This is a genomic window from Prevotella sp. PTAC (genome assembly GCF_013166535.1).
GTDB lineage: Bacteria > Bacteroidota > Bacteroidia > Bacteroidales > Bacteroidaceae > Prevotella.
Window position 1 is genome coordinate 1 of record NZ_JABKKK010000007.1, and the last position, 115,343, is coordinate 115,343.

Below are 115,343 nucleotides of genomic sequence, written 5' to 3' on the forward strand. Positions count from 1 at the left end.
TTGGCGGGGAACGGCGTTAGTCCGTTATCCCGGCTTGTTACCAATATTTTTTTAAGTATTAGCCAAAGATTTCTATTCCTAATTATTAAGAGCAATCTCTTTACCAACAAATATGGCATCACCACATTTCATATAGAAACCATTTTGACCGTTGTATTTCCTAAGAGCATAGGGATATGCAACAATTCCTTTTTGTGGCTTTATACTAATTTCACAACATCCATGTGATGTTTGGTAAAGCAAAAAAACTTTTTCCCCATGCCTTTTTAAAATGTCATATACCTTATTCTTCCATTCTTTTTCATCCTTATCTTCAATGTTATATGAATCAGCAATACGACCATTTCTTAAAAAATGGGAATCATTAACATCCGGCTTAGAGCGTAAGAACTGCATTTGTTCCCTTGCAATACTACCAAAATGGTAATATTCGCCATATTTTTTGTATCTCGTTTTTAATTCTTCCATTGTCATCAAATCAAAATTTACGATAGAGAAGAAAGAACTTGATGAATTTACAACAGACGTATATAGTCTTTTGCTAATGTCAGCTTCCAAAGAAGGAGAAATATCTAAAAAGAATATATTAGGATTGTACCCTCGTAATTCCTCACAAAATTGCTGCTCATCATTTTGAGTCATAAATAACTGAAAATCTCTACTTTTCTCCATTGTATTTAATTTTGATGATGATAAAATCTTTGGCTTACCTTATCGCACTGTTATTGGTAATGGCTAAGCGAGGAACGCTGTAAGCGTTATCGCGCTTCGTTAGTAATCTGTTATTGCACTCGTTTCAAATCCCCGATAGATTGGAGTGACATTTCTATGTAGGGAATAGTTTTTAGAATATGGATGTTATCTATTGCTTCTTTACCACCCAATGCCAATGCCGGAACATAACCGTAACATTCGTCTAATGCCGGAATACCTTTGGCTGATTTTATTATGGGATATTCATCTAAGGAAAACCATGAAGACAAACAGCCCTTATTGAATAATACGATATTAAACAGAATATCGACCTTATCAGATAAAATCCTGAATGTTCCGTATCTCACATTGACAAAGACGACATAATCACCTATCCTGCAATCTTTCACATAGGCAAATATATCACCGAAAACTGTTGTCATAAATGGTGTGGCAGAACCAAAACCCGCCATCGGATAGCAATCATCTATTATTGCCTGATATTCATTAGGTTCAATAATCCTAAATAATCCCTCGCAAAACATTCCAAATCCAACTTCTTTCCAAAGTGTGATTATGTTCTCCGATACGACATTGGCATATTTAGCAATAAAAGCATCATCTACCGTTTGGCAGATGCTATTGGGGTTCTTATCTAAAAACTTTTCGTACATATTTGTTGAACTTTGATTACTAATGGGATGCAGCTTGCCGCCGTTTAGGCGGAATAGGTGCTCGTTAACAACATCGTTAGTAAATACTTACTAAAACTCCAGTTTGGGAGTTTAATGCGTTTTCGTAAAAGGCTTTCAAATTCAGAAACTCTTTTTTCAATTCCGCTTTTAGTTGTTTTTCATCTTTTTTCACCCAGATATTTGGATATATTTTAGCTTTTCTAAACTTGGATAAATCCATACTTTCTATAAGAACCTCTATATCTGCCTTGTTTAGTGCATCAACAATGTCCTTAATATGATTAGGGTATGTATATGCTATAAAATCTTCACAGTCAAAGATTTTAGTGCCTACAATGGCTTCACTTAAAGGATTATTTTCAATTGTTTCTTGTGCGGACACTCCAGTTAGTAAGAAATGAAGCCCATCCCATAACTTATCAATATCATAGGCAATAGTTGTTGACTCATCTCCATATTCTTCAACAGCTTCAAATAAATCTTCATCATTTGAAAGCCTTTCTATTGTTGCTTCATCAGCCAACATGTAAACTCCTAACATTCCCATAATTCTTTTGTTGTTAATGTTTGGCAGCTAATCGCCATTTCTGGCGATTGAGGTGCGTGTTAGTGATATTTTATATTTTAATACAAAGCATATTTTCTATGTAATTGACAAGCTCGATTCTATCCATTTCCATGCATGAATCAGCATCCATCATCATTATTTCATAGACGACCTCTTTCAACTTTTCATCTGTAATTATATAATCAGAATAGCATAAAAAGGCGTATTGGGCAATTTCTATAGCATCATAATTGTCATGATGTACATATTGCCTTATTTCACTTGCAAACATTTCTTTTGATAATAACTTCATATTTTAACAATATCACTAATGGTTAGAAAGGAGCATCGTCAGATGCTATCTTTCGTCGTTAGATACTGATTTTATAGTTTCAAGAATATTGCCCGATACAATATTTTGAATACCACTGAATATATCACTGCCATAATAATAAACAAGATTGTCGTAATCAGCCCACACTTGTTCTTGTTCATCTAACCACACAATCAAATAGCCGGGATGAATGTCTGCTAAATAGATAACCTTATTGACCCCTAACTTCAAAGCCACTTTTTGCATAGCTTCCGGGCGGTATTTCTTTATTTTCTTGACATCAAAATAAAGAATATCAGATTGGTTCAGCTCTAATTTCATGTTATAGAATAGAGCAATCTTGCTTAGAATACTTTCATTCAAAGGATAATCAAACTTAGAGTAGGATTGTCTTAACTTGTCTATGTAAGAATCCTGCATCATTTGAAAATTAAATTCGTCCCAATGGTTATGAACAAGTATTTCCTTTATTGCAGTAGGTATAATCATTTCTAATTGTATCTAATGGTTAGCAGGGAACGGCTTGTCCGTTATCCTGCGTTGTTAGCGAAATATTCTATTCTATCCTTTGTTAGTTCTATCAAAATGAAACTAAAAGAACAAGCAATCAAAGCCAGTATATAGGATAAAAAATAGCATTTCAGATAATTATTTATACGCTCTTTCCTGAATTGTTTGAAATAGGAGATATACTTATCGCTCCTAAATAGGAATACTTGATTTGGAACATAAAGCAAGAGAACAAGAAGTAAAAAACTAATAATGAAGTTACTAACGTCACGAAACATAATACCATACCAAGAAATATGTGTTATTGCCATTACCACGTTCAAAATAGTAAGAATTAGCATTATCATGAAAATACAAGTTCCCCCACCGGCTTGCATAAGAATAAAAGGGGAAAAATCCTTTTCTCTTTCTTCTGTTCTCTTCACAATATCCAATGATTGCCAAAAAATATTTTCTTTCTTATAAAACTTCCGTGTGTATTTGTTGTCAATCAAACGGAACAGGTCAATTGCACGGAAGCACTTATACAAAAGTGCATAAGTACAATAGTATAATATGTTCCAAAATAATTCTATTCGTTTCATTTTGATATGTTTTCGCTAATGTATTTGTAAGATCACCCGTAGGTGCTGTTTATTGTGGTAAACGTCACCCGACAGGTGTGTTTCCTAATCTCTAATAGCTGCACCTTTTGTTAATGCCTCTTTTTGCACTTTCGTGGTCGGAGTTTATATGCTTTCCCTCCAAAGGTCAGTTTCTCGCAAGCTACTTTATAGCCTTCGCTGTTAAAATAATACCGGTAAACATATTCTTCCTTGCCTTCTGAACCTGAATAGGATGTGCTGCTTGGACGGGTTGTTTCCCCGTTAATTGACAACAACGGAGGATTCTGATCGGGACGAGTATTGCAGGTAAGGGTGGCACAATATCTCACGTAATCTCCGACCAGTTGCTCCACATTCAAACTGCATTTCAATCTTTTTCTGTCCACTCCGGCAGGATTTACATGCACACGACATTCAGGAGTGGTATAGGTACGGTTCCCTACCGTTACAGATGCGGCAGGGAGCTGAATCTCGCCGCTTTTCCTGAACCGCACAAGATAGCTGAAACAGGTTTCATCACTCTTGCTTCCCACTCCGTTCACAAGTGTGTAACTGCTACATTTATGTTGTTTCGGACCACTCACCACTTCAATGTCGTCATTGAATACCGGATAAGAAGCCGTGTCGAACTGGGAATTGACCAAAGCATACGTCAGTTCCACCACTTGTCCCGCACGGATCTCCCGTATTGTGTCTGCCTTTATGTGGAAATACACGGAGTCTGCGGTAGTCGAGGCGTACACTCGAACTCCCGAAAAAAATACATACATCCATATACAACAGATTTGTATGTTCCTGATTGACTTCCTTGTTATGTATCTGACCTCTTTTTTCATTTATTGATGTATCATATCAAACATTGCCGTAATCTATTCTTTCTTGCTCTCACTATAATAATGACGGAACAACATTCATGAATCGTCCAATGAATCAAGCGGATTCGGTATGCTCGACTTGTGGGCACTTGTAACATGAAGGTAGATGCTCGTAGTCTTGATGTCGTTGTGTCCCAACAACTCCTGTATGGTTCTCAGGTCCGTTCCCTGCTCCAGCAGGTGAGTGGCAAAGGAGTGGCGGAGCATGTGTACGTGTACCCGGTGCTTGATGCCGGCTCGATCGGCGGCTTCCTTCAACACTTTCACCAGTGCGCTTGCCGAATACTTTTCTCCGGGGGTATCGCCCTCGAATAGCCATTTCTTCGGACGGTATTCCTTGAAATATTCCCGAAGTTCGCACAATACCTTCTCCGACAGCAGCGAGTAGCGGCATTTTTTGCCCTTGCCCATAATGCGAATCAGCATACGTTCGCTCATAATATCCTGCGGAGTGAGGTTAAGCAACTCGCTCCTTCTCAATCCTGCGGAATAAATCAACGAAATCATACAGCGATGCTTGCGGTTTGCAAGGCATGAAAGAATGCGCCGCACCTCGTTGCGGCTCAACACTTCGGGCAGGCTCTTGTACTCTTTGGCACGGGTGATGCCGCCGTAGTATTGCCGTTTGCCGCCTTTCACCTGCTCGTAGTAGAACTTGATGGCGTTGATGCGCATATTCTGTTGCGACACCGAGATTTTCTTCTCGTTCACAAGGTAGAGTATGTAGCGGTTGATGTCGGCAACCTTCAGACGGTCGATGTTCCGTCCCTTGTGATATTCCATGAAGTCACTGAAATAGGCACGGTATGTTTTGACGGTCGAGGGGCTGTAACGCTTTTGTTCCAGCAGTTCGAGGTAGCCTTTCGGCAGTGTGTATTCACGCTTAGGTTTGGGATGCCGCACGTAAACCCGGCTGTAATCGATGTAGGCGAGCGGTGAATAGCGGTCATAGAAGGCGGGAAGGCGGAAAACGGTGGCTGGAATGTAGCCGGAGCCGTCAACGACCGCAGCCACGTCGGTGTCCTGTGCCAGCAGCAGGGTTATGGCTTGGCTGTCCGCGTAGTCCACCCGGATGCACTCCTCACCGTTGTACCTGTCTTTATGCAGGACGATGCTGCCACGTTGTTTTAGTATCTTATCCATAATTTCCCGGCTATAGATTCCATGACCCCAAAATTAGCGAAATAATCCGAAAAACAAACCGATTGGTTTGTTTTTAACACATAAAAAAGCGGCTGAAAACACAAAACCGCTCGAATTTTAACATTTCAGGCTTTTAACAGCGAATAGACGAAGCGCAGTTCCCTTGCAAGCCGTTGTATGTCAAGCCCCCTCAAAAAAGACTGCTCAAAGGACAGACCGAAAAACACCTGCCGGAACAGCATGGCTGTGTCCTCGATGTCCACATCCTGCCGTATCTCCCCTGTGTCCTTTGCCGACTGTATGGCGGCTCTCCAAAACTCGTAGTCCTGCCGGAACATGCCTGCTATCTTTTCCTCCACATCCGGATAATAAAGCCGTACCTGCATCATAAGATGGTAATAATAGAAATTGAAGCTGCATCCTGCCGGATTGTTGCCGTCATCAAGAAGCGATATGAGTTTCCGCATGGTCTGTTCCACACCTTTTATATATTGTTCGATAAATTCCGACAGGGTGGCAGCCTTGAAACGAAACTTATTTGCCACCGACTGCATCCCGAAAACATATTTATCTATAACCGCAACAAAAAGATCCAGTTTTATCGGATAATAATACACCAGTCCGGCTTTCGTCAGCCCGCAGGCTTTTCCGATCTCTACCTGACTTGCCTTCTCATAATTCATCTTGGCGAAAACGCGCAGTGCGTTTTCAAGCACTTCTTCACGGTTGGTTATCATGATAAAATTAAATTGATTTATATTTATCTTCCAAAGATAGGACATTATCTTGAGATACAGGTAAGAAACGCTGAAGAATCTTCCATATTCAGATAGATAGACCGACCGCGTCTGCATAACAGTGCGGTCGGTCTGTAATGGCATGGGTCATATCTTTATCCCTTTCGGGCGGTTTTCATTCTTTAACTGAAAACCCGGACGTCCGATGATGACACGGTCGGCAATGAAGTTGCCTGACGGACTTCGCTCATTCGCCGGACTGCGTATCTGCGGGGATTCCCCGGTGTGCTGTGGCGGCACGTTCCGTACACCTTCCGAAACCGTCTTGACCTCCTGCCCGTCGTTCTCCTTTTCGGCGACTTCCGGCGTTGGCGGTGCAAGTTCCAGCTGGATCTTGCGGTCAAGCGCGGCAAGTTCGGACTTCAACTGTTTCAGCTCGTCCTCCTTTTTCCACACCTTGCCCGCTATCTCCTGCAACTGCGGAATCTCCTTTTCCAGCACCTCGTTCTTTGCCTTGTACTGGTCGATGGTGGAGGGTATCTTCTCCAGCGCGTTCAGAAAATTGCGTGCGGCGGCTACCGGGTCAGCCATCGCCAGATGCCCGTTGTTGTAGGTGTACTTGTAGTTTCCCTCCACCACAAAGCGGTTGTCGGTAAACTCCAGCCCCTCTTTGAGCATCCTTTCGCTAACCACCTTTATCGGGAATCCGTACAGCTCCCCGACAGCCTTGTACAATCCGCCCGTCGTGGCGTTTTTGGCGATTTCCTGCAAACGCTTCCCGATAACCTTCTCGTCAGTAGAATCCACGCCCTCCACCTTAACTGCATTCAGACGGTTGCCCTCCTTGTCTGTCTGCACAACGGAAAGAAAACGGTTCCAATCTTCCGTCATGGCTTCGATGACAGCCGTGTTGTTACGCAGCTCTCCCGTCTTGGCTTCCAGCTTGAACTCCGAATCGCGCTTGCCCTTGTTGAACGACTTGCGTTCCCCTTCGAGCGAGGCGATACGCTTCTCTAACTTCGCTTTGTCGAGCAGATCGGTATTGCCGGAGAGCAGTGCCATGTATTCCGAGAAGTTCATGCCCGATTTCTCGTCCATAGCTCCCTCGTCGATGGTACGTGCGCCCATAGCCCCGCTTTTGAGCTGCGATATGAACGTCTGCTTGCAGTGCAGCAGGTTGAACTTGTAGCTGTCCAACGACTTCTCCACGGCGTAGATGATGACATCCACGTTGTTCCCGGCAAAGTGTTTGGCAATCTCGTTACCTGCCCTAACTCCCCGTCCGTCACGCTGTTGCAGGTCGGACGGACGCCACGGTGTATCGAGGTGATGGATTGCAACACACCTTTTCTGCGCGTTCACACCCGTTCCGAGCATGCTCGTGGAGCCGAACAGCACGCGCACAGTCCCGGCGTTCATGGCGTCTATCACCGCCTTGCGCGCCTTGTCGGTCTTGCACTCCTGAATGAAGCGCACCTCGCTTGCCGGTATGCCGTAGTCCTCCGTCAGCTTCCGCTTTATCTCGCTGTACACGTTCCACCCGTCGCCCGGCTGGTACGTGCCCAGATCCGAGAAGACGAACTGCGTTCCCTTGTGCGCGTCGTATTTATGGTAATACTCCGCTATCATCTTGGCGCAGTGGCTCGCCTTGTTGTCGGGATGGTCTTCGTAGTTCGGGTCTATCATGCGCATATCGAGAGCCATCTTGCGGGCGTAGTCGGTGGCGATAAGCATCTTAGCCTTCTCCTCCGTTTCAGACAGCGGCATTCGGCCCAGCAACGTCGCGTCGCCCGTCTTCGCAAATTCCATCAGTTGTTTGATGAAATATTCTTGGTCAGGTGTAGGCGGTATATTGTGAAGTATCTCGTTCTTGTGCGGACGGTCCACGCCCACGTCCTCCGCCGTGCGATAGTCGGTTATCTCGTTGTAGAAGGCGGCAAGTTCCGGTACTTTGATAAAATAGCGGAAACGCTCTTTTTGCACCACATTGTTCGTCACGTTGAACTCGAAGTCGGTCGTCTTCTTGGCGAAAATCGCCGCCCATGCGTCAAAGCACCGGATATCCTGCCGTTCCAGCTCCTTCGGGCGCAGGTACTTGAAGAGCAGGTACAATTCCGTCAGACTGTTGGAAATGGTCGTACCGGAGAGGAATGTCGCCCCCAAGTCCTTGCCAGTACGCTCCTGTATGGTGCGTATGGCAAAGAGCATATTCAGGGCTTTCTGGCTTCCTTCCGAGTTTCCCAAGCCTGCCACGCGATCGTGACGGGTGTTGAATGTCAAGTTCTTAAATTGGTGCGATTCGTCAATGAAGATATGGTCGATGCCCATCTGCTTGAAGTCCACCACGTCATCCGTGCGCAATTGGATGGCGTGTTCCACCTTCTCCAGTTTCGCCACAAGGTTGTGCTTGCGCTTTTCCAGCCCTTTCAGCATCGCCCGCGACACGTTCTTGCCCTGCTGCCGCAGGACTTCGAGGTTTTCCTCCACCGTGTCAAGCTCCGCTTGCAGGATGCGCTGCTGCAACTCCGGCGACTGCGGAATCTTGCCGAACTGGTCGTGCGACATGATGACGCAATCGTAGTCGTTGTTCTTGATGTTGTTGAAGAAACGCACGCGGTTGGCGGTCGAGAAATCCTTCTCGGAGGCATAGAGAATCCTCGCGTTCGGATATGCCGCCTGATAGGTGGCGGCAATCTCCGCGACATTGGCTTTCAGCCCGATAATCATAGGCTTGTGCGCCAGATTCAGACGCTTCATTTCATGCGCTGCAATGCACATTATCAGCGTTTTACCGGTTCCCACCTCGTGGTCACAAATGCCACCGCCATTCTGTTTGAGCATCCAGACGCAATCCTTCTGCGACGGGTAAACACTTTGAATACCCCGGCTTGCCAATCCTTTCAGATTGAGATCGGGAAAGGTCTGGTGCGAGCCGTCATACTTCGGGCGCACGAAACAGTTGAACTTGCGGTTATACATCGTCGTAAGCCTCTCCTTGAACTGCGGCGACTGCTCTTCCAGCCATTCCGAGAACCCGTTGCGGATCTCGTCGATCTTGGCGTTGGCGAGCTGTATGCCCTCGCTGTCGCGCACCTTGATGTCATTGCCATGCTCATCCTTGCCGATGGACTTCATCATGTCGGGGCAGGTATTGTGCAGGGCGTGTTTCAACAGGTGCATGCCGTCATAGTTCCGGTAATAGCCCTTCACTAAAAACTCGTCCGTGATTTTCATGGTGCGGTAGCCGCACGCCACCGAAAACTCATCCATGCTTGCGGAGTAGGCGATTTTCACGTCCGTGTCGAAAAGATGGCTCATGTAGGCGGCATACACGCCCGTCGGAATCCAGCGTTCCCCGAAGTTGAAGTCGAGGTCCTCGAAGGCGATGCGCGGCGGCTCCGCTTCCTTCAAAGCCTCCAACGCCTCCTTCACCTCCGGCAGCCGTTCACTTTCGGGATTGCCGCCCATCCATGCCTCAATGCGTTCCGCCTTCTCTATCACGTTCCCCGCGATGAACCTGTCCTTTATCTCGTAACCGGTTACGAGCGGGTTGTAGAAGACGCGCCCTTTGAGGGCGTCAAGCAGTCCCTCCTCCGTGCTGTCGGTTATCTCCCGCATATAGCCGAGATTGACCGTGCCGAACTTGTTGAGCGATGCGGAGAGTGCCTCTTCGGGAGAGCTTACGTTGGCATGGCTCTCCACAGAGAAGGAAACGGGACGCTCGAAAATGTCCGCCTTGACGAACCTGCCGTCCTCCGCACGTTCCAGCGAAAGGATGTCGCGCCCTCCGGCATCCATCATCACCAGTTTCACGTTCTGCTTGGCGTTGAGATTGCCGTAGCGCATGACGAACTCGTCATAGCATGTGTTCAACGCTTGGCGTTGCGCAGACCCTTCATCGTGATACTCAGCCTCATAGCGGTAAAGTCGTTCGTATGAATCACGGAGTGACACATACAACATCGCTTTCTCCTTCTGATAGCCGGTCAGGTCAAGCGGCTGGAATGTCGCGCCGTAAGGCGTGATGTCTTTCAGGTAGCCGAGATTGCGTGAAGCGTCCAACACCATCGAGCCGTCACGATGGTGCGGCTCCAGCATACCATTAAACGGACGGGGAGAAAGGTCGAGAGGTTCCTCCTTCGGCTTTTCCGTTTCAAATTCCGGGAAAAGGGAAGTCGCCGGTTTCACACTTGCATTATTGTCCGTAACGTGATCGGGGGTGACTTCCTGCTGTGCTTCGGGCTGTTTCCTCGCTTCTTTTTCCGGTATGGCAGGAGCGGCTTTTACATCCGTGCCGCCCACCCGTTGTTTCTCCTGATGTTCCGCAGCCAGCCTTCGAAGCTCCTTTCGCCGTTCCGGTGTCAAACCCATCATCATCTCGTAAAAGCCGTTGATGGGAGGATTGGTTTCCCAGTCCAGTGTGGCATAAATATCGTCAGGGTCGCTTTGTTTAACGGTATTCTCCGGCTTTGTTTCCTTGTTCCCGTTTATAGCTTTGGCGGTTTCAACAGGAGGTACAGCCGTAACCTGCGGCTTGGGATTAGGTACAGTTCGTTTTGTCGTGTTTCCTTTCTTCGCTGTCTTTTTCTTTTTGACAGGTTCTTCTATGGGCATTCCCCAAAGGTCAAGCAGGGAGAGCTGCACGCCCGCCTGATAATTCGGTTTGCGGGGCTCTATCTCCGGCTTTTCCTCTATCGGTTGCGGTTTTTCGGTTCGGGCTTCTTCCGTCCGTGCCGTAATTGTCGCTTCCGGCTTCATGGCTGGCTGTTCCGGCTTGGTTTCAACGGCAACCGCTTTTCGCTCCCCCGCTTGCCCGATTGCGCCCGAATACAGGCGCATGGCAAGCCTCATGTGGCAGTCCTCGTCAAGCATACGGCGCAGGTCCTCCGCGATGCCTGCTGTCTTGCCCTCGTGCGTATAGACCATAGCGGGCTTGCCGTAAGGGTCGGTGTCGAGTTTTGCGGTCGTATGCACGATACGTTCGGGATGGCTGATGAAATAGGCGTTGTCCGTCAGGTTTGTCTTCGTGTCCGTCTGTATCACGGTCATCAGCCGTTCGTCCTGCGACAGTTCCGTCTTGCGCAGGTTCTTTTGCAGTACGATAAGGTCGCTGCCCACCTCTGTCCCCGCATTGTCCGAAAACAGGTTGTTGGGCAGGCGTATCGCCGATACCAGATTCGCCTGACGGAACAGCTCGTCGCGCACGGAGGTCTTGGAGCTGTTCAATACCCCCTGCGAGGTGATGAACGCCACGATGCCGCCGTCGCGCACTGTGTCCAGCCCTTTCAGGAAAAAATAGTTGTGGATGGCTTTTTGCGCCGAACGCCTGCCGAAAGATTCGCTCCTTTGAAACCCGGCGTCGAACACGGCTATGTCACCGAACGGGATGTTGGACACCACCAAGTCGAAATAGTTGTTGAACGGCTTTTCGATTTTCTCAAAACCGTCTATGCGCATCTTTTTGTCGGGGTGGAGCTGCCGCAGGATAGTACCCGTGAGGAGGTCTTTCTCAAACGCCATCACATCCGCATCGGGACTGTGCCGCAGCACAGCGTCCACGAACACGCCGACACCCGCCGACGGTTCCAGCACGCGGGCTGGGCGGACGCTGTAATCCGCCAGCACATCGGCTATGGTGTCGGTTATCTCTTTCGGGGTGTAGAAGGCTGTCAGCACGGACGCTTTCAGCGAGTCCACATACCGCTTGTACTGCGTATCGTCCTTGCTGTTCCCGCGTACCAGCCTGTGCAGTTCCGCAGTAGGGGCAAACAGTTCGAGGTCGGATTTCGCCCAGTGGACGGCGTCCGTCAGTTCCCTTGCCGGGTTCAGGATACATTTCAGCCCGCCGAAACCGCAATACTTTTGAAGTACCGCACGTTCTTCGGGGGTTGCCGTTCTCCGTTCCCTGTCAAGGATGAATGCCGTCCGTATCGCCTCGATATTGTCCCGCAGCCGTTGTTTGCGGTTAAACGCCATACTCGTCGATATAAAGGACGACAGCCCCCGTCAGCTCCGTATAGAGCAGGTCGTAATCGGGCGACAGGGCGAAATTGTCGTCCGAAAGGTCATAGACGGAGAATACGTTTCCGACAAGCGGCAGCAGCCTTTGCAGGAAGGATTCGCGCTCTGATTCCGGCACTTCACCGGCAAACTCGTTTTCTACGACTTCGCGCAGGATGGCGTACTTGGAGTAGCGAAGCCCCTCCGTCAGCGTGCGCATCGCCAGTTCCTGCGCACCAGCAGCAGGATAGCCTTCGAGCATTGCCCGTTCATACATTCCGGCGGCACGGTCGGCGCGTTCACGGATGAAGGCTTCGTCGGTCGCCTGTTCAAATTTGTTCGTTCTGAGATAGTCCAGCAGGTACAGACCGTAGTAGGAAAAATCGGTCTGACCCTCGTTTTTCTTCTTGTTGTTCATTACTTTGGAATTTAGTGGATTGATAATGACATGGATAATCGTCTGAAAAGGAGAAAGAAAAGGCACTCGGTATCCCTCCGAGTGCCACCACTAAATCCAAAGTATGAGTGTAATCCGGTATCGAAGAACAATTCATTACTCTGAACCAGTGGCAAAGTTACTCATTATTTTCTTCTTCTCGTAGAGGTTGCCTTATTTTTCCTTTCGGGGAACACGAAAGTCGTGTTGTAGTCCCCGTCAAAGGCGACTATGGCATCGAAACCCTTGCCCTGCTTGCTCTTGAAGCCTTTGAGCAGCTTCGTGTGCCCGTCGGTGAGCAGGTCTTTGATCTCGTCGTCGGAAAGGGTGCGGTTCGCTTTCAGCCGGAACACGGGCAGCCCGCACTCCGCGTTGTCGCAGCGGACAACCTTGCCGTAGAACTGCATCATGCCGGTTCCGCACTTGGGGCACTTGCAGCCGGAATCCCTGCGGGAGAACAGCTTGTCGCACGAGAGCAGTTCGGAGGTGATTTCGCGTGTGTAAGCCTCTATCTCCTTGCGGAAAGTGTCGGCGGGCAGCTCGCCACACTCGATGCGTGCCAGATTCTTCTCCCATTCGCCCGTCATGGCGATGTCGGCGATGCGCATCGTCTTCACGACCGAATGGAGGGCAAGCCCTTTTTCAGTCGGCACAAGCGACTTCTTGCAGCGTTCCATGTAGCCGCGCTTGAAGAGCGTTTCGATGATGGCGGCGCGGGTGGCGGGCGTGCCGATGCCGCAGTCCTTCAAAGCCTGACGCAGCGCGTCGTCCTCTATCTCCTTGCCTGCTGTTTCCATAGCGGACAGCAGGGTGGCTTCGGTATGCAGCGGCTTGGGCTTGGTCTTGCCCTCCGTGATGGAGCAGCCTTTCAGCGGCAGCGTGTCGCCTTCCCGCCAGCCGGGGATAGCGGTTTCCTCCTTGTCTTCCACGCCATAGACGGCACGCCACCCGGCTTGCCTGATGATGCAGCCTTTTGCCACGAACTCCACTCCGGCACATTCCGCCGTGACGGTGGCGGTGTCCTTGACGCATTTTTCGGAGAAAGCCTCGATCATGCGCCCGGCAATCATCTGATAGACGGTATTGTCTTCTTTGGAGAGGAACAGCGGCTTCTCGCCCGTGACGAGCAGGGCATGGTGGTCCGTCACCTTGCCGCCGTCCACGCTGCGGCGTGTCGGCACTGCCTTCGGATTGACTTTCTCTTTCCATTCGGGCAGGCTGCCGATGAAGGCGAGCAGCTTGGGGATTTCGGCGAACACGTCTTCGGGGATGTAGCGGCTTCCGGTTCTCGGATAGGTGACAAGTTTCTTTTCATAGAGCTTCTGCGCGATTTCAAGCGTCTGTTCGGCGGTGAAGCCGTGCTTGGCGTTCGCTTCCTTCTGGAGCGTGGTCAGGTCGTAGAGAAGTGGTGTTTCCTCCGTCTTCTCCTTGCGCTCGGCTTTCGTGACGGTGGCTGTGCCTGCTTCCTTTACCTTATTATATAGCGTTGTGGCAGGTTCTTTCTCTTTCCATTTCTCGGAAGAGGAGAACTTCACCACTCCTTCGTCGCAACCGTCTGTTGCGATATGGAGCTGCCAGAAGGGTTCGGGCGTGAAGCGGCGGTTCTCCCAATAGCGTGCGCACACCATCGCCAGCGTGGGTGTCTGCACCCGCCCGACGGAATATGTGCCGTGTCCGGCGGCGATGGAGAGTGCCTGCGTGCCGTTGATGCCCACGAGCCAGTCGGATTCGCTCCGCGCTTTGGCGGCAAGGTAGAGGTTGTCGTATTTGTCGCCCGCTTCGAGGTTGCGCAGTCCCTCGCGGATAGCCTTGTCGGTGAGCGAGCTTATCCAGAGGCGCACGAAAGGCGTGGTGCATCCGGTGTAATGGTAGAGGTAGCGGAAGATAAGCTCCCCTTCGCGTCCGGCATCGGTCGCCACGATGATCTGTTCGCTTTCCTTGAATAGCCGGGTGACGGTCTTGATCTGCGACACCACGCCGCTGTCGGGCTTGTAGCCCTTGTCCGTCTTTACCTGACGGGGGACGAGCGTGAAGGTGTCGGGGATGACGGGCAGGTTGTCGCGGACGAAGCCGCGTATGCCGTAGCCGTCGGGCATGGCAAGCTGGACGAGGTGTCCGAACGCCCATGTCACGGCGTAGCCGCCTCCCTCGAAATATCCTTCCTCTCTCTTTGTCGCGCCCACGATGCGGGCGATCTCACGTGCCACGGATGGCTTTTCTGCAATGATTGTCTTCATATTTTTCTGTCGTTTTGAATTTTACAAATGTTACTTCGGATTTAGTGGCGGACACCGGATTACATCTTCATGCCCTTATTGTTTCTTTTCTGCTGCTGTTGCTGCGCGGTGTCCTTCGGGGCGGTCTGTCCTTTCTGCAACGGCTCTTTCAGATTCTTGGTCGCCTCGTTGGTCTTGCCCTCGCTGTTCACCGCCACCTGCGTGCGGCTCTCGTTGGAGGGTGCGACCTTCTGCGCGTTGTCGGGGTCGGTGTCGTAGCGGTACGGGCGTCCCTTCTCCGGGTTGAACCTGATGTACATCGTGGCGTGGAAGCCCTGCTTGTCGGTCACGTTCTCCAGTTTCACGGCTTTGCCCGCCACGTAGTCGGCTTTCTGCTGCTCGGTGAACTCAACGCCGCTCCATTTGCTGATGGGGCGGATGCTGCCGTCGGCGTTCGTCCACGAGTTGCGGCGTTGCCCGTTCTGTATGGCTGCGGCGTTCTCCGCGTCCTGTGCCTGTCCCTGTATGGGATTGTTCTTGGCTTCCTGTGCCTGTGCGGCACGGGGCGACCTGCCGGTCCCCGGCACGAACTCCACGCCGCTCTGCTCTACGTTCACCTGAAGGGTGGTGACGAACTTCCTGCCGTCCTTGCGCTCGATAAGTTTGTCGCGCACTGGCAGCCCGGCGCGGAGCATGTCCTGTTCCTGCTTGGTGATTTCCGTCTTTCCGATGCGCTCCGGTATGCGCACCTTGTTTGCCGGGATGTCGGTAATCTCGTTCGTCTTGCGGTCTATGCTGATGAACGAGGGGATGATCTCGCCCGTTTCCCTGTCCACGAGGTCCACGACCCTGCCGAGGTTGCCCGTTTCGCGCAGGTTCTTACGGTCTTCATCGGAAAACTTGTGTTCCTTGTACTCGTCGAGCTTCTGCTCCTTGCGGATGAAGTGCGGCACGAGGCTGATATTGCCGTCGCTGTCCTTCTTGAAGGAGAGGCGGGCGTCCAGCTCGAAAGCCTCGCCGCCGAACTTGGGCGACACTCTCACCAAATCGGACTTGCCGTAGTTGAGCATCTTGGTCAGGTCGCCCGACTTCTCAAGGTCGTCGCGTCTTACACCCCATTTCTCTTCCAGCTCCTGCCAGTTGATCTTGCTCTCGTCGATGGGCTGGTAGCCCCGGTTGCCCTGCGTCTGCTGCGGGCTTTCCTGATTCTGTTCATTTTTCTGTTCCATCTCTTCCTGTTTTTTAGGTTCTTCCTGTTTCTGTTCCGGCTTTTCAGCCGCCTGTTCCTCCTGCACCTTCCGTTCGTAATCCGAGGTGTCCACTTTGTGGGAGGCGAGCATCTCCTTGTTGGCGTCGGGGTCTTTGAGCAGTTCCTTCATCACCTCCAGCAGCTTGTCGGCTTGGTCGGCCGCAATCCGGTAGAAACCGAAGCGGCTGGGTTCCTTGCACTGCCGGAAGAAGTTCTTGAAGAAGTTGTCCAGCACGTCGCCGTGGCGGTCGAATTGCAGGAAACTCCGCGCGTTCTCCGCTTTCGCGGGGGTGCGCTTTGGTGTGCCGTCGGCGTTCAGCCCGGCTACCACGCTGATCTCGCCCGTCTTCTCGTCGCGGACTATCAGCACGTCCTTTTCAGTTGTTTTCTTTGCCATTTGAAAAATGTTTTAATGGTTATTTTTGAAAGAAATTATGGATACGAGCCTTGTAGAAGGCTATATCTTCTTTTTTGAAGTCCTTTACGTGTCCGGAAAGGAACGTCAGCACGTCCTCCTCGCTGTAATAGGTCTTTTTGCCGAGCGTCTTGTACGGCAACGCGCCGATACTGCGGTAGCGTTGCAGGGTGCGCTTGCTGATCTGGAGCAGCATGCAGAGGTCCTGGTTGTCGAACATCCTGATACGGTCCATCGGGTCCGGGGCTTTGCCGGACGGCTGCAAGGAGAGCAGCAGTTCGTCCTGACGGTCGAGCCGTTCCGTCAGTTTCCGCATCCAGCTCTCGAAATTGTTTCGGGTAAGCAGTTCCATACGTCACGTCCTCCTTCCTTTGGGTTTGCCGCCGCCCGTGCGCAGCGTGTGGTTGCGTTTCATTTCCGTCGGTGTCGCCGCGTCTTCCATGACGGTGCAGTCCGCAAGCAGGCGGTCGATTTCAGACTGGCGGTAGCGGCACTTGCCGCGCAGCACTACATAGCCGATGCGATGCTCGCTGCGCATACGCTGGAGGGTGCGGCAACTCACGTTCAGCAGGTGCGCCGCCTCGCGGGTGGTGAGCAGCCTGTCGGGGGATTCTCCCTTGCTTTCTCCCGAAACGGCACGCACGTGTGCCGCTATTTCGGCTATCTGTTCCGTCAATGCGGTGAAGGCGGAACTTTCCATCGTTATTACTTTCATATTCAGTTCTTTCTTTTGGTTTCTGTGGCAAAATTCGGCAATAAACCAAAGGGGCTTTAACAGCTCACTACGTGTCTCACGTAAGATTTTTATGGGAAATGGCTCCGTAACCCGGACAGGCGGCGCAACAAGCTGCCTTTTAGCGGGAAACGATATGTGTTCACGGGGCTGGCGTTACCTTTGCGGCAAACTCTGAAATGTTTTGCTTATGGAAATAGTATCTATCGAGAAAAAGACCTTCGAGATGATGGTGGCGTCCTTCAACGCCCTCTCGGAGAAGGTTGCCGCCTTGAGACGCAGGAGCGACGGAGGGCGGCTGGAAAGGTGGCTCACGGGCGAGGAGGTCTGCGGGCAGTTGAGGATCAGCCCGCGCACGTTGCAGACGTTGCGCGACAGGCGGCTTATCGGCTACTCGCAGATTAACCGCAGGTTCTATTACAAGCCGGAGGAGGTTAAAAGGCTCATTCCGCTTATCGGCACGCTCTATCCCGGCGCAAGATGATTTGATTTTTATTATTCACAACCCACTGAATCCGAAGTTATGATGAACGAGAACAATGAAGTGTTTACGATGGAGGACGAGCCGCTTGCCACCGTGGTGCAGAATATGCGCAAAGGCTCCAAATGGCTCTCCGCCTTTCTGGAAAGTTACCGCCCGCCGCTGGACGGGGAGCGTTACCTGACGGACAGGGAGGTGGCGGAACTGCTCCGTGTCAGCCGCCGCACCTTGCAGGAGTACCGAAACAACAGGGTGCTGCCCTTTATCCTTTTAGGCGGGAAGGTGCTTTACCCCGAATCGGGGCTGCGGGAACTGTTGGAAGCGAATTACCGCAAGCCGCTGGAATAAAAGAAGCCTGAAAACGAAAAAAAGGAAACGGACAACTCAAATTGGGCTGTCCGTTTCCTTTTTGTTGGCACGTATGCGTGTTCAGCAGTATCCGGCTTTTCCGTTCTGTATGAACATCACGTATGCCTGCCGCTTCTCCTTCGAGAGTGCCTTGCCCACCAGCCACGTGCGGAACACGTGTGTGCAGTAAGTGTTCAGCCGGAAGGCGACGGGAATGATGATTTCAAGCGAGTAAACATCCGCGTACAGCCCGTTTTCAAGTTGTATGTAGCGGCACACCTCGTAGTCGTTCAGCACGTCCGTCTTTAGAACGGCCCTGATGGCGGCGTTCACTGCCGGGACGCCCGTGTGGAACAGCCCGGCGATTTCTCCGGCGGTCATCCATACCTCGTTACCGGTTACGCAGACCGCCTTGTCCTCTATGATGATTATGTCACGTTTCATGGCTTTTCTTTTTTAGATGGTGCAACCTGCAAATTCCTCAATCGTGTTCAATCTCGCGGCAAGGTTCTCCATGTCTTGGTTGAGCTTCTCTTTGGTTATTTTCGCGTATATCTGCGTTGTCTTTATGCTCTTGTGCCCCAACATGGAACTTACCGTTTCAATGGGCACGCCGTTGGATAGGAACACCGTCGTGGCTGCCGTGTGGCGGCTCTGATGCCACGTGATATGCTTGGTGATGCCGCAACGCTTGGCGACGGCACGGATTCCGTACAGGCAGGTCATGTAGTGTGGCACGGGGAATATCCTCCCGTCCCCGCACAGACCCCGGTATTTGTCGATGATGCGCTTGGCTATGTCAAGCAGCCGGATATTGGAAACGACACCTGTTTTCTGGCGGTTGATGTTTATCCACTCGTGTTCGTCGAAATAGGTGCGGATATTCTCTTCCGTCAGGTTGCGCATGTCGGCGAACGACAGGCCCGTGAAGGCGCAGAACAGGTATAAATCACGGTATAGCTCCTGCTTGGCGTTCTTCAGTTTGCCCTCCATCAGCAGCCGGATTTCCTCTTTCGTCAGGAAGCTGCGGGTCGTTTCTTCCTTCTTGATTTCATACTCCCTGAACGGGTCGCGCGTGAGCCACTCGTTGTTGATGGCGATGAACACCATCGTCCGGAGCGGGCAGACATACAGCCACACGGTGTTGGTGCAGCAGTGTTTGTCAGTGCGCAGGAACATTTCAAAATCGGAAATGAAAGCGGGCGTAAGCTCTTTCAGGGCGATGTCCTTCACGCGGTAGCGGATGGTGAGGAACTCTTGCAGGTGCTTGTAAACGGTCTTGTACTTCAAGAGCGTGCCTTTGGCTTTCATACCGGCCTCCACCTGTTTCCCGTAGTCCTCGTTGTGCTGCCGGAACACCTGCATCAGCGTGTGGTAGCGGTGTTCCAGTCCGAGAAAGGCGTTCTTGACCTTTTCCGCTGTGACGAAGTTGTCACGCTCCATGATTTCCTGATAATGTTTGTTGATGCGCACACGCATCTTATCGAGCATGCGGTTCGTTTCGAGTGCCGCCGTGCTTCTGCCCGTGACACGTCCCCCTTTGGTGTCCCACAGCTTGGGATCGACGGTCAGTTTGCAACTGAACTGCGTCTGGCTGCCGTCCACCGTTATGCGTCCCATGACGGGCACTGTCCCGTCCTTTTTCACTACCTGACGCTTCAGGTAGTAGATTACTGAAAATGTACTCTTCATCGTCCTTATTTTTTTAGGTTCAAAATTAGTTGGTGAAGAGTCCGGTGTCGGTACGCAAAACGGGGAGGAACGGCGCAATCTTTTTCCGTAACCGGATTTGTTGCGTGAGTTGTCAATAACTCACTAATCCTTAACGTCTTGTTTCGCTGTCCGTGTCCGTTTGTCGCCCTTTCGGGCATGGTTACGGACAAGTAACGTAGCGGCGTCCTGATTTGGCTTCAGCGGTGATTGCGATGGCTTCACGAATAATCGGATGCACGACTGAAACCCCTGTAACTCAATTCTATCACTATATCTTTCCACATTTCACTTTTTTGTAGTAACTTTGCGCCAGAAACAACACAGGAAATATATACGAATATGATATTTAATTTACATAACAACAAGCCGGATTACATTAAGTTGATTTTACCACACCGTAAAATTTGACATCAGCGCCAGAATCCTACCTATAAATATAGGCCCGGTATATATCCGCAATTATGAAAAGCGAGGTCTCACAATCGTGCAAGACCTCGCTTTTTCATACTATAAATATTAAAATTTGGCCAGTAACAAGTATTTTATCGTGTTGCAACGGGATGCCTATCACATTGTAACGAGCGTCTGAATGGATTCCGTTCGGTATCTAAATGCAAAGTAACGGATATCCCAATGCGACACAACCTCTCCAAGACCGGACACACATGGTATACAAATCATCTTTATATCAAAAATCGAAGCTGATTTTACCCTTTCTATCTATATTTACACGTAAATTCACTTGTATAACGAATTGGTATATTATGATACATTATTTACAAAATACACTTGCATAGGCGTGAATTCAAACGGGAGACTATCAAAATTCATGAAACCGATGTTAATTTATTTTCAGAACTTTTGTTGTCTTTTGAAAAAAAAGACGTAACTTTGCGGTTATAAAATTAAAAACAAATCTAAAAAAACAATATTATATTATGAAACCATTAAACAAAAATTTTGCGCCTAAGAGCGTAATGCCTGAAAAGGTAATCCAGTTTGGTGAAGGAAACTTTCTTCGTGCCTTTGTAGATTGGATTATTTGGAACATGAACCAGAAAACCGATTTCAACGGTTCTGTTGTCGTTGTTCAGCCAATTGAACGAGGAATGGTCGAATGGCTCAACGCCCAGGACTGTTTGTACCATGTTAACCTTCAAGGTCGTGAAAACGGTCAGCCTGTGAATACTTTGCAGCGTATTGATGTCATCAGCCGTGCGCTGAACCCATATACACAAAACCAGGCTTTCATGGCTTTGGCCGATCAGCCGGAGATACGTTTCGTTATTTCAAACACGACAGAGGCCGGAATCGCTTTCGACCCGGAGTGCAAACTGGAAGATGCTCCTGCCTCGTCATATCCGGGCAAGCTCGTCCAACTGCTCTATCGCCGTTGGCAGACATTCAACGGTGATCCGTCAAAGGGTCTTATTATATTCCCATGTGAGCTTATATTCCTTAACGGTCATGTGCTTAAAGATTGCATAAACAAATATATCGAGTTGTGGAAACTTCCGAAAGAGTTCAAACAGTGGTTTGACGAAAATTGCGGTGTATACGCTACTCTTGTAGACCGTATCGTTCCCGGTTTCCCACGCAAGGAAATTGCCGAAATACAGGAAAAAATAAGCTACCGCGACAATCTGGTGGTTCAGGCAGAGACATTCCACCTCTGGGTCATCGAGGCTCCGAAAGAGATCGCCAACGAGTTCCCGGCAGACAAAGCCGGTCTGCATGTGCTATTCGTTCCGTCTGAAGAGCCGTATCACAAACGCAAGGTTACTCTTCTCAACGGCCCGCATACAGTTCTTTCTCCGGTGGCCTATCTCAGTGGCGTAAATATTGTACGTGATGCTTGTAACCACGAGGTTATCGGGAAATATATACATAAGGTACAATTTGAGGAGCTCATGCAGACACTTGACTTGCCAATGGAAGAGTTGGAGAAATTTGCGGCAGATGTGCTCGAACGCTTCGATAATCCGTATGTAGACCATCAGGTGACCAGCATTATGCTCAACTCTTTCCCGAAATTCTGTGCACGTGACCTGCCAGGTGTCAAGACATATCTTGAACGTAAGGGCGAACTGCCGAAAGGTCTCGTATTCGGTCTTGCCGCTATAATAACATACTATAAAGGCGGCAATCGTGAGGACGGAGCGGAAATAGTACCGAACGACTCACAGGAAATCATGGATCTGTTGAAAGAACTCTGGGCTACAGGCGACACACAGAAAGTTACGGACGGTGTTCTCGGCTCAACATCAATATGGGGCGAAGACCTCAATGCCGTTGCAGGTCTGAATAATCTTGTTAAGCAATATCTTGATCTTATTCAGGATAAAGGTATGTTGGAAGCAGTGAAAACAATACTCTAATTTAATATTCTTTTTAATGTTTCTACCCGCATTTCGGGCAGACAAACAATAACAACACAGTGTGGTTGTCATTAAAGTTTGGTTCTGCACGATATGCGGGTAAAACTTATTATCAAATATGGAAGATATAAAAACGCTATTAATCGGATATGCCTCAATATATGAAACAGCGGACTTTCTGCCGGAAGATCCGAGTTGGTTCATGCATCAGGTAGAAGGCCAACTTAATCAAGAGACTCTTGCTTTCATCGCTTCATGCCTGAGCTACGGCAGCAGGAAACAGTTTTTCCCTAAAATACAGTATATTCTTGACTGCTCGAACGGCAACACCTATAAATGGGTTAAAAACGGAGAGTTTGATAAAGACATTCCTTGCGAAGACACCTGTTATTACCGACTGTACTCCAAGCGCACAATGAATGTTTTTCTGCATGCATTGAAAGATATGATTGTAGAACATGGATCCATTGGAAACTATGTAAGACAAAACGCCAGTGACGGAAGTTCGGCTGTTGCGGCTATATGCGGATATTTTTCAAGTTACGGAATAGACGGGATTATTCCAAAAGATACAAAGTCGGCATGTAAGCGTATCTGTATGTTTCTAAGATGGATGGTTAGAGACAACTCACCGGTAGATCTCGGACTGTGGAGTAATTTAATAGACAAGCGCACACTGATAATGCCTATGGATACGCATGTAATCCAAGAAGCTTGCAGGCTTGGGCTGTCAACCAGCCGCACCGCATCTATGTCAGCAGCTGTCAAACTGACGGCAAAGATGGGCGAAATATTTCCCGATGATCCGCTACTCGGAGATTTCGCACTGTTCGGATACGGTGTAAATCACTGAAAATAAATCTTTATCGGCTTTGTTTTTTTACCTATTTGCATTATCTTTGCGAATTCAAAAGGTTTAGCGATTATTATGGACGGATACATAGAAATAAAGGGAGCGAGGGTCAACAATCTCAAAGACATAGACATAAAAATCCCACGAAATAAGTTTATCGTAATGGCAGGAGTGAGTGGCTCAGGCAAATCGTCGCTTGCGTTCGATACTTTATATGCCGAAGGACAACGACGTTACGTGGAGAGTCTATCTTCTTACGCAAGACAATTTTTGGGTAGAAAGAACAAACCGGAATGCGACTTTATAAAAGGTATACCGCCTGCAATAGCAATAGAGCAAAAGGTAATAAGCAGGAATCCACGCTCAACAGTGGGTACGACAACAGAAATATATGAATATCTAAGACTGCTTTTCACGCGTATCGGTCGTACTTATTCTCCAATAAGCGGGCAAGAAGTGAAAAAGCATTCCACAGAGGATATTATAAATTGTGTGCAAAGCTATTCGGACGGCACAAAATTCACGATAATGTCGCCGCTGCATATAAACGAAGAACGTACTGTCGCAGAGCAGTTACACATGTATATAAAACAAGGTTATTCACGTTTATTTCATGGCGGAGACTTCAAGAGGATAGAAGATGTTGTCGAAAAAGAAGACGTTGATAATTTGAAAGCGGAAGACATATATCTTGTAATTGACCGAATGTCCGTGGACAACGGCAAAGATTCTATATCAAGATTGGTTGACTCTTCTGAAACGGCTTTTTATGAAGGCGATGGTGCCTGCCGCATCATGTTTCTCCCTTCAATGATATGCTATGATTTTTCCACAAAATTCGAGGCAGACGGGATTACGTTTGAAGAACCGAGTGACAACATGTTCTCATTCAACTCACCGGCAGGAGCATGCCCGGAGTGTCAAGGGTTTGGAAACATAGTCGGAATAGATGAAAAACTAGTCGTTCCAAACACGTCTCTCAGTGTATACGACGGATGTGTGGTATGCTGGAACGGAGATAAAATGAGTGCATGGAAAAACGAATTTTGCCGCAAAGCCGCAAAGGACGATTTTCCTATATTCGAACCTTACTATAATCTGACACAAAAACAAAAAGACTGGTTGTGGCACGGTTTGCCGAGCGAAAAGAAAAGCAATATCAAAGACAGGGTATGTATAGACGCTTTCTTTATGATGGTAAAAGAGAATCAATACAAGATACAATATCTTGTGATGATGAATCGTTATAGAGGAAAAACTGTGTGTCCTTCATGCCATGGAACCAGATTAAAAAAAGAGGCCGAGTATGTAAAGATATGCGGGAAAAGCATTTCCAATCTTGTAGAAATGCCTATAACCAGACTAAAGGAATGGTTTGATAACCTGCAACTTACCGAACATGAAGAACATATTGGCAGAAGACTTCTAACCGAAATAAAAAACAGGCTGCAATTTCTACTTAATGTTGGATTGGGCTATCTCACGCTGAGCCGCATGTCAAACACTCTCAGCGGTGGAGAAAGCCAGAGGATAAATCTGACAACATCGCTTGGAAGCAGTCTTGTCGGTTCGTTGTACATTCTTGACGAGCCAAGCATAGGGTTACACAGCCGTGACACGGAGAGACTTATCAATACTTTAAAGGAATTGCAAGGACTCGGAAACACCGTTGTCATTGTGGAGCATGATGAGGAAATAATGCGTGCGGCTGATTATCTGATAGATGTCGGACCTGACGCAGGGCGTCTCGGAGGAAAAATCGTGTTCGAGGGGAATGCGGCACTAATGAATGACGTAAAGGTATATGAGAAATATCCGGACAGTCATACTGTCAGATACCTCATCGGCAAGGAGACAATAGAACTTCCTGCCGGAAGAAGAAAATGGAACAGAAGCATTAACATAAAAGGTGCCAGAATGAACAATCTGCGAGGTGTTGATGTCAGCATCCCGTTAAATGTATTCACTACGGTTACCGGCGTAAGTGGTTCCGGCAAGTCAAGCCTTATAAAAGGTATACTCTACCCTGCCGTAAAACGGTTGATGGGAGATGTTTGCGATGCTCCCGGTGAGCATTCGAGTATTGATGGCGACATAAAAGCTATCAAGCACATTGAGTTTGTGGATCAAAACCCGATTGGAAAAAGCACGCGTTCCAATCCGGCTACATATGTGAAAGCGTATGATGCGATAAGAGATTTGTTCGCTCAGCAACCGTTATCGCAGCAAATGGGATTTACGTCACAATACTTTTCGTTCAATACTGATGGCGGACGATGCGACGAGTGCAAAGGTGTAGGTGTGATAACAGTTGAAATGCAATTCATGGCAGATCTTATATTGCCATGCGAGAGTTGCCACGGGCACCGCTTCAAAAAAGACATCCTTGATGTAACCTATAACGGAAAGAACATCGATGATGTGCTCAACATGACAATAAGTGAAGCCATACAATTTTTCTCAGACAACAATCAAAATGCGATTGTAAAGCGACTGAAACCTCTTGAAGATGTCGGCTTAGGATATATCAAACTTGGGCAGAATTCATCTACACTGTCAGGAGGAGAAAACCAGCGTGTAAAACTTGCGTATTTTATCGGGCATGAAAATCAGGAACCTACTTTATTTATATTTGACGAACCGACCACCGGCCTGCACTTTCATGACATTAAGAGGTTACTGAAAACATTTGATGCACTTATAGAGCGAGGGCATACCGTAGTGGTTATCGAACACAACCTTGATGTCATAAAATGCGCAGACCATGTGATAGACATGGGACCGGACGGAGGAGATTGCGGTGGAATGCTTGTTGCTTGCGGAACACCTGAAGATATATGCAAGAACCGCAAAAGTATAACAGGAAAATACTTAAAGGAAAAACTTTCTTTATAAAAATTTTGTGGCAAAGAAAAAATATATTATCTTTGCATCCGCAATAGAAAAAGAGTTCATTGAAAAGCCGATATGGCTCAGTTGGTAGAGCAATTCATTCGTAATGAATAGGTCCCCGGTTCGAGTCCGGGTATCGGCTCTTTTTCTTTTTATACGGATTTAATTTCATAAAGATTTTATTGTAATGCGGTAATAGCTCAGTTGGTAGAGCATCGGCTTCCCAAGCCGAGGGTCGCGGGTTCGAGTCCCGTTTACCGCTCTCAACTGATAATCAGTTCTAAACAAAATCCATATTTACCTCATGTTTTATCAGATATTTTCTTTACCTTTGTAACATGATATTCTATTTTTCCGGAACAGGAAACACACGGTGGGCGGCGGAATTCATTGCCAGACATACAGGTGAGCGTATTCTTTCAATTTCAGATGAAATAAAAACCGAATGCAAATACACACTGTCCGATGATGAACGTATTGGTATTTGCTTCCCCATACATGGTTGGCAACCGCCACGAATAGTGAGAGATTTCATAAAGAAACTGAGCCTCCCCCATTCCCAATCACATTATTGCTATGCCCTGTGTACTTGCGGTGATACCGTTGGAGACGCAATAACGATACTAAACAAAGACTTATCGAAAAAAGGATTGGAAGCCAAGAGTTTCTTTTCTCTTGTCATGCCGGAGAGCTATGTGTGCCTGCCATTCATGTATACTGACACAAAGAAGCGTGAAAGAGAAAAGATCGAAGCCGCCAAAGAAAAGTTAAATATTATTGTAGATGTAATCAGAAATCGTGAAAACGGAGTCGATTTATTGAAAAAAGGTCCAACCCCTCAAATATATTCATATATGATAGGAAACTTTTTCAATAAATATATGATAACAGACAAACCTTTCAAGGTTGATGAGAAAACATGTATAAAATGCGGTAAATGTACCCAAATATGTCCAACTGACAATATAATAGGCGGTCACGGATTGCTGCCTGAATGGAAACATGAAGACAGTTGTACATGTTGTCTGGCTTGCTACCACCATTGTCCTGTACATGCCATAAACTATGGCAATATAACAAAGAAACGCGGACAATACTTTTTCAAAGAATAGTTTCTCATAATTACATACTCATATTAAAATCAATGAAATATATCCTACTTCTATTTTGCATTATCCTTTCATTGAACAGCCATGGCGTTAAGATGCACCCTGGTATCGTTAAAGTAAAGCAGCCTGATGGAACAACAATAACGGTTAGGGCTTTGGGAAATCATGATTTCTCGTATTATACCACAATTGACGGCGTACTGCTTTACAAATCAGGATTTGCATTCTACATTGCCGATATTAAAGACGACGGTATATTATATCCGACAAATTATATTGCACATGATAAAGAAGAGAGGAGCCATGAGGAAAAACTAATCATTGAGAAGCAAAACAAAACCATTTTTTATGATAAAATATCAGCAAACTCCAATAAAGCACAACTACTCAGAGAGCCAATAGAAAACAACACCACCCTATTACAATCCTTTGGAAGCCCAAGAGTTCCTGTAATTTTGGTTGAGTTTAGCGACAGTACATTTAAAGTAAATAATCCGGCAAAGACATTTGATAAATATTTAAATGCAGAAGAGCTATTCAACCAGACCAACGATCCGGAAATGGGAAAGAATTACGGAAGCGTAAAAAGATACTTTACGGATATGAGCTTTGGGAAATTTATTCCTGAATTTGATGTGTACGGCCCTGTAACATTGGATAAGCCCTTGAAGTATTACGGCGGTGGCTATTCTTCTTCAGAAAACATGAACGATCTTTTCAAAGACGCATGTACGGCTATTGACGATACGGTTGACTTCTCCGGATATGATGCCAATAATGACGGCAATATTGATTTGGTGTATATTATTTATGCCGGATATTCACAAAGTTGGGCCGGCAATTCAACAGATTGCATACATCCAAAATCAGGTATACTGACTAACAATGTGTATTTAGACGGAAAAAGATTGTGCAGATATGGGGTAAACAATGAACTTAACGCCACTCCGGCCGACCAAATTAAAAACGGATTGCTAATAAACGGTATCGGACTCTTTTGCCATGAGTTTTCACATTGCCTCGGACTTCCCGATATGTATCCAGCTCCTGGAAGCATCGCCGAACGATGTATAAACCAAAATCTTGACTATTGGGACTTGATGGATGCCGGAGAATATACTCAAAACGGTTACCGACCAACCGAATATACGAGTTGGGAACGTGAACGGTTAGGCTGGATGACGATAGACACACTCAAATCTCCATGTGATGCAACATTAAAAACATTATCGGATGGAGGTAAAGCATATCGTATTCTAAATGACAAGGATGTGACAGGCAATGAATACTACATTGTAGAGAATGTACAGAAAAAAGGTTGGAACAGGTATTTGCAAGGTCATGGCATGCTTATATACCATGTGGACTACGATGATTATTATTTCAGTCTTGGCGGATGTAAAGTAAACAATACGGCCGGTCACCCACGTATGTCTGTCATTGCGGCCGATGGAATATTCATGCCGGAATATTTCGTTTATTCGGTTGTAAATAAAGATTACATGAATAATATGGAAAAGATATACAACCAGGCTCTCATTAATAAGTATTCCTATACTTATATTACGACGGATATATATAAAGAGGAGTTGCAAGGTGACCCTTTTCCAGGAATAAATAATGTAACATCACTCACCGATGATACATCACCGTCTGCCTCTGTTTATTCAGGTGGATTTATGAGTAAACCGATAACGGATATATCAGAAGACACTGATATGGGAACTGTAAGTTTTAAATTCATGGGCGGAAAACCAAATGGCATAGAGAACATAAACGACAAAATACAATCAAACATGATATATTCTGTCTGCGGGCAATATCTTGGTACCGATATAACTATATTAAACAGAGGAATATATATTATTAATAATAAAAAGGTCATCAAGCGATGACCTTTTTATTATTCCAATTTCAGTATAAAATCTTCTTATTATATTTTATACATAAAATAACAGATATTACTTTAAACCGGCATTAGTAGACTCTCGGACCAAATATTTTAGTCCCTACTCTTACCATTGTACTGCGGCATTCTATAGCTATTGGATAATCATCACTCATACCCCATGAACGCTCACAAAAGGCATCATCATTGGCAAAATAACGTGCTTTCACCTCATCAAAGAAATCAGCTGCCATTGTGAACTCGTTCCTGATCTGCTCTTTGTCTTCTACAAATGAGGCCATAGTCATGAGTCCGCAAATTCGAATATTTCTCATCTCACGCCATTCACCATCTTCCAGCAGCTTTCTGCAATCATTCAAAGAGAAACCATATTTGGTAGCTTCTTCCGCCACATGTAATTCAAGCAATATATCAATTACCCTATCATGCTTGCCTGCCTGCCTGTTAATCTCACGTAAAAGACGTAATGAATCGACAGACTCTATCATTGAAATATAAGGTGCTATATACTTTACCTTATTGGTCTGCAAATGCCCGATAAAATGCCATTGAATATCCGATGGAAGCGAATCATGTTTCTTTGTTAATTCCTGCTCGTGGCTCTCCCCGAATATTCGCTGCCCATCAGAATAAGCCGCCTCTATATATTCATCCGGATGATACTTACTTATAGCAACAAGTTTGACATTATCCGGAATACCAGACAATACTTCTGACAAATTTTTCCTTACGTCATAATCCATAAGCACATTATTGCTCATATTCCGGTTTGTCGTCTTTTTCCTTTTTCTTATACTCAAAAACATCCATGAGCTGTGTCTCAACAACAGATGCGATGACATAGTCTATCATTGTTCCGTTCATGACCTCATCAATGTTTTTCACAGCTCCGTTCAGGGTGGATGCGTTTACAAGATAGTTTACGTTTGACTTTTTCTCCTTGTCTGTTTTCTCGTCTATGGTGATAAATTGCAACTTAGCCTTATACCAACGATCTGCCATATCTTCTTCACTGAAAAAAATCTCTTTATAAGGTGCCTTTTTAATGTCTGCGACCTCAAATTCTCCACTTATGTATGAAGACATTTCCTCTATTATTCGTTGTTCTGCTTCGGTGAAGCTCAATGCATCTACCGTATACGCCTCGGTTACTTTCTTCTGCATACCGTCTTCCATTGTTTTCTCATAACGGATTTTGCACTCAAACCATTCTGCTGTTCTACTTCTCATATTATCTTTTTATTTATAATTATTTCTGTATTCCGTATTTTGTCAAACCCTTTTTCTTTTCTTCTGTGATTCTTTCTATTATCGTAAATGCTATTTTCTGACTTTTCGCTTCACTGATTCCAGCCTTTGCAGCTATTTCAATTTGAGCCTTTAATAGCTCATCTGTGGTTGTCTGGCTACCGGTAATGAAGCTCTTTTCATTCGCTCCCATATAAGTCTTATTATATATTTTAGATAAAATACGATCAGCTTCTTTTGTATATATTTTACGGAAAATCTCTTCACTTTTAGCCTCATACACTTTCATCTCCTCTATCTGCTCCGGTGTCATATTGCCAGTTGTGTCCGGCATAATAAATCCTAATTCCGTATTGGGATCGAAACCACTGTCAAGCAATATTTCCTCCGGTTCTTTAGGTAAAGGTTTTATATATTCCACATTCACCGGTTCAGGCATTAGTCCAAAGAAAAATCCTACAAAAACAAGAGCTATGCACGACGCAGTCAATAGCATCTTGGTTGTTCTCCACATATTGGAGCGCTGGCGGATTATTCTTTTCATCTCATCTATCGAACCATATCTGTCCTCTGCCATTTTAGAAGTTGCCTTGAGTATAACCTTTTTATACTCATAAGGCATTTCGGCCACAGAAAAGAGATATTCAAAAAATTTACCAACAGAATATACATCGCAACGCTCATCTACAGAACCTCCATTTAATACTTCCGGAGCAATATAATCTCTACTTCCATCATATAATAATTCAGGAGACACCCTGTTAATATAAAATGAGCCATGCGACAGCAACACTATGCTATAATCTGTCTTACGTACAAATACATTTGATGGTGAGAAACATACGTGATATACTTTTTGACTATTAAGATAAGAGGTGACTTCCAACAGTGCTACAACAGTTTCATAGACAAATCCTGGCCTGCTTACCACTGCCGGATTATCACGCAAAAGGTGTTCAAAAGAAATGAAATGTCCCTGCTCCACTTCAAGTGAGGATAAAACATCTTTTTCTGCCAATGGCGTGAAATGCAGCTGTCTCTTATTGACCAACCGAATGTTTGCATCACATTCCTTTTTCAGGCATTCGCAAAAAATAATATTATCTGTAAGTTCTTTACGCAAATCCACTATATTCACGTATTTTCCTTCTATCGCCTTTCTTTTGAACAAGCCTATCGGAATTCTGACTATCCTATGCTGTATATTATCGTTGGTACTGACCAACTCCTCGTAGTTCATTGCAAATGCCTTTTATTCTTATTAGTCAGGCAAAATTAGTCTATTTAATCGTAATTTGAGAATAGAGAATTAAAAATTATGTTAAGAACCACGCTATACACTAACAGTCGTTAAGCCTTTTCCGATATTTTTATGTAAGTTTGCAGAGAACTTAATAATGAAAAAATATATAAAATGCCAGATATATCGATTCGCGGACACGAGATGCCAGAATCTCCCATAAGAAAGCTTGCCCCATTGGCAGCAGAAGCAAAGAAAAATGGGATAAAAGTCTATCACCTGAATATTGGTCAGCCAGACTTGCCGACACCACAAGTGGGTCTTGATGCATTGAAGCACATAGACCGTGCTATTCTTGAATATTCTCCATCGCAAGGGTATCTGAGCTACCGAGAGAAGCTAACGCATTATTATAAGAAATTCAATATTAACGTCACTGCCGATGATATCATAATTACGGCCGGCGGAAGTGAAGCCGTCCTATTTGCCTTTATGTCGTGCCTAAATCCCGGTGATGAGATTATCGTTCCTGAACCGGCATACGCCAACTATATGGCATTTGCCATATCAGCAGGAGCTAAAATAAGGACAATAGCCACAACGATTGAAGAAGGTTTCTCACTTCCGAAAGTAGAGAAGTTCGAGGAACTGATAAACGAGCGCACACGGGCAATCATGATATGTAATCCCAATAACCCGACAGGCTATCTTTATACCCGACGCGAAATGAATCAAATTCGTGATTTGGTGAAAAAGTATGATCTTTATCTATTTTCCGATGAGGTATATCGCGAATACATATACACCGGATCGCCATATATAAGTGCATGCCACCTTGAAGACATAGAACAGAATGTCATTCTGATAGACTCTGTATCAAAAAGATATTCAGAATGTGGTATACGTATCGGAGCACTGATTACAAAGAATGAGCAGGTAAGAAACGCCGTAATGAAATTCTGCCAGGCACGGTTATCTCCCCCTCTAATCGGTCAGATTGTGGCTGAGGCGTCACTTGACGCTCCGGAAGATTACTATCGTGATGTATATGACGAATATGTAGAACGGCGTAAATGCCTGATAGACGGACTGAACAGAATTCCGGGAGTATATTCGCCGATTCCGATGGGCGCATTCTACACCGTAGCCAAACTGCCTGTAGACAATGCGGAAGAATTTTGCAGATGGTGTCTTGCCGAATTCAACTATGAGGGTGAGACACTGATGATGGCTCCTGCGGCAGGTTTCTATACCACCCCAGGAGTGGGAAACAATCAAGTGCGTATAGCTTACGTACTCAATAAAGATGATCTTAACAGAGCTTTGATTGTTTTGAAAAAAGCACTTGAAGCATATCCTGGAAGAAAATACGAGGAATGAATCTGCCACTCTTTTTATCAAAGAAAATATATAGTGACAAGAGCGACAAGCAGAAAGTGAGTCGTCCTGCTATACGCATTGCAACCATTGGTGTCGCAATCGGTTTGGCTGTGATGATTATCACAGTATCTGTGGTCATAGGCTTCAAACATACAATACGTGATAAAGTCATTGGTTTCGGAAGCCATATACAGGTAACAAACTTCATGACTATGCAGAGTACGGACCCTTATCCGATTTGTATAGATGACAGCCTCATGAAAGTATTGGGTGATTCAGAGGGGGTAGCACGGGTAGGCCGCTATTCTTTGACACAAGGAATATTGAAAACAGATACCGATTTCCTTGGTATTACATTCAAAGGAATAGGCCCTGAATACTCAACATCCTTTCTGGCAAATAACCTCACAAGTGGCCAATGCCCGGTATTCAGTGATTTAAAAAGCAGTAACAGGATTCTTATATCTCAGATGATAGCCGATAAACTGAGATTAAAAGTTGGTGATAAGGTTTTCGCATATTTTGTTTCAGAAGACGAAGTAAGAGCAAGACGTTTTACTATAAGCGGAATATATAAGACAAATATGACACAGTTTGACAGTAATATATGTTTCGCTGATATATACACAATAAACAAACTGAACGGATGGCAAAATGATTTTTGCACTGGAGCAGAACTAATAATCGATGACTTTACAAAAATTGAAGAGACGGCGGATGGTATTGTTTCACAAATAAACAAAAAGCCAGACTGTAACGGCAACATCCTTACATCACAAACAATATATGAGGCATATCCGCAAATTTTCTCATGGCTCGAACTTCTTGATGTCAACGTTTGGATTATTTTGGCTTTAATGGTATGTGTGGCTGGCTTTACTATGATATCCGGATTGCTCATAATAATACTCGAACGCACTCAAATGATAGGAACGCTTAAAGCTCTTGGAGCGTCCAACCCAACTATAAGGCGCACATTCCTTTGGTTTGCAGTCTTCATTATTGGACGCGGTCTGATATTTGGCAACATTATAGGTATTGGGCTTGTACTTATACAAATACATACAGGATTTGTCAAACTCGATCCTTCGACATACTATGTCAACATGGCACCGATGGAGATAAATATACCATTGATAATAATTATAAATGCTGCAACACTTCTTATTTGCGTATTTGTACTGATTGCTCCCAGTTATCTTATATCTCATATACATCCTGCTCGTTCTATGAAATATGAGTAGTAAGGTATTTGGAGGATTTTTATTATAAAAACACTCTTTGTTCCAAAACAAAATATCTTAAATTCATTTTTCGTAAAACATTTATCCGAATACTGCTTTTTTATAACTTCGTATATTTCATTACGTGTAACAATCCCGAGCATTTTTAACACTTTGCAAAATCATGAAAAAGTTAGAAAGAGTAAACGCCGTAAAATCACGATTTGCCATATAAAGACGAATCGCCGCTTTTTCTACCTGGTTTACTCTTTCTAACTTTTTCATGTCTTTTGGGTTTTATAGCTATTGATTTATTTTGTGCCAGTCCGAGGGGGGCTCCGGGAATGCCACACGGCACGGGCTGAGAGTTTATGCGTTTTGCAGCTCTCTTTCAAATTTGCGAATATCCCAACGTAATAGTATCATGTTCCGGCGACGTGTTTCCGGTAATCCAAAGCTCGCATTATCTATATAGTTTTGTAGCTCGTGTTTCAAACGGCCTAATTTCTCTTGTTTATCTCTCCTTATTTGATATTTTGCTTTGTCTATAATATTGGCGGCATATACTTTTGTTGCTGCTTCAATATCGGCGGCGGTCGGTGTATATGATCGTATTTGCGCACCAGCTTTGCGGCGGCTTGTATCGCCTTTTTCGTTACGGTCTGCCAACCAATCCAAAAAGAAAGGTTATCCCATGCCGTTACATCGTCCAGACGGGCGCCGCTTATGCCGTTCGTGCGTTTCGCCTTTACAACCATGGCAACCGCTTCCAGCGTGTAACGCTCGTATATTTCACACTCGTTTCTTACATAGATCACCAAATTTTGCGCTGCGTGGCTTAATTCTTTCGTTTTCATAATTGTATCTTTTTTGTTCGTTAATAGTAGTGGCGTGGATGTCATCGAAGACCACGGCCAAACCGTTCCACACCTTTTTTGCTAAATATTGTTAACGGGCATTGCACCGTAAAGAATAAATAACTATATTTGCAAAAACCGTTTAAGGGCGCTACTATAATTCACGCCCCTTGCATTTTCAGAAATTAGAAAAATTTAACCGTAATGGTTAATATTCTAAATCTCCAAAAACGCAAAACAAATTTCAATGCCATTTGCTTAAACGGTTTTTATGAACGGTTAAGGCCGTTCGCCTTTGCCTGAAATATTCAGGACTTCAAACAGGATGTTTACGGCATCCTGTTTTTTTGTTCATACATAAAACACGTTTATTAAATTCCCTTAAACCGTCGGACACGTCACAACGTTATTAGGTTTATGCGCCTTATCTTATATACCGCTTTCGGTGCTCGTGCGGCTCGTGTTATATATATTAAGCAAAGGCTTGAAACCTTTTCGCCTCTTTGTTCTTCTCATTATCTTTATTTGTGGAGTTGCTTTTTATTCCCTTTTGAAGATTCCAAATCGAAGTGCAAAACATTGAGATAAGAATTACTCATTCTCCTCTCTCCTTCTGGCGAGGAGATGCCCAAGCGGCGGGGGCGGCCAGCAGCAGGATATACTGGCAATACAGAACAAAAAAGGGAAACCGAAGTTTCCCTGAGATTAACTAACTTTGTTTCACTAATGTACAGACAATTAACCTCGCAGCAAAGGTCGCAAATTTTCGCCTTACTGCAAAGAAAAACTCAGAGAAAAGAAATCGCCATCATTGTAGGGTGCAGTCAGTCAACACTTTGCCGTGAGCTAAAACGCAATTCCACAGCCAAAGGCAACTATCTGTGGGAAAAGGCTCATGCAAAAGCCCTTGAGCGCAGAAAGCGTACCACATCCAGCAAGAAGCTCGACAGCGTGATGGTGTGGCGTATAAAACAGATGATTATTGACCATCAATGGTCTCCCGAACAAGTCCGTGGCGTGTTGGCTAAAGAAAGTGTTTCCGTATCCATACAGACCGTCTACAACATTATAAACGCTGATGAAAGCGGGGAACTGCACCGTCACCGCAGGCGCCCCGACTTCCGACGCAGACCAAAAGGCGAGCGTAAGCCAACCAAAGCCACCAACATACCGAACCGCACAAGCATAAATAAAGCGATTTGAGCGCATAAAATCGAAATCCTTACAGTTAAATAGGGGCGTTATACAGGCTTTTATAACATTGCAACAAAGCCCCCGGTTTTTATAATCGCATCCATAGATGCTACCCTCATTCTTAATTTTTTATTTTTTTGAAATACGGTTGTTATGAATGGGCATTATATTCCAGCATTCGTTATTTTATCCTTTTCGTGGCTTCTGCCGCGTATATTTTCCATCTGTTGTTTTAAGTGTATCTATGAGTTAAAACGGTTATTGTGATATTGCAGGTATTTCGGCTTGAGCCGGTATTTCTCTTCGTTTGTGTTTTTACCGTTTCCTTTCGTCCTGACGGGTTTTCTTTTGTTGCGTGGGAGTTTGTCTTGCGTCTCAAAATGCGTCCACAAGGCTTAAAAAGCTTTCTTAATTTTTTTTTGGGGGGGGGGAACACTGCATCTAGATACCAATTATAACGAATTTAGTGTCCCATCGCATTACAATGGATTATCAAATGCAATACAAGCAAGTATCCAAGTATAAAATTATTATAAATTAATCGATGGCAATAAACACGATTTTGTCTTAAAAAAATAAAACAATTTAGCTACATAATCATAATATACTATAAATTAGCCTGTTAAAGTTACGACTTAAGGTATAATCATTTTACAGCTTAAATTCTTTTGAATTGCAAAGAAAGCTATCTAAGAATGTTTTTTCAATTAGCATCCTAAAGTTTTAACATTACTAATACGGCACTCCAATGGCACGCTGCTCCCAACAAAACAAAAATATGCCAAATACCATGATAAAACGGCCGTTTGTCATTGGCATAAAAATATGTGCCTGAAGTATAAAACAAACCTTCCGCAAGTATTAACCAAAGTGCGGCTGCCGGCAGACTCATACAGATTGGTTTGACTATTATCACACCAGACCATCCCAGCAATAAATAAATGAAGAGTGACAGTTTGGGATATTTTCCTAAGGCTTTCAATTTATATACTGTTCCTAAAATGACAACAAACCATAAAAATCCAAAAACAGCCCACCCCAAGGCTCCGCCAACCACGCCTATACATATGGGAGTGTATGATGCGGCAATCATCACATATATTCCAATGTGGTCAAATATGCGTAACCACTGCTTGTATTTGCCAGGCATCCACCAATGATAGATAGTACTGAAAGCAAACATTATAATCATGCCACAAGTAAAAACAGTGACTCCGAAAGCATGTTGCCAACCTAAATTATATCCCAAATCCAAAATTATCCATGCTAAAGAAAGTGTCAATACCACTCCAGCCAAATGAGTAAATGTGTTGAAAATCTCTTCATACGTTCTTTTCTTTATCTCCTGTTTCATACTACAAAGATACAGATAAATTTTGGTTTGGCCCAGTATGCTTTCATGGTATCAGCCGCCAAATGGATAAAGAGACTATAATTTTTGCACATTTAATTTGGAAATGTGCAGAAAATAGAGTATCTTTGCACATATTTTTGATTTTTGTGCAATGACATCTTTTAAAAGTTTTAACTCATATATAGAGGAAAGTATCGTAAATAACTGGCATCTTGATGCTCTCACAGATTATCAGGGAGCAACACTGCAATATCATGATGTTGCAAGAAAAATAGAAAAATTACATATACTATTCCAGCATAGTGGTGTCGAATGTGGTGACCGCATAGCTATTTGTGGCCGGAACAGCGCACATTGGGCTGTAGTTTTTTTTGCCACATTGACCTATGGAGCAGTGGCTGTGCCAATCCTTCACGAGTTTAATTCAGAGCAGATACATAATATTGTAAACCATAGCGAGGCAAAATTGCTTTTTGTCGGTGATGTGGTGGTGAAATCTGTCATTCCAGAAAGTATGCCGTCACTTGAAGGAATAATCAACATTCCAGATTATTCACTGATGATTTCACGCTCGAAAAAATTGACGTTCGCACGCGAACATCTTAATGAACTTTTCGGAAAGAAATATCCAAAAGCTTTCAGAGCTGATGATGTGAAATACTACAAGGATAGTGCGGAAGAGCTTGCGCTTATTAACTACACAAGTGGTACGACAGGATTTTCAAAAGGTGTAATGTTACCTTACAGGGCATTATGGGGCAATCTTGATTTCTGTATCACCACAATTGGTACACATATAAAACAAGGCAGCAACACATTGAGTATCTTACCGATGGCACACATGTATGGTATGGCAGTGGAGTTCATATTTCCATTCTGTCACGGATGCCATCTGTTTTTCCTCACCCGCCTGCCGTCCCCCGCAATCATAGCACAGGCTTTCAATGATGTAAAACCTGCAATAATAATATCAGTACCGCTTATTATTGAAAAAATAATACGCAAAAGTGTTTTCCCCAAAATACAAAACCATAGAATGAGATTGCTGCTCAACATGCCTGTAATCAGTAAAAAGATAAAGCAGAAAATATGTGAGAGTGTTCATCAGGCACTTGGCGGAAACGCATACGAGGTCGTTGTCGGGGGAGCCGCACTAAATCAGGAAATAGAGAGTTTCTTAAAAAGCATAGAATTCCCAATTACGGTGGGATATGGAGCGACCGAATGCGCACCGCTCATTACATTCAGCGACTATAAAGACTTCATACCCGGAAGTTGCGGTACACCTGTAGAACACATGGAAGTGAAAATAAACAGCAATGACCCGGAGAATATACCCGGAGAAATTATCACACGAGGCACAAACGTGATGCTTGGATATTATAAGAATGAGGAAGCGACAAGAGCCGTACTTGACAATGAAGGATGGTATCATACGGGAGATTTAGGCACAATGAGTGCCGATGGGCATGTATTTATTAGGGGACGCATTAAAAACATGCTACTTGGATCGAACGGCCAGAATGTATATCCAGAAGAACTTGAGGATAAGCTGAACTCAATGGCATTGATAAGCGAGTGTATTATTATTCAAAAGGGAGAAAAACTTGTAGCTCTTGTTCATCCTGATTTTGAAGAAGCTAAAATAATGGGGCTTGACATGGAAGACATCGAACATGTCATGGAACAGAACAGATTGGAAGTAAACAATAGCTTACCGGCTTATAGCAGATTGTCAGCGATACAGATCCATAAGAATGAATTTGAAAAGACTCCCAAAAAGAGTATCAAAAGATATCTTTACAAAGACGTATAATCAAAAAATTCCACCATGCAAACAATACCGAGTTTTAATGCGATAATAGAAAAAAGCATTGTCGACAATTGGGAATTTGATGCCCTTACCGACTATAAAGGAGCGACACTGCAATATCATGATGTGGCAAGGAAAATAGAAAAACTGCACATCATGTTTGAAAATGGCGGAGTGGAACGAGGTGATAAAATTGCATTATGTGGAAGAAATTGTGCTAATTGGGCCGTAGCATTTTTAGCAACATTGACCTATGGTGCCGTTGCCGTTCCAATCCTACATGAATTTACTGCTGACCAAATTCATAATATTGTCAATCACAGTGAGGCCAAGTTTCTATTTACAGGAGATATCGTCGCAACAATAATAGATGCAACCAAAATGCCACTTCTTGAAGGTATTATAAACATACCGGACTATTCGCTTGCTGTATCGAGGACTGATAAACTGACATATGCACGTGAACATCTAAATGAAATGTTTGGAAAAAAGTATCCTAAATTTTTCCGTAAGGAGCATGTACATTATTATAAAGAGACAAACAGCGAAGAGTTGGCCATGATAAATTATACAAGTGGGACAACTGGATTTTCAAAAGGTGTGATGATTCCTTATCGGGCATTATGGAGCAATTACGATTTTGCCAAAGGAGTTCTTGGCAAAACTATCAAACGTGGCGACAAGGTCATAAGCATACTCCCGATGGCACATATGTATGGTATGGCATTCGAATTTATATTTGAATTTATGCACGGATGCCATATTTATTATCTTACAAGAATACCAAGCCCCGCTATTATAGCACAGGCATTTGCTGATATAAAGCCATCAATCATAATTGCCGTTCCGCTGGTAATAGAGAAGATTATCAAGAAGAAAGTACTCCCAAAACTTCAAAATAACCGCATAAAACTTCTGCTCAACATGCCTATTATAAACAAAAAAGTACTGCAGAAAATAAGAGAGCAGGTTCTTAATGCATTTGGAGGGAATCTTTATGAAATAATAATCGGAGGAGCGGCTTTTAATCAAGAGGTTGAGGCATTCTTAAAAAAGATTGAATTTCCATATACTGTTGGATATGGGGCGACTGAATGCGCACCAATAATATCGTACTCGGACTATAAGACTTTCATTCCTGGAAGCTGTGGGCGTGCGGTCGTTCACATGGATGTCAAAATAGACAGTTCAGACCCTAATAATATTCCTGGAGAGATTCTTGTACGCGGACTCAATGTAATGCTGGGATATTATAAAAATGAGGAAGCAACAGAACAGGCAATAGACAGACAAGGGTGGTATCACACCGGAGACCTAGGTGTAATGGACAATGAAGGCAATATATTCATAAAGGGACGTTCAAAAAATATGCTTCTCGGTTCTAATGGCCAGAATATCTATCCAGAGGAAATAGAAGATAAACTTAATTCTATGCCCATGGTTATAGAAAGCATTGTGGTACAACGCGATAATAAACTCGTAGCCCTTATATATCCAGACTACGAAGAGGCTGATGCAGTGGGAACTGATAATGACGAACTTCAAAGAATTATGGAACAAAACAGAGTGGAACTAAATAATATACTACCCGCATATTCCAGATTGTCAGATATTGAAATACATGAACAGGAATTCGAAAAAACGCCCAAGAAGAGTATAAGAAGATTTATATACAAATAGAGGAATACAAATAACAATCAAAAAAATGCTCGAAGACAAATAAATCTTCGAGCATTTTTTTGATTGTTATGAATCTTAATATGATTCTTTTTCATTTGGAAAATCTCCATTCTTTACATCATCAACATAATGGCCTATTGCCTCGGTCATTATGCCGTTTAGGTCTGCATACCGACGTAAAAAGCGTGGACTGAATCCTTGGGTCATACCCAACATGTCGGCAACAACAAGAACTTGGCCATCAGTCCCATTTCCTGCACCAATGCCTATTGTCGGAACAGAAATTTCCTTGGATACCACTGAGGCTAGTTTAGCCGGAATTTTCTCTAAAACGACACCGAAACAACCTACTTCATCGAGCGCTTTTGCGTCACTAAGAAGTTTCTCTGCTTCTGCCTCTTCCTTAGCACGAACGGTATAAGTACCGAATTTATTAATACTTTGAGGAGTCAAACCTAGATGTCCCATCACGGGAATACCGGCATCAAGAATACGCTTTATTGTATCAATAATTTCAATTCCGCCTTCAAGTTTCAAGGCATCGCATCCGCTTTCTTTCATAATGCGAATAGCATTTCTCACCCCATCGTAGCAATCAGCCTGATAACTGCCAAACGGCATGTCACAGACAACAAGAGCACGATTTACAGCTCTCATGACAGAGCGGGCATGATAAATCATCTGATCAACCGTCATTGGCAATGTTGTAGTATTGCCAACCATTACATTTGAAGCCGAATCGCCGACCAAAATACAATCTACACCAGCTTTGTCTACAATCCCGGCTGTTGTATAATCATATGATGTAAGCATTGATATTTTCTCTCCTTTCTGCTTCATCTCAATAAAACGATGCGTCGTAACCTTACGCATATCACTAATTAAATAGCCTGCCATAATTCAATATTTAGATTATAATAAACTCTCACATGTCTCTATGCTCAGTTTCGAGTAGTCGGCTATTACCATATCGGAATACGGTTTTATTGCTTCTGGAGTATTGGTAGTAGACAATCCGATCACCTTCATTCCGGCTGCACGACCGGATTTCAAGCCATTAAAACTATCCTCAAATACAATACAGTCTTTTGGCTCAAGTTCGAAAAGCTTTGAGGCCGTCAAATAGCAATCCGGATGTGGCTTACTTTGCGTGAAATTTTCCGATGTAAGAATTGCGTCAAACAAGCCTTTAAACTCAGGATGTTTCGCATAGACACTCTGCATCTTCGCATTGTTTGAACTTGTAACTACAGCTGTTTTTATTCCATTCTCACGTAATAGACTTACAAAACAATCAAAATCTGTAACATAATCAAATGACATCTCTTTCTCAAAAGCATTCAGTCTGTTCGTTATTAGTTGCTGTGCAGCTTCCAAATCCCCACAGAAATGCTTATTAAAAATCTGTGTTAATGTCTGTCCCTTTATATCTTTTTCCAATCCTGGCCTCTCTGGATGAAACTCACGACATTGCTTTCCCCAAAAGAATGTATACTGCGGCTCAGTATCAAATACCACACCATCCAAATCAAACAAGGCTGCTTTAAACTTACTCATTTACTTATTGTTTTTTAGGTCTGCAAAGTTAGTTATTTTTATTATAATAACTCATATTTTATTTTGTATTTAGTTGTATTTGTACTATATTTGCATTTAATATTCTCATCCAGTTTTTATGAAACCAAATTGTACCATAACATCAGTTATCGTTTTATTATTTATATTGTGTTCATGTTCCTCCGGCATTGAAAACGAAAAACTACTTGATTTTCAAAAAATAAATAAAAACAAGACTTTATATATTGACCAAAGTCCAAATGCACCATCATGCAACGTCAAGCTTTCCGTTCATTACATTAAAGACAATAGCAACAGAGGTACAAATATAAATAACACAATATCAAAAAGGCTTTTGGATATCAGCAACGTTCCGATGGAACAAGCAGTGGATTCTTTTATTTGTCAATATTGTAAAGGGTATATTAAAACCTTGGCTCCACTTTATAAGCATGATAAAAACGATAAATCCAAACATAAATGGTATGAATACAGATACTCCATATCAACAGAAATAATACAAGAACACGATGATTATACAGCATATATAGCAACATTAGATTTCTATGAGGGCGGAGCACATGGTATAAAGCAGATCTTTTCCATGAATTTTGATGTTAGTACAGGAAAAAATATATATCTGAAAGACATATTTGTACCCGGATTTGAAAGGCGACTTAACGACATTTTGTTTAATGCACTTGAACAAAAGACCGAAGCCACTGGTATTCTTGAATTGCAAAACAAAGGGTATTTGTGCACAACAGATATTTTTCCATCTGACAATTTCATTATGAAAGAACATTCAATCACATTCATATATAATGTATATGAAATAGCCCCATATTCAAATGGCATTACAGAATTAGACATACCATATTCAGATATTAATGATTTATTAAAGAAATAATAATGAAAAAACTACTTAAATACTTTCCGAATATAACAGAAAGACAGATAGAACAATTCGAGGCTCTTTATGATTTGTATTTTGATTGGAATACGAAAATCAATGTAATATCCCGTAAGGACATCGAAAATCTGTATGAGCATCATGTCCTTCATTCACTTGCCATTGCCAAATACATCACATTTAAACCAGGAACAAATGTCCTTGACTTTGGAACCGGAGGGGGATTTCCTGGCATTCCACTGGCTATCATGTTCCCTGAATGTAGGTTCAAGCTAATTGACGGAACTGGAAAGAAAATCCGTGTGGCGACTGAAATAGTAAGAAGTATCGGGCTTAAGAACTGCTTTCCAGAGCATTTGAGAGGTGAAGATGAAAGAAATAAATATGATTTCATTGTCAGTCGTGCGGTAATGCCCCTATCCGATCTGACAAAAATAATGCATAAAAATATATCAAGGATAAATAAAAACGCCATTCCGAATGGAATAATCAGCCTTAAAGGAGGTGAATTGCAAGAGGAATTGCGTCCATATAAAAACATTGTGGAAACTACTGAAATTGTAGATTGGTTCACCGAAGAATGGTTCAAAGGCAAATATGTTGTTTATCTGCCTATATGAATTCATGCTATTTAGCATTGGTTTCAGCCTTCTTAAAATCTTGATAAAGTATAAATTCTTACTTTAAATATAACTATTATCTATAAATATGAATATAATAATAAATCAGAATGTTGAATATAGAAAGATTTGTATGTAATCCTTTTCAGGAAAACAGTTATGTAGTAAGTGATGAAACCAAAGATGGTGTCATTATTGATTGTGGTACGTTTTCTAAAGAAGAGCGTAAGGCAATCATTGATTATATCACAAATAACAAAATAACCATAAAGCATCTGCTTGCCACCCATGCGCATATAGACCACAACTTTGGTAATAACACCATATTTGAGTATTTGGGAATTCAACCGGAAGTATATTATAAAGACGAATGTCTTATGAACAGCCTGAAAGAACAGGCCATGAGTTTCTGCAACTATCGCTTGAATTATGACTTTCCTTCGGTAGGCAAATATTTAAAAGACGATGACAACATATCTTTCGGTTCCCACAAACTAACAATCATACCGACCCCAGGCCATACTCCCGGTTCTGTTTTTTACTATTGCGAGGATGAAAATATCGCATTTTCAGGAGATACTTTATTTCGTATGAGCATAGGACGCACTGACTTCGACTTTGGTAGCTATTCGGACATACAAGACAGTCTGATGAAAATATCAAAAGTATTACCCAAAGACACTGTCATATTGCCTGGTCATGGCCCTAAAACGACAATCGGAGAAGAAATCGCAATGAATCCATATATAAATAATATTGAACTATAATACAATAACTTAAAACAAACTAGTTTTTATATTTTTCTACAATAAAAAAAGATAATAAAAACGGGGTTATGAGAATGATTCATAACCCCGTTTTTTATATATCCTATAAATAAAATCAGTTCTTGAAGAAGTCTTTTACAGCTTCGTTGGGAACCATTCGCTCATCAAAGATGTAAGCACCTGTCTTCGGGCTTTTTACCATCTTAATAACTTTTGTGTAAGCGCGACCATCCTTTGAGCCTTCATGGAGGGTTGCGACGGTTTTCTTTGCCATGTTTTAAGTGCTTATTTAAATTATTTAATCTCCTTGTGGAGTGTCATCTTCTTCAAGATAGGATTGTACTTCATCAATTCCATACGCTCCGGAGTATTCTTGCGATTCTTTGTGGTTACGTAACGGCTTGTACCCGGCATACCACTGTTCTTTATCTCAGTGCATTCAAGAATAACCTGCACTCTATTGCCTTTAGCTTTCTTTGCCATGGTATTAATCTCCTATTACTTTAATATCTTTCCACTCGCAGAATCCTTTGGCAACAGCCTGCTTCAACGCAGCGTCAAGACCTACTTTATTAATTAAGCGCAAACCTGCAGCACTTACTTTCAAGCTAATCCAGCATTCCTCCTCCACATAGTAGAATTTCTTGCTGAAAAGGTTTACATCAAAACTGCGCTTTGTGCGATGCTTTGAGTGAGACACATTACAACCTATCTGTGCCTTCTTTCCTGTAATCTGGCAAACTTTCGACATTTCTATCTAATTTTTTGTTTCCTTTTTTGTAACTTATTCCAAACAGGGTGCAAAGTTAGCATTATTTTTCAGAAAAGCCAAACTTTTGTATTAAAGAATATATATTTTAAGAAATATTTATATTCAAGCCAACTTGTTGACTATTATTTGGTTTCCTCTGCCTCAATATCTTCTCCTTCCTCTTTAAGGAATTCCCAAAACATGGACATTGCCTTACTTGTCGCAATGGCAAGATTTATATCACGACCATGATCTTCCTCTACTTTGAATGTCTTTACGACCTGCGGTGTGCCGCAAGCAATCCAAATCGTACCAACCGGAACATCCTTAGAACCACCGGTCGGACCTGCGATTCCTGTCGCTGCAATTGCATAATCGGTTGCCAATGTAGCACATGCACCTTTCACCATAGCAACCGCAACTTCCTCACAAACAGCCGTTTTTTCTTCTATTAACTCATGAGAGACTGCTAATAAATGCTCTTTAACTTCATTTGTGTATGATATAATGCCACCCTTGAAATACTTTGAAGCACCGGGCACTGATATTATTGCCTCGGCAATACGTCCTCCGGTGCAACTCTCGGCCGTTCCCACTGTTTTTTCTTTTTCCCAAAGCAGTTGACTAACCTCCCTGCTTATTATTTTACTTTCAAAATCCATTGTATTGTTATTTAAACGTAACTTTTGAAAAGGCGGGCTTATCTATCGAGCAGAAGTCTCCGTCTTTATACTTAAAATAGCCTGTAATTCCAATCATAGCCGCATTGTCTGTTGTATAACTGAATTTCGGTATGTAAATAGTCCATCCATACTTATCGGCATGCTCACGGAAAGCCGCCCTCAAACCGTTATTCGCACTTACTCCTCCCGCCACGGCAACATGTTTTATTCCCGTTTGTTTCACGGCTTTACGTATTTTTTTCATCAGAATATCCACAATGGTATATTCCAGGCTTGCTGCTATATCCTCTTTATGCTTCTCGATAAAATCCGGCTCGTCGGTCACCCAATCGCGAAGAGAATAAAGAAAAGATGTCTTCAATCCGCTGAAACTATAATCCAACCCAGGTATCTGCGGCTCTGCAAACTTATAGGCATATGGATTACCTTGACGGGCAAGCTTATCTATTATAGGACCGCCAGGATACCCGAGTCCCATCACTTTCGAACATTTGTCTATCGCCTCACCAGCCGCGTCATCTATGGTCTGTCCTAGAACCTCCATTTCATTATATGCTGAAATCTTGACTATCTGAGAATTGCCCCCACTCACCAATAAACAAAGAAATGGCATTGGGGGAGCCGATTTGTCATCATCCGTTTCTTTAATGAAATGGGCCATGACGTGACCTTGAAGGTGATTTACGTCTATCATGGGAATACCAAGAGACCTTGCCAACCCCTTTGCAAAACTCACACCTACAAGCAGAGAGCCCATCAAACCTGGGCCGCGCGTAAAAGCAATAGCCGACAACTGCTCTTTCGTTATTCCGGCACGCCTGATAGCCTGGTCAACCACTGGAACCACATTCTGCTGATGTGCCCTTGATGCCAGTTCCGGCACCACCCCTCCATAGGCACGATGAACATCCTGACTTGCAGTGATATTGCTCAATAACACTCCATCACGTAACACTGCCGCCGAGGTGTCGTCACAACTGCTCTCTATACCTAATATATATATACTTTTATTCTCAGCCATAGTTTATCTGGTCAAAATCTCAACACCATGTTCCGTCATCAGGAATGTATGTTCCCATTGTGCACTTGGCTTTTCGTCTCCTGTAATCACTTCCCATCCATACTTATCATCAGCGTCTATATATACCTTCCATGTCCCCATGTTTATCATAGGTTCAATGGTAAATACCATTCCTGGAACCAAAAGCATGCCGGTTCCACGATATCCATAATGAGACACTTCCGGTTCTTCATGAAATGAAAGCCCCACCCCATGACCGCAAAGATCACGTACAACTCCATAATTATACTTGTCGGCATGCTTTTGTATCGCATGCCCAATGTCTCCGACAAAACAATATGGTTTGGCAGCCTCTGCTCCAATCTCGAGACATTCTTTTGCCACCCTTACAAGTTGTTCTTTTTCAGGAGTTGTCTTACCTATTATGAACATACGTGATGCATCTGCATAATATCCGTCGAGTATAGTCGTGAAATCAACATTCACAATATCCCCTTCCTGCAATACATCTTCCTCTTTCGGAATACCATGACACACGACCTCGTTTATGCTGGTGCATACACTTCTGGGAAATCCCTCATAATCAAGACATGCAGGCGTTCCACCATGAGAAATACAGTAGTCATGGCATATCTTATCTATTTCAAGAGTGGTCATTCCTGCATGAATATGCTTTGCGACCTCATCCAATACACCTGTATTGATAACGCCACTCTTACGAATACCCTCTATCTGTTCCGGAGTTTTTATTAATTCACGCGTAGGCACCAATTTCCCTTTATTCTCCCAATACATCACTTTTTTATCCATTTCAGTGATGCCATGTTCACGGATTATATGCCATCTTTTCTTCTTTCCAAACATAAAACAATAGATGTTATAAAAACAACTGCAAAAGTACAACTTTTCCTATAAATAACGGAATATCTTTATTAATTCTTAGTTCACTGCCATTCTTTTTATTCCTAGTTGTAGAATTCATCGGCAATTTGAATATAAATAAAAAAGAGTTAAACACTTTGCCATATAAAATTTAATAAGTACCTTTGCATGACGAAAAGGAGAAAGAACAGGACGTATCGATTAGATTGGGATACTCATCAATTAAATTGAAAACCGAGAATATACTCCTGTCAATGGCGGGCCACATCTCTTATATTATAAACGGAGTTGCATTGTATGATGCCGGTGGATTACAAAGTCAGTGAGAGTTCTCAAACCTTATTTTACAGGAGTTTTCATCACATCATCGATACGTCCTTTTTTATTTAAACCCAATAATCATAATTATCAGAATGTTTTCCGGAATTATAGAAGAGTTTGCCACCGTAGTAGAGATTAACAGAGATAGGGAGAATATCGATTTCACTCTGAAATGCTCATTCACAAAAGAATTGAAAATAGACCAAAGCGTGGCGCATAACGGAGTTTGTCTTACGGTTGTCAACATTGTCGATGATACGTATACTGTTACGGCAATGAAAGAGACACTCGAACGCAGCAATTTGGGATTGTTAACTGTCGGTGATAAGGTGAATGTGGAACGCTCAATGATGATGAACGGCAGGCTGGACGGCCACATTGTGCAAGGTCATGTTGACGAGACTGCAGTCTGTACGGCAATTGAAGATGCCAATGGTAGCAAATATTTCACTTTTGAATATAAAGAGAATAAAGAAATGGTACGTCAGGGATATCTCACTGTTGAAAAAGGCAGCATAACCGTCAACGGAGTTTCACTAACCGTATGTGACTCCACGTTAAATTCTTTCAGAGTTGCAATAATCCCATATACATTTGAGCATACCAACTTTTGCGACATCCAAGTAGGAACAACCGTTAATCTGGAATTTGACATTATAGGTAAATACATCGCACGATTACAGCAATTTTAATTATATGTAGACAAATGTTAAAGGCATCGAATATAATCGGATATTCGATGCCTTTATTCTATTAATTCACAGTATTGATATATTTTATTTTTACATTTGATATATTATTGATAACTTTGTCACAGAAAATATATTAATAATATGCAGCTAATGAAAAAAGGATTTATTCTAACGGCATTAATACTGATTTCAATCGGTATCAAATCTCAGCCATCAAGGCAATGGACATTGAATGAATGTATACAATATGCCTTGGAAAACAACATAATGCTGAAAAAATCAAAACTCGCCAAACAATCGGCTACAGAAGGACTTAAGCAAGCAAAGGCTGATTTATTACCAAATATCAGCCTGTCTACAAACCAATCTGTGGGATATAGACCATGGACTGATATGGGAATAAGCACTGTCACAAACGGAACGGTAGCCACAAGTGTAAAGAAAACATACTATAATGGAAGTTATGGACTTAACCTTAATTGGACTGTATGGAATGGGAACCGGAATATAAACAATATCAAACTGAACAGAATAACAGAAGAACAAGCCGAGTTGGACACTGAAACAAATTCCAACATCATACAGGAGGAAATAGCTAAGCTATACATACAAATACTATATATGAAAGAAGCAATTACCGTTGCTAATCAAAGTTATGCTGTAAGCGTGAAAAATGAGGAACGAGGCAGGGAATTAGTGGAAGTCGGCAAGATGTCTAAAGCAGACTTGGCACAACTAACCGCTCAACGCGCATCAGACAAATATACTTTAGTAAACGCGGAAAGCAACTTGGCCAACTATAAATTACAATTGAAACAGTTGCTGGAACTGACGGGAAACGATGACTTCGACATCCACACCCCTGAAATATCTGATGAAGACGCATTGACAGACATTCCCCAATTGCAATCTATATATGAATCGGCATTAGTCCTAAGACCGGAAATAAGAAAAAGCATATTGTCCATAGAGGCTGGCAATACCAATCTTTCAATAGCCAAAGCCGGATATATGCCAACGATAAGCATTACAGGTGGAGGTGGTACAAGCAGTACTTCCATGACATCAAAGAACTGGGGCACGCAATTGAAAACAAACTTCGACGCATCGGTAGGAGCAACAATAAGTATCCCTATATCGGATAATCGCAAGACAAAGACCGCCATAAGTAAAGCCAAGATAGAACAAGCAGAGAGTATGCTAGATTTAGAAGACAAGAAAAAACAGATTTATTATACCATAGACTCGTATTGGTTGGATGCGACAACAAACCAACAGAAATTTATCGCCGCTATCGACGATGTGAGGAGTGAGGAGGCTAGCTATGAACTGCTAAGCGAACAATTTGAACTTGGCATGAAGAATATAATAGAACTGATGAGTGGAAAGACAAACTTGATAAATGCCCGATACAACAAGCTACAAAGCAAATACATGGCAATTCTAAATATTCAGCTTCTAAACTTCTATAAAGGTGATAAAATTGATATTTAAAATAAATAATATGAAAAGGATAAGTAAAATATGGCTCGGAATAGGAGGCATAATCATAATCGTAACAACAGCATGGCTGTTATCAGGCAACAATAAAAAGACACAGGTCTCCTTTGAAACTTCAACTGTATCGTCAACAACAATTAGAAACAGCATAACCGCAACAGGTACTATCGAACCGGTAACATCTGTCACGGTAGGAACACAGGTTTCCGGTATTGTAAGCAAATTACATGTCGATTATAACAGTGTTGTCAAAAAAGGACAAATAATAGCCGAGTTGGATAAAACAAACCTAATCAGCGAATTAAATACATCCAAAGCTAATTTGGCAAGCGCACAAAGTACATTGAATTATGAGACTTCAAATTTCAATAGATACAACACATTATATAAAAAAGGACTTATAAGCGCGGAAGATTATGAAAACGCAAAACTCAGCTATCTAAAAGCGAAGGAGAATGTTGCCGCATCAAAAGAAACGGTGCAGAAAGCACAAACAAACCTGGGATATGCCACTATTACCTCACCTATCGACGGAATCGTATTATCAAAATCCGTGGAAGAGGGTCAGACTGTCGCAGCAAGTTTCAATACTCCGGAACTGTTTAAAATAGCAAAAGACCTGACCGATATGAGAGTGGTAGCCGATGTTGATGAAGCGGATATTGGTGAAGTGAAAGAAGGTAAGCGCGTAACTTTTACCGTTGACGCATATCCTAATGACATTTTTAAAGGAAGCGTAACCCAAGTGCGACAGGAAGCGACTACAACCAATAATGTCGTTACTTATGAAGTCGTCATAAGTGCGCCAAATGCAGATTTAAAGTTGAAACCCGGACTCACCGCCAATGTTACAATATACACTGCCGAAAAACCTAATGTACTGAGTGTTCAGAATAAAGCTTTGAAATTTTCACCTGATAAGGATATTGTCGGCGACTATAAAATAAATGACATAAAAGGAAAAAGCAAAGTGTGGACATTAGAAGGAAAAAACCTACAAGCCCACAATGTACAAACAGGAATATCAGATGGCATTAATACTGAGATTTTAAGAGGAATAAAACAAGGAACAACTATTATCACAGGTATAAAAGAACCCGAGGACGACGAAATAAACTCAGAGGAAGATGTACGCTCTCCCTTTGCACCTGGACCACCAAAGCGAAACAACAAAAAGCAATGACAAATGGTAGATAAAAACAAAAAAGCAGTCATAGAACTACAAAACGTCAAACGCAAATTTGTAGTCGGTGACGAGATCGTATATGCCCTGCGCGGTGTTTCCTTCAAAATATACGAAGGCGAATTTGTCACGATAATGGGAAAGTCTGGTTCTGGAAAATCCACACTGCTTAACCAACTCGGTTGTCTTGATACACCGTCAAGTGGAGAGTATCTGCTAGATGGCATTTCGGTTAGAAGCATGTCAAAAGCGCAAAGAGCCGTTCTCCGTAACCGCAAAATAGGATTTATATTCCAAAACTATAACCTTCTACCTAAAACCACAAGCGTGGAAAATGTCGAGTTGCCACTCATGTACAACAGTGAAATAAGTGCGACAGAACGCAATAATCGGGCTATCGACTCACTGAATGCAGTGGGACTCGGCAACCGGCTTTACCACAAATCAAATCAAATGTCAGGCGGACAGATGCAACGAGTAGCAATAGCGAGGGCTTTGGTCAACAACCCGGCTGTCATCCTTGCAGACGAAGCTACCGGCAACCTTGATACAAGGACTTCGTTTGAAATACTTGTTTTATTTCAAAAACTGCATGAGGAAGGCCGCACTATCATATTTGTCACTCACAACCCGGATATAGCCAATTATTCCAGTCGCAATATTATGCTTCGGGACGGTAAGGTCATAACTGATGAATACAATAATAACATATTGTCGGCAGCAGAGGGTCTTGCCGCATTACCCACAAATACAGAAGATTAATCATGAACTATATAAACCTATTTAAGATTGCGTTGAAAGCCATCGCCGCCAACAAGATGCGTTCTTTCCTTACCGCCTTGGGAATAATCATAGGTATAGCATCGGTGATAACCATGCTTGCTGTCGGCCAGGGAACAAAGTTGAGCATCCAGGCAAGTATATCGGAAATGGGCTCAAATATGATTATGATACACCCAGGAGCAGATCGAAGAGGTGGAGTAAAACAAGATGCGTCTTCCATGGAGACTCTAAAACTGGATGATTATCAAGCGATAAAAGATGAATGCAAATATATAAAAGCAATCAGTCCGATGGTAAGCAGCGGTGGACAATTTATATACGGCAACGAAAACACGCCCTCTTCCATATACGGTGTCAATCAGGATTATCTCGATATAAGGCAGATTAGTATTTCGGATGGAGAAATGTTTGATGACGGAGATATAAAAACGAGCGCAAAAGTATGTGTGCTGGGGCAAACGGTAGTCGATAATCTTTTTCCGGATGGCAGCGAACCTATCGGAAAAATCGTGAGATTTAACTCCATCCCGTTCAGGGTAATCGGAATACTTAAAAAGAAAGGATACAACTCAATGGGTATGGATCAAGACGATTTGGTATTAGCTCCATATACATCGGTAATGAAAAGAATACTGGCCCAGACATATCTCAGCGGTATACAATGCTCTGCCATCACAGAAGAAGCTACCGAATATGCGACAAGCGAAATAAGGGAGATATTGAGACGTACACACAGATTAAAAGACAAGAGCCACAAAACGGACGCTGATGAAGATGACTTCAACATTCGTTCTCAAGAGGAACTGGCGTCAATGATGAATAATACCACAAACATGCTGACCATCCTATTGGGATGTGTCGCCGGCATCTCACTCATTGTCGGTGGCATAGGAATCATGAACATCATGTATGTGAGCGTTACGGAACGTACAAGAGAAATAGGTCTTCGCATGAGCGTGGGAGCACGCGGGATAGACATTCTTAACCAATTCCTGATAGAAGCAGTACTGTTAAGCGTCACAGGTGGAGTCATTGGGGTAATAATAGGGGTCAGTGCCTCTTACGCAATACAAACATTCGTCCACTGGCCGATAGCCATTCAATTATGGACTATAGTCATGAGCTTTGCGGTATGTACGTTCACGGGAATATTTTTCGGATGGTATCCGGCTAAAAAAGCGGCAAATCTTGACCCTATTGAGGCTCTGAGATACGAATAAGCGTATAGGTTTGATAATTATGACCAAAAACAAATTGACATATATTATTCACGCTGCGATATGGATTGCAATATTCATGTCACCGTTAATTTTCATAAATCAAGGTGACAGCATGAACTTGGATATATTTCTTATTTTCAGCGTTATACCTTTATCACAATTCATCCTGTTCTATACAAATTACCTTTGGCTTGCTCCAAAACTATTTACCGAAAAAGAGAAAAAGTATTATTATTTTACAAACATCATCATTATAGTGGTTATGGGTACGGCTGTTCATTACTGGATAGAATACAGCTGCTCTTTATTTGGAAGTGAACCGCACGTTATGCCGGTTAAAAGACATAATATTTCTTCGCTCTTTATATTACGAGACTGTTTTAACCTTACCATTACCGCAATCATAGCCACATGCATACGACTGGCCATGAGATGGCAATCATTGGAAATGGCGCATAAGGAAGCGGAAGCCGCACGCAGCAAAGCAGAACTCAAAAACTTGCGTATACAAATAAATCCGCATTTTCTGCTTAACACATTGAACAACATTTATGCACTCACTGCTTTTGATACTCAAAAGGCACAAGATGCAATAATGGAATTAAGCAAACTGCTACACCACGTTCTTTACGATAATCAGGAACAATATGTAGATATTGATAAAGAAGCAAGATTTCTTAAAAACTACGTCAATCTGATGCAAATCAGACTTACGGCAAATACCGATGTGCAAATGAATATAAAAATCCCGGAAAACAATTGCATTCATATTGCTCCGCTTATATTCATATCCTTGATTGAGAATGCGTTTAAACACGGAGTCAGCGCAACCCAAGACGGTTTTATATACATTGATCTTCACGCAGACAATTCGTGTATAACATTCTCCATTGAAAACAGTTATTTCCCTAAAAATGAGAAAGACAGAAGCGGACACGGCATAGGATTGAAACAGGTTGCCAAGCGCCTTCAACTTATATATCCAAATGCCTATGAATGGACAAGGAATATCAATGAGACCAAGACTGTATATAAATCCACAATAAAAATATATGACACTAAACTGTATAATAATCGATGACGAACCGTTAGCATGCGAACTGTTAGCCAGTTATGCCCGTAAAACACCTTTCATCACACTAAGAGGCACATACAACAGCGCCATAAGTGCAATGAAAGACATTCGGAACACTCCCGTTGATTTGATTTTTCTTGATATACAAATGCCGGAATTAAGCGGAATCGAGTTTGCCAGAATCATTCCGAAAGAAACTAAAATCATCTTCACGACAGCATTCGACCAATATGCTCTACATGGATATAAAGTTAATGCGATAGACTATTTACTAAAACCCATCAGCTACAACGACTTCATTATGTCTGCAGATAAAGCATTAGAGTGGTTCAGTTCCTTGAAAAACAAAACCAACCACGACGGAAACAGATTTATAATGATAAAAAGCGATTATAAACTCATACGCATATCACTTGACGATATTCTATATATCGAAGGCCAAAAAGATTATGTCCGCATATATATGAATAATGGAGAGAAAATAATGTCACTGATAAACTTAAAGACCCTGGAACAACATCTCCCGGAACCGGAGTTCATGCGTACCCATCGTTCATATATAGTTCATATGGACAAAATAACCGTTTTAGACCGTTTACGAATTGTCTTTGGCAATAAACACATACCTATATCCGATAGCTATAAAGACAACATCATGGCTTACTTTGACAAACATACATTAAGCTGAAAAGTATTTTCTTTTCTCATAAGCTATATAAGAGTACAAATCATGCCAACAACTCCTCCGGTTTCATGATAAATGTCGTCGCGCCGTGTTCTATAAGAAATTCTCTATCACGAAATCCCCATAAAACACTTATACACGGCAGACCACTGTTGCGGGCTGTTTCGATATCAACATCACTGTCACCTATATAAACAGTACCATCCTTGTCTGCCCCAAGTCTGCGCATTGCCTCAAAAACCGCATCCGGTGCTGGTTTTTTACGTATACCATCCCGCTCCCCGATAGCCACATCTATATATCCGCCAAAAAAATAACGGCACAGTTCCTCGGTTGCCGCATAAAACTTATTGCTTACCACAGCCATCCGCTTGCCCCGCTTTTTCAGTTCCGCAAGTAGTTCCATTATACCCGGATAAGGATCGGTGGTATCAAGCGAGTGTTCCATATAATGCTCACGAAATGTCATATACACATTATTGAAATCACTATTCCCGATTCCTTCGGGTACAGCCCGTTCTATAAGTTTTCTCACGCCATTACCCACAAATAATCTAATATCCTCGTATGTATGTTCCGGCATTCCGTAACGGCGAAGCGCATAGTTTGTCGATGCCACCAAATCGGTTAGCGTGCTGAGCAACGTGCCATCGAGATCGAATATATATGTATTATAGTCTTTCATCGTTTACTTCGTTTTATCATTGTTTTTATCTTCTGATTATATTTATCAGCTTTAAGAAGTTCTTCAATTGTAATATGCATACGATATTTCCAACGGTTATCATTGTCACTTGGAATATTTATCCTTTCGCCACGAATGTCTTTCGAACGCAGTTCCGAATCCATTGCAAGCCAATCCTGCAAAGACAAAAGACACATCATCGACGGACAATACAGATGACGGGCTATTATCTCTTCCGCTATATGCGCCGGCAAATGCTCCGGTGCGTGCCCTTCCTTTTGAAGCATCGTCACGTAATATCTCTGGGCATGCTCCGGGTTTTCTTCCCACCAAAGGCGCAGAGACGGCATGTCATGGGTGGATATTGTCGCTACACTTCGATACGGATTTGCTTCAAGATGAGCAAACTCATAACCATTCTGCTTTGGCATCGACTGAATTTCAAGAGTCAGTACCCGTAATGAATCCAAAACATGACTGACACATTGCGGCAGCATACCCAAATCTTCCGCACACGGAAGCATTCTCGTTCCACGCAACAACATTTGCAGTTTTACTGCCGCACGCTCTCCCCAAAACATGTCATGACGCTGATAAAAATAATTATTATACAGCCGCATGAAAGCATCTTTGTCTTCCGCGTTTAATGCGTCAAACACCAAATCGTTATATGCACCGATACGAGGATGATACATCTCATGCTGTCTCGGATCCTCAACAAACAGCACATTGCTTATCAAACGATACAGTCCGTCACGAATCCACAGACTGTTCTCGTCTCGTTTCCCCTCAAACAGGAACTGAACTTTACGTTGCGTGTCACATTCTGATTTAAGTTCATACATGCCATATGCTTTATTTATCAGAAAATTGTCTCTCACATAGTCTGCATGAATGCCGAACAACTTGCTTATAACACGATCGTTTATAAACGGACGCGTAAACAACTCCTTGCGAAACTTCAAACCGAAATACTCTATTTCGCTGCCGGTGAGAGGCAAAGCCGGATAAAAGTGGCCGAGCAGTCCATGCACGGCATTCTGTGGTATCTCCCATATCCTGAAAAAGCCAAGAGCATGATCTATGCGGAATGCACCGAAATACTGTTCCATGTGAGCCAGGCGATCACGCCACCAGCGGCATCCATCTTTCATCATTACATCCCAATTATATGTAGGAAGTAACCAGTTCTGACCGTTATATGAAAAATTGTCTGGTGGTGCGCCTGTCTGGAAATCCAAATTGAAATATTCCGGTTGTACCCATGCTTCGACACTGTCACGGCGTATTCCTATTGGAATATCTCCTTTAAGCACCACTCCATGGGCACGAGCATAATCGCCCACCTCTTTCAACTGTTTATGTAACAGATATTGAATATAGTATATATACGTTATCTCATCCTTATGCTCATCACAACAGGCTTTTACCTTCTTCTCATCATAGACACTATACTCTCCCCATTCGGAAAAAACGGCTGTCGAATACCTGTCACGCAACAAGCAAAACACGGCATACGGCATGAGCCATCTGACGTTCTTTGCCACAAAATCCTTATAACCGGCAGAGCCGACGACACACTGCCCCTGCTCGACATACAACAGTCTCAAATATTCAGACTTGACACGCCCCACTGCTTCATAGTCACTGTAGCCGATAGCGTTCAACTCACGACGCCGACGATTGAAAGTCATCATGTCATCAGTGCTCCTCAACCGTCCTGCGGCTTCAAGATCTACATAATGCGGATGCAGGGCATATATGGATATAGCCGTATAAGGGCAAGAATCTCTCCACCCGTGTGTCAATGTCGTATCGTTAAGAGGAAGGGTCTGTATCACCTTCATTCCAGTAGCAACAGCCCAATCGACCATACGACGCAAATCGCCAAAATCACCGACTCCATAAGACTGCGAACTACGCAATGAAAACACAGGAACAACAACTCCGGCCACTCTCCATATATCTTCTCTGACTCTGATTATGCCGCCGTCAAGTACCAGCACTTGTCCGTCTGACACTTCAATACCGTTTGCAGATCGGTTCCCTCCTTCTTCCCATGCTATCAGTTCGCCGGTCTTTTCATCCACAATCACATACTTGTATTCAACTGGCACCATTATGCCCATCACATTTACAGACAACATCCACTCCATCATCCCGGCATACTGCATCTTCAGATATCGGGAAACATTCCATCCGCCTATAGCAGGATGATTTCCGCAAAGTGCCAACACCTGTCCCGGTTTTAACTGAGGGGCCGAGACACGAAATAATATGGTACGACGGTATATCGGCAACCGCAACGGTTGCACTGTATCATCCTGCCTGCCAAGGTGTGCCGTTATACAGGCATTGGTATACAGATGATACTGCAAAGGTATTTCACGCCACTCATCAGGAATGATATAATCTCTCATGGAGTCAAATTCAAGAATGCGTGGCACCAAATCCCATTCGCTTCTTAAAACATGCCCGTCATCATCCTCCACCTGATACCTGTATCTGAACGACGCCACAGGATGACTCCTCGACTCTACGGCCACTGTTTCAAGCATCCATAACCGTCCGTCACCGGTAGACATCCGCATGTTATGGCTCTTCACCATTCCGTCCTTACCCAGATAGTCAATGACAACATGCAGGCTTTCGCCCCACGCTGTATTATAGTCAATGCTGAATCTTAATTTCATAGTCTCATGTCTCACATGTTCATACCAAATGCATACTTGCAAAGGTAGTAAAAAACAAATAAAACATTTCTCTATTATTGGAAAATGCAGTACCTTTGTAATGTTTTTTAATAGACGATAAATGAAACTTATAAAATCAAAACTTTATCTTTATATTGCAGGCGGATGTCTGCTATTGATAATTTTCTTATTTCACTATTATTTCTTCTCCGCCTTTTCCATCAAAAGCGATATCAGTTACGTTTATATTGACAATGATGACACGGCCGATTCCGTATACACAAAACTCGGAGCAATTGGGGCAAACCACACCATAGCCGGATTTAAGACACTGGCAAGACATACCGGCTATGAAGAAAATATACGTACCGGAAGATATGTTATAAACCCTGGCGAAGGGGTGATGAAGGTTTTCCGCCGCATCAAAAACGGCCAACAGACATCCATCAGTCTCACTATCCCGGAAGCGCGTACAATGGAAAAACTTGCCGGAGCGTTATCAAAAAAACTTATGATAGACAGCACTACCATAATAAAAACGCTTACCGACTCGACCACATGTGCCGCTTACGGGTACGACACGGCATCTATTGTTGCCATGTTCGTGCCAAACACCTATGACATATATTGGAATACGAGTATTGACAAGTTCATGGAAAGAATGGAGAAAGAACACGCCAAGTTCTGGAACAAAGAGCGCACAGAAAAAGCAAAAGCCATGAACATGACGCCTGTACAAGTGGCAACTCTTGCAAGCATCATAGACGAAGAAACAGCCAACACGGCAGAGAAACCTATGGTGGCGGGCATGTACTACAACCGCCTGAAAACAGATATGCCCCTTCAAGCCGATCCGACAATTAAATTCGCATTGAAAAACTTCGGATTGCGCCGGATTTATAATAAATTGTTGCGCGTTGACAGCCCTTATAACACATATAAAAACACCGGACTACCACCCGGCCCCATAAAAGTGGCCTCTATAGCAGGTATAGATGCCGTACTTAACCATGCAGTACATGACTATATTTATATGTGTGCGAAAGAGGATTTTTCCGGAACCCACAATTTTGCCATTACTTACGAAGAACACCTGCGAAACGCGGCAAAATACAGCAAAGCCCTCAATGAACGGGGAATAAAATAATAAAAACAAAAATGCCTCTCGCTTCACATTCACAGTGAGAGGCATTTTCCTCAATAGGTATTAGCCATTTTAAGGTAAAAAGATTGTATTCAGGATAACGAAAGCAAAGATAAACATCTTTTTACTATTTTACAAATTTGACAATATGTTTTTAAACATGTTTCCAACAAAAAGTGACAAAAGTATATTCTCCACTCTAATTTGTAAAGAAAACTATATGATTTTTTGGCATTGAAAATGAAAGCAAATAGAATTTGGACATCATTGTTTTTATCTTAAAATCAATATTAAAACAAGAAAAAAACACCTTCGTCTTGCAATAAGGTACTTGTTGGACTGCATTTAGCGGCTTATCGCCTTGCAATAAGTATCCCGTTGCGATGCAACGGGCATGCTATTGCAAGGTAACGGGATGCTTATTGCAACACAACGAGGGGCTAAATGAATACGAACAAATGTAATAAATATTCAAACAGCTAATTATCAGAATATTACAAATTCGCTCAAAATTCGGATACTTCCAAATAAAAATTTTTTTTTGAAAATAAGCCAAATATACGAAAGTATTTGTTCACTTTTTTGACAAAAACGAATTTAGTGATTATCTCAGGCGCAAACCGTCTCCCACCCTTATCTGGTAGTCCGGTGAAAGACCATTCATCTTATATAAATTGGCCAACCGTATTCCGTATAATTGTGCTATGCTGTACATCGACTCACCGGGTTTCACATAGTGCAACCTTCCTTTATAACTTTTAGGAGCTTTCGTACGCTTTTTTTTGAGATATATAATTTCGCCTTCTTCAAGTATATCCTTGCGATTCCGTTCATTATACTTTGCCAATGAACGATATGAAATACCAACCTCGGCAGCAATAGTCCTAAACGTATCACCGTGCCGTGCTTTCACATAATAATTGTTATTAAATTCAAACACTTGGTGTAGAACCCCGCCTTTGCCGGCAATGTCTTTGCTCCTGCGAGCAAAGAACTTATCATATTTCCTTGCCTTGTCAAACTCATGCAGTCTGTAAAGTTGAATTATCTCTATAAGTTTCTTTGCATACTGGGGATTGGTAGCATAACCGGCTGCTCTCAATCCATGCGCCCATCCTTTATAATCAGTGACTTTAAGACTGAACAACTTGCGGTATCTCTGCCCTCCGGCCAAAAAGCGGGAATGGTCTTCATAACTTTCATAAGCATTACGATAGGCTCTGAAACACTCATTCCTTGCGTCATCATCATGATATACGGCACGTCCCTGCCACCCATGGCATTTTATTCCGAAATGATTATTCCCTTTTGTAGCCAATACACTCAATCCTGCACGAGACTCAAACAGCCCCTGAGCAAGTGTTATACTTGCCGGAATATTGTATTTCAGCATCTGCTCTATGGCCAGGTCCTTATATTGGTTTATGTATTGTTGATATGCTTGATTCCACCGCATCTGCGCTTGCGCTAAGGCAGCAAACAGACATAAACATGTTGTCAATATATATCGCGTCATTATAAGTATCGTTTTTATAATACAAAAGTAGTGAAAATAATCTACTTATCACAGATAATTTGCTAAATTTGCACCAAAAGATATATTATGGAAGAAAGAACGGTAAAATCGATATTTACGATATGCAAACAGGAAGAGTTGCCTTGCGATGAGCAAAGATTGGTGAACAAGGCCATCGAAGCCACACAAAACTCATACTCCAAGTACTCGCATTTCAGTGTGGGAGCGGCGTTGCAACTTGACAACGGAGAGGAAATAACAGGATGCAATCAGGAAAATGCCGCATTCTCAGTCACAATCTGTGCGGAACGTACTGCCCTGTTTACCGCAGGAGCACAATTCCCTGATAATGCCGTAGTCAAAATTGCCATTGCCGCAAGAAACCGTGAAGGACTATTGGCAGACCCGATAACCCCATGCGGCACTTGCAGGCAGGCACTTATCGAGACCGAGCAAAGGTTTGGCAGAGAAGTCCGTATATTGCTTTACGGTACCAAACATATATATGTAATGGACGGCATAAAAAACTTGATGCCACTTTCCTTTAACGAGGAAAAACTATAAGACGTTTCGGATCCACATACTGATAGCAACCGATATCAGGTATATCGCCACGGTCTTTACCTATGCGGTCTGTGAGGTATTGTCCTATAGGCATGGCATTTCCTCTTGCGGTAGACATGGAATCCAACTTGAAGTTGTAATACATGTTTTCCTCATCAATAAGAATGAAGTGGCCTTTACCTTGCAATGTGTCTTTAGGTGTCTCCCAAATTATATTACTGTAAGCTCCGCTATTGATCATGTTACTGTCAGGCTTTTCCGTACGCAATATGGAATTGGCAAAATAATAGCTGAAAGCCACTGTCGTATCTTTCGTCTCTCCATATACGACATCGCCGGCGTACCCCGTTACCAATGTATTATAGCATTCAAAAGCATGAAGAGGATAATCATACTCCCCTTTGAAATTAGTAAAGCGTAACGCCGCCCCCCTATCCGCACTGAACGGATAGAATTGGGCTATGGTACAATATACAATCAATGCACTTCCTCCATGTATTGCGACACAATCTCCGAGAGTATTGGTTATCTGACTGTTTACAATGGACACATTCGAGTTGTTGGTTTCCACCCCCGTCCCTTTGCAATTATGTATAATAACATTTTCCAGCGTAAGCCTGGAAGTAAGCGGGTCATAAGCCGCGGAATCGCATACCACACCATATTCGGCACTGTGAATATCCGCATTTGAAATGTAGTTGCCAGACGAGGAAGAATGTATACGTATGCCACGCCACTGTCCGCTCACACGGTCGTACGGCAGATAATCAAACATTCGGTCTGTGCGATCTCCCCTGAAAACTACATCGTTACCGACATTACCCTTGTTTACAATAAGCCTGCCATATACATCTATTCCGGCTCCGTCATGAAAATAAAGACATGCCGGAGCATTTATAGTAAGTGTAGCGCCACTATCGACCGAAAGCCCACGGCGGATGACAATAGGCTTGTTTCCGGATATGACACTGTCTTTTTTTATCACAACGGTATCACACAGTAATGCATCCCACGAATATGCTCGCAGGCATACGCTCTGCTCCACACCACTTTCAAGATTAAAAAGAAGATTGTCCTCTACAAGCTGAGGCGTATCCGAATTATTCATGGCCGATGTCAATTCTACGAAAACCCTTATACTGTCTCCTTTACGTATTTCAATATCGCTGACTTGACTCCCGAGGGCATTATCCAGATACTCTCCGTCAACATTCACACGAAAACCGGTTTGGTTTCCCCGTTGGAGCCTGACCTTACGCACACGGATACCATCACCACTATTATTATATACCCAAAAATTGTATGTTGAAGTAGGAACAGTACTGAAAAGAGTATCCATATTTACCGTATCCGTGGAAAATGTCAGTATATCCGAACGGTTTGTACCGAAAGAATCATCGTCTGTACAAGCCGAGAAAAAAGTTACCGACAATATTGTCATAAAAAAAAATAGTCGTTTCATCTTAATGATAAAACGACTATTCTCATATTTTATTGTGCCTATTATTTCTCATCTCCGAAATAACGCTTGTATAATCCCATGAAACCCGCACAATGGCGAGCTTCATCTTTTGCCATCTCATGAACAGTATCATGTGTAGCGTCCATTCCGGCTGCCTTGGCATTCTTCGCTATACGGAATTTGTCTTCGCAAGCACCTTTCTCTGCTGCTATACGTGCTTCAAGATTACTCTTCGTATCTCCAAGTACGTCACCCAACAACTCTGCAAATTTAGCCGCATGCTCCGCTTCTTCAAATGCGTAACGCTTATAAGCCTCGGCAATCTCCGGATAACCCTCACGGTCAGCCTGACGGCTCATGGCAAGATACATTCCAACCTCACCACACTCTCCGTTGAAATGTGCGTTAAGATCGGCTATCATCTCCTCGTTAGCGCCCTCATTCTTCGCTGCGCCGAGAGTATGTACTGTCGCGAATGTCATCTCATCATCAGATACCATTTCGGTAAACTTAGAGGCGGGAGCCTTACAAATCGGGCACGATTCCGGTGCCGCATCACCCTCATATATGTAACCACATACAGAGCAAATAAACTTCTTCTTCATAATTGTTGTAAATCTAAATATATTTCTTTGCAAAAATACGAAATATCATACACTTGAACAAATTTATCAATTGATTTATTCAATTAATTCTACTTCTTCCACTTTGCTCCTTCTCTCAATATAAACTTTATTTTTTTGTCTTTATTGACTACCGGCTTATTCCATTCGCCGGCAAAAAGCTGTATAGTCGTTTTCTTTCCAACGGGAGCATTGTCCACCGCTCTCTGTACATCAAAATAATCACCGACACCATCTGATGCCACTGAGATATCATAGTTCAGTGTGTGCTTTCTCAAGGCCGGAACTTCCTTGGCGATAGCATCCGTAAGCAAGCGGGCAACAACATGTGCTCCATATACATTATAATGTGTATTGTCCTGACGCCCTTTGGGAACCGATGGCTCCTCGCCTGGTAAAAACCACATGTGCAATTTCTTGGATTTCTCCTTTCCGAGTCCCTGTTCAAGGTCATGGGTTATCTTATTGGCATCTACAAAAGGAACATCCATTTCTTTCGCAACATTACGCGGTGCCACAACATAATCTCCATGAGTGTCTACCAATATGTCACCTTCCTCGTTTGACTGTATTTTGGTAGGACCCGTGGTATTACGTAAAGCCTCATCATCGTCATTGTCAGGAGCCGACTTCAAGAAGTTACGGCGTACAACACTATTGAACAAAACTGGAATGCCACCTTTCTCACGAGTTTCACGAATGAATTTACGAAGATTGTCATCAAATGTCGACCCTGGGTCTGTATGCCTGTCAGCCTTAGGCTTTTCATCATTATGGCCGAACTGTATAAATACATAATCACCAGGCTTTATTTTGTCCACAACAACTTTCCAACGTCCCTCATCTATAAAACTCTTGGATGAACGACCGTTTACGGCATGGTTATCAACTATTATTCCTTCATCAAAATAACATTGCAGAGCCATTCCCCACCCTCTTTCAAGATTACCGTTTTTAATTGGTTTGTTGGCCATCGTCGAATCACCAATCATAAATATTGTTATTGTATTATCTCGCTTAAAGGCGGATAAGGTTATAACGACAATCAATAAATAGATTATGTTTTTAAGCTTTCTCATAAAATTTATCTGATTTATAAAACAATCATCCTCCAATATCTACCGGAAACCATATAACCTGTCATTCCGTTGAATTTGCGACGATATCGATCATCTCTTCAATCGTAATCAAATTCTGCTCTCCGGTAGACATGTTCTTCAATGTTATCTTACTCTCTTTTATCTCATTCTCTCCAATCAAAGCTACAAACGGTATGCTTTTATTATTTGCATAACTCATCTGTTTCTTCATTTTGGCAGAATCGGGATATATCTCCACACGTATACCGGCTTCTCTGAGTCGGTTTATCAAAGTAAGACTATAAACAGCCTCTTTCTCACCGAAATTTATAAAAAGAACCTGGGTGGATGATACGGCATCGGTAGGATATAAATTTAAACTATTCAGTACATCATAAATTCGATCTGCTCCGAAAGAGATCCCTACACCGCTTATTCCCGGCATTCCGAATATTCCGGTAAGATTGTCATAACGACCACCGCCAGTTATACTTCCAATTGGAGTATCAAGCGCTTTTACCTCAAAGATCGCACCGGTATAATAGTTCAGTCCGCGTGCCAAAGACAAATCGAGTTGTATTTCATTTCTCAACCCAACGGTCTTTAATGTATCAAGTATAAAACGACATTCTTCTATGCCTTTCTGACCTATTTCGCTATCTCTGAGAACTCCACTGATAACAGACAATTTGTCATCATTCGCACCATCAAGTGATAATATCGGTTGCAACTTCATTATTGAATCATCTGACAAGCCTGATGCCCGCAACTCCTCGTTAACATTATCTATACCAATCTTATCTAGTTTGTCTATGGCAACGGTTATATCAACAATCTTGTCTGCCGCTCCGATGGTTTCCGCTATACCTGTGAGGATTTTCCTATTGTTGATCTTGATTTGTACCCGTATTCCAAAACGGGTGAAAACGGTATCAACAATCTGCATCAATTCTACTTCATTAAGTAGCGAATCGCTACCAACAACATCAGCGTCACATTGATAAAACTCACGATAACGCCCCTTTTGCGGACGATCCGCACGCCATACAGGCTGTATTTGATAACGCTTGAAAGGTAGTTGCAAGTCATTACGATGCATCACGACATATCTGGCAAAAGGCACAGTAAGATCATAGCGAAGTCCTTTCTCACATATACGCGAAGCCAAACGCAATGAGTTACGTTCTTCAAGTTCTTCTGATGTAACACTGCTTAAATAGTCGCCACTGTTCAATATTTTGAAAAGCAGTTTGTCACCCTCCTCTCCATACTTCCCCATCAGAGTTTGAAGAGTTTCTATTGAGGGGGTCTCAATCTGCTCAAAACCATATAATGCATATACGGAACGAATTGTATTAAAAATATAATTACGCTTCGCCATCTCTATGGGAGAGAAGTCACGAGTTCCTTTCGGTATACTTGGTTTCTGTGCCATTACTTCAAAATAATAGTCTGATCCCTATCCGGACCTATTGAAATTATAGTTATCGGTGTCTCTAATTCTGCTTCAAGGAATGCGATATAGTCTTTAAATGCTTGCGGGAATTGTTCTTCCGAAGTAAATTTTGTCATATCCGTCTTCCATCCCGGCAGTTCTTCGTAGACAGGTTCTATACCTTCCTCTATATCATAAGGGAAATAGTCTATCTCCTCTCCGTTCTTTTTATATGCCACACAAGCTTTGATCTTCTCAAATCCGTCAAGAACATCGCTTTTCATCATAATTAATTTTGTAACACCATTAACCATAATAGCATATTTCAAAGCAACAAGATCAATCCAACCACAACGACGTTCACGTCCCGTCACCGCTCCGTATTCGTGCCCCAAAGCACGGATATTATCTCCTGTCTCATCAAAAAGCTCAGTCGGGAAAGGACCGGCACCGACCCTCGTGCAATAAGCTTTCATTATACCATAAACATCCCCAATCTTATTAGGACCTATTCCCAGTCCGGTACATGCTCCGGCACAAATCGTATTAGAGGATGTAACAAACGGATATGAACCGAAATCCACATCGAGCATCGTACCCTGAGCACCTTCGCAAAGAATACTTTTACCGCTTTTAAGAAGATTATTTATTTCATGCTCAGAATCCACTATCTTAAAGCGACGAAGATACTCTATTCCCTCAAGCCAATTCTTCTCAACCTCAGTAATATCATATTCATAGTCCATTGAAGCCAAAATACTCTCATGACGTGCCTTGCACTCTGCATATTTACGCTCAAAACCTTCGAAAATATCACCAACGCGCAATCCGTTACGTGACACCTTGTCCGTATATGTAGGACCGATACCCTTTCCCGTAGTGCCGACTTTGCTTTTACCTTTAGCCGCCTCATAAGCTGCATCAAGCACTCGGTGTGTAGGCATAATCAAATGGGCTTTTTTAGATATGTAAAGCCGTGATATCAGTTCGTGCCCACTTGCCTCCAACGCTTTGGCCTCATCCATGAAAAGATCAGGAGCGAGCACTACACCATTTCCTATTATATTGACTTTACCACCTTGGAATATGCCTGAAGGAACACTGCGCAATACATATTTCTGACCTTCAAATTCCAATGTATGACCGGCATTCGGGCCGCCCTGAAATCGAGCTATAACATCATACTTCGGTGTAAGTACATCAACTACTTTACCTTTTCCTTCATCACCCCACTGAAGCCCCAGCAGGACATCAACTTTGCCTTTGTTCATTTTATATGTTTTTTTTGTGATTTCACTTTCTGCCTATTATTCCTTTGCCTCGTCAACTTAGCCTGACATGAACTACATATCCCATATATATATAAAGAGAAGCCATCTTTACGAAATCTTTCCAAACGCATGCCGCTTATAACTTTTTCTATTTCCAATGACTTAAACTCCGTTATTTTTCCGCAAGTAGTACATATTTGATGACAATGACTACTGTTATCATAACAAGCTTCATACTTCGTACATCCTTGAAATCTATGACGAATAACCAACCGTAACTCCATGAAAAGCCTTAGTGTGTTATACAATGTAGCACGGCTGACCGGGAAATGGTAGTCTTCACGAAGTCTTTCTCCTAATTCCTCTAACGTAAAATGTCCGTCAATGCTATATACAGCATCAAGTATGGCAAACCGCTCCGGAGTCTTCCGGTGGTTACTTAATTCCAAATAATTGGTCAGAATACTCTTCACGGATTCTTTCACGTTATCTTTCATCTTCCCTAATCATCATAAACCGCACAAAGTTACTATTATTTATTCAGAATAGGCTCATTATCGGTTAAAAAAGTTCAATACCCAATTTATGTAAGGCATTCAATACAATTCTTTCATGAGTATCCCCCAATAATGAAAAACGCAAAGCGCTTGACATTGCAGCTTTCTTCACTACAGTATTGTCTCCTTGCAATGCGACAGTCAACTGATCTATATATTCGTTTATTTCACGCTCATCTGGTTCCCTCCCTTTCATAAACAACCGGGAAAGTACATGAAACCCACAAAGCTGGTATATCATTTTCTCTGATGCCATCCATCGATACGCTATCTCCGCTGCAAAAGGAAGGTACTGGTAAAGATTAAAAGATGCCATTTCCGCTATTTCAACCGAATCTGTCTGCTCCATCCATATATCAACTATTTCCGGCATAATCTTTTCCACTGGCATAATAAGAGTGGCCAGTATTTTACACTCTCTCACATTCTCCTTCCAAAGAGCTATGGCCAAATCATAATCCTTACCGATTTCTGCCGCTTTGTCTTTCAGCATGGGAAACGGTGCTCCCCAATTTATATGATATTCAATTCCTTTCTCCCTCATTGACTGAGCTGCAACGCCATCCATCATTAAACGGAACGAACATTTAACGGCTTTCAGCCTTTCGCTTATATCCTCATTCATAATATCAATTCAATCTTATATCAATGTGGCATATTCAGAGCTGTACCTTAACATTTGGTGTTCGTATGTTTCCGAATAATCAATCTTTATATCCGTTATGTTACCGCAAGCATCTGTCACTGGTATCATCATTGGATTTATGAATCCCTTATAAGGGGCAATGTTCAATCGGTTATAACGCTGTAATATCTCTTCATGCAAAACCGGATCGACATTTACCCCATACTTTTCCACAAGTTTACGTGCTGCCTCAAAATCACCTTCGCTCTTTATACGCTGCACTTCAACCAACAATTTGGCAAAAAGCCCTCTCAACTTTTCATAATCGGTTATCTCTATATAAGTCTTCTCCCCTTTTTTATATAAATGAATGGCATCACCATTATCATAACACCATCTCGCAATAAGAGCACGATTCCGCATGTGAGCCTCCTCAATCTGATTCCCGGGTGAGATCCTCACTATTTGAGTCAACATGCCATTCAATATATATGTGTAATACTGTGACTTATATGCCTCCGATTCATCCAAAAGACCAAGCTTGAGCATATACGGATCTGCCAAATAATAAAGAGCAAACAAATCTGCCCTCGCTTCTTCTATTGTATTCCCATAAGCTTTAAGTGCATCGGGATCTACCCCAGGCAATAATCGTCCACTTCCATGGCCGAGACATTCATGTAAATCGGTATGCAAGTCATCGCACACATTGCCATATCTGTCCATTAGTGACTTTATGTGCTCATCCGTGACAAATTCATCTTTAAATCCATTGCCCTTTGAAGCTTCGCTATAAGCATGCGTCAAGTTACCGATCGTTACACTTTTACTTCCATATTCAGTACGAATCCAGTCCGTATTTGGAAGATTTATTCCTATCGCTGTGGACGGATATTCATCACCGCCCAACATCGCGGCACAAACAACTTTGGCTGAAATACCTTTAACTTGTTTCTTCTTAAACCGGTAATCTACGGGGGAATTATCTTCAAACCATTGAGCATTGTCACTTATTGTCTTTGTACGCTTGGTAGCTTCCAAATCAATATATTCAACAATTCCCTCCCATGAACCTTTAATACCAAGTGGATCACCGTAAACTTCAATAAAGCCATTGACAAAATCAACTCTTCCATCAACCGAATCAACCCATTCAATCGAATATTCATCAAATTTGCGTAAATCGCCTGTCTTGTAATATTCTATAAGCTTTTGGATGACACAACGTTGCTTATCATTCTCTGCAACATTTTTCGCTTTTGACAACCAATATATAATATGGCTGATTGCCTTCGCATACAATCCTTTTTCACTCCAAACCTGTTCAAAAATCTGTCCATCTTTTTTAACTAATTTGGAATTCAACCCGAAAGATGGGGAATTATCGCCTGCCCTTTCCTTTAAAGCACCATAATAATCTTCCACTTCTTTTTGTGTCACACCATCATAATAATTACATGCAGAAGATGTAACCAGGTCATAACCATTAGCTTTATTCACTCGCTTTGACATAAAGCTTTCATCAAACATGATTGAAATCAATTCATCGCAAAGTCCATCTACGGTCTGCCCTGAGTTCAACGGCAAACGGGTTGCCTCAACCTCATGCATAACGCAACGCAAATACTCTTTGGAAAATCCTGGTACAAACTTCTCACAACCATAATGATGATATATACCATTTGAGAACCAGACCCGTTTCAAATATACTTCCAAAGCTTTAAACTCATCAGTATCATGGGATATGGTTCGATCCTGATATATTGTTTCCAAAGTTTTTCTTACCCGCAGATTATATTTTCCAAATTGGTCGAAAACAATATCCCGACCATATAATGTTGCCTGAGCGAGATAGTAAATAAAAATCTTCTGACATATAGCAAGTTGCTCAAAACCGTCTAGACGGTATCTGAGCAACTGAATATCCGCGAATCTCTCGTCGGAATAATTAAATCCTGAAATATACATTTTTCCATTTACTTATTCTTCCGCATCTTTTACTTCTTGCTTTCCTCCCGTTTTTTTGCTTCTTTTCGGCGTAACAGCATCTGCACTATGCAACAAACGATACTCTCTTGGAGTCATTTTCATCAATTTATAAAAAGATGCATAAAAAGACTGGCGGTTTGAGAAACCAACCATATCGCTGACTTCCTCCATGTTAAGATTCATATACCTCTTGTCAACGAGTATCGCCATTGCCTCTTCTATCCGGAATTTATTGACAAAAGAAGTGTAATTCATGTGAAACCTTACATTCACCACAGCCGAGATATAACGTGTATTGGTTTTCAAATCCTCCGCAAGTTTTTTTGCTGAGTAATTCTTATCTTTATACCTCTTCTGCATTACTATGATGTTCAAGATCTTTTCCTTCATCTCGTCCATCAACTGAGGACTAATCATACTTCTGTATATAGCCTCCTTTTCTTTTCTTTCTGTAATATTATACTTTGCCATAACCTATTGAGTTTATAATTTGTTTTCGTTGCAAATATACGATATTTTTATTTGTTTTGTCGTTATTTTTCCTGTATTATTTCTAAAATAATCATAACAAAAATATTAAAAATAAAAATACAACGACATAATTGTTAAAACAGTAGCCAAAATGCATGAATTATAAAAATAAATCCTACTCGCCAACAACAAAATGCACATATCAAACCAACACTTTTCCATAAACAGAAGTATCGCCAAATGTAGCACAAGAATGTTTTGTTTTTACCGCCTGCTATTAACTTTGCACACCAATTAAATATATCAAGACAACAAATAATCTTGATATATTTTTACAAATATAATCCATCTAAAGAAAGAAGCACATATTGTCAGTCACCTCAAAAAGAATAATAACAAATCAAGATACACATATGTTTACAACAACAATTTACATGTTCAAACACAAATAGGCCCAACCTCAGACATAATTAACTTAAGACACACCATGCAAATTTACATTTGCTACATAGGATAACATCCGGCATATATAATTTAACTATAGATAGGTTTTCTATATACATAATATATAGAGTCTTTGCCCATATAACAAGAAAAAACAGAAATCAACCGATAAGCAATGCGATACAACAGGATTGCAAAAACGAAATAACACATATCCCCAAAAACAAATTCAATTCAGCCACATTAATATATCATTTTCATGCTTATTTATCTTTTTGATACATCTTATTATGTTATGTGTGATAATATCGTCATTGAATTATAAGATAAAGATAATTTTATTTACAAAACAAGTAAGTTAAAATCTATTCTTCATAAATATCAGATTCGGATTACTACACATGAAATGCATAAAGCCTGCTTTTTAAGATAAATAATACCACATACTTATCAAATACCTTTCATTGTGTGCCCACACAATAAATTTTATCAAAATTATTCAGAAAAAGTTTGCGAAATCAAATAAAAATACATTATCTTTGCAGTGTTATCCTGAAAACAATCTTTTTACCTTACAAACTAATACCTATTGAAGATATAAAGCGGTTGCCTGTGAAAGCCATCGCTTTATTTTATACCCACCTTTTTAAAGATTAATAATTGTTAACCCAAAAGGATTTCTTCCCATAAAATTCCTACTAATTCATCAAAAATCAGTAACTTTGCGGCCGATTTAGTCCGTGGAGGCTTAAACAAGCGAGAACACGATGTTCATCCGCCTTACGGAAAAACCGTTTATTAATAAATAATGTACGCAATTGTAGAGATTAACGGTCAACAGTTTAAAGCCGAACAAGGCAAAAAACTTTTTGTTCATCACATCAGAGATGCAAAAGAAGGCCAGGCTGTTGAGTTTGAGAAAGTACTGCTTATTGACAAAGATGGCAGTGTAGAGGTTGGTGCTCCTACAGTAGAAGGAGCCAAGGTTGTATGTGAAGTTGTAAACCCTCTTGTAAAAGGTGATAAAGTCATCGTTTTCAAGATGAAGCGCAGAAAAGACTATCGAAAGAAGAATGGTCATCGCGCACAATTCACAGAGATTGTAATAAAACAAGTAATCGCTTAAAATTTTAGGAGGAAGTAAGAAATGGCACATAAAAAAGGTGTTGGTAGTTCTAAGAACGGCCGCGAATCAGCTTCACAGAGATTAGGCGTTAAGATTTGGGGTGGCCAAAAAGTAATAGCTGGCAACATCATTGTTCGTCAGCGTGGCACAAAACATAATCCTGGCAACAATGTTGGTATCGGTAAGGATGATACACTCTATGCTTTGGTCGACGGAGTTGTCAATTTCAAAAAAGGCCGCAACAACAAGAGCGTTGTTTCCGTAATTCCGGGAGCAGAAGCCTAACAAAATTTAAAATAATTTATTCCAAACAAACAACGGAAATCCCACTTCTCCAAGGAGATTTGGGATTTCTGCCTTTTTATAGGCTTAAATATCAGAAAATCGAAAATAATATTAAATTGTTTTTTATGCTACATTTCGTTTATTCCACCGAATTATATTAACTTTGCAGAAAATAATATTGATTAAGTTTTTAAAACAAAATATTTATGCTTACACTCAAACTCATCAGTGAGGAAACTGAACGTGTCATTTGTGGTTTGGAAAAGAAGCATTTTAAAAATGCTAAAGAAACCGTAGCTAATGTGCTTGCCATAGACAAACGCCGTCGTGAGGCACAACAAAAAGCAGACAAAGCCAAACAGGAAATAAAACTCTTATCTGCCGAGATTGGCTCGCTAATGAAACAAGGCAAGAAAGACGAGGCAGAAAGCGTTAAAGCAAAAGTTGCCACATTGAAACATACTGACAAAGTAATGCAAGATGAAATGGCCGCTGCTGAACAAAAACTCACTAACCTGCTTTGTACCATTCCAAACATTCCGAATAAAGACGTACCAGAAGGTAAGGACGCTGCAGACAATGTTATTGTAACAGAAGGTGGCCAAAAACCTTGCCTATCAACTGATGCCATGTGCCATTGGGATTTGTGTAAGAAATACAATCTCATTGACTTTGACATGGGAGTAAAAATAACAGGAGCCGGTTTCCCTATATATATAGGCAAAATGGCTCGTTTACAACGGGCACTTGAAGCTTTTTTCCTTGATGAGGCACGCAAAAGCGGATACTTGGAAATCCAGCCGCCATACGTAGTAAACGAAGCCTCCGGATACGGAACCGGCCAACTTCCAGACAAAGAGGGCCAAATGTATCATTGCAACCTTGACAACCTATACCTTATACCGACAGCGGAAGTTCCCGTCACTAATATTTTCCGGGATGTAATTCTTGACGAGAAAGATCTCCCAATAAAGCGCACGGCATATTCAGCTTGTTTCCGAAGGGAGGCCGGGTCTTACGGAAAAGACGTGCGAGGTCTCAATCGCTTGCATCAATTCGACAAGGTGGAGATTGTACGTATAGATACTCCAGAGCATTCTTATGAAAGTTTGAGAGAAATGCTGACACATGTGGAAAGTCTTGTCAAAAAGTTGGAACTTCCTTATAGAATATTACGATTGTGTGGTGGAGACATGAGTTTCACCTCTGCCATCTGCTATGATTTTGAAGTATGGAGTGCCGCACAAGAACGTTGGCTCGAGGTATCTTCTGTTTCAAACTTTGAAAGCTATCAGGCCAATCGTCTTAAATGCCGCTATCGCAAGACTGAAGATAAAAAAATCGAATTGTGCCATACATTGAACGGCTCGGCACTGGCACTACCGCGTATCGTGGCTACAATAATCGAAAACAACCAAACACCGGACGGCATAAGAGTACCGAAATGTTTGGTACCTTATTGCGGCTTCGAAATGCTGGACGATAAAAACTTTTAATATAACAGATGAAAATTAGGAACATATATCATGGTTTTGTTCCTAATTTTCATTTATTTTTATCAGGTAAGAACATGAACAGAATTATTCGTAAGGAGCAATTTTCCGAAAAAGTATTCCTTTTTGAAATAGAAGCACCACTCATTGCCAAAAGTAGAAAAGCCGGCAATTTCGTTATTGTACGTGTTGATAAAAATGGAGAAAGAATGCCATTGACAATAGCAGATGCCGACATAGCCAAAGGTTCCATTACACTGGTCGTTCAGCAAGTGGGGCTATCATCGATAAAACTCTGCAACCTAAACGAGGGAGACTATATCGCCGATGTTGTAGGCCCATTGGGAAATCCTACACACATAGAAAAATTCGGAACTGTCATTTGTGCTGGTGGTGGTGTCGGAGTAGCACCTATGTTACCCATCATAAGAGCACTCAAAGCCGCTGGCAATCGTGTTCTGTCTGTCCTTGCCGGACGCAATAAAGATTTGATTATCTTAGAAAAAGAAGTTCGTAATAGCAGTGATGAGGTTATAATAATGACCGATGACGGTTCGTATGGAGCAAAAGGTGTCGTTACTGTCGGTATTGAGCGCCTCATCAACCAAGAACACATAGATAAGGTGTTTGCAATAGGTCCTCCCATAATGATGAAGTTTTGCTGTTTGTTAACACAAAAGTACAACATTCCAACAGATGTGTCACTAAATACCATCATGGTAGATGGCACTGGAATGTGTGGCGCATGCAGACTTACAATTGGCGGAAAAACTAAATTTGTATGCATCGACGGACCGGAATTTGACGGAGCCTTGGTCGATTGGGACGAAATGTTCAAACGTATGGGAACATTTAAACGTGCAGAACAGGAAGAATTGGAACACTTCGATGAGCATGTCACATGCAGTGAACTGTTGACAGATCGTAACGCACAGTGGAGAAAAGACTTACGAAGTGCAATGAAACCAAAAGAACGTACAGCCATTAAGCGGGTTGTAATGCCTGAACTTGAACCTGAATATCGTTCGACTACACTTTGGGAGGAAGTCAATACTGGTTTAACGGCCGACATGGCTATTGTTGAAGCCCAAAGATGTCTTGACTGCGCCAAACCGACATGCGTAGAAGGATGTCCGGTAAAGATAAATATCCCGTCATTCATAAAAAACATCGAACGTGGAAATTTTCATGCTGCCGCAAAAGTTCTAAAAAACACCTCTACCCTACCCGCCGTTTGTGGACGAGTATGTCCGCAAGAGAAACAATGCGAAAGTAAATGTATACATCTTAAAATGAATGAGTCGGCTGTGGCTATTGGCTATTTGGAACGATTTGCTGCCGATTATGAACATGACAGTGGCAAAATATCGCTACCTGATACTGCTCCGGCAAACGGTATCAAGATTGCTGTTGTCGGTTCCGGGCCAGCAGGACTGAGTTTCTCTGGAGAAATGGCGAAAAAGGGATATGAAGTGCATGTATTTGAAGCATTACACGAAATCGGCGGCGTGTTAAAATATGGTATCCCCGAATTCCGGCTGCCAAATCACATAGTTGATGTTGAAATAGACAATCTTAGGAAAATGGGAGTAAACTTCCATACCGATTGTATTATAGGCAAAACAATATCAATAAGCGAACTTGAAAGTGATGGCTTTAAAGGTATTTTCATAGGCTCTGGTGCCGGCCTGCCTAATTTCATGGGCATTCCTGGCGAGAACCTGATTAATATAATGTCATCAAATGAATATCTTACACGAGTAAACTTGATGAACGCAGCTGACCCAACGACAGATACTCCTATAAACTTAGGTAAAAACGTAATGGTTGTTGGTGGTGGAAATACTGCAATGGATTCTTGCCGCACCGCAAAGCGCCTTGGAGCAAATGTTATGATTGTTTACCGCCGTTCGGAAGATGAAATGCCGGCACGCTTGGAAGAAGTCAAGCATGCGAAAGAAGAAGGAATACAATTCCTGACATTACATAACCCCACAAAGTACATTGCAGATGAAAGCGGTGCTGTAAAACAAGCTATATTAGAAATTATGCGACTGGGAGAACCTGACGCAAGTGGCAGGCGCCGTCCCGAACCGACCGGAGAGACAAAGACAATAGATGTTGATCAGGTCATCGTTGCCATTGGAGTTTCCCCCAACCCACTCGTTCCACAATCTGTAGAAGGTCTGGAACTCGGATATAAAAATACCATTGTGGTGGATGAACACATGCAAAGTTCACGCAAAGGCTTATACGCCGGTGGTGATATTGTAAGAGGTGGGGCAACAGTCATCTTGGCTATGGGAGATGGTAGAAAAGCCGCTGAAAATATGGATAAACAGTTAAAAGAGAACAACCAATAACCAAGTGAACGGATTATATACTATCATATTACTCATACTAAGCAATGTCTTCATGACACTTGCATGGTATGGGCATTTGAAACTGCAACAAACAGGAACAACAAACAACTGGCCTCTACTGGGAATAATTGTTTTCTCTTGGATAATAGCTTTTTTTGAATATTGTTGTCAAGTTCCAGCAAACCGCATCGGATTTCAAGATAACGGCGGCCCATATACACTTGTCCAACTCAAAGTTATACAAGAATGTATAAGTTTAGGTGTCTTTGCTGTTATAGCAAATATTATGTTTCAAGGCCAAACACTTCATTGGAATCATATATTAGCCTTTTTCTTTATCATATGTGCGGTATATCTTGTGTTCATGAAATAACAATCATTCTACATGCCACAATATACAGAAATTCAAAGACTGGAACATAAAATTATCAGAAAGTTTCAAAAGGCACTTTACCAATACAAACTCATTGACGATGGAGATAAAATCCTGATAGGTTTATCCGGTGGTAAAGATTCCTTGTGCTTAATGGAATTATTGGCCAAAAGAGCCAAAATACAAAAACCGACGTTTTCGGTTGAAGCCGTACATGTGAAAATGGAAAACATACACTATGAATCCGATACGGCTTACTTATATTATTTTGCAAAAAAATTAGGTGTACCATTGCATGTGGTTACGACAAGTTTTGAATATAAACCAGAGTGCAAAAAATCTCCCTGCTTCTTATGTTCATGGTACAGACGAAAACAATTGTTTAATCTGGCACAAAATATCGGATGCAATAAAATTGCATTGGGACACCACATGGATGATATAATACACACAGCATTGATGAATTTATCATTTAATGGGCATTTTTCAACTATGCCCATTAAATTAAAAATGTCCAAAATGCCACTGACTATTATCCGGCCAATGTGCTTAATCAGTGAGTCTGACATACATAAATATGCAGAACTAACAGGCTATAAGAAACAACTAAAAAAATGCCCTTATGAAACAGAAACAGAACGAAATAACGCTAAACATATATTCAAAGAATTTGAAGCAATAAATCCAGAAATAAGGTATTCAATTTGGAATGCGCTGGAAATTGACAACAAATTAATTGAGTAACATTCTAAATATTGTTAATGCTATATATAACATAAAGAACTTTTACGTATCTTTGTTTAATGAAGTTACGAAAAGAGTGTAATTTATTGGAAATGAGCGTAAGTTAATTGCTCATGATAGTAATAGGTTACGAATTAGTTAGTTATCTACTGCATTATCCTTCTGCGCGTTGCGTAACCTTCAAAGAACTCTTCGTATGCAAAAATAGAAATTAAACGGGAGATTTAGAAATAAATCTCCTGATTTTTTATCCTCACATATAAGTTTTTCCGTAAAAGCGGTTTTGTCCGTCGGCACACCATCGCCCAAAGAGATTTTGGACGAACGTATGCCGACTACCGCATAAGCGGAGAAAAGGGCTTTGCCTCACGCCTAAACAGAAGTTTAGACTGATGATGCAAGGCCCATTTCTTTTGCGCTTATGCCAGAGAGGTGCTTTTACGGATTTCTGACTGTTTTTCTTTTTCGCTGTCCATTTGAGCCGGAAGCGGAAAGCCGTGCAAGACCGCCCGCTCCATGAATGGAACAAGCCGTCACCCACGGCAGGCAAACCTGAAAGAATGATTTTATATGTCCGACCGGACACGTCCTGCCGGACATATAAAACCATACTTTCCACACGGTGGTTTGCCCGGTTCCACGCTTCCGGCTGTTTCCCTTTTTCTTTTGTGGACTTCTTTTTTACGGATTTCTCTTTTGAAGTTTTCCTGTCCAATCTGCCTCCACTTCCGTTTACCTCCATTTCCGCGCCTTTCAGTGAGCCGCATCAGGCAGTCATTTCCGTTCTGGGCGCAAAGGTAATTCCGGGATTGGACGGGAAAGCAAGGTCAAGCCTCCTGTTTTCTGCGGAAATCTCCAGCCCTGCGGGTAGTATTTCCGCGAAAAACCTTGCATTCCCTAATCCCTACCTTTTTAAGCACCCGAAACGAAAACGACCGATGCGACAGAAAGACGCATTAAAAAAAATGTCGGATAAACGAGAGGCAGATAAGATAGTTTGAAACTCAACTCCCTCAGCTCTTGAATCCGCATTAAAAACAAAAAATCAAAAACAAAACGGATATGGAAACAACAATGGCAACAAAATTCGTGGCTTGGGAAGTGCCGACATTGGAAACACTGAAAGGCAGTAAGGCTTACATCCTTCGTGAGAAACTGAACAACGGAGGACAGATGAACCGAGAGGAAAAGGATTGGCTCACCGAAAACGTGAACAGTAACACCTATTTCAAGAGCGCAGTCCCCTTGCAAGGCTGGAGGTTTGACTTCTCCGATGTTCTCCGCACGTTCCTCGTATGCCAATACGGACGTTGGACGGAATACAAGGCAACGGACAAGACCGGACTTCGCAGATACCTATACGGCAGGATAGACAACATTGTGGAACTTGAAAAATGATACGGCTATGACGGCAACGGCAAATTTCAGACAAGTGGCGCAATACATAGGACTTGCGATATGCGGTTTAATCGTGCGCACCGCCTTCGGGATATTGGACATCCTTTGGGGCATCATCACGGAGATAATAAACGGAGTGTTCCGAGTGGCGATAGGCGTAATCGTGGCTATCCTTTCCACAATCGCCTTCTTCGGCTTCATCCTTTGGTTATTCACCCTTTAACCCCTACCGAAATGGCAAAGAGAAGCAGCAAGACGGCAGCACAGCAGTGCAGATACTACGAGGTGGACAACATCTTCGTGTACATGGTGGAAACGTATATCAACGGAAACATATCCGTGTTCCGTGACCTCTACCACGAACTGAACAAGGACGCACGGAGGGATTTTACAGACTTCCTTTTGAGCGAGGTTGAGCCGACCTATTGGAGAGAGATACTGAAACAGACAATCTAAAATGACAGCGATATGAAAACGACAGACCATTTCAAGAGAACTATACAGATGTATTTGGAACAGCGGGCAGCGGAAGATGCGCTCTTTGCCAAGAACTACCGCAACCCAGCCAAGAACATAGACGATTGCGTGACCTACATTCTGAACTATGTGCAGAAAAGTGGTTGCAACGGCTTCACGGACGGAGAGATATACGGACAAGCCGTCCACTACTATGACGAGAACGAGGTAGAGGTGGGCGAACCTATCCAATGCAAGGTAGCCGTGAACCATGTGGTGGAACTCACAGCGGAGGAAAAGGCGGAAGCACGGCAGAACGCTATCCGACAATACCAAGACGAGGAACTCCGCAAGTTGCAGAACCGCAACAAGCCAACAGCGAAGAAAGAAACCAAAGTTGAACCATCACTATTTGACTTCTGATTATGAAACCGAGAACACGCATACAGCAGGAAGTCGCACGTTTGAGCAAGCGACTACCGAGATTGACCGAAGAACAAAGGGCATACGCTTTCCGCCATTGCTTCAAGCATTACGCCATCAAAAGGGCAGACGGCACGAACATCTGCACCGAGTGCGGACATTCGTGGAAAAGCGACCACGACCTTGCAGATACCATTTGCGGATGCACCTGCCCCCGTTGCGGCATGGAGTTGGAAACATTACGCACCCGAAAGAGTGTTTTCAGCGATATGGAGTATTTCTCCATCGTCACCACCTGCAAGCGATACCAAGTGATACGCTTCTTTTCCGTCAAGTCACGATACAAGGCAGGGCAGCCAGCCGAATATTCCATCTTTGAAGTGGTGCAGAGGTGGATTGCCCCCGACGGCAAGACAACGACCGTTGCCCGATTGCGTGGCATGTCCTTGTTCTATTACGACCTATGGAATGAATACAGCGACATGGAGGTACGCAAGAATGGAGAATTTCGGGCATACGACATAAATCCGGTATGCACCTACCCACGACAGCGTTTCATACCCGAAGTGAAACGCAACGGCTTCAAGGGTGATTATCACAACATCCTGCCTTACGACCTTTTCAAAGCCATACTTTCCGACTGCCGAGCCGAAACGCTGTTGAAGGCAGGGCAATATCCCATGTTGCGTTACTATATATACCACTCTTTCAATATCGTAGAGTATTGGGCATCCTTGAAGATATGTATCCGAAATGGCTACACCATTGCCAACGGCTCTATGTGGCGTGACACGATAGACCTCCTGCGTCATTTCGGCAAGGACACGAACAGCCCGAAGTACGTTTGCCCTGCCGACCTCAAAGCCGAACACGACAAGTTGGTGGCGAAGCGTAACCGACAAAGGGAACGTGAGCGGACGGAACAGCAACGGCAAAAGGCGATTGAGGACGAGAAGAACTATCTGAAAGCCAAAGGTATCTTCTTCGGACTTGTGTTCTCCGACAACCTTATCCGTATCAAGGTCATAGAGAGCGTGGAGGAAATGATAGAGGAAGGACGTATGATGCACCATTGCGTGGGTGGCTACCACAATCGGGAAAATTCTCTTATCCTTTCAGCGACCATTGACGGCAGACGCATAGAAACGATAGAGGTATCACTGAAAACTTTGGAGGTGGTGCAGTGCCGTGGCTTATGCAACGAGAACACCGAATACCACGACCGCATTGTAAACCTTGTGAACAGCAACGTGAACCTTATCCGCCAACGGATGGAAGCGGCATAGTATAAACCTATAATATCCAATAGTATGGAAGTAAGAATTGAAAGCATGATTTGTCTGTGGGACGATAAAATCCCCGTGATGTTCCTTGAATTTGTGAACCTCCTCACTCTGGCAACGAGTGAGGAGCAGTTAAGGGCAAGCGTCAAGGGCTTTGCCGAGAAGCACGAACTTGACAGGTTCTTCCTTTACGGCTTCGGCAGCCACCATTTCTACCTGCACCAACGCTACACGAGCGACCCCGAAATGGTGATGCGCAACCGAGTTTTGTCAGTACATTTTTAACAACTCTAAAATCAACGATTATGGCAACACGAATGACTATCAACGGAGTAAGCACCTGCACGGAAGCAGGTATGGAGAAATACGAAAAATTCCAAATGGGTATCGGCAGACGCAAGCGGACACTTGTGCAGTACGACTACCGCCACCCCGCAGACGGAGAATTGTTCTCTTGTGTCAAACCTACGTTGGACGAGTGCCGAACCGCACGTGACAAGTGGCTGACCACGAAAAAGGGAAAGGAGGGAAACTTATGAACGCAGCAGCCTACCAAACGCTGATAGTGAAGTTCAGCGAGCCTATCAAAGTATTGGACGGCATCTTTGACGATGCCGAAGCGTGGGGAGTTGATACCCTAAAAAAGTGGATAGATGACTATGAAAGTAGCAGGTTTACCGCCATTGACAGCCATACGGCAGTCATCACAAGCGAGTACAATATGGAGTGCCTGATGGAATGGTTGAAACGAAACACACCCATTGCCGAGATAACAGAATGTTGAACAAGTTGGCGGTGTCCGCACCGCCAACCTAAAACCAAGAAAAGCATGATAGCAAAGACTATTTTACAGCAGATAGGCGGCAGACGCTTTGCCGCCATGACGGGAAGCAAGGACTTCATAGACATGGGAAACGGCTTGCGTATGAGCCTTGCGAGGAACAAGACAAGCGCAAACCGCCTTGACATCATCTACGATGCAGGATTAGACCTCTACAATATGCGTTTCTACCGCAAGACGTTCAGTAAAAAGACATTCGAGTGCAAGACAAAGGACATTGCAACGCACGATGGCATATACTGCGATATGCTGGAAGAAATGTTCACGATGGTAACGGGACTTTACACCCGATTTTGAGGGGTGGGCGGCAAAAGCCGCCTACTTTCTTTCGTGAGCATGATGGCGAAAAAGAAAGTAGCATTATCACAATCTTCTTATAATGCTACTTATCAAAACTAAATGATTATTACAAGAACACATTTTATTTATCTGAAAATCAATCAGACTTTTAATAATATTATTGTATATTGTTCATTTTGATTATATGGCAATATCGCCGAACTCAAAAAATCATACACAATGAATAATTGCAAATCCATTCCACGCAGTGAGTTCTTCATTTACTGCAAAAGAGCCTTTGAGAGTTTCAAACTGTCCACCTACATGACCGACAGGTATTTACGTTACATAGAATACATATCCCAATACATGGAGGATATGGGTGTTGATTCTTACGATTTGAATTTCAGTTCTGCTTTTCAAGAAAAGATAGCAAAAGCTGATAATTCTCCAAATCAGCGAAAATCAAGGGAGTATTCTTGTGCGTTAAGTCTTATAGACAGGTTCATTCAAGGTTTGCCGTATGCCGCACAGCGAAAAAAACTCAAGACATACAATTTCCCGTCCAATGAATTGGGGGATTATGCAAACAAGTTTATTGAACACATAAAAACAAAGAAACGTAAGAATGTTACATTATTACGCTATCAGCATTCAATGTCAAATATTGTAAATGGCTTATCCGAAAAAGGTTGCGATTCTCCCTCGCACTTAACCCGAACCTTGATAATTGATTTGATTGCTTCGCATAGAACAGCCGACAACTGGTATTTCTATCTCATAAACCAATTCCTGAATTATTTGGCAGAGCAAGATGTCATTCCTTTGGTCTTGGCTCATGTAACATATGGGAAAAAGCCTCCAATACCAAAGCCGTTACCATCATATTACACAGCGGAAGAAGTAAAGAAAATAGAAATGTCTTTTGACAGGGGTACTTTGCTCGGTAAAAGAAATTATGCGATGATTCTTTTGGCTTCACGTTTAGGGTTAAGAGCATCGGATATATGCCAGCTCCAATTAGATAGCCTTGATTGGAAGAACAATAGAATCAAAATCCTCCAAAGCAAGACAGGAAAAGATTTGGAGCTACCGTTGTTGGCGGATGTTGGTAATGCCATTATTGATTATCTTAAACATGCCCGTCCTAAAACGAAAAGCAATATGGTGTTCCTTAGCCAAGTAGAGCCGTACAGACCGATAGCCACAGCCACACTTTCCGGTGCGGTGAGCAAAGCCATTCACAGGGCGGGGATTGAAACAATAGGCAGACATGTCGGTACACATACGCTACGCCATAGCCTTGCCACATCAATGATGAAAACCGGAAGTAGCATACAGGCTATTTCCGAAACATTGGGGCATTCGGGTACAGGAGCTACAATGGCATACCTTAACGTGGACATTGACTCTCTTATGGAATGTTCACACGAAGTACCTCCGGTAGATAAGTCCTACTATACACAGAAAGGAGGTGCATTCTATGTTTGAAGTTAAGTTGAAATCTCACTCCTCGCTCTATCCCTATATGCAGGACTATATCCATGAACGTGAAATAAAGGGAATTTGTACGGGAGAAGCAAAAACCATACTAAGTAATTTTGAATGCTATTCTGCGAGTGTTGGATATAACTGTGAACATATTTCACGTGAACATTATCATAATTGGATTGACAGTCTTGAGGGTAATGAAGCACACAAATCCTTGTACATACGTGGTGTAATACTGTTTGCAAAGTATTTGAATCTGAGGGGTAAAATAAGTTTTGTAGGTATGCATCCACCTTACAAAAGCGACTTTACACCTTATATTTATAGTGAAGAGGAAATAGCCACACTATTCTCAACGGTGGACAAATGGCGAGACTATAGTATCAATCCCGGTTCTATAGCCCTTGTCATGCCGACATTGTTAAGGTTAATATATAGTACAGGCATGAGGATTGGCGAGGCTTTAAGCATTACCAATATTGATGTGGACTTCACAAGGCATTCCATCTGTTTGAGAAAAACAAAGAACAACCATGAACGCTACTGTGCAATAACTCCAACAATGGAGATTGTCATAAAAGAATATATAAGATACAGGAACATGTTACCAGTGGCTGGAGTCGATGCTCCACATGCTTTGTTGTTTTGCAACAATATTGGTGGTAAGGTAAATGCAAAAGCCGTCAGAGTCAGATTCCATAATATTCTAATCGCTTCGGGATTCAAGGTTACGCCAAGTGGATATCTGCCAAGAATCCATGACCTGCGGCATACCGCATGTGTGCATACCATGAAAAAAATGATAGCGGCAGGTAAAGACATCTACTGCTGTATGCCGCAACTTGCTGTATATATGGGACATTGTGACCCTAAAGACACGGAATATTACTTACGTTTGACACCGACAGCTTTTCCCGAACTATTGGCTATGGACGCAAAGACAACTATGCCAATAACTGAGATAGTGAATCTTTTTTTATCAAAACAAAAAGTATAAAGAAAATGGATACATATAAAAATTTCACGAGGTCTCTTGAAGCATTTTTTCAACAATACCTCATCAAAGAACGTGGTGCAAGCCAGCAAACGGTAAGAGCATACGGAGAAGCGTTCAAGGCTTATCTTGAATATAATAAAACCTTGGATATCAAACCTCAAAATATAACACTGCGGAACTTTACAAGGTCTCACATATCAAGTTTCCTCAACTGGATAGAGGAAGAAAAGAAAAACTCTATCAGCAGCAGGAATCAACGTTTGTCCGCAATGCGTTCCTTTGCCTGTTTTCTTATTATGGACGACCCCTTGCATATCTGTCAGTGGATTGAGGTGAGACAAATACCTGCAAAAAGGGGAGCAACAGAAATCGTCAAGCACCTCTCTGTTGACGGTATGGCTGCAATCCTTCGGCAAATAGACACATCAACGCCCACCGGAAGACGAAATCTTGCAATGCTGTCCCTACTTTATAATTCAGGAACAAGAGTACAGGAACTTATAGACCTCACGCCAATATGTATCAGATTTGAGAAACCGTATTCAGTTGTGGTTAAAGGAAAAGGAAACAAGAAACGTTTGGTTCCTTTGGATGAGCCAATAATGGAACTCCTAAAGAATTATCTTGATGAAACTGGGTTGTGTCGTCCGGGAAAAGAGAGACATCCTCTTTTTTTCAATGCACAAGGTGGACAACTATCTACTCCGGGAGTTACTTACATCATAAAAAAATACGCAGATATGGCTCGTTTTGACAATCCCCAACTGATTCCCGAAAAAGTTAGTCCCCATGTTTTTAGGCATTCCAGAGCAATGCATCTGTTACAGAGTGGCGTACAGCCCATCTATATACGTGATTTTCTTGGACATGTTTCTGTCCAAACAACAGAAATTTATGCTCGTGTCAGCAGGAAGCAAAAAGATGAAGCCATAGCCAATGCTTATCGGGACGTAGGAATTAAGAACCCCGAACCTAAATTATGGGAAAAGGATGATGAACTTCTTGATTTTCTAAGCAATCTTTGCTCGAAAAGATAGAACGGAAATATTATCACAAGTGAAATTATAAAGTTGTCTTAGCCATATCTTGACTATTAATAGATTAAGACATACGATTAATGCCACTTGTGATAATCATTTAGTTTTGATAAGTAGCATTATCACAATCTTCTTATAATGCTACTTTCTTTGTCCGCCATCATGCTCACTGAAAGAAAGTAGGGCGGCTCTCGCCGCCCCGCCACTCAAAAGCGTGTGTAAAGTCCCGTCACCATCGTGAACATTTCCTCCAGCATATCAAAATAGATACCCTCGTGTACGGCAATGTCCTTTGTCTTGCACTCAAAGGTCTTTTTGCTGAACGTCCTGCGGTAGAAGCGCATATTGTAGAGGTCTGCCCCTTCGTCATAGATGATGTCAAGGCGGTTGGCACTTGTTTTGTTCCTTGCAAGGCTCATCCGTAAGCCGTTGCCCATATCTATGAAATCACGGCTACCTGTCATGGCGGTGAAGCGTTTTCCGCCTATCTGCTGTAATATCGTCTTGGCTATCATATCTTTTGTTTTTAGGGTTTTAAGTATTGGCGGTGCGGACACCGCCATCCCGTTCAAAATTCTCGCATTTCGGAAATGGGGGTCTGCCGTTGTAGCCACTCTTTCACACATTCCATATTGTACTCGCTCGTGATGACTGCCGTATGGCTGTCGGTGGCGGTGAAACGTGTGCTTTCGTAATCATCTATCCACCCCTTGAGGGTGTCCGTTCCCCACGCTCCGGTATCGTCAAAGATACCGTCCAATGCCGTGATAGGTTCGCTGAACTTGACTATCAGCGTTTGATAGGTCGTGTTCATAGTCTGTCCTCCTTTCCCTTCTTTGCGTTCAGCCACTTGTCCCGTGCGGCTCGGCACTCGTCCAACGTGGGTTTGACACAAGAGAACAATTCTCTGTCTATGGGGTGGCGGTAGTCGTACTGCACAAGTGTCCGCCTGCGTCTTCCGATACCCGATTGGAAACGCTCGTATTTCTCCGTACCTGCTTCCGCGCAGGTGCTTACTCCGTTGATGGTCATTCGTGTTGTCATAATGTTGCTTTTTAGATGGTTAAAAATGTACTGACAGAACTCTGTTCTTCATCACCATTTCGGGGTTGCTTGTGTAGCGTTGGTGCAGGTAGAAATGGTGTGAGCCGAAGCCGTAAAGGAAAAACTTGTCAAGTTCGTGCTTCTCGGCAAACTCCTTTACGCTCTTTCTCAATTCCCCCTCACTCGTTGTGAGAGTGAGGAGGTTCACAAATTCAAGGAACATCGTGGGGATTGCATCATCCCACACACAAATCATACTTTCAATTCTTACTTCCATATCAATGTTGTTTTAGGGGTTATGCTATGCCGCTTTCATCCGCTCACGGATAAGGTTGGCGTTCTTGTTCACAAGGTCTATGATGCGCTCGTGATATTCGGTGTCCTGGTTGTGCTTGCCGTGGCACTGCACCACTTCGAGGGTTCGCAAGTCCACCTCTACGGTTTCAATAATCTCATCGCCAATCCTTGCCGATAGTATGAGGGTGTCGGCTTTCTTGTAGTATCCACTGCCAAACACGCAGATGCCCTGCGTCTTGCCCTCGTTGTAATACTCGTCTATGCTTTCAAGCACCTTGACGATTATTTCCTCGTCCGTGATTACCAAGCCGAAGAATTTGGATTTGTTGGCGATGAAATCCTCCGCATCTTTCTTTCGTTGGAGTTGTCGCTGTTGCTCACGCTCACGCCTTTCAATCTCCCAACGGCGTTGCTCTGCGGCTCTTTCCTTCTCGTGTATGGCTTCAATTTTTCGGGTTGCGTTGTCGTGTGCCGCCATGAAATCTTCGGGACAGATGTTCTTCGGGTTACGGAGGTCTTGACCGAGTTTTTTGAGCATACGCAGATAGTCGCACCACATTGAGAGGTTGTCTATCTGATACTTGTGACGCTTGGCAATCAGATATGATGCCCAACATTCATCGGCAGTACGGGTATTGAAAAGAAAGTGTTTCATGACCTCAATCTCACCGCCTTTCATAAGGGTTTCAATTCTTGGGTCTGAAAGCAAGGCTTTGAAAAGACGCACGGGGGAGATGCCGTGGAAATCGCCCTTGAAGCCGTTACGTCTGAGTTGGGGCAATATCCTCATCTTTGGATATGCACAGCTTCTTGCCACCACATCATCGTATAGGCTGTTGTGCGGTCTTACCTCCATATCGCTGCCTAATGCCCACACATCGCAATAGCAGAAAAGGAAGCCACGGAGCAACGCCATGTCCGTAACCTTGCCGTCGGGTGAAATCCAACGCTGCACGACCTCGTGGCAGTAGAAACGCATCGGTTCGCCTTTCCTGCTCTCGCATCTGACCTGCGCCACGCGGATTACCTGATACCCTTTGCAGGTGGTTATCACGCTGAAATTCTGCGTTTCCTTGTAGATGCGTCTGCGTGTGTCCTGCACTTTGAGTTCGGCATGGCATTTGGGGCAGGTGCAGCCTTCAAGGGTGTCGCATAGTCCGCTGTCGCTGTGCCACTCGTGACCGCAGTCGGAACAGGTGATGTTCCCTTTCTTGGTGCGGTAGCCGATATGCTCAACGCAGTGGCGGTATGCCCAATCTATTTGTGTCGCTGATATGGGGCGAAGGTTGGCGGAAAGTCTTGCCACCTCTTTCTGTATCTTGGTCTTCGGTTTCATAAGCCTAAATCAAATAATGAGGGTTGGGGTTGGTTTTCTTTTCTCGCTGACGGTCTGTGGCGGTTCTGCAACTTGCGGAGTTCCTCCTCTTGGTATTTGCGGACAGCGTTCTGACGTGCCTCCGCCTTTTCCTCTGCCGTGAGTTTCACAACGTGGTTCACAACCACTTGGCAGTCCATCGGTTTGCCCACCTCTATCTCGTTTTCCTCATAGTAGTGGATGGCTTGCCCGAATATCTCTCCGTCCGTGAAACCGTTGCAACCGCTTTTCTGCACATAGTTCAGAATGTGGGTCACGCACTCGTCCATGTTCTTGGCAGGGTTGCGGTACTTCTTTGCAAATAGCGCATCTTCCTCCGCACGCTGTTCCAAGTACATATATATCGTTCTCTTGAAATGGTCTGTTCCTTTCATATCGCTGTCATTTTTAGATTATCTGTTTCAGTATCTCTCTCCAATAGGTCGGCTCTACCTCGCTGAGAAGGAAGTCCATGAAATCCCTCCGTGCGTCCTTGTTCAGTTCGTGGTACAATCTTCGGAAAGTTTCAAAATTGCCGTTGATGTACGTTTCCACCATATACACGAAGATGTTGTCCACCTCGTAATATCTGCACTGCTGCGCTGCCGTCTTGCTGTTTCTTTTTGCCATGTCGGTAAGGGTTAAAGGGTGAATAACCAAAGGATGAAGCCAAAGAAGGCAATGGTGGAAAGGATAGCCACGATTACACCTATCGCCACTCGGAACACTCCGTTTACAATCTCTCTGATGATGCCCCAAAGGATGCCGAACACCCCGAAGGCGGTGCGCATCATCAAGCCGCATATCGCCAACCCGATGTGTTGCGCCATTTGTCTGAAATTTGCCGTTGCCGTCATATCTTCGCTGTTTTTGATTTTTTTGTTTTTAATGCGGATTCAAGAGCTGAGGGAGTTGAGTTTCAAACTATCTTATCTGCCTCTCGTTTATCCGACATTTTTTTTATGCGTCTTTCTGTCGCATCGGTCGTTTTCGTTTCGGGTGCTTGAAAAGGTAGGGATTAGGGAATGCAAGGTTTTTCGGTCAAAATACTACCCGCAGGGCTGGAGATTTTTACCGAAAACAGGAGGCTTGACCTTGCTTTCCCGTCCAATCCCGGAATTACCTTTGCGCCCAGAACGAAAATGACTGACTGATGCGGCTTACTGAAAGGCGCAAAATGGAGGTAAACGAAAACAGAGGCAGATTGTGTAGAAAAAAACTTCAGGGGAAAATCCGTAAAAAAAAGAATCACCAAAAGGAAAAAGACATCACCGGAAGCGTGAAAAGGGCAAACCACAACAAAGGAAGTATGATTGTTTCCGATCCGACGGAACTTGTTCAGCCGGGTGGCAACAATCATTCTTCCCGGTTTGTCCGGCTGTGTGTGGGCGCCTGTTTCATTCATGGGGCAGGCTGACACACTCTGCATTCACTTTCCGCTTCCGGCAAAAGAGACAGCGAAAAAAGAAAAATCATTTGAAAACCCGTAAAAGCACCTCTTGGCATAGGCGCAAAAGAAAGGGGCATTGCTTCATCTGTCTAAACATCGTTTAGGCGTGAGGCAATGCCCTTTTCTCCAGCTATGCGGTAGTCGGCACACGTTTGTTCCAAACTCGTTTTGGGCAATGGTGTGCCGACGGACAATACCGCTTTTACGGAAAATTCTTATGAATGAGGGGATAAAAAACGGGAGTTTATATCAAAATCTCGAATTAAATAGCTACTTTTGCATACGAAGAGTTCTTTGAAGGTTACGCAACGCGCAGAAGGATAATGCAGTAGATAACTAACTAAATCGTAACCTATTACTATCAAGAGCAATTAACCTACGCTCATTTCCAATAAATTACACTCTTTTCGTAACTTCTTGTTGCAAATATACATCATAATATACTATAATACAAATTTTATCACGATACAATTTAATATATAGAAAAGAGAGCCGCAAGCAATAATGACTCACGGCTCTCTTTTAATTGTGGGATTATTTATATTGATATAAAACGACATTTGAATTGAGTCCGCTTTCAACCGGTGCCCAATTTTCATATCCGGATTTCTTGTATTTTATACCTACCACATTTATATCTTTAAACTTGCGCCATTTCACTCCCTTGCGGTCAAGATCTGAAATTCTGTTGGCCGGAAGATTCGTAACTTCGATACGTACAACATTGTCACCTTTCTTAAAAACATTTCCACAATTCAAAGTGAAAGGCACAGACCATGCGCATCCGATAAATTTACCGTTAATATACACTCTCGCACTTTCTCTCACATCACCCAAATCAATCAGCCAGTCGGCTTTTGCCTCCTGAGCCGTCATATATACATGTGTTGTATATGCTCCAGTTCCCATTGTGACCTTTACAGAATCATCATCGAGAGTCTCCCATGTCTGTAATTTATCCAGTTTGAAACTCTTGGATACAGCGGGAGCGCTGTTGCAAAATTCCAAATCCCATTTACCGTTAAGGATTTTTCCCATTCCTGCAATTTCTGTTTTATGCTCAACTGTAGCTCCATTTTGTTTGGCATTATATGTTTGCAAAATCATGGATTCACCACTTTTTAGATTGATAAATATACCGTTGTCATCTGTATCCGTAGCATATATTTCACCATTTAGAGGATTAAACCATCTGGCATCGACATAACTTACGGTCAGTGGAATGCGGGTTTTTATGTCATTGGGAGATAAGTTGGCTATGAAATAATGATGTCCGGTGTCGTTCTTGCGGCGTATCATACGCAATCCGTACTTGCTCTTCATTGTCTCAGCCTTGGCTGCCTTGGCCATATCTGCCGCAGAAGTCCCGTATATAATCACTGCTCCTTGGGATTTTAGCATATCAATATGCTCACGAACCTTTTGGGGCATACGTCCGCTACCGGGTATTATGAGTGCATGATAGCGAGTTCCGGCCGCTGTTTCAAGCATACCGTTTTTATAAGACGTGCCCATCAGGTATTTCTCACTAATGTAATCACAGTCATATCCGGCCTTGTCTATTTCAATGATACTCTTTATAAATTCAGGCGCTTTCTTTGCCATCGAGTGTATGTCAAACTGCATTAACAACGAGCCCGGGCCTTTCCCTTTACGCTCTGCCCACATATCCCGTATCGGGAGATAAACGAGGAAATCGTTGTCTGGCTGTCCCATTTGCAAAAAACTCTGGCAACGCTCTATATACTTCATGAAATAAGGAGCATCATGCCAAATGCTGTTGGTCGGACTCATATCTATCGATGCATAAAATTTCCATCCAGGCCAGACATCATTTTTGGGTGAATAGCATGTACCATGAAAATACATATTATTTACGCCGCATGTAAACATCAGGTCGATATCAGGTTTGCATTGTGATAAAGAAGTGCGGAAATGTTCTGTAAGCCATGTGAATGTCTCGCTGCTCACCAAGGTCTTTCCATTGATATGGGCAGCAGAGGAAGCATATTTCAACATTGAGACATCGCTGTCGTTCTTTTTTGTGAAACCGGTATCCCGGCGCAAGCCTTTTATACCAAATTCCGAAAGGCCGAAACCTTCAATTTCCGGAATATCAACAGCCGAATAAACATCAATCAGGTTTGCCGGAGACCCATGAGCCTGATTACGTGTTTTCGCTCCATGCTTATGTGCCCAAGCTGTCCACTGATTAGTAAAATTCTCCAGCAACAGGTCACTTAGGGTCTCTCTATAATCTACAAGCACTTTATTGTCTTTATCTTCTACTTCGCCAAGCAACTCCAACAGATGCTCTTCCAACTTATAACCACGGCGAGCCTCAAACTCTTCAAACAGACGTGGAGTCCAGTTCGCCTTATAAACTTCATAGGAATCGTTAAAGAAAGAGTTGGGGTAGGGCACCTTATTGCTCTCGAATGCCTTATCGAACATTTGAAGATAATTAGCCACGGCATTTTTATCAAAATGGTCCATGACATATCCCTCCCCACCAGGAGCGGCACGTTTTACTTGCTGACGTGTACGTGAACAATATGCAGATATAATTCTAAAACTCTGTTTTTTCGGAGCTTTCTTCCATGTTACAATACCGTTCGCATCTGTCATTGAGGTAAGGTCAACAACCGTTCCATTGCCATATGCCATGACTCTGCTTAATTTTGCGAACGGCTTCTCTTTTGCATCTGTCACACTAATGTTCACTCCGCCGCGGAGTTCTTTGCCAGTAACAGTAATATCCGTATGGACTAATTTTGCGGCAGCCTCATTTATTGGAACATTCGGACCGCCAAACGGCCAGCCCGTGCCATTGTTCATGTCAATAAGAAGACCGTTTTTGTTTCCTTCTGATTTAACAAACCTGAATGCTTCCATCCAGGGTGAGGACAGGAAACGCAACTCATTCTTCTCATTACCTCGAACGCCATATAAAGGAGTAACTTCCAATGCTCCGATACCGACTTTGGAATACTCTTTCATGTTCCATTCTAAATCATTCTCATTCACAGCCGATCCAAGCCACCACCAACGTGCACCGGGTTTTGCCTCAATCGCAGTAACAGGCCATGATTGGGCGGCCGCATTTCCAGCGACAAACATCAAGGCCATAATTGTCATAAATCTATTTTTCATTATCTTTATTTGTATTATTTAATTTCCATCAGGTTTCTTCAAATCCGCTGTCTTAGACGGACTCCATTTAAATGTTTTCCAATCATCCGGATGACTTGGATCAAAATCCTTGAAATCATTTCTAAGATATTTCAACAGTGGAAGATTAAGTCTCTTCATTCCCATAACAACCATTTTTGCTACTTCGTATGCACCATACGGATTGAAGTGGGTATTGTCAGCAAGCTCCTTTTCCTGTCCTGAAAATGTATTCGCAGGATAATGTACTAACGAGCGCTTACTATCCTCGTATCCAAGAGCTTCAAAGAATTCACGTGTCATTTGATTTAAGTCTATTACAGGAACATCCTCCCTTTCTGCAACAGCTTTCATAGCCGCAGGAAAATCACCATGAGTATCTATAATATGCTTCTTGGTTTCATCAAAACGACGGCGTTGGGTAGGGGTACAAAAAATAATCGTAGCTCCCTTAGAGCGCACGTTATCGATAAAAATCTTTAAGTTCCTAGAATAATGATACCATGCTCCGGAACCAGGCCCCTTCTCTTTCTCATCATTATGCCCGAACTCACACACTACATAATCACCAGGTTTCAATGTTGACATAATCTTTATCAAACGATTTTGTGCGATAAAAGAACCTGCCGTCAATCCACTTTCTGCATGATTGGCTATAGCGATATTACCATCAAACCATCTCGGAAACATTTGTCCCCAACTGGCCCACGGCTCATTATTTTGATCTACAACAGTCGAATTACCGCATAAATATACGGTGGGACAACTATCATCTCGTTCTATATGGATGCTTCTGACAGCCGGAGCGTCACCATTGAATTCCAATGTCAACTTATCGTCCCAGTTCAGATAATCTTTTTCACGTTCTTTAATCCGTACTTTAGATTTATCATTGATTTGAGGAGAGCGTTTATTTATCACAAATTCATAAACAGCTGTTTTTCCTTTGGCTGTGGCAACATTCTCAACTAACAACCGACGGCTCTCCGCACGAATGGTTGTCATGGCTTTCTTTTTCTTTGAGCCAATCTCAACTTTTACTTTATAATTACCATCCGGAACTTTTACTGAAAAATAAAAAGGAGACTTACTTGTTGTATTGGGAGCTGGTAATATATCATATCCGTATCCAATTGAATCCGAATAGACATTTTGATTTTGCGTCATGTCAAAATCAAATGTTTGTGCCAATGCCATTAATGGGACATAAGCGATTAAAGTTAATAGTTTTCTTTTCATTTGTTTTTATTGATTTAAATAATTTGTTTATGCAATGTTTTGATATTGCTATTTATCATAATGCCCATTATCTAAAAAAATAACGACATGATTTCATGTCATTATTTTTAATACTCTCATCAACCATTTTATATCATCCCAACTAAAATCAGGTGCTTGCATCAACGTATTGAGCTGCGTTCGTTTATTCTTTGAGATTTTCTTTGTAATAGTCCGCTCATGAACTTTTATTATCTCACCATTTAGCTCGTAATAATAATAATTGACAAGAGGATATTCATTTATATCAGATAAATCCATTGTTGATACATTAACATAAGAACCCAATTCCAAATTTGTTATTTGCTTATTATTCAAGATCTCTGATTTATATGCTTCCAAATCTATCAATGTCGCACATAAAAGTTTATTATCTTTCAGTGTGTCAACAATATACGCCAATATCGTATCAACTTTGAGGTATGTGCGGTCTGCGAAATCGACTTTTTTCACATTCTTCATCTCTGCCTGCATGGTTGTTTTCCCATGTTTATATAACAAAGCACCATTTGCCATAAAAACATTAACAGCCTCCTTCTCTATAACTTTACCAGTTTCTAAAGTTATTATTGCAGGTTTAAATTGGGGATAAGCAGTAGTTAAACGACTTGAATCAGTAGCTTTCTGCGCCAACAATGATATTGAAAAAAATACAACTACAATAATCAATAAAGATATTTTTTTCATGTATTTTTAATGTAATTAGTAGCTTAATTATATATAATTTTGGATTGCAAATATACGTTATATATTTCTAAAATAATAGGATAGACACAACAGCTTACCATTTTTTGTGTGTTTTTAACTTAAATATTTATATATGGATATACACTGTATTCGTTTTTTTTGTAATTTTGCAACGTTTTTTGAATATAATTATTACACACATTTTATCATCAAAAATTTAATTTTAAATTACATATAAATTAAGCAATGAGACAATTAAAGATCCAAAAGAGCATTACCAATCGTTCCAGTGAGGCATTGGACAAGTACCTTGTTGAAATAGGACGGGCTCCTCTAATATCTATTGATGAGGAAATTGAGCTTGCCCAAAAAATTCGAAAAGGAGGTCCGGAAGGTGAGCGCGCTAAGGATAAATTAGTTACGGCAAACCTTCGGTTTGTTGTGTCTGTTGCTAAGCAATATCAGCATCAAGGTCTCAGTCTGACGGATCTTATTGATGAAGGAAATATCGGACTTATCAAAGCTGCGCAAAAATTTGATGAAACAAGAGGATTTAAATTTATTTCTTATGCGGTATGGTGGATTCGTCAAAGCATATTGCAAGCCATAGCTGAGCAAAGTCGTATTGTTCGTTTGCCATTAAATCAAGTTGGCTCATTGAATAAAATAAATCATGAAATCAACAAATTTGAACAAGAAAATCAACGTCATCCATCTGTGGCAGAATTGAGTGAGGCTACAAATCTAGATGAAGAGAAAATCGGGCAAAGTCTAATGGCTGACGGGCATCATGTATCTATCGACGCTCCTTTTCAAGATGGAGAGGACAACTGCATGTTGGATGTGATGGCAAGCGGAGATGACAGCCGTACAGACCGCCATGTTGATCACGAATCAATGGCACAAGAACTTAACAGTGTGCTTAATAAAGTACTGAAAGAAAGAGAAATAACAATTATTCGTGAATGTTTTGGAATCGGATGTCACGAAAAAGGTTTAGAAGAGATTGGAGACCAATTGGGATTGACTAGAGAAAGAGTACGTCAAATACGTGAAAAAAGTATTGCCAAACTTCGAGATAGTGGAAATGCGAAGATTCTTATGAAATATTTAGGATAAAGCTTCTGAATATTTTTGCAAGATCAATTTTTTATTATTATTTTTGGACTATGAAAGAAAGATGGTCCATAATATTAATAGTACTGGGTATATATTTTTTTATACCCAGTATTATTTTATGTAAACCAATCAATGATTCTCTTATTTTCAATAAAGTTTTTTCATATAAGCGCAATTATACGGAACCGATAAAGGGTGAGGAGTATGGTATATATTTGAAATATAGTTTTAAAACCCAAAGGCGCAACCCTACCCTATTTTTAATTCCAACAATGTATACAATAGCTAAAGGAGAACGACATTATATTGGAGAGACCTATGGCAAAATAGTATTCAATAATATTGTTAATTATGAAATAAAACCACAGGTAGCAATAGGCAACATTTCTCATTATCGTAAAATAATGCCTGTAATATTCAAATATACAATCCCACAATTATATGAAATGTCATTATTTAATGATAAAGTTCTGTCCCCTTTTAATTATAATAACAGGAAATTTTATAAGTATATAATAGACAGCATAAGTAGTCAAAACACTAAAATACTATTTGAGCCACGAGTAAACAGTACTCAACTCATAAAAGGTTTTTGTCATGTTAATAATTCTACTGGAAGAATTGAATATACAAGTTTTACCGGAGAATATGATATGATCAGGTTTATGACAAATATAGATATGAGAACAAATAATTCATACAATTTGATATTACCACAATATAGTAATACAAAGATTTATTTTAAGTTTTTAGGAAACGATATTGAGGCTTCTTTTGATATATTTTATGATCCGCAAACCAATATTTTTCATTCTGATTCAATAAAGAACACATCAAATTATATTTTGATGAATAAGGTGCGTCCTATACCTCTTACAAATACAGAAGATAGTATATATAATGAATATTTCAATAAAAAAAGTAATAATGATACTATCGATTACGATAAAAAACAAACTCAGGCATCTAAAATAAAAGAAGTAGCCTGGGATATAATCGGTGATCATATTTTAAACTCAATGAAAGCAGAGACAGATAATGCCTATTTGCGTCTTTCGCCTATATTTAACCCTCTTTACCTAAGTTATGGTCATAGTCGTGGATTATCATATAAAATGAGGATTAACGGTCATTATAACTTTTCATACAACAAACAAATTTCATTTAATCCATATTTTGGATATAACTTTAAAATAAAAAAAATATACCTTACCGCTCCTTTACGATATACATTCAATAGAAAAAAAAATAGATGGATTGAGTTTGTTTTCGCTACAGGAAATCGGATAACTGATTCAAGAGTTTTAGATATCATTAAAAATGAAAATCGTGACACTATAGATTTTTCAACTCTGAAATTAGATTATTTCAATGATAACATTCTAAAATTATCAACAAATACCAATATAAATAAACATATATCAGTATTATTTGGATGCATTTATCATTATAGAAATGCAGTAAATAAAAATAATATGGCTGATTTGAACAAACCTACTTCATATCGTAGTTTTGCTCCAAATATATCTATACAATTGAATCTAAATTCAAAAGGACCAATTATTACTGCAAACTACGAACGTTGCATATCAAAATTCTTAATGTCAAATATGGAGTACGAAAAATGGGAATTTGATTTATCTTTCAAAAAAAAATGGCAGAATCTAAAACGATATACAGTCCGAACTGGTTGCGGGTTCTATACAAATCGTTCTACATCATTCTTTGTTGACTTTTCTAATTTTCATGAAAACTATCTTCCAAATGAAGATAACGATTGGACTGGGCAATTTCAATTATTAAACAGTCAATGGTACAATGCTTCAAAGTATTACATTCGTACCAATATGTCCTATGAATCCCCTTTGTTATTTCTAACTTGGCTCCCCTGGTGCGGTAAGTATATTGAAAACGAAAGCATTTATATTAGTGCATTACAAATAGAGCATACACGCCCTTATTTTGAAGTTGGATATGGAATTACAAACAGATACTTTTCACTAGGAATATTTGGAAGTCTTCTAAATGGAGGATTTTATGAAATCGGATATAAATTTACATTTGAATTATTTAGGAATTGGTAATGAACAATATTATTGATAAGCTTTTACCGCTAACTATATATAAGGCCAGTGCCGGAAGTGGCAAAACATTTACATTGGCAACAGAGTATATAAAATTATTAATCAAAAATCCTCTTGATTACAAACACATTCTTGCTGTTACTTTTACAAATAAGGCAACAGAAGAAATGAAAATGAGAATTTTAAGCCAATTATATGGTATTTGGAAAGAACTTCCCGACTCTAATGTATATGCAGAAACTATATGTAAAGATTTAGGTATATCACACAGTAAAGTAATATCGCAAGCCGGAATCGCATTAAACTTTCTGATGCATAATTACAGTTATTTCAAAGTTGAGACTATCGATTCTTTTTTTCAAAGAATCTTTCGTAATATATCCAGAGAATTGGATATTAATATAAATATGCGTTTAGAGCTAAATGATAGTCAAATAGAAGAAAAAGCTGTAGATGAGATTATTGAAGAATTGGATGAAAATAACAATATCCTACAATGGATAATCTCTTACATTAATGAAAAAATTTCTGATGATAAAAGTTGGAATGTTATTCATCATATAAAGAATTTTGGGAAAACAATATTTAATGATTACTACAAACAAGAAAGTCAGTCATTAGCTCTAATTATTGATAACGGTAATTTCTTTGAGAAATACATCACAGTTCTTAGGAAAGACAAGGAAACCGCACAAAACTACATGCAAAGAATTGCACAAACTTTTTTCAGCACACTCGAAGAAGCCAACCTGTCCATAGATGATTTATCTAACAAGTCAAGTGGGGTTGCAGGTTTTTTCTTGCATATTAATAATGGAATTTTCGATGAATCCATAGAGAAAAAACGTGTCATAGAATGTCTTAACTCTGCAGAAAAATGGTCTACAAAGACCCATCCTCAAAAAAACTATATACATAAAGTCGCAACAGATAAATTAATGCCCATTTTAAAAAAGGCATTCGAAGAACGTCCTATCCAATGGAATAAATATAAATCTTCAGATCTTACTCTCCGTCATCTATACCAACTTAGATTATTAGATATAATTGAAAAAAAAGTTAGAGAAATAAATGAAAGAAATAACTGTTTTTTATTAAGTGATACACAAAATCTATTAAAATCTTTAATTGGTGACGACGATTCCCCTTTCATTTTTGAAAAAATAGGCAGTTATTTGAAGCATATAATGATAGATGAGTTTCAAGATACAAGCTATATACAGTGGGAGAATTTTAAGATCTTATTAAAAGAGTGCATGAGTCATAAAGATACAAAAAATCTAATTGTCGGCGATGTCAAACAAAGTATATATAGATGGCGTTCAGGTGATTGGGAATTATTAAATAGCATAGAGTCACAATTTGAACGCCCTAATCAACAATTAAAAATAGAAACATTACAAACAAATTACAGATCACAAAAGAATATTATTCTTTTTAATAATACTTTCTTTTCAAAAGCAATTGAAATAGAATGTGATAAAATATATGACTCAAACTATTCTACTCTACTCAAACAAGCTTATGCAGATGTTTGCCAAACGATACCGGATAAACGTCAGGATAAGGGATATATAAATATAAAACTGTTGCCAAAAGAAAACTACCAGTATTGTGTTTTAGAAGAGATCAGAAATTCATTGCATAAACTAATTGACAATGGTATTTCATCAAATAATATTACCATATTGGTTCGTAATAATAAATATATTCCTATTATTGCGGAATACTTTACAAAAAATGAGCCGGAGTTTAATATTGTATCAGACGAGGCATTCCGACTTAGTGCATCACTTTCTATAAACATACTCATATTGTCACTTCGTTTATTAATAAAACCTAATGATCGAATTACCAAATTGGCATTAATGAAAGCATACATCAGTTCACAGAACGATGATTATGATGAATGTTATTTTATACATGAGGATTCAGAGAATATTTTGCCATATGAGTTTACAAATGAAATAGCAAATCTTCAAGAAATGCCTTTGTATGAGCTGGTAGAACGATTACTTGATATATTTAAGCTTAAAGAGATTAAAGGACAAAGTGCATATATATGTGCGTTCTATGATTATTTAGATACATTTATATCCAATAACGTTCCATGTATTGCTAATTTCTTGGAAGAATGGGATTCCAACACATGTAACAAAACTATACAAAGCGATAGTTTTGAAGGCATTAGAATAATTTCCATACATAAAAGTAAAGGGTTGGAATATAATAACGTTATCATTCCATTTTGTGACTGGCAAATAACACAAAGAGATATATTATGGTGTAAACCTAATATATCTCCTTACAACAAATTGCCTATCGCTCCAATCGACTATAGCAAAAGTATGATTGGCACTATATATGAAAGAGATTATCATCATGAGTATTTACAGAATACAGTTGATAATCTAAACCTTTTATATGTTGCATTTACACGGGCATGTGACAATTTATTTGTTATTGGCAAAAGAGATACCACAAATTCAAGATCTAATCTTATCCAATTATGCTTACCACACATAGCCAAAGAACTGCAAACAAACTTCATTAAAGAGGAGAATAAATCTATTCCCATTGAATTTGAATATGGGAGTATTTGTGAAGAAAAAAGCAATAAGGAAAAAAAATCATCAAATGTATTCCTGAAAAAACCAGAAATTATTAAAATCCAGTTGAAGACATTCAAAGAAAAGATTGAGTTTAGGCAAAGCAATAAAAGTCGTACATTCATTGGAAATGATGACATAGATAGTGCAAGAATGGAATATATCAATGCAGGTAATGTTCTGCATCATATTTTTTCAAAAATACACACAACAGAAGATATTGAAATAGCATTAGAGAATTTGGAAATAGATGGGATACTTAATTCATTTACCAAAAGTGATATTAGAAAAATGTTAAATGAAAGACTTGAAAATAAAAAAATAGCTGATTGGTTCTCTGGGAAATGGGATATACATAACGAATGCGCCATATTATATAAAGACAAGACAAACGGCTCTGTCCAAATACGCAGACCTGATAGAGTTATGACTGACGGCAACAAAATGATCATAGTTGATTTTAAATTCGGTATTCCTCGTGAAGAATACAAACAACAATTGCAGGAATATATGAATTTAGCTGCAAACATGGGATATAAGAGAATAGAAGGATATTTATGGTTTGTATATAGTAACAAAATAGAAAAGTTATGAAAGATTTTTTAGAATATGTAGCCCAAGATATAGTAGATAAGTATGGTTCTGATCTATCCAGGATAGCTATTGTTTTTCCTAATAAGCGAGCTTCTCTCTTTTTTAATGAATATCTTGCCCAAATTACAGAAAAGCCTATATGGTGTCCTAATTATATAACAATTAGTGAGCTTTTCCGCTCACACTCGTCATTTACAATCGCTGATCCGATAAAGTTGATATGTGAATTGCATAAATGCTTTCTTGAATGTACTAAAAGTTCCGAAACCCTTGATCATTTTTATAATTGGGGGCAAATGCTTCTTTCTGATTTTGATGATATAGACAAAAGCATGGCTGACGCAAGGAAAGTTTTTATGAATGTGAGAGACATCCATGAATTGGATGATATATCATATTTAAATGAAGAACAGATAAAAGTATTAAAAAAATTCTTCAGCAATTTCAATGAGGAGCATAATTCTGAATTGAAAAAACGCTTTTTAAATCTTTGGAACAGGATATATGATATTTATAAATTGTTCAATAGCAAATTAAGAATTGAGAGACAGACTTATGAAGGAGCTTTATACAAACAAGTTGCCAATGACAATTATGTTGAGTTCAAATACGAACAATACATATTTGTTGGATTTAATGTTCTTCAGGAAGTTGAAAAAAAACTTTTTAAGCGCTTAAAAAAAGAAGGGAAAGCTGTTTTTTATTGGGACTTTGATCTGTATTATATGAAAAACCATAATATGAATGGCCATGAGGCCGGACATTATATTTCTTCATATTTAAGTGATTTCCCCAATGAATTAGACACTAATAATGATGATATATATAATAATTTCAATAAACCTAAAAACATTACATGTATTTCTGCTTCAACTGAAAATGTACAGGCCCGATATGTAAGTACATGGTTGAAAGAAAAAGATAGAATATCTGCCGGAGCACGTACTGCAATCATATTGTGCAATGAAAATCTATTATTACCAGTCATATATAGCATTCCAGATGATGTAAATTCCATAAATATAACGACTGGGTATCCTTTATCACAAACCTCAATAGCATCTTTTTTGTCGTTATTGATTTCATTGCAAATCAATGGTTTTATCCCTTCTTCCGGGAAATATAGACTGAAAGATGTTAATTATATTTTACAACACCCATATATAAAGTATATTTCAAAAAACTATAATATGCTTTATAATGCTCTAAATCAAGAAAAAAAAGAATATTATCCTACTCCTGAATTATTGTGTATAGACAAAGGTTGTACTTTACTCTTTCAGAATATAAATAATAGTGGAGGGGTTTCATTGATTGAATCTATAACAAAATGGATTATTGATATAATAAAAGAAATAGCTTCAAATGTAAAAGAGATCAAGCATCCGTTACTGCACGAATCATTATTTCGCACATATACATTGATAAATAGATTCTATAGTCTAATACTATCTGGTGATTTGAATGTTGATGTTATTACTTATCAACGGTTAATTAATCAAGTCGTTAATACAACATCAATACCATTTCACGGAGAGCCTATTGAAGGCATACAAATCATGGGAGTATTGGAAACAAGAAATATTGATTTCACCAATCTATTGATTTTATCTGTCAATGAAGGTAATATGCCCAAAGATATAAATGACAACTCTTTTATTCCTTATAATATTCGTAAAGCACACAATCTCACTACAATAGACAACAAAATAGCCATATATGCCTATTATTTTTATAGATTGCTGCAACGGGCAAAAGATATTACAGTTTTATATAATAGTTCCACGGAAAGTCAAACGAGAGGCGAATTAAGTCGTTTCATGCTACAAATAATGGTGGAAAGCAACCATAATGTAATCAATAAAACATTGCATGCAGACTCTAAACCAATGATATTTGAAACAAAAGAAATCGATAAGAATAAAACAATCGCTGATTTGCTTATAAATAGATTTGATAAAAACAGTGAAAGAAACAAAGAAAGAGTAAATTCACCTTTACTCACTCCCACTGCGATTAATCAATATATGAGATGCCCCAAACAGTTTTATTATAATTATGTATGTGGAATAAAAGATAAAGAAGAGGACATCATAGATAAGATTGACAATCGGGTTTTCGGAAATATATTTCATTCGGCATCTCAGAAAATATATCAAAATCTGCAAACAATCAATAATGGCATCATTACACATGAATGTTTAAAAGAATGTTTAGACAACCGCAAGCAAATAGAAGACATTGTTGATGAAGCTTTTATGGAAGAATTGTTTAAATCAGAAAAAAAATCACGCCCCAATTATACCGGATTGCATTTAATAAACCGTCAAGTCATAATTACATATATTCGAAAATTGCTTAAGATAGATATGCAATTTACTCCATTTCAAATCATAAGTCTGGAAGAAGACGTTATCGCAGACTGGAATATTAGTATTAATGCCACATCTTTTACAACTACAATAGGAGGTCGTGTTGATAGATTAGACTGTATTACAGATAAATTCGGTAAGCGAATAAGAGTCATTGATTATAAAACAGGCAATAAAAATATTGAATCTTTAAACAATATAGATGATATTTTTGACACTTCAAATATTTCCAAGCATATTGATTATTATTTTCAATCATTTTTATACAGTCTTATTATTCGATCGTCTGCAAATACTGACATTTCACATCTACCAGTAAGTCCAGCATTATTGTTTATACAACATGCTTCAACAAAAGACAGCTATGATCCTACTCTATGCTTATCTAAAGAACCTGTAATAGATATATTTGATGTAAAAAAAGAATTTGAAGAATTGCTGTCTCACACAATTAATGAGATATTCAATATGTCTATACCATTTACACCAACATCAAACAATGAGACATGTACCTATTGTCCCTACTCACTAATTTGCAGATTATGAAACTGTAAATTAGGTTTAAGTTTTACCATAAAGATTAGTCCTAAAAGCAAATGCTTTTAGGACTAATTAAAATAATATCACTTATACTTAATCTATGTAATCATTCTATGCATTCGGAAGTTCTATCCATTTAACATAACAGAAGTCTTGGCGATGAGGTAGCTTATCGCACTTTGGATACATTCGAACTGCCGTCTTGAATATTCCGGCATTATTAGATTCTAATTTTCCTTCAAAAGTATAACAATTACCATCATGCGCAACTACATTAAATGGAATTATATTTGAAATCCGCTCTTCACCGTTCTTGTCCTGTGTAATAGAAACAAGTTCCAGACCAACAGCATCATCCAGCCCCTGCTCGTCTATAACATATTTCAAAGAGTAGTTTTTACCCATTTCTATGCCCGTTGACGGTATATCCCACTCATAAGAAACAACCTTTATTGAGTCCCAACGTTCTGCCACGGCCTCTTTCCATTGAGCAATATCTTTTGCCAAACGATAATTATCAGCAGCAAGAGTCTTAAAGCGTATGGCCTCTTTTTCATAGAACTTATCATAATAATCATCAAGTTGCCGCTTCATTGTATAATGAGGTGCTATTTGGGCAATAGAATTCTTTATCACCTTTATCCAACCCTCGCTAAATCCTTTTTCGTTTTTATTATAATATAGCGGGATTATCTCACGTTCAAGAAGACTATAAATTGTTGCCGCATCAAGTTTGTCTTGATAACCCTGGTTCTGATAAGTGCGTTTTTCTGTCAAAGCCCATCCTGCGCCTTCACGATATCCTTCAAGCCACCAACCGTCAAGAACAGACAGATTAACGACACCATTCATTTCGGCTTTTTCTCCTGAAGTACCAGATGCTTCAAGCGGACGTGTAGGAGTATTCATCCAAATATCGACACCTGAAACCAACCGACGAGCTAATTGGAAATCATAATTTTCAAGGAATATGATTTTTCCTAAAAACTCGGGGCGTTGGCTGATCTCATAAATTTTCTTGATTAAACCTTGACCTGCTCCATCTGCCGGATGCGCTTTACCTGAAAACAAGAACTGTACAGGATGTTCCGGATTATTTACAATCTTAGCTAAACGGTCAAGATCTGTAAACAACAGATGCGCACGCTTATAAGTTGCAAATCTACGACAGAAACCTATCATCAATGCATTCGGATTAATTTTTTCAAGCAATGACACTACACGCGATGGATCTCCTTGGTTTTTAAGCCATGCCTCACGGAATTGCAAGCGGATATAATCAACCAATTTCTGTTTAAGAGCCATACGTGTATTCCAAATCTCCTCGTTTGGTACATTATATATGGCCTCCCAAATACTTTGGTTGCTTTGATCACCCATAAATGACTTATCAAAGTACTTAGAGTACAACTGACGCCATTCTGTAGCAGTCCAAGTAGGGAAGTGCACACCATTGGTCACATATCCGACATGGTTCTCTTCCGGATAATAACCTTTCCATATCGGTGAAAACATTTTCTGACTCACCCAACCGTGGAGTTTACTTACGCCATTAACTTCTTGGCATGTATTACATGCGAAGACAGACATACAGAATTTTTCTCCATGATCATCAGGATTATTACGTCCCATTCCAATAAACTCATCCCAAGTAATGCCCAACTTTGCCGGATATGCTCCCATATACTTACCAAACAATCCCTCATCGAAATAGTCATGACCCGCCGGAACAGGAGTGTGAACTGTATATAATGAAGAAGCTCTTACAAGCTCCATAGCTTGGTTAAATGTCAAGCCGCCATCTATATAATCGCATAAACGTTGCAAATTACATAAAGCGGCATGTCCCTCATTGCAATGATAAATATCTTTGGTAATACCAAGTTTTTTGAGAGCAAGCACACCTCCGATACCAAGAAGTATTTCCTGCTTCAAACGATTCTCCCAATCACCACCATAAAGAGAGTGAGTGATCGGCTTGTCAAATTCTGAATTCATTTCATTATCGGTATCCAAAAGGTACAATTTTATTCTACCTACATTCACACACCAAACATAGGCATGAACCTGATAATTTGTATAAGGGACATCTACCACCAACGGATTTCCGTCCTTATCAAGTTGACGAACAATCGGTAATGAATTGAAATTTTGTGACTCATACTTAGCTATCTGCTGGCCATCCATGCTAAGTGACTGTGTGAAATATCCGAATCGATATAAAAATCCTACGGCACACATATCAACATTGCTGTCAGAGGCCTCTTTCAGGTAATCTCCAGCCAGCATTCCCAATCCGCCGGAATAAATTTTCAGGACATGATTTAAACCATATTCCATAGAAAAGTATGCTACGGACGGACGGTTTGCATCCGGTTTCACATCCATGTATTCACGGAACATTGCATACACTTTATTTATTCTCGCCATGAGAGTTTTATCATTTACAATCTCTTCCTTACGCTCATAGCTAAGTCTTTCCAATAGGAGAACAGGATTGTGGTTTATTTCATGATAAAGCTCCGGATCCAAGTCACGGAAAAGATCTCTTGCCTCGTAATTCCATGCCCACCAGACATTATGTGCAATCTCATCCAGACATTTTAATTCTTCCGGAAGGATTGATTTGACAGTAATCTCCTGCCATTGAGGAGAATTTGTATAATCTGCTTTAATTTTCATAATTATTATATTATTAAATTCTATTTTCTTTACGCTGTTCAGCCCTATTCAAAGCTATATTATACGCTTCCATATAGTATTTTATAAATTCACTCCACAGTGCCTTTTTAGATAATTCTTCCGCTCTCTTTCTTACCTTGTCTACATCTTGCTTTGTAAATTTTGAAAACTCTGTTACGGTATCTTTGATGGCATCGGCTACTTCTGAATAATTGTAATCTGTACGATGAACCACCTTTACTCCGTCTTCAATATCACTATATCCTCCTTTCACTGAATTTACCCATAAGCCAAATCCTGCCAAATCGGTAGTAATGCAAGGAACTTTAAATGCGATAGACTCCAATGGAGTATATCCCCATGGTTCATAATATGATGGATAAATGCACAAATCATTACCTAATACAATATCATAATATGACATATTGAGAACACCGTCATTTCCATCCAAATAACATGGCAGAAATATAACCTTGACTTTATCATTCTTATGATTATGCATATCAAAATACTTCATCATCCCCAAAGTATTATCATGGCTCATTTCATGCAGCCAATGGGTTATCTGGGGAACTTCAAGTGGTGTATCAAAACTTTTTCCACTTTTAATACGCTCAATCAAATCTTGTCGCGGCTCACCTACCCAACCTGGTACCTCTATAAAAGCCAGAACATTACGATTTAAATCCTTGCAGCGTAACAGTCTGTTCATCGATTCTATATATACATCGATACCTTTATTTCTAAATTCATAACGCCCGCTTGTAGATATAATCATTGTTTCATCATCAAGATTATCTCCTAGCAGAGCATTTGCCAAATCAAGCAGTTTCTTTCTTGCAGCCTTACGTTTTTTGGCAAATACAGTCGGTTGGGGAACGAAGCTATTATCAAATCCATTCGGAAGAACCACATCAACCTCTTTGTCCAATAATTCCCTACATTCATTTGCCGTAATCTCGCTGACAGTTGTAAAACAGTCCACATTAAATGCAGTCTGTTTTTCTATGGAATGCTTACTCTGCATATTCAACTCACCGGCCATCTGATCTCCGTTATATGCAAACAGATAATCATAAAGAGGCTTCATATTTCCGGCTATACTTCGTCCGATACTTGTGGCATGTGTGGTAAATACAGTCCCTATCTGAGGCAACTTATTATTTATATACAATAACCCCAAGCCTGTCATCCATTCATTTCCATGATATATGACCCGTTTGTCAGGAGCTATATTGTCATTATAGAAACTCTCTACAACCAAAGCTGCCGCATACGAAAACATCGAGGCTTCATCATAATCACCATAGGAGTGTAAACTATCTACTTGATATTTGTCCCACAACCAAGTATAAATCGTGTTTTTCTTTTCAAAAAAAGGTTTAAAATCAACAAGTATTGCAATTGGCTCACCAGGGATTGTCCAACGCCCTATCCTAACATTTAACCCTTCTGCCTCAGCCTTCTTTTTCCATGAGCAGAACAATTCTTTATCTTCTTTAAAATAAGGGCTTTCATTTTCCTGCCAAAAATCAGGACCTATAAATATTATCCTGTCATGCAACATGTCCTGTAATGTCTTTGCGCGTGTGGAAAGAACTGTATAGATACCACCGACCTTATTACATACCTCCCAACTTGATTCAAAGATATAGTCCGGATTTGATATATTTTTTACCATATTAAATCTAATATATGGCAGCAAAGTTACACATTATTTTACATAATTCCGATAAATGAACATATAAATTTCAAAAAAACACCAATTTAATGATTTATATTTAGTAATTTTGTTTTCTAATCAATATAGAAGCAGTTATGAAAAGATGTATTTGGCTTGTGTCATTGTTAATAGCCTCAAACATTGGGATTTGCGCTCAAAACAAAACAAGCAACTTCGAAGGATATTTTTTTAATGATGAGTATAATGTATACATACGAATGAATCTTCATTCAAACAATATAATTGTACCCGGACATGAAATGTTCGGAAGTTTACCCGGATATTTGGGAAAGAAAAACAACAACTTCTTTTGGCTTATAACATCCGGAAAAATAATCGAATGTGATAAATCGGAATTTGAGCTTGTCAACGATTACGGGAGTGAGGATTTAAAAGTATCTTTCATCAAAAAAAATGACAGTATATATATTCTGAGGCAGGAAAGCGGCAACTCTCTTAAAGTGCCTAATAATAGAAAATGGCAGAAACTGCCAAAAGAAATGGAGTTTAAAAAGAAGTGACGGTTTTTCCAAACCGTCACTTTCTCATTCATAAATTTCTTCTATATCATTATCGTCGATAAGACTTTCATCCACAAATGATTCGCAAGGATTATAGCCTTCGGGCATATCAAATCTGTCCCGTTCACTATATTCCAAATTCGGATTTGCCAAAACACGTTTCATATAATAGGCGAATATTGGTAGGGCCTTTGTCGCTCCCTGCCCCATCCGCATTGAATCAAAATGGATATCCCTATCGTCTCCTCCAACCCAGACACCACTTACAAGCGTAGGCGTGAAGCCTATAAACCAAGCATCACTATTGTTGTTCGTCGTACCGGTTTTTCCGGCAAGCTCACCTTTAAGATTATATTTAAACCTAAGGCGTCCAGCCGTACCTCCATCAACAACACCTTTAAGCATATATACCATCATACGTGCGCTTTCCGTACTTATAACCTCACTCATACGAGGCTGAAACGTCGCAATGACATTACCATTATTGTCCTCGATCTTTGTTACAAAAAGCGGTTCACAGCGTATTCCGTTGTTCGCAAATGCCGTATATGCACTAACCATCTCTGCCACAGATACATCACACGGGCCGAGACACAACGACATAGACGGATGGATATCAGGATTTTTAATACCATATTCATGCAACAACGCTACAAAAGCCTGAGGGTTCAACTTACTCATCAGATATGCCGATATCCAGTTGTTCGATTGTGCCAATCCCCATTTCAACGGAACCATTTGGCCATATCTGCTATGACTTGAATTGCGTGGAGTCCACGGCCTGCCTGCCACGATATACGTCTGTTGCACATTGGGAGCCATATCACATGGTGACATTCCGTTTTCCATTGCAAGAGAGTAAAGAAACGGTTTAATAGTTGAACCGACCTGACGACGTCCGTCTGTGCACATATCATAATTAAAATGCATGAAATCCAAGCCTCCGACATAAGCTTTCACCGCACCGTTCTGCGGACTCATACTCATGAAGCCGCAACGCAGGAATGACTTGTAATACTTTATCGAGTCAAGAGGCGTCATGGTTGTATCCACTTCACCATGATATGTAAATATCGGCATTTCGGTCGGAGTATTGAATGCTTTTATTATCTCATCTTCCGACGCTCCGGACGACTTCATTTCATGGTATCTATCACTCTGTCTGACAGAACGCATCAATATTTGCCGCACCTGTTTGCTTGTCAGTTTACCGGAAAAAGGAGCGTTGGATTTTCCTTTGTTCTCACGGTTGAAAGCCGGTTGCAAGAATTTAACCACATGATCTCGTGTCGCTTGTTCTGCATATTGCTGCATACGCGAGTCTATCGTTGTATAAACCTTCAACCCGTCTGCATATACATTGTACGGTTCACCGTTCTTTTTAAAGTTCTTATTGCACCAACCATACAAAGGATCGTTCTCCCAATTAATGGAATCCTGATAATACTTTATCTTGTTCCATTCAGTATAATTATTCCGCTCCGGTTTTTTGGCCATCATATATCTACGCAAAAAATCACGGAAATACGCGGCTATACCGTCTTTATGATCAGCAACATGGAAATTCAGTTTCAATGGTTCCGCTGAATACTTATCATATAACTCCCGGCTCAAATACCCGGCTTTCACCATTTGCATCAACACAACATTACGTCTTTCACGACATCTTTCCGGATTACGTACCGGATTAAAATAAGACGGATTCTTGCAAAGTCCTATGAGCATTGCCGATTCCGGAATATTAAGTTTCGACGGTTCCTTGTTAAAATATGTATTTGCGGCAGTTTTAATTCCAACTGCATTATGCAAAAAATCAAAGTAATTAAGATATAAAGCGATTATCTCATCTTTGGTGTAATTACGCTCCAACTGTACTGCAATAACCCATTCTATCGGTTTCTGCATTAATCTCTCCATCACGGTATGAGCCTTTGCCGAGTACAGTTGCTTGGCCAGCTGTTGGGTTATGGTAGAACCGCCACCGGCACTCTTCTGCCCCATCACTCCCCGTTTGACCACTGCACGCACAAGTGCATAAAAATCAATTCCCGAATGTTCATAGAATCTTATATCCTCAGTTGCCACAAGTGCCTCCACAAGCGAGGACGGCAACTGGGAATAATCTATACATATCCTATTCTCCTTATTATAATTCCATGTTCCCATTATTTTGCCATCCGCCGAATACACCTGCGTGGCAAATCTGTTTATGGGATTCTGCAAATCTTCTATAGGCGGCATATAGCCAATCATCCCCTTTGATATTGCCCAGAAAGCCAATGCTCCCACCAGTAATGTGACAATCAGTAATATCCAAAGGAAACGAACAAAAACTTTTCTCATATCAAGAATTATTCATCCGACAATGTCTGTTGTATCAGATGCAAAAATACTTATTTTCGTTTAGAATAAAAAAAATATAGTCGATTTTCTCTCCAATCGCCATTAATAAATCGGAAATAATATGTAACTTAGCACTCAAAATCAGAAAACAAATAACAAAAATGGATGGAAATGCATAATTTTGTGACAATCGCAGACATCACGAAAGAGAAGATTCTCTATATGATAGAGATGGCTCAGGAGTTTGAGAAACACCCAAACAGAGAGATTTTAAAAGGTAAGGTCATTGCCACGTTGTTTTTTGAGCCGTCAACGCGTACCCGTCTTAGTTTCGAGACTGCCGCAAACAGGCTTGGCGCACGTGTAATAGGTTTTGCTGACCCTAAAATAACAAGCGGTACAAAAGGGGAAACACTTAAGGACACTATATTGATGGTATCCAATTATGCGGATACCATCGTCATGCGACATTATATAGAAGGCGCGGCACAGTATGCAAGCGAAGTTTCTCCTGTTCCAATCGTAAACGCTGGAGACGGAGCACATCAACATCCTTCACAATGTATGCTCGACCTTTATTCCATATATAAGACACAAGGGACATTGGAAAACCTGAACATATATCTGGTCGGCGACTTGAAATATGGCCGTACTGTGCATTCTTTGATTATGGCTATGCGCCATTTTAATCCCACATTCCATTTTGTGGCTCCCAAAGAATTATCCATGCCCAATGAATATAAGATTTATTGTAAGGAGCATGGCATAAAATACCAGGAGCATACTGCATTTAATGAGAATGTTATTGCCGATGCCGACATATTGTATATGACACGTGTACAAAAGGAGCGGTTCTCAGACCTCATGGAGTATGAACGTGTGAAGAACATATATATATTGAAAAATGACATGTTGGCAAACGCCAAACCCAATATGAAGATATTGCATCCTCTGCCCCGTGTCAATGAGATTGCTTATGATGTGGACGATAATCCCCATGCTTATTATATACAGCAGGCCGGCAATGGTCTTTTCGCCCGTGAGGCAATATTCTGTGATGTACTTGGAATTACTTTGGACGAAGTGAAAAACGATAAAACCATAATCAGATAGATCATGAACAAAAATGAAATGTTGGTTGCCGCAATAAAGAACGGCACCGTAATCGATCATATCCCGACGGAGAAGACATATCAAGTCGTAAACCTGCTTGGACTTGAAAATCTGTCGACACCGGTTACCATCGGATATAATTACAGGTCTAAAAAACTCAAACGAAAAGGCATAATAAAAGCCGAAGACAAGTTCTTCACAGATGAGGAAATTTCACGCTTATCCGTTGTAGCGCCTAACATTGTTCTCAATATAATAAAAGATTATGAGGTGGTGGCGAAGAAACCGGTTGTCACTCCGAACGATTTATCGGGAATAGTGAAATGTAACAATCCAAAATGCATAACAAATAATGAGCCTATGCGGACACTTTTCCATGTGACAGATAAGGAAAACGGAATATTGAAATGCCATTATTGTGAGAAAGAACAGAATATAGATAAGGTGGAATTAGTATAAATTCCACCTTATTTATTACGTAAATTAAGAAATAATAAGTACTTTTGCAATGCCTAAGTATCAGGGCTCAAACATTTAAACATAATATTTTGTAACAATGAAAAGAGATCAAGAGATTTTTGACCTTATCGAGAAAGAACACCAGCGACAGCTTAAAGGCATGGAGCTTATTGCGTCGGAGAATTTCGTTAGTGACGAGGTAATGGAAGCCATGGGCTCTTACCTTACCAACAAGTATGCCGAAGGTTACCCCGGAAAACGCTATTACGGCGGATGCGGTGTGGTTGATCAAGTTGAACAACTGGCTATTGACAGGGTTAAAGAACTCTTTGGAGCTGAATATGCCAACGTACAGCCACACTCAGGCGCGCAAGCTAACGCAGCCGTACTGCTCGCTGTACTTAATCCAGGAGACACGTTCATGGGCTTGAATCTGGCACATGGCGGACACTTGTCTCATGGTTCATTGGTGAACACTTCAGGTATTCTATATAAGGCTATCGGTTACGACCTCGATCAACAGACTGGGCGTGTAGACTATGATCAGATGGAGAAACTGGCATTGGAGCATAAGCCCAAACTGATTATTGGCGGTGGTTCGGCTTACAGCCGTGAATGGGACTATAAACGCATGCGTGAAATTGCCGACAAGACCGGAGCATTGTTAATGATTGACATGGCCCACCCTGCCGGACTTATTGCCGCCGGAATGCTTGACAACCCTGTTAAATACGCGCATATAGTTACGTCTACAACACACAAGACACTGCGAGGACCTCGTGGAGGTATCATTCTCATGGGTAAGGACTTCGAAAATCCATGGGGACTAACCACCCCTAAAGGTGCGGTAAAGATGATGAGCCAATTGCTCAATTCTGCAGTTTTCCCAGGACAGCAAGGAGGTCCGTTGGAGCATGTCATCGCAGCAAAAGCAGTTGCATTTGGTGAAGCTCTGCAACCGGAATTCAAGGAATGGGCGAAGCAGGTTCAGAAGAATGCCAAAGTATTGGCAGACGAGTTGATTAAACGCGGATTTACAATTGTAAGCGGTGGTACAGACAATCATTCTATGCTTGTCGACTTACGCTCCAAATATCCGGAACTCACAGGTAAAGTTGCCGAGAACGCACTTGTTGCGGCCGACATAACTGTAAACAAGAACATGGTTCCATTCGACAGCCGCAGTGCTTTCCTGACAAGCGGTATACGTCTCGGAACTCCTGCTATTACAACCCGCGGGGCA

The 115,343-nt window shown here is 41.4% G+C and carries 108 protein-coding genes, 2 tRNA genes and 2 pseudogenes (1 of these 112 running past the window's edge); 53 read left to right on the top strand and 59 right to left on the bottom strand.

Annotated features, from left to right (window positions below; translation table 11 throughout):
• Positions 1-78: 78 nt before the first annotated feature.
• The 16 genes and pseudogenes from HPS53_RS06445 to HPS53_RS06515 all read right to left on the bottom strand — a co-directional run bounded on the left by HPS53_RS06445 (position 79) and on the right by HPS53_RS06515 (position 17,170).
• Complete coding sequence (locus HPS53_RS06445) at positions 79-672, bottom strand: hypothetical protein (protein WP_007654014.1); 594 nt, start codon at positions 670-672, stop codon at positions 79-81.
• A 110-nt stretch (positions 673-782) separates the two neighbouring features.
• Positions 783-1,367 (bottom strand): T6SS immunity protein Tdi1 domain-containing protein, encoded by a 585-nt coding sequence (locus HPS53_RS06450; RefSeq protein ID WP_172205216.1) that lies wholly within the window; start codon positions 1,365-1,367, stop codon positions 783-785.
• A gap of 76 nt (positions 1,368-1,443) precedes the next feature.
• The gene (locus HPS53_RS06455; RefSeq protein WP_044245715.1) at positions 1,444-1,935 is read right to left on the bottom strand and encodes a YfbM family protein; all 492 of its coding nucleotides are present in this window, start codon (positions 1,933-1,935) and stop codon (positions 1,444-1,446) included.
• A gap of 70 nt (positions 1,936-2,005) precedes the next feature.
• Positions 2,006-2,248: a hypothetical protein gene (locus HPS53_RS06460; protein WP_065538035.1), complete on the bottom strand. Its 243-nt coding sequence runs from the start codon at positions 2,246-2,248 to the stop codon at positions 2,006-2,008.
• Between the two features lie 45 nt (positions 2,249-2,293).
• On the bottom strand, positions 2,294-2,758 hold the full coding sequence (locus HPS53_RS06465; RefSeq protein ID WP_121737537.1) for a hypothetical protein: 465 nt from the start codon (positions 2,756-2,758) through the stop codon (positions 2,294-2,296).
• A 41-nt stretch (positions 2,759-2,799) separates the two neighbouring features.
• Positions 2,800-3,363, bottom strand: coding sequence for a hypothetical protein (locus HPS53_RS06470; protein ID WP_172205218.1), 564 nt, complete (start codon positions 3,361-3,363; stop codon positions 2,800-2,802).
• 110 nt (positions 3,364-3,473) lie between these two features.
• Complete coding sequence (locus HPS53_RS06475) at positions 3,474-4,154, bottom strand: BatD family protein (RefSeq protein ID WP_253942837.1); 681 nt, start codon at positions 4,152-4,154, stop codon at positions 3,474-3,476.
• A gap of 141 nt (positions 4,155-4,295) precedes the next feature.
• The gene (locus tag HPS53_RS06480; protein ID WP_172205221.1) at positions 4,296-5,402 is read right to left on the bottom strand and encodes a site-specific integrase; all 1,107 of its coding nucleotides are present in this window, start codon (positions 5,400-5,402) and stop codon (positions 4,296-4,298) included.
• A gap of 125 nt (positions 5,403-5,527) precedes the next feature.
• The gene (locus HPS53_RS06485; RefSeq protein ID WP_065540271.1) at positions 5,528-6,139 is read right to left on the bottom strand and encodes a TetR/AcrR family transcriptional regulator; all 612 of its coding nucleotides are present in this window, start codon (positions 6,137-6,139) and stop codon (positions 5,528-5,530) included.
• A 147-nt stretch (positions 6,140-6,286) separates the two neighbouring features.
• Positions 6,287-10,861, bottom strand: a pseudogene (locus HPS53_RS06490) (helicase-related protein); the annotation flags it as partial.
• A gap of 77 nt (positions 10,862-10,938) precedes the next feature.
• Positions 10,939-12,115 (bottom strand): annotated as a pseudogene (locus tag HPS53_RS12770) (N-6 DNA methylase); the annotation flags it as partial.
• The gene (locus HPS53_RS06495) at positions 12,105-12,623 is read right to left on the bottom strand and encodes a DUF1896 domain-containing protein (protein WP_280122760.1); all 519 of its coding nucleotides are present in this window, start codon (positions 12,621-12,623) and stop codon (positions 12,105-12,107) included. The pseudogene HPS53_RS12770 and the gene HPS53_RS06495, both read right to left, overlap by 11 nt.
• A 98-nt stretch (positions 12,624-12,721) precedes the next feature.
• A complete protein-coding gene (locus HPS53_RS06500; protein ID WP_172205228.1) occupies positions 12,722-14,812 on the bottom strand; it encodes a type IA DNA topoisomerase in 2,091 nt (696 codons plus the stop codon).
• Between the two features lie 59 nt (positions 14,813-14,871).
• Entirely contained in the window at positions 14,872-16,437 is a 1,566-nt protein-coding gene (locus tag HPS53_RS06505) for a DUF4099 domain-containing protein (RefSeq protein WP_172205231.1), read from the bottom strand.
• 19 nt (positions 16,438-16,456) lie between these two features.
• Positions 16,457-16,807 carry a helix-turn-helix domain-containing protein gene (locus HPS53_RS06510; protein WP_172205233.1) on the bottom strand — a complete coding sequence of 117 codons (351 nt, stop codon included), beginning with the start codon at positions 16,805-16,807 and terminating at the stop codon, positions 16,457-16,459.
• Between the two features lie 3 nt (positions 16,808-16,810).
• On the bottom strand, positions 16,811-17,170 hold the full coding sequence (locus tag HPS53_RS06515) for a helix-turn-helix domain-containing protein (protein WP_172205236.1): 360 nt from the start codon (positions 17,168-17,170) through the stop codon (positions 16,811-16,813).
• A gap of 208 nt (positions 17,171-17,378) precedes the next feature.
• Between HPS53_RS06515 and HPS53_RS06520 the strand changes: the two genes are divergently transcribed.
• Both HPS53_RS06520 and HPS53_RS06525 read left to right on the top strand, forming a co-directional pair.
• Positions 17,379-17,672 (top strand): helix-turn-helix domain-containing protein, encoded by a 294-nt coding sequence (locus tag HPS53_RS06520; RefSeq protein WP_068960796.1) that lies wholly within the window; start codon positions 17,379-17,381, stop codon positions 17,670-17,672.
• 39 nt (positions 17,673-17,711) lie between these two features.
• On the top strand, positions 17,712-18,017 hold the full coding sequence (locus tag HPS53_RS06525; protein WP_068960797.1) for a helix-turn-helix domain-containing protein: 306 nt from the start codon (positions 17,712-17,714) through the stop codon (positions 18,015-18,017).
• An 81-nt stretch (positions 18,018-18,098) separates the two neighbouring features.
• Here the strand turns inward: HPS53_RS06525 and HPS53_RS06530 are convergent, their stop codons facing one another.
• Positions 18,099-18,461, bottom strand: coding sequence for a RhuM protein (locus HPS53_RS06530; protein WP_068960798.1), 363 nt, complete (start codon positions 18,459-18,461; stop codon positions 18,099-18,101).
• A 12-nt stretch (positions 18,462-18,473) separates the two neighbouring features.
• The gene (locus tag HPS53_RS06535) at positions 18,474-19,709 is read right to left on the bottom strand and encodes a site-specific integrase (protein WP_172205239.1); all 1,236 of its coding nucleotides are present in this window, start codon (positions 19,707-19,709) and stop codon (positions 18,474-18,476) included.
• Positions 19,710-20,668: 959 nt separating this feature from the next.
• Here HPS53_RS06535 and HPS53_RS06540 point away from each other — a divergent pair.
• The 7 genes from HPS53_RS06540 to HPS53_RS06570 all read left to right on the top strand — a co-directional run bounded on the left by HPS53_RS06540 (position 20,669) and on the right by HPS53_RS06570 (position 28,857).
• Positions 20,669-22,108, top strand: coding sequence for a tagaturonate reductase (locus HPS53_RS06540; RefSeq protein ID WP_172205242.1), 1,440 nt, complete (start codon positions 20,669-20,671; stop codon positions 22,106-22,108).
• 118 nt (positions 22,109-22,226) lie between these two features.
• The gene (locus HPS53_RS06545) at positions 22,227-22,961 is read left to right on the top strand and encodes a TIGR02757 family protein (RefSeq protein ID WP_104369858.1); all 735 of its coding nucleotides are present in this window, start codon (positions 22,227-22,229) and stop codon (positions 22,959-22,961) included.
• 75 nt (positions 22,962-23,036) lie between these two features.
• Positions 23,037-25,856 (top strand): excinuclease ABC subunit UvrA, encoded by a 2,820-nt coding sequence (uvrA, locus tag HPS53_RS06550; protein WP_172205245.1) that lies wholly within the window; start codon positions 23,037-23,039, stop codon positions 25,854-25,856.
• Between the two features lie 66 nt (positions 25,857-25,922).
• Positions 25,923-25,995 (top strand) — tRNA-Thr (locus tag HPS53_RS06555).
• Between the two features lie 47 nt (positions 25,996-26,042).
• A tRNA-Gly gene (locus HPS53_RS06560) sits at positions 26,043-26,115 on the top strand.
• Between the two features lie 76 nt (positions 26,116-26,191).
• Positions 26,192-26,965 carry an EFR1 family ferrodoxin gene (locus tag HPS53_RS06565; RefSeq protein WP_104369856.1) on the top strand — a complete coding sequence of 258 codons (774 nt, stop codon included), beginning with the start codon at positions 26,192-26,194 and terminating at the stop codon, positions 26,963-26,965.
• The gene (locus HPS53_RS06570; RefSeq protein WP_172205248.1) at positions 26,896-28,857 is read left to right on the top strand and encodes a M6 family metalloprotease domain-containing protein; all 1,962 of its coding nucleotides are present in this window, start codon (positions 26,896-26,898) and stop codon (positions 28,855-28,857) included. The genes HPS53_RS06565 and HPS53_RS06570 overlap by 70 nt, the downstream gene beginning before the upstream one ends.
• 82 nt (positions 28,858-28,939) lie before the next feature.
• Here HPS53_RS06570 and HPS53_RS06575 read toward each other — a convergent pair whose 3' ends face one another.
• The 3 genes from HPS53_RS06575 to HPS53_RS06585 are packed head-to-tail and all read right to left on the bottom strand — an operon-like array spanning position 28,940 to position 31,359.
• Positions 28,940-29,614, bottom strand: a complete 675-nt coding sequence (locus HPS53_RS06575; protein ID WP_172205418.1) for a YggS family pyridoxal phosphate-dependent enzyme — start codon at positions 29,612-29,614, stop codon at positions 28,940-28,942.
• Between the two features lie 7 nt (positions 29,615-29,621).
• Positions 29,622-30,101: a DUF4494 domain-containing protein gene (locus tag HPS53_RS06580; protein WP_104369854.1), complete on the bottom strand. Its 480-nt coding sequence runs from the start codon at positions 30,099-30,101 to the stop codon at positions 29,622-29,624.
• A 19-nt stretch (positions 30,102-30,120) separates the two neighbouring features.
• A complete protein-coding gene (locus tag HPS53_RS06585; RefSeq protein ID WP_104369853.1) occupies positions 30,121-31,359 on the bottom strand; it encodes a hypothetical protein in 1,239 nt (412 codons plus the stop codon).
• Positions 31,360-31,533: 174 nt separating this feature from the next.
• Here HPS53_RS06585 and HPS53_RS06590 point away from each other — a divergent pair, with 174 nt between their 5' ends.
• Positions 31,534-32,739 (top strand): pyridoxal phosphate-dependent aminotransferase, encoded by a 1,206-nt coding sequence (locus HPS53_RS06590; protein ID WP_104369852.1) that lies wholly within the window; start codon positions 31,534-31,536, stop codon positions 32,737-32,739.
• A complete protein-coding gene (locus HPS53_RS06595; protein ID WP_172205251.1) occupies positions 32,736-33,983 on the top strand; it encodes an FtsX-like permease family protein in 1,248 nt (415 codons plus the stop codon). Before HPS53_RS06590 ends, HPS53_RS06595 begins: the two co-directional genes overlap by 4 nt.
• 120 nt (positions 33,984-34,103) lie before the next feature.
• Here the strand turns inward: HPS53_RS06595 and HPS53_RS06600 are convergent, their stop codons facing one another.
• Positions 34,104-34,247 (bottom strand): hypothetical protein, encoded by a 144-nt coding sequence (locus HPS53_RS06600; protein WP_158249596.1) that lies wholly within the window; start codon positions 34,245-34,247, stop codon positions 34,104-34,106.
• A gap of 260 nt (positions 34,248-34,507) precedes the next feature.
• Positions 34,508-34,819 (bottom strand): hypothetical protein, encoded by a 312-nt coding sequence (locus HPS53_RS06605; RefSeq protein ID WP_172205254.1) that lies wholly within the window; start codon positions 34,817-34,819, stop codon positions 34,508-34,510.
• 726 nt (positions 34,820-35,545) lie between these two features.
• Here HPS53_RS06605 and HPS53_RS06610 point away from each other — a divergent pair.
• A complete protein-coding gene (locus HPS53_RS06610; RefSeq protein WP_172205257.1) occupies positions 35,546-36,022 on the top strand; it encodes a helix-turn-helix domain-containing protein in 477 nt (158 codons plus the stop codon).
• A gap of 706 nt (positions 36,023-36,728) precedes the next feature.
• Here the strand turns inward: HPS53_RS06610 and HPS53_RS06615 are convergent.
• A complete protein-coding gene (locus HPS53_RS06615) occupies positions 36,729-37,367 on the bottom strand; it encodes a hemolysin III family protein (RefSeq protein WP_172205260.1) in 639 nt (212 codons plus the stop codon).
• A gap of 151 nt (positions 37,368-37,518) precedes the next feature.
• On the opposite strand from HPS53_RS06615, the gene HPS53_RS06620 reads away from it, so the two are divergent.
• Together HPS53_RS06620 and HPS53_RS06625 are read left to right on the top strand one after the other, a co-directional pair.
• Entirely contained in the window at positions 37,519-39,183 is a 1,665-nt protein-coding gene (locus HPS53_RS06620) for an AMP-binding protein (RefSeq protein WP_172205262.1), read from the top strand.
• Positions 39,184-39,198: 15 nt separating this feature from the next.
• Positions 39,199-40,860: an AMP-binding protein gene (locus tag HPS53_RS06625; RefSeq protein ID WP_104369601.1), complete on the top strand. Its 1,662-nt coding sequence runs from the start codon at positions 39,199-39,201 to the stop codon at positions 40,858-40,860.
• Between the two features lie 75 nt (positions 40,861-40,935).
• On the opposite strand, the gene panB is transcribed toward HPS53_RS06625, so the two are convergent.
• Both panB and HPS53_RS06635 read right to left on the bottom strand, forming a co-directional pair.
• The gene (panB, locus tag HPS53_RS06630) at positions 40,936-41,757 is read right to left on the bottom strand and encodes a 3-methyl-2-oxobutanoate hydroxymethyltransferase (RefSeq protein WP_104369600.1); all 822 of its coding nucleotides are present in this window, start codon (positions 41,755-41,757) and stop codon (positions 40,936-40,938) included.
• A gap of 15 nt (positions 41,758-41,772) precedes the next feature.
• Positions 41,773-42,417 (bottom strand): HAD family phosphatase, encoded by a 645-nt coding sequence (locus HPS53_RS06635; RefSeq protein ID WP_104369599.1) that lies wholly within the window; start codon positions 42,415-42,417, stop codon positions 41,773-41,775.
• A gap of 118 nt (positions 42,418-42,535) precedes the next feature.
• Between HPS53_RS06635 and HPS53_RS06640 the strand changes: the two genes are divergently transcribed.
• From HPS53_RS06640 to HPS53_RS06650, 3 genes are all read left to right on the top strand, one after another.
• Positions 42,536-43,327, top strand: coding sequence for an RsiV family protein (locus HPS53_RS06640; protein ID WP_172205265.1), 792 nt, complete (start codon positions 42,536-42,538; stop codon positions 43,325-43,327).
• 2 nt (positions 43,328-43,329) lie between these two features.
• The gene (rsmG, locus tag HPS53_RS06645) at positions 43,330-43,950 is read left to right on the top strand and encodes a 16S rRNA (guanine(527)-N(7))-methyltransferase RsmG (RefSeq protein WP_216651896.1); all 621 of its coding nucleotides are present in this window, start codon (positions 43,330-43,332) and stop codon (positions 43,948-43,950) included.
• Positions 43,951-44,060: 110 nt separating this feature from the next.
• On the top strand, positions 44,061-44,717 hold the full coding sequence (locus HPS53_RS06650; protein WP_104369596.1) for an MBL fold metallo-hydrolase: 657 nt from the start codon (positions 44,061-44,063) through the stop codon (positions 44,715-44,717).
• Between the two features lie 115 nt (positions 44,718-44,832).
• Here the strand turns inward: HPS53_RS06650 and HPS53_RS06655 are convergent, their stop codons facing one another.
• The 6 genes from HPS53_RS06655 to map form a co-directional block, all read right to left on the bottom strand.
• Positions 44,833-44,991, bottom strand: coding sequence for a DUF4295 domain-containing protein (locus HPS53_RS06655; protein ID WP_104369595.1), 159 nt, complete (start codon positions 44,989-44,991; stop codon positions 44,833-44,835).
• A 20-nt stretch (positions 44,992-45,011) separates the two neighbouring features.
• On the bottom strand, positions 45,012-45,200 hold the full coding sequence (gene rpmG / locus HPS53_RS06660) for a 50S ribosomal protein L33 (protein ID WP_104369594.1): 189 nt from the start codon (positions 45,198-45,200) through the stop codon (positions 45,012-45,014).
• Positions 45,201-45,204: 4 nt separating this feature from the next.
• Positions 45,205-45,468, bottom strand: a complete 264-nt coding sequence (gene rpmB, locus HPS53_RS06665) for a 50S ribosomal protein L28 (protein WP_104369593.1) — start codon at positions 45,466-45,468, stop codon at positions 45,205-45,207.
• A gap of 143 nt (positions 45,469-45,611) precedes the next feature.
• Positions 45,612-46,130, bottom strand: coding sequence for a CinA family protein (locus HPS53_RS06670; RefSeq protein ID WP_172205268.1), 519 nt, complete (start codon positions 46,128-46,130; stop codon positions 45,612-45,614).
• Positions 46,131-46,137: 7 nt separating this feature from the next.
• Positions 46,138-47,172 carry a tRNA (adenosine(37)-N6)-threonylcarbamoyltransferase complex transferase subunit TsaD gene (gene tsaD / locus HPS53_RS06675; protein ID WP_104369591.1) on the bottom strand — a complete coding sequence of 345 codons (1,035 nt, stop codon included), beginning with the start codon at positions 47,170-47,172 and terminating at the stop codon, positions 46,138-46,140.
• Between the two features lie 3 nt (positions 47,173-47,175).
• A complete protein-coding gene (gene map / locus HPS53_RS06680; protein ID WP_104369590.1) occupies positions 47,176-48,036 on the bottom strand; it encodes a type I methionyl aminopeptidase in 861 nt (286 codons plus the stop codon).
• Between the two features lie 431 nt (positions 48,037-48,467).
• On the opposite strand from map, the gene HPS53_RS06685 reads away from it, so the two are divergent.
• From HPS53_RS06685 to HPS53_RS06715, 7 genes are all read left to right on the top strand, one after another.
• The gene (locus HPS53_RS06685) at positions 48,468-49,067 is read left to right on the top strand and encodes a riboflavin synthase (protein WP_104369589.1); all 600 of its coding nucleotides are present in this window, start codon (positions 48,468-48,470) and stop codon (positions 49,065-49,067) included.
• Positions 49,068-49,217: 150 nt separating this feature from the next.
• Complete coding sequence (locus HPS53_RS06690; protein WP_172205270.1) at positions 49,218-50,561, top strand: TolC family protein; 1,344 nt, start codon at positions 49,218-49,220, stop codon at positions 50,559-50,561.
• 10 nt (positions 50,562-50,571) lie between these two features.
• Positions 50,572-51,750 (top strand): efflux RND transporter periplasmic adaptor subunit, encoded by a 1,179-nt coding sequence (locus tag HPS53_RS06695; RefSeq protein WP_172205272.1) that lies wholly within the window; start codon positions 50,572-50,574, stop codon positions 51,748-51,750.
• Between the two features lie 3 nt (positions 51,751-51,753).
• Complete coding sequence (locus HPS53_RS06700) at positions 51,754-52,512, top strand: ABC transporter ATP-binding protein (protein WP_104369588.1); 759 nt, start codon at positions 51,754-51,756, stop codon at positions 52,510-52,512.
• Between the two features lie 2 nt (positions 52,513-52,514).
• Complete coding sequence (locus HPS53_RS06705; protein ID WP_172205274.1) at positions 52,515-53,753, top strand: ABC transporter permease; 1,239 nt, start codon at positions 52,515-52,517, stop codon at positions 53,751-53,753.
• Between the two features lie 112 nt (positions 53,754-53,865).
• Positions 53,866-54,834, top strand: a complete 969-nt coding sequence (locus HPS53_RS06710; protein WP_104369606.1) for a sensor histidine kinase — start codon at positions 53,866-53,868, stop codon at positions 54,832-54,834.
• Positions 54,806-55,516: a LytTR family DNA-binding domain-containing protein gene (locus tag HPS53_RS06715; protein ID WP_172205276.1), complete on the top strand. Its 711-nt coding sequence runs from the start codon at positions 54,806-54,808 to the stop codon at positions 55,514-55,516. The genes HPS53_RS06710 and HPS53_RS06715 overlap by 29 nt, the downstream gene beginning before the upstream one ends.
• Before the next feature lie 40 nt (positions 55,517-55,556).
• Here the strand turns inward: HPS53_RS06715 and HPS53_RS06720 are convergent, their stop codons facing one another.
• Both HPS53_RS06720 and HPS53_RS06725 read right to left on the bottom strand, forming a co-directional pair.
• Entirely contained in the window at positions 55,557-56,198 is a 642-nt protein-coding gene (locus HPS53_RS06720; protein WP_104369585.1) for an HAD family hydrolase, read from the bottom strand.
• Positions 56,195-58,891 carry a 4-alpha-glucanotransferase gene (locus HPS53_RS06725; RefSeq protein WP_104369584.1) on the bottom strand — a complete coding sequence of 899 codons (2,697 nt, stop codon included), beginning with the start codon at positions 58,889-58,891 and terminating at the stop codon, positions 56,195-56,197. Before HPS53_RS06725 ends, HPS53_RS06720 begins: the two co-directional genes overlap by 4 nt.
• Positions 58,892-59,012: 121 nt before the next feature.
• Between HPS53_RS06725 and mltG the strand changes: the two genes are divergently transcribed.
• Positions 59,013-60,038: an endolytic transglycosylase MltG gene (mltG, locus tag HPS53_RS06730; RefSeq protein WP_104369583.1), complete on the top strand. Its 1,026-nt coding sequence runs from the start codon at positions 59,013-59,015 to the stop codon at positions 60,036-60,038.
• A 601-nt stretch (positions 60,039-60,639) separates the two neighbouring features.
• Here mltG and HPS53_RS06735 read toward each other — a convergent pair.
• Positions 60,640-61,551, bottom strand: coding sequence for a glucosaminidase domain-containing protein (locus tag HPS53_RS06735; protein ID WP_104369582.1), 912 nt, complete (start codon positions 61,549-61,551; stop codon positions 60,640-60,642).
• Positions 61,552-61,638: 87 nt separating this feature from the next.
• On the opposite strand from HPS53_RS06735, the gene cdd reads away from it, so the two are divergent.
• Positions 61,639-62,115, top strand: a complete 477-nt coding sequence (gene cdd / locus HPS53_RS06740) for a cytidine deaminase (protein WP_104369581.1) — start codon at positions 61,639-61,641, stop codon at positions 62,113-62,115.
• Here cdd and HPS53_RS06745 read toward each other — a convergent pair.
• The 9 genes from HPS53_RS06745 to HPS53_RS06785 form a co-directional block, all read right to left on the bottom strand.
• Complete coding sequence (locus tag HPS53_RS06745; RefSeq protein WP_253942838.1) at positions 62,096-63,556, bottom strand: right-handed parallel beta-helix repeat-containing protein; 1,461 nt, start codon at positions 63,554-63,556, stop codon at positions 62,096-62,098. The two genes, cdd and HPS53_RS06745, sit on opposite strands and share 20 nt — an antisense overlap.
• 62 nt (positions 63,557-63,618) lie before the next feature.
• Complete coding sequence (locus tag HPS53_RS06750) at positions 63,619-64,182, bottom strand: NADH peroxidase (RefSeq protein ID WP_104369579.1); 564 nt, start codon at positions 64,180-64,182, stop codon at positions 63,619-63,621.
• Positions 64,183-64,271: 89 nt separating this feature from the next.
• Positions 64,272-65,192 (bottom strand): rhamnogalacturonan acetylesterase, encoded by a 921-nt coding sequence (locus HPS53_RS06755; RefSeq protein ID WP_233210214.1) that lies wholly within the window; start codon positions 65,190-65,192, stop codon positions 64,272-64,274.
• A 148-nt stretch (positions 65,193-65,340) separates the two neighbouring features.
• On the bottom strand, positions 65,341-66,714 hold the full coding sequence (hisS, locus tag HPS53_RS06760; RefSeq protein ID WP_172205280.1) for a histidine--tRNA ligase: 1,374 nt from the start codon (positions 66,712-66,714) through the stop codon (positions 65,341-65,343).
• Positions 66,714-67,985 carry an adenylosuccinate synthase gene (locus HPS53_RS06765; RefSeq protein ID WP_104369576.1) on the bottom strand — a complete coding sequence of 424 codons (1,272 nt, stop codon included), beginning with the start codon at positions 67,983-67,985 and terminating at the stop codon, positions 66,714-66,716. The genes hisS and HPS53_RS06765 overlap by 1 nt, the downstream gene beginning before the upstream one ends.
• Entirely contained in the window at positions 67,982-68,482 is a 501-nt protein-coding gene (locus tag HPS53_RS06770; RefSeq protein ID WP_172205282.1) for a Fur family transcriptional regulator, read from the bottom strand. The genes HPS53_RS06765 and HPS53_RS06770 overlap by 4 nt, the downstream gene beginning before the upstream one ends.
• A gap of 64 nt (positions 68,483-68,546) precedes the next feature.
• Positions 68,547-69,167 (bottom strand): DNA alkylation repair protein, encoded by a 621-nt coding sequence (locus HPS53_RS06775; RefSeq protein WP_104369574.1) that lies wholly within the window; start codon positions 69,165-69,167, stop codon positions 68,547-68,549.
• 15 nt (positions 69,168-69,182) lie between these two features.
• Positions 69,183-71,135, bottom strand: a complete 1,953-nt coding sequence (locus HPS53_RS06780; RefSeq protein WP_172205283.1) for a dihydrofolate reductase — start codon at positions 71,133-71,135, stop codon at positions 69,183-69,185.
• A 12-nt stretch (positions 71,136-71,147) separates the two neighbouring features.
• A complete protein-coding gene (locus HPS53_RS06785) occupies positions 71,148-71,627 on the bottom strand; it encodes an AraC family transcriptional regulator (RefSeq protein ID WP_104369572.1) in 480 nt (159 codons plus the stop codon).
• 1,252 nt (positions 71,628-72,879) lie between these two features.
• On the opposite strand from HPS53_RS06785, the gene rplU reads away from it, so the two are divergent.
• From rplU to HPS53_RS06880, 18 genes are all read left to right on the top strand, one after another.
• The gene (gene rplU / locus HPS53_RS06790; RefSeq protein WP_104369571.1) at positions 72,880-73,197 is read left to right on the top strand and encodes a 50S ribosomal protein L21; all 318 of its coding nucleotides are present in this window, start codon (positions 72,880-72,882) and stop codon (positions 73,195-73,197) included.
• A 21-nt stretch (positions 73,198-73,218) separates the two neighbouring features.
• Complete coding sequence (gene rpmA / locus HPS53_RS06795; RefSeq protein ID WP_104369570.1) at positions 73,219-73,482, top strand: 50S ribosomal protein L27; 264 nt, start codon at positions 73,219-73,221, stop codon at positions 73,480-73,482.
• Positions 73,483-73,688: 206 nt separating this feature from the next.
• A complete protein-coding gene (gene serS, locus HPS53_RS06800) occupies positions 73,689-74,978 on the top strand; it encodes a serine--tRNA ligase (protein WP_172205285.1) in 1,290 nt (429 codons plus the stop codon).
• A gap of 74 nt (positions 74,979-75,052) precedes the next feature.
• Positions 75,053-77,338: a bifunctional dihydroorotate dehydrogenase B NAD binding subunit/NADPH-dependent glutamate synthase gene (locus HPS53_RS06805; RefSeq protein ID WP_172205287.1), complete on the top strand. Its 2,286-nt coding sequence runs from the start codon at positions 75,053-75,055 to the stop codon at positions 77,336-77,338.
• A 4-nt stretch (positions 77,339-77,342) separates the two neighbouring features.
• Entirely contained in the window at positions 77,343-77,711 is a 369-nt protein-coding gene (locus HPS53_RS06810; RefSeq protein WP_104369568.1) for a DMT family protein, read from the top strand.
• Between the two features lie 12 nt (positions 77,712-77,723).
• Positions 77,724-78,455, top strand: a complete 732-nt coding sequence (locus tag HPS53_RS06815) for a tRNA 2-thiocytidine biosynthesis TtcA family protein (protein WP_104369567.1) — start codon at positions 77,724-77,726, stop codon at positions 78,453-78,455.
• A gap of 1,062 nt (positions 78,456-79,517) precedes the next feature.
• Positions 79,518-79,853, top strand: coding sequence for a hypothetical protein (locus HPS53_RS06825; RefSeq protein ID WP_025069034.1), 336 nt, complete (start codon positions 79,518-79,520; stop codon positions 79,851-79,853).
• A 7-nt stretch (positions 79,854-79,860) separates the two neighbouring features.
• Positions 79,861-80,076 carry a hypothetical protein gene (locus tag HPS53_RS06830; protein WP_025069035.1) on the top strand — a complete coding sequence of 72 codons (216 nt, stop codon included), beginning with the start codon at positions 79,861-79,863 and terminating at the stop codon, positions 80,074-80,076.
• An 11-nt stretch (positions 80,077-80,087) separates the two neighbouring features.
• A complete protein-coding gene (locus tag HPS53_RS06835; RefSeq protein ID WP_018667431.1) occupies positions 80,088-80,309 on the top strand; it encodes a hypothetical protein in 222 nt (73 codons plus the stop codon).
• A 12-nt stretch (positions 80,310-80,321) separates the two neighbouring features.
• Positions 80,322-80,732 (top strand): PcfK-like family protein, encoded by a 411-nt coding sequence (locus HPS53_RS06840; RefSeq protein ID WP_018667430.1) that lies wholly within the window; start codon positions 80,322-80,324, stop codon positions 80,730-80,732.
• Positions 80,733-80,734: 2 nt separating this feature from the next.
• The gene (locus HPS53_RS06845) at positions 80,735-82,018 is read left to right on the top strand and encodes a PcfJ domain-containing protein (RefSeq protein ID WP_172205290.1); all 1,284 of its coding nucleotides are present in this window, start codon (positions 80,735-80,737) and stop codon (positions 82,016-82,018) included.
• Between the two features lie 24 nt (positions 82,019-82,042).
• On the top strand, positions 82,043-82,300 hold the full coding sequence (locus HPS53_RS06850; protein WP_104403924.1) for a hypothetical protein: 258 nt from the start codon (positions 82,043-82,045) through the stop codon (positions 82,298-82,300).
• A 20-nt stretch (positions 82,301-82,320) separates the two neighbouring features.
• A complete protein-coding gene (locus HPS53_RS06855) occupies positions 82,321-82,554 on the top strand; it encodes a DUF3873 domain-containing protein (protein WP_024988516.1) in 234 nt (77 codons plus the stop codon).
• Positions 82,551-82,799 carry a hypothetical protein gene (locus tag HPS53_RS06860; RefSeq protein WP_104403925.1) on the top strand — a complete coding sequence of 83 codons (249 nt, stop codon included), beginning with the start codon at positions 82,551-82,553 and terminating at the stop codon, positions 82,797-82,799. Before HPS53_RS06855 ends, HPS53_RS06860 begins: the two co-directional genes overlap by 4 nt.
• 45 nt (positions 82,800-82,844) lie before the next feature.
• Positions 82,845-83,153 (top strand): hypothetical protein, encoded by a 309-nt coding sequence (locus tag HPS53_RS06865; RefSeq protein WP_100766168.1) that lies wholly within the window; start codon positions 82,845-82,847, stop codon positions 83,151-83,153.
• 222 nt (positions 83,154-83,375) lie between these two features.
• Complete coding sequence (locus tag HPS53_RS06870; RefSeq protein ID WP_121767515.1) at positions 83,376-84,626, top strand: site-specific integrase; 1,251 nt, start codon at positions 83,376-83,378, stop codon at positions 84,624-84,626.
• The gene (locus HPS53_RS06875) at positions 84,619-85,623 is read left to right on the top strand and encodes a tyrosine-type recombinase/integrase (protein ID WP_172205293.1); all 1,005 of its coding nucleotides are present in this window, start codon (positions 84,619-84,621) and stop codon (positions 85,621-85,623) included. Before HPS53_RS06870 ends, HPS53_RS06875 begins: the two co-directional genes overlap by 8 nt.
• A 5-nt stretch (positions 85,624-85,628) precedes the next feature.
• Positions 85,629-86,660, top strand: a complete 1,032-nt coding sequence (locus tag HPS53_RS06880) for a tyrosine-type recombinase/integrase (RefSeq protein ID WP_121767517.1) — start codon at positions 85,629-85,631, stop codon at positions 86,658-86,660.
• A gap of 206 nt (positions 86,661-86,866) precedes the next feature.
• Here the strand turns inward: HPS53_RS06880 and HPS53_RS06885 are convergent, their stop codons facing one another.
• The 9 genes from HPS53_RS06885 to HPS53_RS06925 form a co-directional block, all read right to left on the bottom strand.
• Positions 86,867-87,175, bottom strand: coding sequence for a hypothetical protein (locus tag HPS53_RS06885; protein WP_004304290.1), 309 nt, complete (start codon positions 87,173-87,175; stop codon positions 86,867-86,869).
• A 53-nt stretch (positions 87,176-87,228) separates the two neighbouring features.
• Complete coding sequence (locus HPS53_RS06890; protein ID WP_005783104.1) at positions 87,229-87,531, bottom strand: hypothetical protein; 303 nt, start codon at positions 87,529-87,531, stop codon at positions 87,229-87,231.
• Positions 87,471-87,704, bottom strand: coding sequence for a DUF3873 domain-containing protein (locus HPS53_RS06895; RefSeq protein WP_004304291.1), 234 nt, complete (start codon positions 87,702-87,704; stop codon positions 87,471-87,473). Before HPS53_RS06895 ends, HPS53_RS06890 begins: the two co-directional genes overlap by 61 nt.
• A 19-nt stretch (positions 87,705-87,723) precedes the next feature.
• Complete coding sequence (locus tag HPS53_RS06900; protein WP_004291531.1) at positions 87,724-87,981, bottom strand: hypothetical protein; 258 nt, start codon at positions 87,979-87,981, stop codon at positions 87,724-87,726.
• A gap of 24 nt (positions 87,982-88,005) precedes the next feature.
• Positions 88,006-89,337 carry a PcfJ domain-containing protein gene (locus tag HPS53_RS06905; RefSeq protein ID WP_004291532.1) on the bottom strand — a complete coding sequence of 444 codons (1,332 nt, stop codon included), beginning with the start codon at positions 89,335-89,337 and terminating at the stop codon, positions 88,006-88,008.
• On the bottom strand, positions 89,334-89,750 hold the full coding sequence (locus HPS53_RS06910; RefSeq protein ID WP_004291533.1) for a PcfK-like family protein: 417 nt from the start codon (positions 89,748-89,750) through the stop codon (positions 89,334-89,336). The genes HPS53_RS06905 and HPS53_RS06910 overlap by 4 nt, the downstream gene beginning before the upstream one ends.
• Positions 89,751-89,763: 13 nt before the next feature.
• Positions 89,764-89,985, bottom strand: coding sequence for a hypothetical protein (locus HPS53_RS06915; protein ID WP_004291534.1), 222 nt, complete (start codon positions 89,983-89,985; stop codon positions 89,764-89,766).
• Positions 89,986-89,996: 11 nt separating this feature from the next.
• On the bottom strand, positions 89,997-90,212 hold the full coding sequence (locus tag HPS53_RS06920) for a hypothetical protein (protein WP_004291535.1): 216 nt from the start codon (positions 90,210-90,212) through the stop codon (positions 89,997-89,999).
• A gap of 161 nt (positions 90,213-90,373) precedes the next feature.
• Positions 90,374-90,784: a hypothetical protein gene (locus HPS53_RS06925; RefSeq protein WP_004291538.1), complete on the bottom strand. Its 411-nt coding sequence runs from the start codon at positions 90,782-90,784 to the stop codon at positions 90,374-90,376.
• Positions 90,785-90,890: 106 nt separating this feature from the next.
• Here HPS53_RS06925 and HPS53_RS12775 point away from each other — a divergent pair, with 106 nt between their 5' ends.
• Entirely contained in the window at positions 90,891-91,103 is a 213-nt protein-coding gene (locus tag HPS53_RS12775) for a hypothetical protein (RefSeq protein WP_007567577.1), read from the top strand.
• A gap of 236 nt (positions 91,104-91,339) precedes the next feature.
• Here HPS53_RS12775 and HPS53_RS06930 read toward each other — a convergent pair whose 3' ends face one another.
• The 3 genes from HPS53_RS06930 to HPS53_RS06940 form a co-directional block, all read right to left on the bottom strand.
• Entirely contained in the window at positions 91,340-93,958 is a 2,619-nt protein-coding gene (locus HPS53_RS06930) for a glycosyl hydrolase (protein ID WP_172205296.1), read from the bottom strand.
• A gap of 18 nt (positions 93,959-93,976) precedes the next feature.
• Positions 93,977-95,215, bottom strand: a complete 1,239-nt coding sequence (locus HPS53_RS06935; protein ID WP_172205299.1) for a rhamnogalacturonan acetylesterase — start codon at positions 95,213-95,215, stop codon at positions 93,977-93,979.
• Between the two features lie 93 nt (positions 95,216-95,308).
• The gene (locus tag HPS53_RS06940) at positions 95,309-95,941 is read right to left on the bottom strand and encodes a hypothetical protein (RefSeq protein ID WP_104369902.1); all 633 of its coding nucleotides are present in this window, start codon (positions 95,939-95,941) and stop codon (positions 95,309-95,311) included.
• A 246-nt stretch (positions 95,942-96,187) separates the two neighbouring features.
• Here HPS53_RS06940 and HPS53_RS06945 point away from each other — a divergent pair, with 246 nt between their 5' ends.
• Genes HPS53_RS06945 through HPS53_RS06960 form a run of 4 tightly spaced genes read left to right on the top strand, consistent with a single transcriptional unit; the run spans position 96,188 to position 105,265 of the window.
• Positions 96,188-97,060: an RNA polymerase sigma factor RpoD/SigA gene (locus tag HPS53_RS06945; protein ID WP_104369903.1), complete on the top strand. Its 873-nt coding sequence runs from the start codon at positions 96,188-96,190 to the stop codon at positions 97,058-97,060.
• Between the two features lie 50 nt (positions 97,061-97,110).
• Positions 97,111-99,144: a DUF5686 family protein gene (locus HPS53_RS06950; RefSeq protein ID WP_104369904.1), complete on the top strand. Its 2,034-nt coding sequence runs from the start codon at positions 97,111-97,113 to the stop codon at positions 99,142-99,144.
• On the top strand, positions 99,144-102,347 hold the full coding sequence (locus HPS53_RS06955) for an exodeoxyribonuclease V subunit beta (RefSeq protein WP_172205302.1): 3,204 nt from the start codon (positions 99,144-99,146) through the stop codon (positions 102,345-102,347). Before HPS53_RS06950 ends, HPS53_RS06955 begins: the two co-directional genes overlap by 1 nt.
• Positions 102,344-105,265, top strand: a complete 2,922-nt coding sequence (locus HPS53_RS06960; protein WP_172205305.1) for a PD-(D/E)XK nuclease family protein — start codon at positions 102,344-102,346, stop codon at positions 105,263-105,265. The genes HPS53_RS06955 and HPS53_RS06960 overlap by 4 nt, the downstream gene beginning before the upstream one ends.
• A gap of 105 nt (positions 105,266-105,370) precedes the next feature.
• Here HPS53_RS06960 and glgP read toward each other — a convergent pair whose 3' ends face one another.
• Positions 105,371-107,941, bottom strand: coding sequence for an alpha-glucan family phosphorylase (glgP, locus tag HPS53_RS06965; protein ID WP_172205308.1), 2,571 nt, complete (start codon positions 107,939-107,941; stop codon positions 105,371-105,373).
• 13 nt (positions 107,942-107,954) lie between these two features.
• Positions 107,955-109,622, bottom strand: a complete 1,668-nt coding sequence (locus HPS53_RS06970) for a glycogen/starch synthase (protein WP_172205311.1) — start codon at positions 109,620-109,622, stop codon at positions 107,955-107,957.
• Between the two features lie 137 nt (positions 109,623-109,759).
• Here HPS53_RS06970 and HPS53_RS06975 point away from each other — a divergent pair, with 137 nt between their 5' ends.
• On the top strand, positions 109,760-110,185 hold the full coding sequence (locus HPS53_RS06975) for a hypothetical protein (protein ID WP_172205314.1): 426 nt from the start codon (positions 109,760-109,762) through the stop codon (positions 110,183-110,185).
• A gap of 24 nt (positions 110,186-110,209) precedes the next feature.
• Here HPS53_RS06975 and HPS53_RS06980 read toward each other — a convergent pair whose 3' ends face one another.
• Complete coding sequence (locus HPS53_RS06980; RefSeq protein ID WP_172205317.1) at positions 110,210-112,528, bottom strand: penicillin-binding protein 1A; 2,319 nt, start codon at positions 112,526-112,528, stop codon at positions 110,210-110,212.
• Positions 112,529-112,693: 165 nt separating this feature from the next.
• Between HPS53_RS06980 and pyrB the strand changes: the two genes are divergently transcribed.
• The 3 genes from pyrB to glyA form a co-directional block, all read left to right on the top strand.
• Positions 112,694-113,641, top strand: a complete 948-nt coding sequence (gene pyrB, locus HPS53_RS06985; protein ID WP_104369911.1) for an aspartate carbamoyltransferase — start codon at positions 112,694-112,696, stop codon at positions 113,639-113,641.
• A gap of 3 nt (positions 113,642-113,644) precedes the next feature.
• The gene (locus tag HPS53_RS06990) at positions 113,645-114,100 is read left to right on the top strand and encodes an aspartate carbamoyltransferase regulatory subunit (RefSeq protein ID WP_104369912.1); all 456 of its coding nucleotides are present in this window, start codon (positions 113,645-113,647) and stop codon (positions 114,098-114,100) included.
• A gap of 97 nt (positions 114,101-114,197) precedes the next feature.
• Positions 114,198-115,343, top strand: the 5' portion of a protein-coding gene (glyA, locus tag HPS53_RS06995; protein ID WP_104369913.1) for a serine hydroxymethyltransferase. 135 nt of this gene lie beyond the right edge of the window; 1,146 of the gene's 1,281 nt are visible here — the first part of the coding sequence; the start codon lies at positions 114,198-114,200; its stop codon lies off the right edge, out of view.

Bases quoted from the DNA above. Each gene is read 5' to 3' on its own strand.
- HPS53_RS06460 (WP_065538035.1), bottom strand. From the start codon at position 2,248: ATGAAGTTATTATCAAAAGAAATGTTTGCAAGTGAAATAAGGCAATAT.
- HPS53_RS06835 (WP_018667431.1), top strand. From the start codon at position 80,088: ATGGCAAAGAGAAGCAGCAAGACGGCAGCACAGCAGTGCAGATACTAC.
- HPS53_RS06915 (WP_004291534.1), bottom strand. From the start codon at position 89,985: ATGGCAAAAAGAAACAGCAAGACGGCAGCGCAGCAGTGCAGATATTAC.
- HPS53_RS06690 (WP_172205270.1), top strand. From the start codon at position 49,218: ATGAAAAAAGGATTTATTCTAACGGCATTAATACTGATTTCAATCGGT.
- HPS53_RS06960 (WP_172205305.1), top strand. From the start codon at position 102,344: ATGAAAGATTTTTTAGAATATGTAGCCCAAGATATAGTAGATAAGTAT.
- HPS53_RS06745 (WP_253942838.1), bottom strand. From the start codon at position 63,556: ATGACAATATTGTCGGTAACTTTTTTCTCGGCTTGTACAGACGATGAT.
- HPS53_RS06470 (WP_172205218.1), bottom strand. From the start codon at position 3,363: ATGAAACGAATAGAATTATTTTGGAACATATTATACTATTGTACTTAT.
- HPS53_RS06955 (WP_172205302.1), top strand. From the start codon at position 99,144: ATGAACAATATTATTGATAAGCTTTTACCGCTAACTATATATAAGGCC.
- HPS53_RS06930 (WP_172205296.1), bottom strand. From the start codon at position 93,958: ATGAAAAATAGATTTATGACAATTATGGCCTTGATGTTTGTCGCTGGA.
- panB (WP_104369600.1), bottom strand. From the start codon at position 41,757: ATGGCAGGCTATTTAATTAGTGATATGCGTAAGGTTACGACGCATCGT.
- HPS53_RS06775 (WP_104369574.1), bottom strand. From the start codon at position 69,167: ATGAATGAGGATATAAGCGAAAGGCTGAAAGCCGTTAAATGTTCGTTC.
- HPS53_RS06920 (WP_004291535.1), bottom strand. From the start codon at position 90,212: ATGACGGCAACGGCAAATTTCAGACAAATGGCGCAACACATCGGGTTG.
- HPS53_RS06885 (WP_004304290.1), bottom strand. From the start codon at position 87,175: ATGATAGCCAAGACGATATTACAGCAGATAGGCGGAAAACGCTTCACC.
- HPS53_RS06765 (WP_104369576.1), bottom strand. From the start codon at position 67,985: ATGAACAAAGGCAAAGTTGATGTCCTGCTGGGGCTTCAGTGGGGTGAT.
- HPS53_RS06620 (WP_172205262.1), top strand. From the start codon at position 37,519: ATGACATCTTTTAAAAGTTTTAACTCATATATAGAGGAAAGTATCGTA.
- HPS53_RS06865 (WP_100766168.1), top strand. From the start codon at position 82,845: ATGATAGCAAAGACTATTTTACAGCAGATAGGCGGCAGACGCTTTGCC.
- HPS53_RS06845 (WP_172205290.1), top strand. From the start codon at position 80,735: ATGAAACCGAGAACACGCATACAGCAGGAAGTCGCACGTTTGAGCAAG.
- HPS53_RS06975 (WP_172205314.1), top strand. From the start codon at position 109,760: ATGAAAAGATGTATTTGGCTTGTGTCATTGTTAATAGCCTCAAACATT.
- HPS53_RS06770 (WP_172205282.1), bottom strand. From the start codon at position 68,482: ATGAAAGATAACGTGAAAGAATCCGTGAAGAGTATTCTGACCAATTAT.
- HPS53_RS06895 (WP_004304291.1), bottom strand. From the start codon at position 87,704: ATGACAACACGAATGACCATCAACGGAGTAAGCACCTGCGCGGAAGCA.
- HPS53_RS06595 (WP_172205251.1), top strand. From the start codon at position 32,736: ATGAATCTGCCACTCTTTTTATCAAAGAAAATATATAGTGACAAGAGC.
- HPS53_RS06870 (WP_121767515.1), top strand. From the start codon at position 83,376: ATGAATAATTGCAAATCCATTCCACGCAGTGAGTTCTTCATTTACTGC.
- HPS53_RS06450 (WP_172205216.1), bottom strand. From the start codon at position 1,367: ATGTACGAAAAGTTTTTAGATAAGAACCCCAATAGCATCTGCCAAACG.
- HPS53_RS06840 (WP_018667430.1), top strand. From the start codon at position 80,322: ATGAAAACGACAGACCATTTCAAGAGAACTATACAGATGTATTTGGAA.
- HPS53_RS06575 (WP_172205418.1), bottom strand. From the start codon at position 29,614: ATGGATTATGACGTAAGGAAAAATTTGTCAGAAGTATTGTCTGGTATT.
- HPS53_RS06715 (WP_172205276.1), top strand. From the start codon at position 54,806: ATGACACTAAACTGTATAATAATCGATGACGAACCGTTAGCATGCGAA.
- rplU (WP_104369571.1), top strand. From the start codon at position 72,880: ATGTACGCAATTGTAGAGATTAACGGTCAACAGTTTAAAGCCGAACAA.
- HPS53_RS06465 (WP_121737537.1), bottom strand. From the start codon at position 2,758: ATGATTATACCTACTGCAATAAAGGAAATACTTGTTCATAACCATTGG.
- HPS53_RS06755 (WP_233210214.1), bottom strand. From the start codon at position 65,192: ATGATTGGTGATTCGACGATGGCCAACAAACCAATTAAAAACGGTAAT.
- HPS53_RS06640 (WP_172205265.1), top strand. From the start codon at position 42,536: ATGAAACCAAATTGTACCATAACATCAGTTATCGTTTTATTATTTATA.
- HPS53_RS06540 (WP_172205242.1), top strand. From the start codon at position 20,669: ATGAAACCATTAAACAAAAATTTTGCGCCTAAGAGCGTAATGCCTGAA.
- HPS53_RS06990 (WP_104369912.1), top strand. From the start codon at position 113,645: ATGAACAAAAATGAAATGTTGGTTGCCGCAATAAAGAACGGCACCGTA.
- rpmG (WP_104369594.1), bottom strand. From the start codon at position 45,200: ATGGCAAAGAAAGCTAAAGGCAATAGAGTGCAGGTTATTCTTGAATGC.
- HPS53_RS06875 (WP_172205293.1), top strand. From the start codon at position 84,619: ATGTTTGAAGTTAAGTTGAAATCTCACTCCTCGCTCTATCCCTATATG.
- HPS53_RS06970 (WP_172205311.1), bottom strand. From the start codon at position 109,622: ATGGTAAAAAATATATCAAATCCGGACTATATCTTTGAATCAAGTTGG.
- uvrA (WP_172205245.1), top strand. From the start codon at position 23,037: ATGGACGGATACATAGAAATAAAGGGAGCGAGGGTCAACAATCTCAAA.
- HPS53_RS06945 (WP_104369903.1), top strand. From the start codon at position 96,188: ATGAGACAATTAAAGATCCAAAAGAGCATTACCAATCGTTCCAGTGAG.
- HPS53_RS06750 (WP_104369579.1), bottom strand. From the start codon at position 64,182: ATGAAGAAGAAGTTTATTTGCTCTGTATGTGGTTACATATATGAGGGT.
- HPS53_RS06855 (WP_024988516.1), top strand. From the start codon at position 82,321: ATGGCAACACGAATGACTATCAACGGAGTAAGCACCTGCACGGAAGCA.
- HPS53_RS06635 (WP_104369599.1), bottom strand. From the start codon at position 42,417: ATGAGTAAGTTTAAAGCAGCCTTGTTTGATTTGGATGGTGTGGTATTT.
- HPS53_RS06720 (WP_104369585.1), bottom strand. From the start codon at position 56,198: ATGAAAGACTATAATACATATATATTCGATCTCGATGGCACGTTGCTC.
- HPS53_RS06480 (WP_172205221.1), bottom strand. From the start codon at position 5,402: ATGGATAAGATACTAAAACAACGTGGCAGCATCGTCCTGCATAAAGAC.
- HPS53_RS06825 (WP_025069034.1), top strand. From the start codon at position 79,518: ATGGAAACAACAATGGCAACAAAATTCGTGGCTTGGGAAGTGCCGACA.
- HPS53_RS06685 (WP_104369589.1), top strand. From the start codon at position 48,468: ATGTTTTCCGGAATTATAGAAGAGTTTGCCACCGTAGTAGAGATTAAC.
- HPS53_RS06695 (WP_172205272.1), top strand. From the start codon at position 50,572: ATGAAAAGGATAAGTAAAATATGGCTCGGAATAGGAGGCATAATCATA.
- HPS53_RS06605 (WP_172205254.1), bottom strand. From the start codon at position 34,819: ATGAAAACGAAAGAATTAAGCCACGCAGCGCAAAATTTGGTGATCTAT.
- HPS53_RS06535 (WP_172205239.1), bottom strand. From the start codon at position 19,709: ATGAAGAGTACATTTTCAGTAATCTACTACCTGAAGCGTCAGGTAGTG.
- HPS53_RS06505 (WP_172205231.1), bottom strand. From the start codon at position 16,437: ATGGCAAAGAAAACAACTGAAAAGGACGTGCTGATAGTCCGCGACGAG.
- HPS53_RS06525 (WP_068960797.1), top strand. From the start codon at position 17,712: ATGATGAACGAGAACAATGAAGTGTTTACGATGGAGGACGAGCCGCTT.
- HPS53_RS06950 (WP_104369904.1), top strand. From the start codon at position 97,111: ATGAAAGAAAGATGGTCCATAATATTAATAGTACTGGGTATATATTTT.
- HPS53_RS06565 (WP_104369856.1), top strand. From the start codon at position 26,192: ATGATATTCTATTTTTCCGGAACAGGAAACACACGGTGGGCGGCGGAA.
- HPS53_RS06585 (WP_104369853.1), bottom strand. From the start codon at position 31,359: ATGAACTACGAGGAGTTGGTCAGTACCAACGATAATATACAGCATAGG.
- HPS53_RS06445 (WP_007654014.1), bottom strand. From the start codon at position 672: ATGGAGAAAAGTAGAGATTTTCAGTTATTTATGACTCAAAATGATGAG.
- HPS53_RS06510 (WP_172205233.1), bottom strand. From the start codon at position 16,807: ATGGAACTGCTTACCCGAAACAATTTCGAGAGCTGGATGCGGAAACTG.
- HPS53_RS06710 (WP_104369606.1), top strand. From the start codon at position 53,866: ATGAACTTGGATATATTTCTTATTTTCAGCGTTATACCTTTATCACAA.
- HPS53_RS06830 (WP_025069035.1), top strand. From the start codon at position 79,861: ATGACGGCAACGGCAAATTTCAGACAAGTGGCGCAATACATAGGACTT.
- HPS53_RS06805 (WP_172205287.1), top strand. From the start codon at position 75,053: ATGAACAGAATTATTCGTAAGGAGCAATTTTCCGAAAAAGTATTCCTT.
- HPS53_RS06485 (WP_065540271.1), bottom strand. From the start codon at position 6,139: ATGATAACCAACCGTGAAGAAGTGCTTGAAAACGCACTGCGCGTTTTC.
- HPS53_RS06650 (WP_104369596.1), top strand. From the start codon at position 44,061: ATGTTGAATATAGAAAGATTTGTATGTAATCCTTTTCAGGAAAACAGT.
- HPS53_RS06615 (WP_172205260.1), bottom strand. From the start codon at position 37,367: ATGAAACAGGAGATAAAGAAAAGAACGTATGAAGAGATTTTCAACACA.
- HPS53_RS06935 (WP_172205299.1), bottom strand. From the start codon at position 95,215: ATGAAAAGAAAACTATTAACTTTAATCGCTTATGTCCCATTAATGGCA.
- HPS53_RS06625 (WP_104369601.1), top strand. From the start codon at position 39,199: ATGCAAACAATACCGAGTTTTAATGCGATAATAGAAAAAAGCATTGTC.
- pyrB (WP_104369911.1), top strand. From the start codon at position 112,694: ATGGAAATGCATAATTTTGTGACAATCGCAGACATCACGAAAGAGAAG.
- HPS53_RS06850 (WP_104403924.1), top strand. From the start codon at position 82,043: ATGGAAGTAAGAATTGAAAGCATGATTTGTCTGTGGGACGATAAAATC.
- HPS53_RS06860 (WP_104403925.1), top strand. From the start codon at position 82,551: ATGAACGCAGCAGCCTACCAAACGCTGATAGTGAAGTTCAGCGAGCCT.
- HPS53_RS06725 (WP_104369584.1), bottom strand. From the start codon at position 58,891: ATGAAATTAAGATTCAGCATTGACTATAATACAGCGTGGGGCGAAAGC.
- HPS53_RS06780 (WP_172205283.1), bottom strand. From the start codon at position 71,135: ATGTATATTTCAGGATTTAATTATTCCGACGAGAGATTCGCGGATATT.
- HPS53_RS06910 (WP_004291533.1), bottom strand. From the start codon at position 89,750: ATGAAAGGAACAGACCATTTCAAGAGAACGATATATATGTACTTGGAA.
- HPS53_RS06475 (WP_253942837.1), bottom strand. From the start codon at position 4,154: ATGTATGTATTTTTTTCGGGAGTTCGAGTGTACGCCTCGACTACCGCA.
- HPS53_RS06590 (WP_104369852.1), top strand. From the start codon at position 31,534: ATGCCAGATATATCGATTCGCGGACACGAGATGCCAGAATCTCCCATA.
- HPS53_RS06785 (WP_104369572.1), bottom strand. From the start codon at position 71,627: ATGGCAAAGTATAATATTACAGAAAGAAAAGAAAAGGAGGCTATATAC.
- HPS53_RS06610 (WP_172205257.1), top strand. From the start codon at position 35,546: ATGTACAGACAATTAACCTCGCAGCAAAGGTCGCAAATTTTCGCCTTA.
- HPS53_RS06980 (WP_172205317.1), bottom strand. From the start codon at position 112,528: ATGAGAAAAGTTTTTGTTCGTTTCCTTTGGATATTACTGATTGTCACA.
- HPS53_RS06580 (WP_104369854.1), bottom strand. From the start codon at position 30,101: ATGAGAAGTAGAACAGCAGAATGGTTTGAGTGCAAAATCCGTTATGAG.
- HPS53_RS06600 (WP_158249596.1), bottom strand. From the start codon at position 34,247: ATGAAAAAGTTAGAAAGAGTAAACCAGGTAGAAAAAGCGGCGATTCGT.
- HPS53_RS06520 (WP_068960796.1), top strand. From the start codon at position 17,379: ATGGAAATAGTATCTATCGAGAAAAAGACCTTCGAGATGATGGTGGCG.
- HPS53_RS06940 (WP_104369902.1), bottom strand. From the start codon at position 95,941: ATGAAAAAAATATCTTTATTGATTATTGTAGTTGTATTTTTTTCAATA.
- HPS53_RS06705 (WP_172205274.1), top strand. From the start codon at position 52,515: ATGAACTATATAAACCTATTTAAGATTGCGTTGAAAGCCATCGCCGCC.
- serS (WP_172205285.1), top strand. From the start codon at position 73,689: ATGCTTACACTCAAACTCATCAGTGAGGAAACTGAACGTGTCATTTGT.
- HPS53_RS06700 (WP_104369588.1), top strand. From the start codon at position 51,754: ATGGTAGATAAAAACAAAAAAGCAGTCATAGAACTACAAAACGTCAAA.
- HPS53_RS06670 (WP_172205268.1), bottom strand. From the start codon at position 46,130: ATGGATTTTGAAAGTAAAATAATAAGCAGGGAGGTTAGTCAACTGCTT.
- mltG (WP_104369583.1), top strand. From the start codon at position 59,013: ATGAAACTTATAAAATCAAAACTTTATCTTTATATTGCAGGCGGATGT.
- map (WP_104369590.1), bottom strand. From the start codon at position 48,036: ATGTTTGGAAAGAAGAAAAGATGGCATATAATCCGTGAACATGGCATC.
- HPS53_RS06655 (WP_104369595.1), bottom strand. From the start codon at position 44,991: ATGGCAAAGAAAACCGTCGCAACCCTCCATGAAGGCTCAAAGGATGGT.
- HPS53_RS06925 (WP_004291538.1), bottom strand. From the start codon at position 90,784: ATGCAGAGTGTGTCAGCCTGCCCCATGAATGAAACAGGCGCCCACACA.
- HPS53_RS06500 (WP_172205228.1), bottom strand. From the start codon at position 14,812: ATGAAGACAATCATTGCAGAAAAGCCATCCGTGGCACGTGAGATCGCC.
- HPS53_RS06530 (WP_068960798.1), bottom strand. From the start codon at position 18,461: ATGAAACGTGACATAATCATCATAGAGGACAAGGCGGTCTGCGTAACC.
- HPS53_RS06735 (WP_104369582.1), bottom strand. From the start codon at position 61,551: ATGACGCGATATATATTGACAACATGTTTATGTCTGTTTGCTGCCTTA.
- HPS53_RS06545 (WP_104369858.1), top strand. From the start codon at position 22,227: ATGGAAGATATAAAAACGCTATTAATCGGATATGCCTCAATATATGAA.
- cdd (WP_104369581.1), top strand. From the start codon at position 61,639: ATGGAAGAAAGAACGGTAAAATCGATATTTACGATATGCAAACAGGAA.
- rsmG (WP_216651896.1), top strand. From the start codon at position 43,330: ATGAAAAAACTACTTAAATACTTTCCGAATATAACAGAAAGACAGATA.
- HPS53_RS06880 (WP_121767517.1), top strand. From the start codon at position 85,629: ATGGATACATATAAAAATTTCACGAGGTCTCTTGAAGCATTTTTTCAA.
- HPS53_RS06515 (WP_172205236.1), bottom strand. From the start codon at position 17,170: ATGAAAGTAATAACGATGGAAAGTTCCGCCTTCACCGCATTGACGGAA.
- glgP (WP_172205308.1), bottom strand. From the start codon at position 107,941: ATGAAAATTAAAGCAGATTATACAAATTCTCCTCAATGGCAGGAGATT.
- tsaD (WP_104369591.1), bottom strand. From the start codon at position 47,172: ATGGCTGAGAATAAAAGTATATATATATTAGGTATAGAGAGCAGTTGT.
- hisS (WP_172205280.1), bottom strand. From the start codon at position 66,714: ATGGCACAGAAACCAAGTATACCGAAAGGAACTCGTGACTTCTCTCCC.
- HPS53_RS06900 (WP_004291531.1), bottom strand. From the start codon at position 87,981: ATGGAAGTAAGAATTGAAAGTATGATTTGTGTGTGGGATGATGCAATC.
- HPS53_RS06455 (WP_044245715.1), bottom strand. From the start codon at position 1,935: ATGGGAATGTTAGGAGTTTACATGTTGGCTGATGAAGCAACAATAGAA.
- rpmA (WP_104369570.1), top strand. From the start codon at position 73,219: ATGGCACATAAAAAAGGTGTTGGTAGTTCTAAGAACGGCCGCGAATCA.
- HPS53_RS06815 (WP_104369567.1), top strand. From the start codon at position 77,724: ATGCCACAATATACAGAAATTCAAAGACTGGAACATAAAATTATCAGA.
- rpmB (WP_104369593.1), bottom strand. From the start codon at position 45,468: ATGTCGAAAGTTTGCCAGATTACAGGAAAGAAGGCACAGATAGGTTGT.
- HPS53_RS06905 (WP_004291532.1), bottom strand. From the start codon at position 89,337: ATGAAACCGAAGACCAAGATACAGAAAGAGGTGGCAAGACTTTCCGCC.